The organism is Blastococcus sp. URHD0036 (assembly GCF_000701365.1).
Classification (GTDB): Bacteria; Actinomycetota; Actinomycetes; order Mycobacteriales; family Geodermatophilaceae; genus Trujillonella.
Genome location: NZ_JNIK01000011.1, coordinates 1 through 115,343, shown reverse-complemented (window position 1 = coordinate 115,343; position 115,343 = coordinate 1). Strand labels below are relative to the sequence as shown.

Annotated in this window: 103 protein-coding genes and 2 tRNA genes (1 of these 105 running past the window's edge); 55 read left to right on the top strand and 50 right to left on the bottom strand. The window is 73.7% G+C overall.

Features of this window, described 5'->3' with window-relative positions; genetic code table 11:
• Positions 1–1,368: the 3' end of a PQQ-dependent sugar dehydrogenase gene (locus N555_RS0107510; protein WP_029430878.1), read on the top strand. It extends 1,443 nt beyond the left edge of the window; the window shows 1,368 of its 2,811 coding nt (coding positions 1,444–2,811); its start codon lies off the left edge, out of view; it ends in the stop codon at positions 1,366–1,368.
• Between the two features lie 9 nt (positions 1,369–1,377).
• Here the strand turns inward: N555_RS0107510 and N555_RS0107505 are convergent, their stop codons facing one another.
• Complete coding sequence (locus tag N555_RS0107505) at positions 1,378–2,892, bottom strand: dolichyl-phosphate-mannose--protein mannosyltransferase (protein ID WP_029430877.1); 1,515 nt, start codon at positions 2,890–2,892, stop codon at positions 1,378–1,380.
• 44 nt (positions 2,893–2,936) lie between these two features.
• Here N555_RS0107505 and rsmI point away from each other — a divergent pair, with 44 nt between their 5' ends.
• Complete coding sequence (rsmI, locus tag N555_RS0107500) at positions 2,937–3,791, top strand: 16S rRNA (cytidine(1402)-2'-O)-methyltransferase (RefSeq protein WP_029430876.1); 855 nt, start codon at positions 2,937–2,939, stop codon at positions 3,789–3,791.
• Positions 3,792–3,851: 60 nt separating this feature from the next.
• Here the strand turns inward: rsmI and N555_RS0107495 are convergent, their stop codons facing one another.
• The gene (locus tag N555_RS0107495) at positions 3,852–4,775 is read right to left on the bottom strand and encodes a DUF559 domain-containing protein (protein ID WP_029430875.1); all 924 of its coding nucleotides are present in this window, start codon (positions 4,773–4,775) and stop codon (positions 3,852–3,854) included.
• Positions 4,776–4,972: 197 nt separating this feature from the next.
• Positions 4,973–6,106, bottom strand: coding sequence for a magnesium/cobalt transporter CorA (corA, locus tag N555_RS0107490; RefSeq protein WP_231502638.1), 1,134 nt, complete (start codon positions 6,104–6,106; stop codon positions 4,973–4,975).
• Positions 6,107–6,228: 122 nt separating this feature from the next.
• Between corA and N555_RS0107485 the strand changes: the two genes are divergently transcribed.
• The 8 genes from N555_RS0107485 to N555_RS0107445 all read left to right on the top strand — a co-directional run bounded on the left by N555_RS0107485 (position 6,229) and on the right by N555_RS0107445 (position 15,409).
• Positions 6,229–7,785 (top strand): amino acid permease, encoded by a 1,557-nt coding sequence (locus tag N555_RS0107485; protein ID WP_051683834.1) that lies wholly within the window; start codon positions 6,229–6,231, stop codon positions 7,783–7,785.
• A 96-nt stretch (positions 7,786–7,881) separates the two neighbouring features.
• On the top strand, positions 7,882–8,493 hold the full coding sequence (locus N555_RS0107480; RefSeq protein ID WP_156036244.1) for a hypothetical protein: 612 nt from the start codon (positions 7,882–7,884) through the stop codon (positions 8,491–8,493).
• 34 nt (positions 8,494–8,527) lie between these two features.
• Entirely contained in the window at positions 8,528–10,321 is a 1,794-nt protein-coding gene (gene metG / locus N555_RS0107475) for a methionine--tRNA ligase (protein ID WP_029430871.1), read from the top strand.
• Positions 10,318–11,202, top strand: a complete 885-nt coding sequence (locus N555_RS0107470; RefSeq protein WP_029430870.1) for a TatD family hydrolase — start codon at positions 10,318–10,320, stop codon at positions 11,200–11,202. Before metG ends, N555_RS0107470 begins: the two co-directional genes overlap by 4 nt.
• Positions 11,203–11,251: 49 nt before the next feature.
• On the top strand, positions 11,252–12,091 hold the full coding sequence (locus N555_RS0107465) for a hypothetical protein (RefSeq protein WP_029430869.1): 840 nt from the start codon (positions 11,252–11,254) through the stop codon (positions 12,089–12,091).
• Between the two features lie 361 nt (positions 12,092–12,452).
• Positions 12,453–13,553, top strand: a complete 1,101-nt coding sequence (locus N555_RS0107460; protein WP_029430868.1) for a resuscitation-promoting factor — start codon at positions 12,453–12,455, stop codon at positions 13,551–13,553.
• Positions 13,554–13,700: 147 nt separating this feature from the next.
• Positions 13,701–14,444: a 16S rRNA (adenine(1518)-N(6)/adenine(1519)-N(6))-dimethyltransferase RsmA gene (gene rsmA, locus N555_RS0107450; protein WP_231502637.1), complete on the top strand. Its 744-nt coding sequence runs from the start codon at positions 13,701–13,703 to the stop codon at positions 14,442–14,444.
• Positions 14,441–15,409: a 4-(cytidine 5'-diphospho)-2-C-methyl-D-erythritol kinase gene (locus tag N555_RS0107445; protein WP_051683833.1), complete on the top strand. Its 969-nt coding sequence runs from the start codon at positions 14,441–14,443 to the stop codon at positions 15,407–15,409. Before rsmA ends, N555_RS0107445 begins: the two co-directional genes overlap by 4 nt.
• A gap of 12 nt (positions 15,410–15,421) precedes the next feature.
• Here the strand turns inward: N555_RS0107445 and N555_RS0107440 are convergent, their stop codons facing one another.
• Both N555_RS0107440 and N555_RS0107435 read right to left on the bottom strand, forming a co-directional pair.
• On the bottom strand, positions 15,422–16,021 hold the full coding sequence (locus N555_RS0107440) for a TetR/AcrR family transcriptional regulator (RefSeq protein WP_034509316.1): 600 nt from the start codon (positions 16,019–16,021) through the stop codon (positions 15,422–15,424).
• 101 nt (positions 16,022–16,122) lie between these two features.
• Positions 16,123–17,073 carry an acyl-CoA desaturase gene (locus N555_RS0107435; RefSeq protein WP_029430864.1) on the bottom strand — a complete coding sequence of 317 codons (951 nt, stop codon included), beginning with the start codon at positions 17,071–17,073 and terminating at the stop codon, positions 16,123–16,125.
• 285 nt (positions 17,074–17,358) lie between these two features.
• Between N555_RS0107435 and N555_RS0107430 the strand changes: the two genes are divergently transcribed.
• The 16 genes from N555_RS0107430 (at position 17,359) to N555_RS0107355 (ending at position 41,710) form a co-directional block, all read left to right on the top strand.
• A tRNA-Gln gene (locus N555_RS0107430) sits at positions 17,359–17,431 on the top strand.
• 68 nt (positions 17,432–17,499) lie between these two features.
• Positions 17,500–19,044: a bifunctional UDP-N-acetylglucosamine diphosphorylase/glucosamine-1-phosphate N-acetyltransferase GlmU gene (glmU, locus tag N555_RS0107425; RefSeq protein ID WP_231502636.1), complete on the top strand. Its 1,545-nt coding sequence runs from the start codon at positions 17,500–17,502 to the stop codon at positions 19,042–19,044.
• A gap of 13 nt (positions 19,045–19,057) precedes the next feature.
• Positions 19,058–20,038 carry a ribose-phosphate diphosphokinase gene (locus N555_RS0107420; protein WP_029430862.1) on the top strand — a complete coding sequence of 327 codons (981 nt, stop codon included), beginning with the start codon at positions 19,058–19,060 and terminating at the stop codon, positions 20,036–20,038.
• A 209-nt stretch (positions 20,039–20,247) separates the two neighbouring features.
• Positions 20,248–20,949: a 50S ribosomal protein L25/general stress protein Ctc gene (locus N555_RS0107415; RefSeq protein ID WP_029430861.1), complete on the top strand. Its 702-nt coding sequence runs from the start codon at positions 20,248–20,250 to the stop codon at positions 20,947–20,949.
• Positions 20,950–21,020: 71 nt separating this feature from the next.
• Positions 21,021–21,617, top strand: coding sequence for an aminoacyl-tRNA hydrolase (gene pth, locus N555_RS0107410; RefSeq protein ID WP_029430860.1), 597 nt, complete (start codon positions 21,021–21,023; stop codon positions 21,615–21,617).
• Between the two features lie 341 nt (positions 21,618–21,958).
• Positions 21,959–23,317, top strand: a complete 1,359-nt coding sequence (locus N555_RS0107405) for a sugar transferase (RefSeq protein ID WP_029430859.1) — start codon at positions 21,959–21,961, stop codon at positions 23,315–23,317.
• A 132-nt stretch (positions 23,318–23,449) separates the two neighbouring features.
• On the top strand, positions 23,450–24,700 hold the full coding sequence (locus N555_RS0107400) for a DUF1972 domain-containing protein (RefSeq protein ID WP_081866101.1): 1,251 nt from the start codon (positions 23,450–23,452) through the stop codon (positions 24,698–24,700).
• A gap of 65 nt (positions 24,701–24,765) precedes the next feature.
• Positions 24,766–25,434: a hypothetical protein gene (locus tag N555_RS26710; RefSeq protein ID WP_156036242.1), complete on the top strand. Its 669-nt coding sequence runs from the start codon at positions 24,766–24,768 to the stop codon at positions 25,432–25,434.
• Positions 25,435–25,711: 277 nt separating this feature from the next.
• Positions 25,712–30,226 carry a PKD domain-containing protein gene (locus N555_RS0107390; RefSeq protein WP_231502635.1) on the top strand — a complete coding sequence of 1,505 codons (4,515 nt, stop codon included), beginning with the start codon at positions 25,712–25,714 and terminating at the stop codon, positions 30,224–30,226.
• A gap of 241 nt (positions 30,227–30,467) precedes the next feature.
• Positions 30,468–34,946 carry a PKD domain-containing protein gene (locus N555_RS0107385; protein ID WP_051683829.1) on the top strand — a complete coding sequence of 1,493 codons (4,479 nt, stop codon included), beginning with the start codon at positions 30,468–30,470 and terminating at the stop codon, positions 34,944–34,946.
• 334 nt (positions 34,947–35,280) lie between these two features.
• The gene (locus N555_RS0107380; protein ID WP_029430854.1) at positions 35,281–36,042 is read left to right on the top strand and encodes a CDP-alcohol phosphatidyltransferase family protein; all 762 of its coding nucleotides are present in this window, start codon (positions 35,281–35,283) and stop codon (positions 36,040–36,042) included.
• Complete coding sequence (locus tag N555_RS0107375; protein ID WP_029430853.1) at positions 36,039–37,253, top strand: glycosyltransferase family 4 protein; 1,215 nt, start codon at positions 36,039–36,041, stop codon at positions 37,251–37,253. The genes N555_RS0107380 and N555_RS0107375 overlap by 4 nt, the downstream gene beginning before the upstream one ends.
• Complete coding sequence (locus N555_RS25720; RefSeq protein ID WP_197028928.1) at positions 37,250–38,002, top strand: polysaccharide deacetylase family protein; 753 nt, start codon at positions 37,250–37,252, stop codon at positions 38,000–38,002. The genes N555_RS0107375 and N555_RS25720 overlap by 4 nt, the downstream gene beginning before the upstream one ends.
• Positions 38,003–38,004: 2 nt before the next feature.
• Positions 38,005–39,267 (top strand): hypothetical protein, encoded by a 1,263-nt coding sequence (locus N555_RS0107365; protein ID WP_029430851.1) that lies wholly within the window; start codon positions 38,005–38,007, stop codon positions 39,265–39,267.
• Positions 39,264–40,511, top strand: coding sequence for an O-antigen ligase family protein (locus tag N555_RS0107360; protein ID WP_081866055.1), 1,248 nt, complete (start codon positions 39,264–39,266; stop codon positions 40,509–40,511). Before N555_RS0107365 ends, N555_RS0107360 begins: the two co-directional genes overlap by 4 nt.
• A 650-nt stretch (positions 40,512–41,161) precedes the next feature.
• The gene (locus N555_RS0107355) at positions 41,162–41,710 is read left to right on the top strand and encodes a hypothetical protein (RefSeq protein WP_156036240.1); all 549 of its coding nucleotides are present in this window, start codon (positions 41,162–41,164) and stop codon (positions 41,708–41,710) included.
• A gap of 369 nt (positions 41,711–42,079) precedes the next feature.
• Here N555_RS0107355 and N555_RS27830 read toward each other — a convergent pair whose 3' ends face one another.
• Together N555_RS27830 and N555_RS26705 are read right to left on the bottom strand one after the other, a co-directional pair.
• Positions 42,080–42,364, bottom strand: coding sequence for a hypothetical protein (locus N555_RS27830; RefSeq protein ID WP_156036238.1), 285 nt, complete (start codon positions 42,362–42,364; stop codon positions 42,080–42,082).
• Positions 42,365–43,052: 688 nt separating this feature from the next.
• Positions 43,053–44,270 (bottom strand): YveK family protein, encoded by a 1,218-nt coding sequence (locus N555_RS26705; RefSeq protein WP_051683828.1) that lies wholly within the window; start codon positions 44,268–44,270, stop codon positions 43,053–43,055.
• A gap of 344 nt (positions 44,271–44,614) precedes the next feature.
• On the opposite strand from N555_RS26705, the gene N555_RS0107340 reads away from it, so the two are divergent.
• Positions 44,615–45,073, top strand: a complete 459-nt coding sequence (locus N555_RS0107340) for an FAD synthase family protein (protein WP_029430846.1) — start codon at positions 44,615–44,617, stop codon at positions 45,071–45,073.
• Between the two features lie 88 nt (positions 45,074–45,161).
• Here N555_RS0107340 and N555_RS0107335 read toward each other — a convergent pair whose 3' ends face one another.
• Entirely contained in the window at positions 45,162–46,604 is a 1,443-nt protein-coding gene (locus N555_RS0107335; RefSeq protein WP_197028927.1) for an MFS transporter, read from the bottom strand.
• Positions 46,605–46,685: 81 nt separating this feature from the next.
• On the opposite strand from N555_RS0107335, the gene N555_RS27825 reads away from it, so the two are divergent.
• From N555_RS27825 to N555_RS0107280, 11 genes are all read left to right on the top strand, one after another.
• Positions 46,686–47,360 carry a TetR/AcrR family transcriptional regulator gene (locus N555_RS27825; protein WP_029430844.1) on the top strand — a complete coding sequence of 225 codons (675 nt, stop codon included), beginning with the start codon at positions 46,686–46,688 and terminating at the stop codon, positions 47,358–47,360.
• 107 nt (positions 47,361–47,467) lie between these two features.
• Positions 47,468–51,007 carry a transcription-repair coupling factor gene (gene mfd / locus N555_RS0107325; protein WP_029430843.1) on the top strand — a complete coding sequence of 1,180 codons (3,540 nt, stop codon included), beginning with the start codon at positions 47,468–47,470 and terminating at the stop codon, positions 51,005–51,007.
• 90 nt (positions 51,008–51,097) lie between these two features.
• On the top strand, positions 51,098–52,147 hold the full coding sequence (locus N555_RS0107320) for a peptidyl-prolyl cis-trans isomerase (RefSeq protein ID WP_156036236.1): 1,050 nt from the start codon (positions 51,098–51,100) through the stop codon (positions 52,145–52,147).
• Between the two features lie 5 nt (positions 52,148–52,152).
• Positions 52,153–53,070: a nucleoside triphosphate pyrophosphohydrolase gene (locus N555_RS0107315; protein WP_029430841.1), complete on the top strand. Its 918-nt coding sequence runs from the start codon at positions 52,153–52,155 to the stop codon at positions 53,068–53,070.
• A 53-nt stretch (positions 53,071–53,123) separates the two neighbouring features.
• The gene (gene eno / locus N555_RS0107310) at positions 53,124–54,407 is read left to right on the top strand and encodes a phosphopyruvate hydratase (protein ID WP_029430840.1); all 1,284 of its coding nucleotides are present in this window, start codon (positions 53,124–53,126) and stop codon (positions 54,405–54,407) included.
• A 1-nt stretch (position 54,408) separates the two neighbouring features.
• Positions 54,409–54,978, top strand: coding sequence for a septum formation initiator family protein (locus tag N555_RS0107305; RefSeq protein ID WP_034509300.1), 570 nt, complete (start codon positions 54,409–54,411; stop codon positions 54,976–54,978).
• Positions 54,975–55,526, top strand: coding sequence for a DUF501 domain-containing protein (locus N555_RS0107300; protein ID WP_231502634.1), 552 nt, complete (start codon positions 54,975–54,977; stop codon positions 55,524–55,526). Before N555_RS0107305 ends, N555_RS0107300 begins: the two co-directional genes overlap by 4 nt.
• A complete protein-coding gene (locus tag N555_RS0107295) occupies positions 55,523–56,479 on the top strand; it encodes a Ppx/GppA phosphatase family protein (protein WP_029430837.1) in 957 nt (318 codons plus the stop codon). Before N555_RS0107300 ends, N555_RS0107295 begins: the two co-directional genes overlap by 4 nt.
• Positions 56,480–56,526: 47 nt before the next feature.
• Positions 56,527–57,294 carry a uracil-DNA glycosylase gene (locus N555_RS0107290; protein WP_029430836.1) on the top strand — a complete coding sequence of 256 codons (768 nt, stop codon included), beginning with the start codon at positions 56,527–56,529 and terminating at the stop codon, positions 57,292–57,294.
• Between the two features lie 13 nt (positions 57,295–57,307).
• Positions 57,308–57,381: transfer RNA gene (locus N555_RS0107285), tRNA-Leu, on the top strand.
• 112 nt (positions 57,382–57,493) lie between these two features.
• Positions 57,494–58,318, top strand: a complete 825-nt coding sequence (locus N555_RS0107280; RefSeq protein WP_231502633.1) for a Bax inhibitor-1/YccA family protein — start codon at positions 57,494–57,496, stop codon at positions 58,316–58,318.
• Between the two features lie 72 nt (positions 58,319–58,390).
• On the opposite strand, the gene N555_RS0107275 is transcribed toward N555_RS0107280, so the two are convergent.
• Together N555_RS0107275 and N555_RS0107270 are read right to left on the bottom strand one after the other, a co-directional pair.
• Positions 58,391–59,611: an acetyl-CoA C-acetyltransferase gene (locus tag N555_RS0107275; RefSeq protein ID WP_029430834.1), complete on the bottom strand. Its 1,221-nt coding sequence runs from the start codon at positions 59,609–59,611 to the stop codon at positions 58,391–58,393.
• 77 nt (positions 59,612–59,688) lie between these two features.
• Positions 59,689–60,702 (bottom strand): SGNH/GDSL hydrolase family protein, encoded by a 1,014-nt coding sequence (locus N555_RS0107270; protein ID WP_034509296.1) that lies wholly within the window; start codon positions 60,700–60,702, stop codon positions 59,689–59,691.
• A 68-nt stretch (positions 60,703–60,770) separates the two neighbouring features.
• On the opposite strand from N555_RS0107270, the gene N555_RS0107265 reads away from it, so the two are divergent.
• Positions 60,771–62,132 (top strand): DUF2252 domain-containing protein, encoded by a 1,362-nt coding sequence (locus N555_RS0107265; RefSeq protein ID WP_197028926.1) that lies wholly within the window; start codon positions 60,771–60,773, stop codon positions 62,130–62,132.
• Positions 62,133–62,144: 12 nt separating this feature from the next.
• On the opposite strand, the gene N555_RS0107260 is transcribed toward N555_RS0107265, so the two are convergent.
• Positions 62,145–64,130, bottom strand: a complete 1,986-nt coding sequence (locus N555_RS0107260; RefSeq protein WP_029430831.1) for a VWA domain-containing protein — start codon at positions 64,128–64,130, stop codon at positions 62,145–62,147.
• A 1-nt stretch (position 64,131) separates the two neighbouring features.
• Positions 64,132–65,598 carry a sigma 54-interacting transcriptional regulator gene (locus N555_RS0107255; RefSeq protein ID WP_231502632.1) on the bottom strand — a complete coding sequence of 489 codons (1,467 nt, stop codon included), beginning with the start codon at positions 65,596–65,598 and terminating at the stop codon, positions 64,132–64,134.
• A 29-nt stretch (positions 65,599–65,627) separates the two neighbouring features.
• Between N555_RS0107255 and ilvA the strand changes: the two genes are divergently transcribed.
• From ilvA to N555_RS0107235, 4 genes are all read left to right on the top strand, one after another.
• Entirely contained in the window at positions 65,628–66,848 is a 1,221-nt protein-coding gene (gene ilvA, locus N555_RS0107250) for a threonine ammonia-lyase (RefSeq protein ID WP_029430829.1), read from the top strand.
• A gap of 114 nt (positions 66,849–66,962) precedes the next feature.
• Positions 66,963–67,985: a daunorubicin resistance protein DrrA family ABC transporter ATP-binding protein gene (locus N555_RS0107245; protein ID WP_029430828.1), complete on the top strand. Its 1,023-nt coding sequence runs from the start codon at positions 66,963–66,965 to the stop codon at positions 67,983–67,985.
• Entirely contained in the window at positions 67,982–68,788 is an 807-nt protein-coding gene (locus tag N555_RS0107240) for an ABC transporter permease (protein WP_029430827.1), read from the top strand. The genes N555_RS0107245 and N555_RS0107240 overlap by 4 nt, the downstream gene beginning before the upstream one ends.
• A 21-nt stretch (positions 68,789–68,809) precedes the next feature.
• The gene (locus N555_RS0107235; RefSeq protein WP_029430826.1) at positions 68,810–70,858 is read left to right on the top strand and encodes a M3 family metallopeptidase; all 2,049 of its coding nucleotides are present in this window, start codon (positions 68,810–68,812) and stop codon (positions 70,856–70,858) included.
• A 203-nt stretch (positions 70,859–71,061) separates the two neighbouring features.
• Here the strand turns inward: N555_RS0107235 and N555_RS0107230 are convergent, their stop codons facing one another.
• Together N555_RS0107230 and greA are read right to left on the bottom strand one after the other, a co-directional pair.
• The gene (locus N555_RS0107230; RefSeq protein ID WP_029430825.1) at positions 71,062–71,382 is read right to left on the bottom strand and encodes an RNHCP domain-containing protein; all 321 of its coding nucleotides are present in this window, start codon (positions 71,380–71,382) and stop codon (positions 71,062–71,064) included.
• Positions 71,383–71,402: 20 nt separating this feature from the next.
• The gene (gene greA, locus N555_RS0107225; protein ID WP_029430824.1) at positions 71,403–71,903 is read right to left on the bottom strand and encodes a transcription elongation factor GreA; all 501 of its coding nucleotides are present in this window, start codon (positions 71,901–71,903) and stop codon (positions 71,403–71,405) included.
• A 206-nt stretch (positions 71,904–72,109) separates the two neighbouring features.
• Here greA and mca point away from each other — a divergent pair, with 206 nt between their 5' ends.
• Both mca and N555_RS0107215 read left to right on the top strand, forming a co-directional pair.
• Complete coding sequence (mca, locus tag N555_RS0107220) at positions 72,110–72,997, top strand: mycothiol conjugate amidase Mca (RefSeq protein WP_029430823.1); 888 nt, start codon at positions 72,110–72,112, stop codon at positions 72,995–72,997.
• Positions 72,994–73,311, top strand: a complete 318-nt coding sequence (locus N555_RS0107215) for a hypothetical protein (protein ID WP_029430822.1) — start codon at positions 72,994–72,996, stop codon at positions 73,309–73,311. Before mca ends, N555_RS0107215 begins: the two co-directional genes overlap by 4 nt.
• An 18-nt stretch (positions 73,312–73,329) precedes the next feature.
• On the opposite strand, the gene N555_RS0107210 is transcribed toward N555_RS0107215, so the two are convergent.
• The gene (locus N555_RS0107210; protein WP_051683827.1) at positions 73,330–73,920 is read right to left on the bottom strand and encodes an AMIN-like domain-containing (lipo)protein; all 591 of its coding nucleotides are present in this window, start codon (positions 73,918–73,920) and stop codon (positions 73,330–73,332) included.
• 437 nt (positions 73,921–74,357) lie between these two features.
• Between N555_RS0107210 and N555_RS0107205 the strand changes: the two genes are divergently transcribed.
• Genes N555_RS0107205 through N555_RS0107195 form a run of 3 tightly spaced genes read left to right on the top strand, consistent with a single transcriptional unit; the run spans position 74,358 to position 77,192 of the window.
• A complete protein-coding gene (locus tag N555_RS0107205) occupies positions 74,358–75,458 on the top strand; it encodes an ABC transporter substrate-binding protein (protein WP_029430820.1) in 1,101 nt (366 codons plus the stop codon).
• Between the two features lie 23 nt (positions 75,459–75,481).
• Positions 75,482–76,294 carry an ABC transporter ATP-binding protein gene (locus N555_RS0107200; RefSeq protein ID WP_029430819.1) on the top strand — a complete coding sequence of 271 codons (813 nt, stop codon included), beginning with the start codon at positions 75,482–75,484 and terminating at the stop codon, positions 76,292–76,294.
• A complete protein-coding gene (locus N555_RS0107195; RefSeq protein WP_029430818.1) occupies positions 76,284–77,192 on the top strand; it encodes an ABC transporter permease in 909 nt (302 codons plus the stop codon). Before N555_RS0107200 ends, N555_RS0107195 begins: the two co-directional genes overlap by 11 nt.
• Positions 77,193–77,238: 46 nt before the next feature.
• Here the strand turns inward: N555_RS0107195 and N555_RS0107190 are convergent, their stop codons facing one another.
• The 3 genes from N555_RS0107190 to N555_RS0107180 all read right to left on the bottom strand — a co-directional run bounded on the left by N555_RS0107190 (position 77,239) and on the right by N555_RS0107180 (position 79,882).
• On the bottom strand, positions 77,239–78,072 hold the full coding sequence (locus tag N555_RS0107190) for an ABC transporter permease (RefSeq protein WP_029430817.1): 834 nt from the start codon (positions 78,070–78,072) through the stop codon (positions 77,239–77,241).
• Positions 78,069–79,046, bottom strand: coding sequence for an ATP-binding cassette domain-containing protein (locus N555_RS0107185; protein ID WP_029430816.1), 978 nt, complete (start codon positions 79,044–79,046; stop codon positions 78,069–78,071). The genes N555_RS0107190 and N555_RS0107185 overlap by 4 nt, the downstream gene beginning before the upstream one ends.
• A gap of 149 nt (positions 79,047–79,195) precedes the next feature.
• Complete coding sequence (locus tag N555_RS0107180; protein ID WP_029430815.1) at positions 79,196–79,882, bottom strand: PadR family transcriptional regulator; 687 nt, start codon at positions 79,880–79,882, stop codon at positions 79,196–79,198.
• A gap of 148 nt (positions 79,883–80,030) precedes the next feature.
• Between N555_RS0107180 and N555_RS0107175 the strand changes: the two genes are divergently transcribed.
• From N555_RS0107175 to N555_RS0107165, 3 genes are read left to right on the top strand one after another with little or no spacing between them, the layout of a single operon-like run.
• Entirely contained in the window at positions 80,031–80,636 is a 606-nt protein-coding gene (locus N555_RS0107175) for a hypothetical protein (protein ID WP_029430814.1), read from the top strand.
• 14 nt (positions 80,637–80,650) lie between these two features.
• Positions 80,651–81,307, top strand: coding sequence for a maleylpyruvate isomerase N-terminal domain-containing protein (locus N555_RS0107170; protein WP_051683825.1), 657 nt, complete (start codon positions 80,651–80,653; stop codon positions 81,305–81,307).
• Between the two features lie 12 nt (positions 81,308–81,319).
• Positions 81,320–82,567 (top strand): geranylgeranyl reductase family protein, encoded by a 1,248-nt coding sequence (locus tag N555_RS0107165; RefSeq protein WP_029430812.1) that lies wholly within the window; start codon positions 81,320–81,322, stop codon positions 82,565–82,567.
• Here the strand turns inward: N555_RS0107165 and N555_RS0107160 are convergent.
• On the bottom strand, positions 82,560–83,375 hold the full coding sequence (locus tag N555_RS0107160; RefSeq protein WP_029430811.1) for a PAQR family membrane homeostasis protein TrhA: 816 nt from the start codon (positions 83,373–83,375) through the stop codon (positions 82,560–82,562). The genes N555_RS0107165 and N555_RS0107160 overlap by 8 nt on opposite strands.
• A gap of 137 nt (positions 83,376–83,512) precedes the next feature.
• On the opposite strand from N555_RS0107160, the gene N555_RS0107155 reads away from it, so the two are divergent.
• From N555_RS0107155 to N555_RS0107140, 4 genes are all read left to right on the top strand, one after another.
• Complete coding sequence (locus N555_RS0107155; protein WP_304412908.1) at positions 83,513–84,286, top strand: isoprenyl transferase; 774 nt, start codon at positions 83,513–83,515, stop codon at positions 84,284–84,286.
• 13 nt (positions 84,287–84,299) lie between these two features.
• Positions 84,300–85,517 (top strand): hypothetical protein, encoded by a 1,218-nt coding sequence (locus tag N555_RS0107150; protein WP_029430809.1) that lies wholly within the window; start codon positions 84,300–84,302, stop codon positions 85,515–85,517.
• An 8-nt stretch (positions 85,518–85,525) separates the two neighbouring features.
• Positions 85,526–85,795 (top strand): hypothetical protein, encoded by a 270-nt coding sequence (locus N555_RS25710; RefSeq protein WP_034509291.1) that lies wholly within the window; start codon positions 85,526–85,528, stop codon positions 85,793–85,795.
• 252 nt (positions 85,796–86,047) lie between these two features.
• Positions 86,048–87,346, top strand: coding sequence for a PhoH family protein (locus N555_RS0107140; RefSeq protein ID WP_029430808.1), 1,299 nt, complete (start codon positions 86,048–86,050; stop codon positions 87,344–87,346).
• Between the two features lie 91 nt (positions 87,347–87,437).
• Here the strand turns inward: N555_RS0107140 and N555_RS0107135 are convergent, their stop codons facing one another.
• The 31 genes from N555_RS0107135 to N555_RS0106985 form a co-directional block, all read right to left on the bottom strand.
• Positions 87,438–88,352, bottom strand: a complete 915-nt coding sequence (locus N555_RS0107135; RefSeq protein WP_051683824.1) for a hypothetical protein — start codon at positions 88,350–88,352, stop codon at positions 87,438–87,440.
• A 155-nt stretch (positions 88,353–88,507) separates the two neighbouring features.
• Positions 88,508–88,756: a hypothetical protein gene (locus tag N555_RS0107130; protein ID WP_029430806.1), complete on the bottom strand. Its 249-nt coding sequence runs from the start codon at positions 88,754–88,756 to the stop codon at positions 88,508–88,510.
• The gene (locus N555_RS26700) at positions 88,753–91,677 is read right to left on the bottom strand and encodes a coiled-coil domain-containing protein (protein WP_051683823.1); all 2,925 of its coding nucleotides are present in this window, start codon (positions 91,675–91,677) and stop codon (positions 88,753–88,755) included. Before N555_RS26700 ends, N555_RS0107130 begins: the two co-directional genes overlap by 4 nt.
• Positions 91,658–93,700 carry a flagellar biosynthesis protein FlhA gene (gene flhA / locus N555_RS0107120; RefSeq protein ID WP_029430804.1) on the bottom strand — a complete coding sequence of 681 codons (2,043 nt, stop codon included), beginning with the start codon at positions 93,698–93,700 and terminating at the stop codon, positions 91,658–91,660. Before flhA ends, N555_RS26700 begins: the two co-directional genes overlap by 20 nt.
• A 140-nt stretch (positions 93,701–93,840) precedes the next feature.
• Positions 93,841–94,989 carry an EscU/YscU/HrcU family type III secretion system export apparatus switch protein gene (locus N555_RS0107115; protein WP_029430803.1) on the bottom strand — a complete coding sequence of 383 codons (1,149 nt, stop codon included), beginning with the start codon at positions 94,987–94,989 and terminating at the stop codon, positions 93,841–93,843.
• 49 nt (positions 94,990–95,038) lie between these two features.
• Positions 95,039–95,803: a flagellar biosynthetic protein FliR gene (fliR, locus tag N555_RS0107110; protein WP_029430802.1), complete on the bottom strand. Its 765-nt coding sequence runs from the start codon at positions 95,801–95,803 to the stop codon at positions 95,039–95,041.
• A gap of 5 nt (positions 95,804–95,808) precedes the next feature.
• The gene (gene fliQ, locus N555_RS0107105; RefSeq protein ID WP_029430801.1) at positions 95,809–96,084 is read right to left on the bottom strand and encodes a flagellar biosynthesis protein FliQ; all 276 of its coding nucleotides are present in this window, start codon (positions 96,082–96,084) and stop codon (positions 95,809–95,811) included.
• Positions 96,081–96,923, bottom strand: a complete 843-nt coding sequence (gene fliP, locus N555_RS0107100) for a flagellar type III secretion system pore protein FliP (RefSeq protein WP_029430800.1) — start codon at positions 96,921–96,923, stop codon at positions 96,081–96,083. The genes fliQ and fliP overlap by 4 nt, the downstream gene beginning before the upstream one ends.
• Positions 96,923–97,333 carry a FliO/MopB family protein gene (locus N555_RS0107095; protein ID WP_231502674.1) on the bottom strand — a complete coding sequence of 137 codons (411 nt, stop codon included), beginning with the start codon at positions 97,331–97,333 and terminating at the stop codon, positions 96,923–96,925. Before N555_RS0107095 ends, fliP begins: the two co-directional genes overlap by 1 nt.
• A gap of 5 nt (positions 97,334–97,338) precedes the next feature.
• Positions 97,339–98,094: a flagellar motor switch protein FliN gene (gene fliN / locus N555_RS0107090; RefSeq protein WP_029430798.1), complete on the bottom strand. Its 756-nt coding sequence runs from the start codon at positions 98,092–98,094 to the stop codon at positions 97,339–97,341.
• Entirely contained in the window at positions 98,091–99,062 is a 972-nt protein-coding gene (locus N555_RS0107085; protein ID WP_029430797.1) for a flagellar motor switch protein FliM, read from the bottom strand. Before N555_RS0107085 ends, fliN begins: the two co-directional genes overlap by 4 nt.
• Positions 99,063–99,180: 118 nt before the next feature.
• The gene (gene fliL / locus N555_RS0107080) at positions 99,181–99,645 is read right to left on the bottom strand and encodes a flagellar basal body-associated FliL family protein (RefSeq protein ID WP_029430796.1); all 465 of its coding nucleotides are present in this window, start codon (positions 99,643–99,645) and stop codon (positions 99,181–99,183) included.
• Positions 99,642–100,565: a flagellar motor protein MotB gene (locus N555_RS0107075; RefSeq protein WP_034509287.1), complete on the bottom strand. Its 924-nt coding sequence runs from the start codon at positions 100,563–100,565 to the stop codon at positions 99,642–99,644. Before N555_RS0107075 ends, fliL begins: the two co-directional genes overlap by 4 nt.
• Complete coding sequence (locus tag N555_RS0107070) at positions 100,562–101,332, bottom strand: motility protein A (RefSeq protein WP_029430794.1); 771 nt, start codon at positions 101,330–101,332, stop codon at positions 100,562–100,564. Before N555_RS0107070 ends, N555_RS0107075 begins: the two co-directional genes overlap by 4 nt.
• 3 nt (positions 101,333–101,335) lie before the next feature.
• The gene (locus N555_RS0107065; RefSeq protein WP_029430793.1) at positions 101,336–101,617 is read right to left on the bottom strand and encodes a flagellar FlbD family protein; all 282 of its coding nucleotides are present in this window, start codon (positions 101,615–101,617) and stop codon (positions 101,336–101,338) included.
• A 188-nt stretch (positions 101,618–101,805) separates the two neighbouring features.
• Positions 101,806–103,041, bottom strand: coding sequence for a flagellar hook protein FlgE (locus tag N555_RS0107060; protein ID WP_029430792.1), 1,236 nt, complete (start codon positions 103,039–103,041; stop codon positions 101,806–101,808).
• Between the two features lie 48 nt (positions 103,042–103,089).
• On the bottom strand, positions 103,090–103,512 hold the full coding sequence (locus tag N555_RS0107055) for a flagellar hook assembly protein FlgD (protein WP_029430791.1): 423 nt from the start codon (positions 103,510–103,512) through the stop codon (positions 103,090–103,092).
• Positions 103,513–103,527: 15 nt separating this feature from the next.
• Positions 103,528–104,820: a flagellar hook-length control protein FliK gene (locus N555_RS0107050; RefSeq protein WP_029430790.1), complete on the bottom strand. Its 1,293-nt coding sequence runs from the start codon at positions 104,818–104,820 to the stop codon at positions 103,528–103,530.
• Positions 104,817–105,788: a lytic transglycosylase domain-containing protein gene (locus N555_RS0107045; RefSeq protein ID WP_029430789.1), complete on the bottom strand. Its 972-nt coding sequence runs from the start codon at positions 105,786–105,788 to the stop codon at positions 104,817–104,819. Before N555_RS0107045 ends, N555_RS0107050 begins: the two co-directional genes overlap by 4 nt.
• Positions 105,776–106,246 carry a flagellar export protein FliJ gene (locus N555_RS0107040; RefSeq protein WP_051683822.1) on the bottom strand — a complete coding sequence of 157 codons (471 nt, stop codon included), beginning with the start codon at positions 106,244–106,246 and terminating at the stop codon, positions 105,776–105,778. Before N555_RS0107040 ends, N555_RS0107045 begins: the two co-directional genes overlap by 13 nt.
• A 13-nt stretch (positions 106,247–106,259) precedes the next feature.
• On the bottom strand, positions 106,260–107,567 hold the full coding sequence (locus tag N555_RS0107035) for a FliI/YscN family ATPase (RefSeq protein WP_029430787.1): 1,308 nt from the start codon (positions 107,565–107,567) through the stop codon (positions 106,260–106,262).
• Positions 107,564–108,412 carry a FliH/SctL family protein gene (locus N555_RS0107030; RefSeq protein WP_081866051.1) on the bottom strand — a complete coding sequence of 283 codons (849 nt, stop codon included), beginning with the start codon at positions 108,410–108,412 and terminating at the stop codon, positions 107,564–107,566. Before N555_RS0107030 ends, N555_RS0107035 begins: the two co-directional genes overlap by 4 nt.
• Positions 108,396–109,475: a flagellar motor switch protein FliG gene (gene fliG, locus N555_RS0107025; protein WP_029430785.1), complete on the bottom strand. Its 1,080-nt coding sequence runs from the start codon at positions 109,473–109,475 to the stop codon at positions 108,396–108,398. The genes N555_RS0107030 and fliG overlap by 17 nt, the downstream gene beginning before the upstream one ends.
• A gap of 25 nt (positions 109,476–109,500) precedes the next feature.
• Complete coding sequence (gene fliF / locus N555_RS0107020; RefSeq protein ID WP_029430784.1) at positions 109,501–111,087, bottom strand: flagellar basal-body MS-ring/collar protein FliF; 1,587 nt, start codon at positions 111,085–111,087, stop codon at positions 109,501–109,503.
• A complete protein-coding gene (gene fliE / locus N555_RS0107015; protein ID WP_029430783.1) occupies positions 111,087–111,428 on the bottom strand; it encodes a flagellar hook-basal body complex protein FliE in 342 nt (113 codons plus the stop codon). The genes fliF and fliE overlap by 1 nt, the downstream gene beginning before the upstream one ends.
• A 2-nt stretch (positions 111,429–111,430) precedes the next feature.
• Positions 111,431–111,829, bottom strand: coding sequence for a flagellar basal body rod protein FlgC (gene flgC, locus N555_RS0107010; protein WP_029430782.1), 399 nt, complete (start codon positions 111,827–111,829; stop codon positions 111,431–111,433).
• Position 111,830: 1 nt separating this feature from the next.
• The gene (gene flgB, locus N555_RS0107005) at positions 111,831–112,160 is read right to left on the bottom strand and encodes a flagellar basal body rod protein FlgB (RefSeq protein WP_231502631.1); all 330 of its coding nucleotides are present in this window, start codon (positions 112,158–112,160) and stop codon (positions 111,831–111,833) included.
• A 440-nt stretch (positions 112,161–112,600) separates the two neighbouring features.
• The gene (locus tag N555_RS0107000; protein ID WP_034509284.1) at positions 112,601–112,948 is read right to left on the bottom strand and encodes a hypothetical protein; all 348 of its coding nucleotides are present in this window, start codon (positions 112,946–112,948) and stop codon (positions 112,601–112,603) included.
• Positions 112,945–113,331, bottom strand: a complete 387-nt coding sequence (gene fliS, locus N555_RS0106995; protein WP_029430779.1) for a flagellar export chaperone FliS — start codon at positions 113,329–113,331, stop codon at positions 112,945–112,947. The genes N555_RS0107000 and fliS overlap by 4 nt, the downstream gene beginning before the upstream one ends.
• A 61-nt stretch (positions 113,332–113,392) precedes the next feature.
• A complete protein-coding gene (fliD, locus tag N555_RS0106990; protein ID WP_081866050.1) occupies positions 113,393–114,808 on the bottom strand; it encodes a flagellar filament capping protein FliD in 1,416 nt (471 codons plus the stop codon).
• Between the two features lie 100 nt (positions 114,809–114,908).
• The coding region (locus N555_RS0106985; protein WP_255347343.1) for a flagellin at positions 114,909–115,343 on the bottom strand (435 nt) is incomplete at its 5' end.

The window sequence follows — 115,343 nt, the reverse complement described above, 5'->3', positions numbered from 1 at the left end:
GGGACCAGGGACCTGACGGTCGCGCCGGCGGCGGGCGCGCCGGACCTCGTGCTGACCGCACCGCCGCCGACGGCGACCTTCGGGGTCGGTGAGCCCGTCCGGGCGAGCGCCACCGCCACGGACTCGGCCGGGGCGCCGCTGCCGGTCACCTGGCGGGTCGTCCTGGTGCACTGCAGCGCCGACTACTGCCACGACCACCCGGGGGAGTCGTTCCCCGGTCCGACGTTCGACCGGCCGTTCGACGACCACGGCGACCAGACGCGCCTGACGATCATCGCGTCGGCCACGGATGCCGGCGGCGTCCGGACGGAGCGGAGCTTCGTCGCCCAGCCGCGGCTGCGGACGTTGACGCTCGCCGCGTCCACCCCGGCCGCCACCACGGTGAACGGCGTGGCGCAGTCCACCGTCCCGGTGACCGCCGGAGCCCGTGTCTCGATCTCGGCGCCCACGGTGGCCGCCGACGGCGTCGCCACCTTCGAGCGGTGGGACGACGGTGCGCCGCGGCAGCGCGACGTCGTGATGCCCGACGCCGACGTCGTGCTGACCTCCACCTACCTCACGCCCATCGACCGCCGGTACGACGGCGAGGCGGCGCTCCGGGCGCTGCTGGGGCCGGCGACCGGGGCCGAGGCCGGGGACGCCGCGGTCCGTTACCGCGTCCACGAGTCCGGGCGGCTCTACTGGTCGCCGGAAGCCGGGGTTCACGAGGTGCACGGCGCCATCCTGGGCACCTACCTCGGCGCGGGCGGTCACGTGGCCTTCGGGGAGCCGACGACGGACGAGACGACCACGCCGGACGGTCGCGGCCGGTACAACCACTTCCGGCTGCAGGGCGCGTCGGTCTACTGGACGCCGGAGACCGGCGCGCGAGCGGTCTACGGCGAGATCCGTCAGCTCTGGTCGGCCACCGGGTGGGAGCGGGGTCCGCACGGCTACCCCCGCAGCTCCGAGCAGGCCACCCCCAACGGCCGCGGGCGCTACAACGACTTCCAGAACGGCGGCATCTACTGGCGGCCGGGAGTGGGGCCGCGCAGCGTCCTCGGGGCCATCTACGCCGCCTGGGGAGCCATGGGCTGGGAGGGCAGCCGACTCGGCTTCCCGGTGACCGACGAGACGGCCACCCCGGACACGACCGGCCGGTACAGCCACTTCGAGGGGGGATCGATCTACTGGACGCCGCGGACCGGTGCCCATCCCGTCTACGGCGCGATCCTCGACCGCTGGCGTGGCCTGGGCTGGGAGCGGTCCTACCTCGGCTACCCGACCAGCGGCGAGTACGCGATCGGCACCGTCCGGCGGCAGGACTTCGAGCGCGGCTACGTCACCGCGGACCTGCGGACCGGCGCTGTCGTCGACCGGCGGTACTGACCCTCGCCCTCAGAACCAGGAGGGGAACCACATCCGGGCCAGCCACTCGGCGTGCGACAGCGGTTGCCCGGTGAGCACCGGGTAGAAGAAGACGAACGTCGCCGCGACGACCCCCACGTAGAGGCACACCGCCCCCAGCCCGATCTGCCGGCGGATCCGCGGCGCCTCCGGGGGGCCGATCACGTCCTGGAGTGCCAGGACGACGGCCAGCACGAAGAACGGCAGCACGGGGGCGGTGTAGAAGGCGAACATCGTCCGCTCGGGGTTGAGGAACCAGGTGCCCCAGCCGGCCGCCACCATGACCGCGACGAGGATCGCGGCCGGGTCCCGGCGCGCGACGATCCGCCAGCCCAGCCACAGCAGCGCCGGCGCGAAGGCGAACCACAGCGTCGGCGTCCCGACCATGAGGATGTAGCGGACCACCTGGTCGCCCGCGGAGTCGGTCAGCCCCTGCGGGTTCCACAGCAGGATCGGGCGGCCGTTCACCAGCCAGGTCCACGGCCCGGACTCCCACGGGTGCGGGGACGACAGCCCGTTGTGGAACTCCAGCCACTCCGCGTGCTGGTGCCACAGCGAACGCAGCGCGTCGGGGATCCAGGGCCAGGCGGTGTCCGGGTTCTGCTGGGCCCACGCCTTGCCCTGCGAGGTCTCGCCGAGGAACCAGCCGGTGAAGCTGGCGACGTAGGTCAGCACCGGGACGGCACCCAGCGCCCAGGCCGCCCCGGGCAGTCCGCGGCGCAGCGCGACCAGCGTGGGCCGGGGCACGCCCGCCCCCCGCCACGCGGCGCGGTCCCAGAACAGCGACAGGACGACGCCGGCGGCGAGGAAGTAGACCCCGCTCCACTTGACCGCGCAGGCGCAGCCGAAGAGGAAGCCCGCCGCGATCCGCCAGCCGCGGGGGCCGAGCCGGAACCCGGTGCGGGGCACCTCGCCGAGGGCGCGCACCCGCTGTCGGACGCGGTCGCGATCGACCACCAGGCAGGCCACCGCGGAGACCACGAAGACCTGCAGGAAGACATCGAGCAGGCCGATCCGGCTGAGGCTGAACGCGAAGCCGTCGAGGGACATCAGCAGCCCGGCGAGCAGGCCGAGGAGGGTCGAGCCGGTGAGCCGCCGGGTCAGGCGGACGAGGACGACGACGGCGATCGTGCCGGCCACCGCCGAGGGGAACCGCCAGCCGAAGGAGTCGTCGCCGAAGACCTTGATGCCCAGCGCGATGAGCCACTTGCCCAGCGGCGGGTGGACGATGAACGTGTAGCCGCGGTTGTACTCGTGGCCCCAGGTGAGCAGCTCCTGGGCCTCGGGCGGGTAGTAGGCCTCGTCGAAGAGCAGGTCGCGCGGATAGCTGATGTCCCAGAGCCGGCTGGCCAGCGTGACGACGCCCAGCACGGCGGTCAGCGCCCAGGCCAGCCGGTTGTCATCGGGCAGCGGCGGGGTCCGGTCGAGTCGACGTGCCGGCAGCCGCCGCCGGGGTGGCCGGACCGGTGGCTCCTGCTCCGCGCGTTCGGGAGCCAGCACCGCCATGGCCACAGGGTAGGTGGCGGGCCGGCCGTGACAGGCTCGACGCCGTGACGGGACGGCTGGTGCTCGGTGGGGCGCCTCTCGGGCAGCCCGGCGACGTCGGTCCGCGGCTGCGCGAGGCCATGGCGTCGGCCGACGTCCTCGCCGTCGAGGACACCCGGCGGCTGCACCGGCTGGCCGCCGACCTGGGCGTCACGTTCACCGGCCGCATCGTCACGTTCCACGAGTCGGTCGAGCTCTCCCGGCTGCCCGGGCTGCTGGAGGCGCTCTCCGGCGGCGCCACCGTGCTGCTGCTCACCGACGCCGGCATGCCGTCGGTCTCCGACCCCGGCTACACGCTGGTCCGCGCCGCGATCGAGGCCGGCATCCCGGTGACCTCGGTGCCCGGCCCGTCGGCGGTGACGACGGCGCTGGCGGTCAGCGGCCTGCCGGTCGACCGGTTCTGCTTCGAGGGCTTCCTCCCGCGCAAGGGCGGCGAGCGGCGGTCGCTGCTGGCCTCCCTCGCCGGGGAGCGGCGGACGATGGTGTTCTTCGAGTCCCCGCACCGGCTGGCCGACGCGCTCGCCGACGCGGCGGGGGCCTTCGGGGCCGGGCGCGAGGCCGCCGTCTGCCGGGAGCTGACCAAGACCTACGAGGAGATCCGGCGCGGTCCGCTGGCCGAGCTCGTGGAGTGGGCGGCCGAGGGGGTGCGCGGGGAGATCACCCTCGTCGTGGCCGGGGCGCCGGAGGTGGCGGTGGAGCTGAGCGCGGCCGAGCTCGCCGCCGAGGTGGCCGCGGAGGAGGCGGCGGGCGCCACCCGCAAGGACGCGATCCGCGCCGTCGTCGTCCGCACCGGTCTCCCGCGCCGCACGGTCTACGACGCCGTCGTCGCCGCGAAGGGCGGGTCGCCCGTCGAGGCATAGGAAGCAATCCCCACGTCCTGAGTCCGCAGACGTAGGGATTGCTTCCTATGCCCCAGGCGCTCAGCCGACGCGGAGCTGCGCGGCGCGCGTGGCGTAGACATCGAGTACCCGCCGGCGTACCAGGTCGGGGTCACGAAGCACGTCCGCGTAGGTGAATCGGAGAACGACCCAGCCGAGGGCGGCGAGCGCTGTGTCCCGCGCCAGGTCGCGGCGGCGGTCCTCGGGGGACGTGTGGTGCCTGGCGCCGTCCAACTCGACGACCAGCTTGACCTCCGGCCAGGTCCGGTCGAGGCGGACAGGCCCTTGAGGGAGGACGATCCGGTACTGCCCGACGCTCCGCGGGAGCGACCGGTGACGGAAGACGTTCAGAACGCCATGGGCCTCCAGCTCGCTCTGGCAGCCGTCCTCGACGAGGTCGATGGCCTGGGCAAGAGTTCGATGACCTCCGACGTTGGGTCGCTCCGCGAGTGCCTGCCGGACGTGTTCGGGGTTGACGAGGCCTCGACGAGCCGCGTCGAGGAGTAGAGGGCGGCGCTCGGCCGCGGGCAGCAGAGGCCACGCATCGACGAGGGTGCGGGGGAGGACGGTGATCGTCAGCCCTCTCCGCACGACGCACTGCGGTGCCTCGGGGTGGAAGCGAAGACGGCGATGGACGACGAGGTCCACGGAGCCTGCCCGTCGCACGGACTGGTCGACCGTCAGATGCAAGGGACGCCCGAGGGGCATCAAGCCCCACACCGCCAAAGCCGTCGTGTGGCTCAACGCCGCGACCGGTCCGGTGTGACGGAGGGCGGCACGGAGGAGGAGCTCGTCGGTCACGGGGGCACTCGCGAGGCGGTACACGTGTGGGAAGACCCGGACGACGGTTCGTCGACCGACGTAGCCGTCGAGGACGGTCTCCGGAACGCGTGCCAGGAGCTCACGTCGGGTTGCCAGCCCGCCCGTCTGTCTCAGGACCTCGTCGATGACCTCACGCCACTGCACCGGGGCAGCGTGTCGGGGACGGCACCTGTCCGAGGGGGTCGTCGTCGACCTGTGGAGAGCCGATCGGCGTGTGGATGGCTCGGAGTGGTCGAGGCATAGGAAGCAATCCGCCCGTTCGGGGGGCGGCGACGTGGGGAGAGCTTCCTATGCCTCGGGCGCAGGCGGGAGCTGCACAGCGGCGGGCCAAGCGGGTCGGACTAGAGCCAGCCGTTGCGCTTGAAGCCGCGGTGGAGCAGGGCGCAGGCCACGGCGATCACCAGCAGCACGAGCGGGTAGCCGTACCGCCAGTCCAGCTCGGGCATGAAGCGGAAGTTCATCCCGTAGATCCCGGCGATCGCGGTGGGGACGGCGATGATGCCCGCCCACGCCGAGATCTTGCGCATGTCCTCGTTGTCGGTCATCTGCGTCCGGGCCAGCGACGCCTGCAGGATCGACGAGAGCAGCTCGTCCAGGCCGCCGACCGCGTCGCGGACCCGGAGCGCGTGGTCCAGCACGTCGCGGAAGTAGGAGCGCATCGCCTCGGGGACGACGTCGATCTGCCGCTCCGACAGCTTCTGCAGCGGCACCTCGAGCGGCGCGACCGCCCGGCGCAGCGCCATGAGCTCCCGCTTCAGCTGGTACAGCCGGCCGATGTCGTCGGTGCGCTCGGGGCTGAACACCGAGGCCTCGAGCTCGTCGACGTCGTCCTGCACCGCCTCGGCCACCTCGACGAAGGTGTCCACGACGAGGTCGGCGACCGCGTAGAGCACGGCGGCGGGGCCCAGGCAGAGCAGGTCCGGCTGGTCCTCCAGCCGGTGGCGCAGATCGCTGAGGTCGCCGTGCCGGCCGTGCCGCACGGTGATCACGTAGTGGGCGCCGAGGAAGACCATGACCTCGCCGGTGTCGACGATGTCGCTGGTCGCCGTCAGCCGGTCGTGCTCCACGTAGGTCGCGGTCTTGAGCACCATGAACAGGTCGTCGTCGTAGTGCTCCAGCTTCGGCCGCTGGTGGGCGTAGACGGCGTCCTCCACGGCGAGCGGGTGCAGGCCGTAGCGCTCGGCGATCGAGGTCAGCTCGGCCTCGGTCGGCTCGTACAGCCCCAGCCAGACGAACCCGCCCTCGGCGACCGCGGTGGACAGCGCCTCGCCGTGCGGTACCGGTGGCTGCCGGCGGCCGTCGACGTAGACGGCGCAGTCGACGACGGCGTCCTGTCCGGGCGGCCGGCTCGTGGTCTTCTGCGGCGCGCCGGCCGGCCGCGGGCGGTTGCTCGGCAACCGCGGACGCTCCCGGGGACCGACGGCGGACGACGGCCCCTCGGGGGTCGCTTCGCGGGACGGGTCGGTCGCGGTCACGGCACGCCTCCACGCTCGCCGGTCAGGGATCGCCAGCGTAGGCATGCGGACCGCGGCAACCCGTGCCACGGTGACGGGCAGCGTTCCGGCGGGTCGTCGCCGGCCGTCGGGAGGGACGTCACGTGGCCGTCAACCAGACCGGCAAGGGCACGGCTCGCAGCAACACGGCGCGGGTGAAGTCCGTCGAGGACTCGATCCGCGACACGGAGGAACCCGAACACCGGCTGAAGAAGAACCTCTCGGCCCTGGACCTCACCGTCTTCGGCGTCGGGGTGATCATCGGCACCGGCATCTTCGTGCTGACCGGCGAGGTGGCGAAGACGACGGCGGGCCCGGCGGTGGCGATCTCGTTCGTCGTCGCCGGCGTCGTCTGCGCCCTCGCGGCGGTCTGCTACGCCGAGTTCGCCTCCACCGTGCCGGTCGCCGGGTCGGCCTACACGTTCAGCTACGCCACCCTCGGCGAGCTGCTGGCCTGGATCATCGGCTGGGACCTGGTCCTCGAGCTGGCGCTCGGTGCCGCCACGGTGTCGGTCGGGTGGTCGGGCTACCTGAACCAGCTGCTGGGCGACATGGGCATCCCGTTGTCGACGACGATCGCGGGGGAGGACGCGACGGTCAACATCCCGGCCATCGTCATCGCCCTGGTCATGACCGGCGTGCTGGTCCTGGGGATCAAGCTCTCCTCGGTCGTGACGAACGTGATCGTCGCGATCAAGGTCCTCATCGTCCTGTTCATCATCGTGCTCGGCGTCTTCTACGTCACCGCCGACAACTACACCCCGTTCGTCCCGCCGTCGGAGGCCACGCCGGAGGGCGAGGGCGGCTGGAAGCAGCCGCTCATCCAGCTGTTCGGGATCACCCAGGGCACCTTCGGCTGGGGCGGGGTCATCGCTGGGGCGTCGATCGTCTTCTTCGCGTTCATCGGCTTCGACATCGTCGCCACCGCTGCCGAGGAGACGAAGAACCCGAAGCGCGACCTGCCGCGCGGGATCATCGGCTCGCTGCTGGTCTGCACGCTGCTCTACGTCGCGGTGTCGCTGGTCGTCGTCGGCATGCAGCCCTACGACGAGCTGTCGGTGACCGCGCCCCTCGCCGACGCGTTCAGCAGCGTGGGCCTCTCGTGGGCATCGAGCCTGATCTCGGTCGGCGCGCTGGCCGGGCTGACGTCGGTGGTGATGATCCTGATGCTGGGCCAGTCCCGGGTGCTCTTCGCGATGAGCCGCGACCACCTGCTCCCGCCCGCGCTGGGCGCCGTCCACCCGCGGTACGGCACCCCGTACAAGATCACGATCATCACGGGCGTCGTCGTGGCCCTGCTGGCCGGGTTCCTGCCGATCAGCGCGCTGTCGGAGCTGGTGAACATCGGCACGCTGTTCGCCTTCGTGCTCGTCTCCATCGCCGTCGTCGTGCTGCGCCGCACCCGGCCGGACCTGCCGCGGGCGTTCCGCGTCCCGCTGGTGCCCTTCCTGCCGATCGTGTCGGTGCTCGCCTGCCTCTACCTGATGGCGAACCTGCCGGTGGAGACCTGGGTCCGGTTCCTCATCTGGATGGCGCTCGGGTTCGTCGTCTACTTCACGTACGGACGGCGGCACAGCCGGCTGGGCGGGGCCGAGGGGGAGGCGGCCGCCGAGCGCCTCACCGCCGATCGCGAGGCCCGCGGCCGGCCCAGCGGTGGCTGACCCCATGGGGTGAGACGCCGCCCGCCGCCGTACAGAGCGGCAGCGGAGGCGACGACCTGACCGGAGACCGACCGTCCCCGGCCAGGGAGCACCCCCGTGGCGAGCACCACCCCCCATGTCCGAGCCGACGCAGCCCGTGTGCTGCCGCCGGCCGCCGTGCTGGCCGCTGCCGGGATCTCGCTGCTCGACGCGGTGGCGGTCGTCGCCGCGGCCCTCACCGGCCTGGACGGGCTGTTCTCGTCGCCCGACCGGCCCTCCGGTGCCGTGGCCGCGCTGTGGCTGCTCGTGCTCGCCGGCTGGGCGGTGCTCGGCGCCGGCGGCGGCCTGCTGCTGGCCGACGGCTCCGGCTCGCGGCTGCTGACCCTCGTCGCCTGCGCCGAGGTGGCCGTCCTGGCCGTCGTCCTCGTGCTGGGCCTGGCCACGTCCGCCCTCGGCTCGGCGGCCGGCCTGCCGGTGCCCGCGCTCGCCCTGGCCGCGCTCGCGGTGCCGGTCGGCAAGCTGCTGCTGGCCACCGCGCCGTCGTCCACCGCCTGGTCGGACGCCGGCCCGCGCCCGCGCGCCCCGCGCCCCCAGCTCAGCGAGGACCAGCAGGCCGTGCGCGTCGCCACGCTGACCGTCATCGGCCTCGCGCTGCTCTCGGTGGTCCTGCTGAACCCGGTAGACGACGACGCCGGCACGCCGTCGCCGGTCTCCACCAGCCAGCACTGAGCGGTGCCGCCCGGCGGCTCACTACTCTCGTGCCGTGAGTGATCGTCACATCCTGACCGCCGTGGCCTGGCCCTACGCCAACGGCCCGCGGCACATCGGCCACGTCTCCGGCTTCGGCGTCCCCTCGGACGTCTTCAGCCGCTACCACCGGATGGTGGGGGACCGGGTGCTGATGGTCAGCGGAACCGACGAACACGGGACACCCATCACGGTCGCCGCCGACGCCGAGGGCGTCACGCCCCGGGAGATCGCCGACCGCAACAACCGCATCATCACCGGCGACCTGCAGTCGCTCGGGCTCAGCTACGACCTCTTCACGCGGACGACGACGGCAAACCACGCCGCGGTCAGCCAGGAGATCTTCCTGGGGCTGCTGAAGAACGGGTACGTCTTCCCGCAGACGACGCTGGGCGCGATCAGCCCCTCGACCGGCCGCACGCTGCCCGACCGCTACATCGAGGGCACCTGCCCCATCTGCGGCTACGACGGCGCCCGCGGCGACCAGTGCGACAACTGCGGCAACCAGCTCGACCCGACCGACCTCATCAACCCGGTGAGCAAGATCAACGGCGAGACGCCGAAGTTCGTCGAGAGCGAGCACTACTTCCTCGACCTGCCCGCGTTCACCCGGGCGCTGGGCGACTGGCTGGGCACCCGGAAGAACTGGCGCTCCAACGTCCTGAACTTCAGCGTGAACCTGCTGGAGGACCTCAAGCCGCGCAGCTACACCCGCGACATCGACTGGGGCGTGCCCGTTCCGCTCGACGGCTGGCGGGACCGGCCGGACAAGCGGATCTACGTGTGGTTCGACGCCGTCGTCGGCTACCTCTCGGCGTCCATCGAGTGGGCCCGCCGGTCCGGCGACCCCGAGGCCTGGCGCCAGTGGTGGCAGGCGCCGGACTCCGACGCCTACTACTTCATGGGCAAGGACAACATCGTCTTCCACTCCGAGATCTGGCCGGCCCAGCTGCTCGGCTACAACGGCGAGGGCGACAAGGGCGGCAGCCCCGGCTCGCTGGGCCGGCTCAACCTGCCGACGGAGGTCGTGTCGAGCGAGTTCCTGACGATGGAGGGCCGCAAGTTCTCCTCCTCCCGGAACGTCGTCATCTACGTGCGCGACTTCCTCGCCCGCTACGACGCCGACGCGCTGCGCTACTTCATCGCGGTCGCGGGGCCGGAGAACCAGGACACCGACTTCACCTGGGAGCAGTTCCGCCGCCGCAACAACGAGGAGCTCGTGGCCGGCTGGGGCAACCTCGTGAACCGCTCGGTGTCGATGGCGGCCAAGAACGTGGGCGCCGTGCCGACGCCCGGCGAGCTGACCGACGCCGACCGGGAGCTGCTGGCCACCACGTCGGGCGCGTTCGCCGGCGTGGGGGACCTGCTGTCGCGCAACCGGCAGAAGGCGGCGATCGGCGAGGCCATGCGGGTGGTCTCGGAGGCCAACAAGTACCTCTCCGACCAGGCGCCGTGGAAGCTCAAGGAGGACCCGGCCCGCCGGGACACGGTGCTGTACACCGCGCTCCAGGCGATCAGCGACTGCAACGCGCTGCTCACGCCGTTCCTGCCGCACTCGGCGCAGCAGATCCACGAGCTGCTCGGCGGCACCGGTGTCTGGTCGCCGGCGCCGCGGATCGACGAGGTCACCGACCTCGACGACGGCTCGCCCTACCCGGTCATCACCGGCGACTACGACAGCGCCCAGGCGGTGTGGGCCTCGCGGCCGCTGCAGCCCGGGCTGCCGCTGGCCGCGCCGACCCCGGTCTTCACCAAGCTCGACGAGTCGATCGTCGAGGAGGAGCTGGCCCGCCTGGAGGGCGGCGAGTGAGTCGGTCGTCGTCGTCCCGGGCCAACCGGCGCGGGGAACTGCCGCCGGACCCGGAGCCGCTCCCGGCGCCGGTCGTCGACAGCCACACCCACCTCGACATCGCCGTCGGCGGCTTCGATCGGGCGCCCGACGCCGCCGAGGTCGACGCGCAGGTGGCCGCGGCGGAGGCGGTCGGGGTGCCCCGGCTGGTGCAGGTCGGCGTCGACGTCCCCTCCTCCCGGTGGTCGGCGGAGCTCGCGGCCCGGCACCCGAACGTGCTGGCCGCCGTCGCCGTCCACCCGAACGAGGCCGGCGAGGGCGCCGCGGACGACGAGGCGCTCGCCGAGATCGACCGGCTGGCCGCGCTGCCGCGGGTGCGGGCGGTGGGGGAGACCGGGCTGGACCGCTTCCGCACCGGACCGGAGGGATGGGCCGCCCAGGAGGCGTCGTTCCGTGCCCACATCCGGATCGCCAAGGACCGGGGCAAGGCGCTGGTCGTCCACGACCGCGAGGCGCACGACGAGATCCTGCGGGTGCTCGACGACGAGGGGGCGCCGGAACGCACGGTGTTCCACTGCTTCTCCGGAGACGCCGCGTTCGCCCGAGCCTGCGTCGAGCGGGGCCACGTCCTGTCCTTCGCCGGCACGCTGACCTTCGCCAACGCGGCCTACCTGCGGGAGGCGGCGGCGCTGACCCCGCTGGACCAGCTGCTGGTCGAGACCGATGCCCCCTTCCTGACCCCCGTGCCGTACCGCGGCCGGCCCAACGCCTCCCGGCTGGTGCCGCACACCGTGCGGGTGCTGGCCGAGGTCACCGGCGTCGAGGTGGACCGGCTCTGCGCGGCACTCACCGCCACCGCCGAGCGCGTCTTCGGGACGTGGGAGGCGAACGCTCCGGAATAAGGGGACGGGGCCGTGGCCGTGGAGTCGTCCGGAGGACGACAATGGTCCCGTGGGTCGCCTCATCGCCGTCGTGCTGTTCATCGCCGTGCTGGTGCCAGGTGTCCTCCTCGCCCGGGCCTGGGCGCTGGCCGCCGGACGGCGGGCCGTCGCATCGGCCTCGGTCGACTTCGCCTCCCCGACCCCGGAGGCCCGCGACACGGTGCAGCGCCAGGCCACGCACGGCCGGCGCGTGCGCCGGATCGGGCTGCTGCTCGGCCTGGTCGCGGTGGCCGGCACCGTGGCCGTGTTCGCAGAGGCCTCGGTCTTCCTCTGGGCGCCGGCCGTGGCGCTCGGGCTGCTCCTGGGGGTCGTGCTGGCCGAGGCCACGCGCCCGCGCCCGCGCTGGCGGTCGAGCACCCCGGTGCGACGGCCCCGGCGGTCGGAGCAGATCTCCCTGTGGCTGCTGTGGACCATGCGGGTCGTCGTCGCCGCCGTGGTGCTGACCGCCGTCCTGATGTGGCGGAACGACGACCTGCCCGACCGCGTGACGTGGGTGGCGCTCGCGGTGCCGCTCGTGGCCTGGGCCCTGGCCGAGGTCGCGCTGCTGCGTGCCCTGGTCCGGCCGCTGCCGGCCGAGGGGGCCGACGTCCCGGTGGACGAGGCGCTGCGCACCTGGACGGCGCACCTGGTGACCGGGGCGACCAGCGTCCTCGCCCTGCTGCCCCTGGGGGCGCTCCTCCTGGTCGCCGGGGTGCGATTGGGTGACTCGACCAGCGAGGGCGTCGACCTGCGGCCGGTGGCGCTGGTCGCGGGCGGGTTCTCCGCCCTGGCCGCGGGCCTCGCCGTGGCCGCCTTCCTGATCACGTGGCTGCGGCCGGTGCAGCTCTCGGAGCGGGCGCTCGCCGGCTGAGGACCGGCGCAGGTACCCGCTGTGCCCGCGACCACCCGGTGACCTCCCTCACAGGGGTTCGTCGACGCTGAGTGGCGGTGTGCCCGGCGGGACCGGCCCGGCGCTCACGTTCTGTGTCGGCGCGCCTACATGTCGACGTGTCGGCACCCTGCTTCACTCCGTACGCACCGTTGCCACCTGTATCGCGCCCGTTATCGTGTCGTGACCAGCCGGGGTGGGGACCGCCCCTGGGCGGCGTCGCCCGGAGCCTTCACCGGCTCCGGGGGGAGCTGTCCGGGACGGAGCCGCCCGGCGGGCCGCCTGCCGGCGGCACGCCGGTGGGGCACCCCTCTGCCCGGTCCCGTGACCCCGTGGAAGTGTCGTGCCTCGAACCCTCAAGCTCTCCCTCTTCGCCCTGGTCCTCCTCGGACTCGTCGGTGGCGTCGTGGCGTTCTACGCCGCGCAGAAGACGCTGACGCTCACCGTCGACGGTCAGGTCCGAGAGGTGCAGACCTACGCCGGCACCGTCGGTGAGGTGCTCGAGGACGAGGGGCTGCAGCCGCGGTCGCACGACGTGGTCCTGCCCGATCCCGGCGCCTCGGTCTCCGACGGCGACACCGTCGTCCTGAACCGCGCGCGCCCGCTGCAGCTGACCGTGGACGGCCGGTCCAGCGAGGTCTACGTGACCGCGCTGTCGGTCGACGAGGCCCTCGAGCAGCTCGGCCTGCGCGCGGAGGGTCTGGTCGTCTCGGCCAGCCGCAGCGACCGTCTCCCGCTGGACGGCATGGTGCTGTCGATCTCCACCCCGAAGGACGTCACCCTCGTGGCCGACGGCCAGCAGCGCGTGGTGACCACGACGGCTCCGACCGTCGGCGACCTGCTCGCCGAGCAGGGCATCGTGCTGAGCCCGACCGACCGCACGAGCATGTACCCGACCCAGCCGCTGCTGTCCCGGATGCGCCTGCAGGTGTTCCGCGTGCAGGTCAGCGACGTCGTCGAGACCGTGGCCATCCCGCACCAGACCATCGAGACCCCGGACCCCGAGGCGTTCGAGGGCGACGACGAGGTCACCCAGGAGGGCGCCGACGGTCAGCAGTCGGTCACCTGGCGGGTCACCGTCGTCGACGGCGTGGAGACCGGCCGCGAGCAGGTCACCACCGCCGTGACCGCGGCCCCGGTCGACGAGCTCGTCACCGTCGGCACGAAGGCCCGCCCGGCCCCGGTCGCGGCGGCCCCCAGCACCGCCGACGGGCTGAACTGGGCGGCACTGGCCCGGTGCGAGTCCGGTGGCCGGCCCAACGCCGTCAGCGCGTCCGGCCGCTACCGGGGCCTCTACCAGTTCTCCACGGCCACCTGGGCGTCGGTGGGCGGCAGCGGTGACCCGGCCGCCGCCTCGCCCGAGGAGCAGACGATGCGCGCCCAGATGCTCTACGCCCGCTCTGGCGCCGGCCAGTGGGGTTGCGGGTCCCACCTCTACGACTGAGCCGACCCCCTGAGCACTCCTCCCGACTCGTCCGACGGGCTGCTGGGCCCGGCCGCCATCCGCGACCTCGCCCAGCAGCTCGACCTGCGCCCGACCAAGTCCCTCGGGCAGAACTTCCTGCACGACGCCAACACCATCCGGCGGATCGTGCGCACCGCGGAGCTGCGGCCCGACGACGTCGTCCTCGAGGTCGGCCCAGGCCTGGGATCGCTGACCCTGGGCCTGCTGCCCGCCGCCGCGGCGGTGACGGCCGTGGAGATCGACCCGCGGCTGGCCGAGCGCCTGCCGCGGACGGTCGCCGAGCGCACACCCGCGCTGGCCGGTCGGCTGACCGTCGTGACGGCCGACGCGCTGCGGCTGCGCGAGCTGCCCGGACCGCCTCCCACGGCGCTCGTGGCGAACCTGCCGTACAACGTGGCGGTGCCCGTCCTGCTGACCCTGCTCGAGCTCCTGCCGACGCTGCGGCGGGCGCTCATCCTCGTGCAGGCCGAGGTGGCCGAGCGGCTGGCCGCGCCTCCCGGGTCGGCCGCCTACGGCGTCCCCTCGGTCAAGGCCGCCTGGTACGGCGAGGTCCGCCGGGCCGGAGCGGTCGGACGCCGGGTGTTCTGGCCCGAGCCGAACGTGGACTCCGGGCTGGTGGCGCTGGACCGGCGTCCGCCGCCCCCGGGTGACCGCGCCGCCACGTTCGCCGTCGTCGACGCCGCCTTCGCCACCCGTCGCAAGGGGCTGCGGGCCGCGCTGGCGGGCTGGGCCGGCAGCCCGGCCGCCGCGGAAGCCCGGCTGCGGGCCGCCGGGATCGACCCCGCCACCCGCGGCGAGCGGCTCTCGGTCACCGACTTCGCGCGCCTGGCAGCCACCCCGGCCGAGCCGACCGGACCCGGACCGGCATGAGCCCGACCTCGCACGGCGGCCCCGGGCGGATCCGGGGCGACGGGGCGGTCGTGGCACGGGCACCGGCCAAGGTCAACGTGCACCTGGCCGTGGCCCCGCTGGGCCCCGACGGATACCACGAGCTGCGCACCGTCTTCCTGGCCGTCTCGCTGTTCGACACCGTCACGGTGCGCCCCGCCGGCGACCTGTCGATCGAGCTGACGGGGGAGTTCGCCGGTGGCCGGTCAGGGCCCGACCGGGTCCCCACCGACCGGCGCAACATCGTGTGGCGGGCCGCCGAGCTGCTGGCCGAGCACGCCGGGGTGCCGGCCCATGCCGCCGTCACCATCGACAAGTCCATCCCCGCCGCGGCCGGGCTGGCCGGCGGCAGTGCCGACGCCGCTGCCGCGCTGGTCGCGCTGGACACGCTGTGGGGCACCCACGCGACCCGCGGCGACCTCGCCGGGCTCGCGGCCCAGCTCGGCAGCGACGTGCCGTTCAGCCTGCTCGGCGGGGTGGCGCTCGGGTCGGGGCGGGGGGACCGGCTGAGCCCCGTGCTCGCCCGCCGGCCCTGGCACTGGGTGCTGGGCATCGCCGGTGCGGGGCTGTCCACCCCCGCGGTCTACGGCGAGCTCGACCGGCTGCGCGCCGCCGGGGACCTGCCCTCCGGGGAGGAGCTCGTGTCGCCCGACCCCGTCGTCGCCGCGCTGCGCAGCGGCCCGGCCGACGCGCTGGGCGCGGCGCTCTGGAACGACCTGCAGGACCCGGCGATCAGCTTGCGGCCGGACCTGCGCCGGGCGCTGGAGGAGGCGACCGCGGCCGGGGCCGTCGGCGCGCTGGTCAGCGGCTCGGGGCCCACCGTGGCCGCGCTCGCCGACGACGAGGCCGGCGCCGAGGCCCTCGCCGCGCAACTGGCCGCCACGGGGTCGTTCCGGACGGTGCGTGCCGTCCACGGCCCGGTGCACGGCGCGAGACTCGTCGGCTGAGCTCCGAGGGGCTCAGGCGTCGCCGGAGAGGCGCGGGTGGTCCTCCAGGTGGCCCATGCCGTTCCAGGCGAGGTTCACCAGGTGCGCGGCCACCTCGCGCTTGCCGCGGGACCGGTCCTCCAGCCACCAGGCGCCGACCATGGCGACCATCCCGACCAGCGCCTGGCTGTAGAGCCCCGCGGGCCGGGGGTCGTAGCCGTTCCGGGAGAACTGCGCGGCCAGCAGGTGCTCCACCTGGTGCGCGGCCTCGCCGAGCAGCGAGGAGTAGTGGCCCGCCGCGTCGCTGATCGGTGAGTCGCGGGAGAGGACGCGGAAGCCGTCGGTGTCCTCCTCGATGTAGTCCAGCAGGACGAGGGCGGCCCGCTCGAGCAGCTCCCGGGGGTGCCCGCCCGCCGTGAGCGCCTCGGCGAATCGGTCGAGCAGCCGGCGCATCTCCTGCTCGACGACGACGGCGTAGAGCCCCTCCTTGCCGCCGAAGTGGCCGTACACGACCGGTTTGCTCACCGACGCCAGCGCGGCGAGCTCCTCGATGGAGGTCGCCTCGTAGCCGCGCCGGCCGAACAGCTCCCGGCCGATGTCGATGAGCTGCTGCCGGCGCTGCGGGCCGGTCATCCGCACGCGCGGCCGCCCGGCCGGTCCGCTGTCGGGACGACGTCGGCCGGGCGCCCGCTGGGGAGCAGGCGGCCCGGACGGCGGGACGTTCCTGGCCGTGGTCAGCCGGCTGCCCGGACAGGCGTGTGGCGCTTGGCCGCCAGACGCACCGGGTCGGGCCACTTGACGCTGTGGGCCCAGCCCAGCTTCTCGAACACCCAGATGATCCGGGCGCTCATGTCGACCTGGCCGCGGAGCACGCCGTGCCGGGCGCTGGTCGGGTCGACGTGGTGCAGGTTGTGCCAGGACTCGCCACCGCTGAGGATCGCCAGCGGCCAGACGTTGGTCGCGCGGTCGCGGGAGGTGAAGGGCCGCGTGCCGATCACGTGGCAGATCGAGTTGACCGACCAGGTGACGTGGTGCAGCAGGAACGTCCGGACCAGACCGGCCCAGAAGAAGGCGGAGAGCGCGCCGGCCCAGGAGCCGGTCACCAGACCGCCGATCACGGCGGGCAGCGCCAGGCTGAGGAACGCCCAGACGACGAAGAGGCGGCTGACGACCTTCAGGCCCCTGTCCTTGAGCAGGTCGGGGGCGTAGCGCTCGGCGTTGGTCTGCCGGCGGTCGAACAGCCAGCCGAGGTGCGCGTGCCAGATCCCCTTCATGAGCGACCGGGTGTCCGTGCCGTAGCGCCACGGGGAGTGCGGGTCGCCCTCGCGGTCGGAGAACGCGTGGTGCCGGCGGTGGTCGGCGACCCACTGGACGACCGGGCCCTCGATGGCCATGCAGCCGATGATCGCCATCCCGTAGCGCAGCGGCTTGCCGGCCTTGAACGAGCCGTGGGTGAAGTACCGGTGGTAGCCGACGGTCACGCCGAGCAGCGGGATGAAGTAGAAGCCGACCAGGAGGCCGAGGTCCAGCCAGGAGATCCCCCAGCCCCACACCACCGGCACGATCGCGGCGACGGCCAGGAACGGGACGATCACGAACAGGTAGAGCGTGATCTGTTCGACCGCGCCCTTCTCCTTGCCGTAGGCGGTGGCCGGCAGGCCGGCGTCCGGGTCGGCCGGCCGCATCGGAGCCGTGGGCCGGGTGAGGGTGGGAGCGGACAGAACGTCCTCCAGGGAAGGGGGTGGGAAGGGGGTCGCTCGCCGCAGCGTCCACGACCGTGGTTACGGCTCCGTAACCTACGTGCATCCGGCGGCTGCCGCCGTTCGGGGGGAGGGCGTCGGCCAACCCCGCAGGTCAGCGCCCCGGGCCTCTCCGCACGCGCGCGGTCCCGCGATCGGAGCGGCTGCTGTCACTAGGCTGCACACGGCGCCCGCGGGGCGCTCCGCGGCGTGCGGCACCGTGCCCGCGGATGGGGGATGGGGTAATCGGCAGCCCGCCGGCCTTTGGAGCCGTGCAGTCTCGGTTCGAGTCCGAGTCCCCCAGCAGCCGTACCGGCAGACCGCCGCGACCGCAGCCCGGCGCGCACCGCCGCCCGTCGTCCGAGGAGATCCGTGAGCCAGCCCCCGTCGGGAAACCACCACCTCGAGCAGCAGGGCGCGGACGGCATCGCCGCCGTCGTCGTGCTCGCCGCCGGGCAGGGCACCCGCATGCGCTCGGCCACGCCCAAGGTGCTGCACCCCCTCGGCGGCCGCAGCATGCTCGGCCACGTGCTGGCCGCCGCGGAGCCGCTGGCCGCCGGCAGCACGCTCGTCGTCGTGGGTGCCGGTCGCGAGGCGGTCGTCGAGCACCTGTCCGCCGTCGCCCCCGGGGCGCTGCCGGTGGTGCAGGAGGAGCAGCGCGGTTCCGGCCACGCCGCTGCCCAGGCGCTGGCTGCCGTCCCGGACCTGCGGGGACCGGTGCTGATCGTGAACGGGGACGCGCCCCTGCTGCGCGCCGCGACGGTCGCGGGCCTCGTGGCCGACCACCGGGCGTCCGGCGCGGTGCTGACCGTCCTGACCGCGGCCGTCGACGACCCGACCGGCCTGGGCCGGATCGTGCGCGACGGCGAGGGGGCGGTCCGCGCCATCGTCGAGGAGAAGGACGCGACGCCCGACCAGCGGGCGATCCGCGAGGTCAACGCCGGCGTCTACATCGGGGACGCCGGCGCCCTGCGCCGCTCGCTGGCCCGCGTCGACTCCGGCAACGCCCAGGGCGAGGTCTACCTGACCGACGTGGTCGGCCTGCTCGTCGACGAGGGAGCCCTCGTCCAGGGCTCCCTCGCGGCCGACCCCGCCGACGTGCTCGGCTGCAACGACCGCCGCGAGCTGGCCGCCCGGCGCCGGGTGCTCAACGACCGCGTGCTGGACGAGCTGATGGTCGCCGGCGTCACCGTCGTCGACCCGGCGACGACGTGGGTGGACGTGACGGTGTCGGTCGGGGCCGACGCGGTGCTGCACCCGGGCACCCAGCTGCACGGGACGACGCGGGTGGCCGCCGGCGCGGTCGTCGGCCCGGACAGCACGCTGACCGACTGCGAGGTGGGGGAGGGGGCCTCCGTCGTCCGCTCGCACTGCGCCGGTGCGGTCATCGGCCCGGCGGCCACGGTGGGCCCGTTCAGCTACCTCCGGCCGGGCACGCGGCTCGCCCAGGGCTCGAAGGTCGGCGCGTTCGTCGAGACGAAGAACGTCGAGCTGGGCCCGGGCTCCAAGGTCCCGCACCTGTCCTACGTGGGCGACGCGACGATCGGGACGGGGTCGAACATCGGCGCAGCGACCGTGTTCGTGAACTACGACGGCGTGGCCAAGCACCACACGACCGTCGGCGACCACGTGCGCATCGGCTCGGACACGATGCTCGTCGCGCCGATCACCGTCGGGGACGGCGCCTACACCGCCGCGGGTTCGGTGATCACCGGTGACGTCCCCCCGGGGGCGATGGCCGTCGCGCGGGGTGTGCAGCGCAATGTGGCAGGCTGGGTGGGCCGCCGCCGTCCGGGCTCCGCAGCCGCGCAGGCCGCAGCAGCGGCCGGGGATGCAGGTGTCGCGCCGGCGGCAGACACTCGACCCGGGACCGCTGAGGGCCGGCCGCCGGCCTCCGGCACGAATCTCGACCAGTAGGGGCATCCAACCGATGAGCGTGATCCGGCAGGCGAACAGCAAGAGCCTCATGCTCTTCTCCGGGCGGGCGTACCCGGAACTCACCGACGAGATCGCCGGTCACCTCGGGGTCACCCCGACGCCGACCGCCTCGTACGAGTTCGCCAACGGAGAGCTCTTCGTGCGGTTCGAAGAGTCGGTGCGGGGCAGCGACGCCTTCGTCGTGCAGAGCCACACGGCGCCGCTGAACACCTGGCTCATGGAGCAGCTGATCATGGTCGACGCGCTCAAGCGCGCCTCGGCCAAGCGGATCACCGTCGTCGCGCCGTTCTTCCCCTACGCGCGCCAGGACAAGAAGCACCGCGGTCGGGAGCCCATCTCCGCCCGCCTGGTCGCCGACCTGTTCAAGACCGCGGGCGCCGACCGGCTGATGACCGTCGACCTGCACACCGCGCAGATCCAGGGCTTCTTCGACGGCCCGGTCGACCACCTCTTCGCGCTCGACCTGCTGGTCGACCACCTCAAGGAGCGGCTCGCGGGCAGCGAGATCACGGTCGTCTCGCCCGACTCCGGCCGGGTGCGCGTCTCCGAGCGCTGGAGCGACAAGCTCGGTGGCGTCCCGCTGGCCTTCATCCACAAGACCCGCGACCCGCTGAAGCCCAACGAGGTCGTCGCGAACCGCGTCGTGGGTGAGGTCGAGGGCCGGGTCTGCATCCTGGTCGACGACATGATCGACACCGGCGGCACGATCGTGAAGGCCGCCGAGACCCTCTTCGACTCGGGCGCGGCCGACGTGATCGTCGCCGCCACGCACGGCGTGCTGTCCGGCCCGGCCGTGGACCGGCTGAAGAACAGCCGGGTCAGCGAGGTCGTCATCACGAACACGCTGCCCGTCCCGGCCGACCGCCTGTTCGACAAGCTCACCGTCCTCTCGATCGCCCCGCTCCTGGCGCGCGCGATCAAGGAGGTCTTCGAGGACGGCAGCGTCACCAGCCTCTTCGACGGCGCCAGCTAGAGCTTCTGCGGTCTTCCTCGTGCTGTTGCGGCGCTGCAGCACCGCAAGGGCACGGGGAGAACCGCAAGACCGGGAGCTGGAGGCGCTGGGGTATCCTCGCTCCTGCCCGGCGAGGGAGACCCGTTCTCCGTGATCGACGTGCGTGTGCTCCGTGAGGTGTGCCGTGCGCGTGCGCCGGCCCCAGACCCGAGATCGAGGAGCACACCACCGTGGCTGACTACCGCCTCGTCGCCGAGGCCCGCACCGAGTTCGGCAAGGGCAGCGCCCGCCGTACCCGCCGTGCCGGCCGCATCCCCGCCGTCCTCTACGGGCACGGCCAGGACGTCGTCCACCTGTCCCTGCCGGCCCGCGAGTTCGCGGCCATCCTGCGCAACGGTGGCGGCAACGCCCTCATCAGGATCGACCTCGAGGGCACCGAGCACCTGGCCCTCACCAAGGCCGTGCAGCGCGACCCGCTGACCCGTCAGCACGAGCACGTCGACCTGCTGACCGTCCGCCGCGGCGAGAAGACCACGGTCGAGGTCCCGATCGTCATCGTGGGTGAGCCGGGCGTCGACGCCATCCCGAACCACCAGATGAACGCCGTCTCGATCGAGGCCGACGCCACGCGCCTGCCCGACTCCATCGAGGTCGACGTCACCGGTCGCACCGCCGGCCAGAACATCACCGCCGGCGACCTGGTGCTGCCGGCCGGCTCGACGCTGGTCAGCGACCCCGAGGCGCTGGTCATCGGCTTCCTGGGCGCCCCGACGGCCGAGGCCCTGGAGGCCGAGCTCGCCGAGGCCGAGGCCGAGGCCGGCATCGAGCGCGAGGAGTCCGACGAGGCCCAGGCCGCCGGCGAGGGCGACGTCGTCCCCGAGCCGCAGGACCAGGGCAGCGGCGAGTCGATGGACGCCACCGAGAACAGCTGAGGCATCCGCTGACCGAGAGCACGACCCGCAGGGGCGCCGGCACCGCCGGCGCCCCTGCGGCGTCCCCGGCGGTGTCGCCGCCGTCCGAGGGTCCCTTCCTCGTGGTCGGGCTCGGCAACCCCGGGCCGGCCTACGCGGGCAACCGGCACAACGTCGGCGCGATGGTGCTCGACGAGCTCGCCGCCCGCGCCGGCGTGAAGCTGTCGCCGGGCAAGGGCGCCCGGTCCCGGGCGCTCGTCGGCGAGGGCCGGCTGGCCGGGCGCCGCGTCGTCCTGGCCCGCCCCACCTGCTACATGAACGAGTCCGGCGGCCCCGTGCGCGGGCTGCTCGACTGGTCGAAGATCCCGGCCGACGACCTCGTCGTGGTCCACGACGAGCTCGACATCCCCTTCTCGGCCGTGCGGCTGAAGCGCGGCGGTGGCGAGGGCGGCCACAACGGACTGCGCTCCATCAGCCGGTCCGCCGGCACCAAGGACTACCTCCGCGTCCGCGTCGGCATCGGGCGTCCGCCCGGTCGGCAGGACCCGGCCGACTTCGTCCTCAAGGACTTCTCCGGCACCGAGCGCAAGGAGCTCGAACTGCTGATCGCCGAGGCGGCCGACGCCACGGAGGAGCTTCTCGGCAAGGGCCTCGAGGGCGCGCAGAACGTGGTCCACCCCAGGACCTGACGGCTCTCGTCACGCTCCGTGGTGAACGGGTGACCCCTTTCGCCCCTCGTCGGGGTGAACGTCACGGAGCGTGTTGACCCTCGGGTGACGGACTGTGATGGTCATCCGTGGCTCGACATCGTTCCACCGGTGAACCTGCACGTCAGGAACGCGGTGGGCGGTGACGGCGGCCACACACTGTCACATGGTGTCCGGGGGGAACCGTGCTACTCGACCGCGATCAGATCCGACTGGGAACCACGTCGCTGCAGGCGACTGCTCGCCCATCCGTCCCGTTCGCGCCCCGGGCCACGGTGCGCCGCGGCCCGTCGGCGTGGGCCCGCCGCTACACGCTGGCGCTGGTGGCGATCGAGTCACTGGCCGCCGCGGTCGCCGGAGGTGCCGTCCTGGTCGCCCACCGCGAGATGCTGTCGGCGCGGGAGCCGTTGCTGTGGGCCGCCATCTCCCTCGTCCTGGCCTGGCCGGCCCTGCTGGCCGCGACCGGCGCCTACTCGGAGCGGGTCTTCGGTACCGGCAGCGACGAGTACCGCCGGGCGGGCCGGGCCGGCCTCCTGCTGCTGTCGGCGCTCGGCCTGGCCTCCTACGCCGCCGCCCTGGACCTCTCCCGCGGCCTGGTCGTCGTCGCCGTCCCGGCGCTGACGCTGGCCTCCCTGATCGTCCGCTTCGGCGCCCGGTGCTGGCTGCGCCGGCTGCGCGCCCTCGGCTCGTGCACGAGCCGGGTCATCGTGGTCGGCCGCGGCGGGGCCGTGCTCGAGCTGGTCGAGCGGATCCGCAAGGAGCGCTTCGCCGGCATGGACGTCGTCGCCGCCTGCGTCACCCCGGAGAGCCGCGACCTCGTCGCCGCCTCCCTGGGTGTGCCCGTCGGGGGCCTGGACGACGTCGTCGCGATGGCCGGCCGCCACGGCGCGGAGACCATCGCCGTGACCTCGGCGAGCGAGACCGCCGCGCAGTACCTGCGTCAGCTGTCGTGGCAGCTCGAGGGCACCGGCATCGAGCTGCTCGTCGCCCCTGGCCTCATCGAGGTCGCCGGCCCCCGGCTGCACATCCGCCCCTTCGAGGGGCTGCCGCTGCTGGCGGTCGAGCAGCCCCGGTTCGAGGGCTGGCACCGCGTCGCCAAGGCCGCCCTCGACCGCACGGTCGCGGCCGTGGCGCTGATCTTCATGGCGCCGGTCCTGCTCGGCATCGCCCTCGCCGTGCGGCTGAACAGCCCCGGGCCGGTGCTGTACCGCCAGGAGCGGGTGGGCGTGAACGGTCAGACCTTCACGATGCTGAAGTTCCGCAGCATGGTCGTCGACGCCGACCGGCAGGTCGACGCCCTGAGTGCGGGCAACATCTCCGACGGTCTGCTGTTCAAGATGCGCGTCGACCCGCGGGTGACGCCGGTCGGCCGCTGGCTCCGCCGGCTCTCCCTGGACGAGCTGCCGCAGCTGCTCAACGTCCTGGGCGGCTCCATGTCGCTGGTCGGCCCTCGGCCGCCGCTGCCGGGTGAGGTCGCCCGGTACGACACCCAGGTCAGCCGACGGCTGCTGGTGAAGCCGGGTCTCACCGGCCTGTGGCAGATCTCCGGCCGCAGCGACCTCGCGTGGGAGGAGGCCGTGCGCCTCGACCTGCGCTACGTCGAGAACTGGTCGATGGCCATGGACCTGCTGATCCTCGTCAAGACGTTCCGCGCCGTCCTCAGCCGGTCTGGCGCCTACTGACCGTGACGGTCGCGGCGGTCATCCTCACCCTCCGGGGGGACGCCCGCCGCGACCTGCGTCTTCAGGATGGATGAGGTCCTGCCGATCAGGTGGGGACCGACCCGCGACGAACGGACTTCTCCGATGGACCGCATGAGCATCGCCATGGTGGGGACGCGCGGCGTCCCCGCGCGATACGGCGGGTTCGAGACCGCCGTCGAGGAGATCGGCCGGCGGCTCGCCGACGCCGGTCACCGCGTCGTCGTCTACTGCCGCACGGTCCCCGGATCGACGGAGCAGCCGCTCGCGGAGTTCCAGGGCATGGAGCTGGTGCACCTGCCGGCGGCGCGGAAGCGCTCGCTGGAGACGCTCAGCCACACCGCGCTGTCGGTCGCGCACCTGGTCACGCACCGGACGGACGCGGCCTTCGTGTTCAACTCCGCGAACTCGCCGCTGCTGCCGGTGCTCCGCGCCGCCCGCATCCCGGTCGCCACGCACGTGGACGGCCTGGAGTGGAAGCGCGCGAAGTGGGGCGGCGCCGGCCGGCGCTACTACCGCATGGCCGAGAGCCTGGCGGTGCGCTGGTCCGATGCGCTGATCGCCGACGCGCAGGGCATCGCCGACTACTACGAGGACGCCTTCGCCGCGCCGACCACGCTGCTGACCTACGGCGCCCCGATCATCCGGCCCGGACAGGACCGGCTGGCCGAGCTCGGGCTGGAGCCGGGCGGCTTCCACCTGGTCGTGGCCCGCTTCGAGCCGGAGAACCACGTCGACGTGATCGTGGACGGCTACACCCGCAGTGCGGCGGTCAAGCCGCTGGTCGTCGTCGGCTCGGCGCCCTACGCCGACGAGTACACCCAGCGGGTGCACGACCTGGCCGACGACCGGACCCGCTTCCTCGGCGGGGTCTGGGACCAGGAGCTGCTCGACCAGCTGTACGCGCACAGCGCGACGTACCTGCACGGCCACTCGGTGGGGGGCACCAACCCGTCGCTGCTGCGGGCGATCGGCGCGGGGGCGGCCGTCACCGCGTTCGACTGCTCCTTCAACCGTGAGGTCATCGCCGACGCCGGCCGCTTCTTCCGCACCCCGGAGGACGTCGCCCGTGAGGTCGAGGGCGTCGAGGCCGACCCCGTGAAGGCCGCCCGCGACGGTCGCCGCTCGCGGGAGCTGGCCCTGCGCTACGACTGGGACCACGTGGCCGCCGGCTACGAGGACCTCGCCCGGCGCCTGGCCACCCGCGACGTCCCGAAGCGCCGGCCCAGCGGGGCCCGTCGCGCCACCGACGCCGACCTGCCGTCGGTCGCGGTGGCCGCTGAGCCGCGGCCGGACAACGTGCTCCACCTGCCCAGGCCCACGCAGTCGCCGGCCTGGCACCACCTGCCGGCAGCGCAGCAGTGACCCGCGCCGGTCGCGGGACCGAGGCACACGAGGCGCCCCCGGAGGGGCGTCAGGGGGGAGACACCGTGGAGGTCCAGGAACGGCCGGCGCCGTCGAGGGAGGACGGCGGGGAGAGCCCGCTGCGCCGCCGTCGGGTGGTCGCCGCCGGGGGAGCCCTGCTCGTCGTCCTCGTCGCGCTGGTGTGGCTGCTGAGCACCCGGGGGGACGACGGGGGTGATGCGGCTGCGGCCTCGTCCACCGCCGCGCCCACCGCGGGTGCTCCCGACGTGACGATCGCGCCGCTGCCGCCGACTCCCACGCCCACCGGGCCGACCGAGGACGTCGACGAGCCGCCGGCGTCGCTGTCGGAGGTGTCGCTCGACGCCCCGGCCGCGGTCGGGAACGGCATCGTGGCGACCATCACGGCTATCGACGCCATCGACGGGACGGCCGTCGGTCCGGGCAACATCGCCGGGCCGGCGCTCCGGCTGACCGTGCGCATCGAGAACGGGACCTCGGAGCCCGTCTCGCTCGACGGCGTGGCGGTGAACCTGTACCGCGGGAGCGACCGGACGCCGGCCTCTCCGCTGGACGACCCGTCGCGGGTCCCGTTCACCGGCATGGTGGCCCCGGGCGAGAGCGGCGAGGGCGTCTACGTCTTCACCGTGCCGACCCAGGACCGCGACCTGATCACCGTCGAGGTCGGCTACCAGGCCGGCGCCCCGCTGCTGCTGTTCACCGGTCCGGTGGCCTGAGCCGCCGCACCACCCAGTTCCGCCCGACGACCCGTCCCCGCACCCGCGGGGGCGGGTCGTCGTGCGTCGTGGGGCCGGGACCGGCGCGCCTACCGGCCAGCGCGCGATCACTCGCAGTGACAGCGCCTCATCCCTTGTGGTGAGAAAGCGCAGGTCATCACCGGATCGTGTAGTCGCCCGGCCCTGTTCCCGCCGCGATCGTCACGCTTAGTATCCATCGACCGCCCCTTCGGGACGGTTGTGTATCGGTACTTGAGCGGGGGCTCGCATGGGGGACGTGAGGACAGGTGTGCGCAAGCGCGCCGTCGCGGCGATGGCGGCAGCGGCGGTCGCGGTAGGGAGTTGGGCCCTGGCCCTCCCGGGGACCGCGAGGGCCGACAGCGCCCCGACGCCGGTGACGGCGACCAACCCCACGACGGTGACGGCGGACGCACTGCCGACCGTGCAGATCAACGGTGTGGTGTGGTCGCAGGTCGTCGTCGGCGACACCGTGTACGTCGGCGGCTCGTTCACCCGCGCCCGTCCGGCCGGAGCGGCCGCCGGTACGAACGAGACCGTGCGCAACAACCTGCTGGCCTTCGACATCCGCACCGGCCAGCTGATCACCTCGTTCGCGCCGAACCTCAACGCCCAGGCGCGGGCCCTGGCGGCCTCTCCCGACGGCACCCGGCTGTACGTCGGCGGCGACTTCACGGTCGCCGACGGGCAGCCCCGCCAGCGGATCGCCGCCTACGACACCCGCACCGGTGCCCTGGTCGACGGCTTCAAGCCCAGCGTCAACGGTGAGGTCGCCGCGGTCGCCGCGACCAACACGACGGTGTACTTCGGTGGTGGCCTCAGTGCCGTCGGCGGCGTGAGCCGCACCCGGCTGGCCGCTGTCCGCGCGGCCGACGGTGGCCTGCTGCCCTGGGCGCCGGTCCCCGGTGCCGGGCCGACCAGTGGTAACCGGCTGCCCTTCTTCGACGCCGCCGGCAAGCCCATCCCCGGGACCCTCGACGCGGGGCGCAACAACCAGACCTCGATCGACGTCACGTCCCTCGTCGTGACCGGCGGTGGTGCGCAGGTCGTCGTCGGCGGGCGGTTCTACTCCATGAACGGTGCGCTGGCCACGGCCATCGCCGCCCTCGACCCGGTGAGCGCCGCAAACCGGCCCTTCGCGTTCAACCAGATCATCACCAACCAGGGCGTGAACTCCGCCGTCTGGAGCCTGTCGACCGACGGCACCACCGTCTACGGCACGGGCTACGACTACTACGGACCCGGCAACCTCGAGGGTTCCTTCGCCGTGACGGCGAACGGTGGCCAGGTCAAGATGATCGGCGACTGCCGGGGTGACACCTACAGCAGCTACGCGATGGGTGACGCCCTCTACCTGGCCTCGCACGCCCACCAGTGCATCAACATCGGTGGCTACCCCGAGCAGGACCCGCAGGTGTGGAAGTTTGCGACGGCGCTGAGCACGGCCGCCAACGGCCGGGTCGGCACCATCACGCAGGCCAACGCCAACTTCGCCGGGCAGCCGGCGCCGCAGCTGCTCAACTGGTTCCCGACCTTCACGCAGGGCAGCTTCACCGGCCAGTACCAGGCCGGCTGGAGCGTCACGGGCAACGGGCAGTACGTCGTCTACGGCGGCGAGTTCCCGCGGGTGAACGGTCAGGGGCAGCAGGGCCTCGTCCGCTTCGCCGTCCCCTCGATGGCACCGAACGCGATGGGCCCGTCGGTGACCCCGGGCGTCTCGGTCACCCCGACGTCCGGTGGTCTCCGCGTCGGCTGGCAGGGGAGCACCGACCAGGACAACCGGGTGCTCACCTACCGGGTCTTCCGTGACAACGGCGCCCAGCCGGTGGCGACGTTCACCCGGTCGTCGCTGTGGTGGCAGGTCGCGCCCGTCGCGTGGACCGACCGGACGGCGGCCGCCGGCTCGCACACCTACCGGGTCACCGTGAGCGATCCCTTCGGCAACGAGGTCGCGATCGGCACCGGCACGGGTACGTCGTCGGGTACGACGGCGACCCGGCCCTACGCCGCGGCCGTGCAGGCCGACGGCGCGACCGACCACTGGTCGCTGGGCGAGCGTTCCGGGACGACGAGCTCGGACCTGGACGGCGTCGACGACCTGGTCGGCAGCGGTGGCCTCGCCCGGGGCATCGCCGGTGCCCTCCGCGGTGACACCGACACCTCCACCTGGTTCGACGGGGTCGGTGGCTACTTCTCGACCCAGACCCCCCGCCAGGGCCTGCACACCTTCTCCGTCGAGGCGTGGTTCGAGACCCGCAGCACCGCCGGCGGGAAGATCCTCGGCTTCGGTGACCAGCGGACGGGGCTGAGCAACAACCACGACCGCCAGGTCTGGCTCGAGCCGTCGGGCAAGCTGCACTTCGCGGTGTTCCCCGGCTTCGGCGCCGAGCTCGTCACCCCGACCGCCCTGAACAACGGTCAGTGGCACCACGTGGTCGCCTCGGTGGGCGCGTCGGGCATGTCGCTGTACGTCGACGGGAAGCTCGTGGCCAGCCGGACCGACGTGATCATGGCGCAGTACATCACCGGCTACTGGCGCATCGGTGGCGACCGCACGTGGTCGGGGGCGCCGTACTTCAACGGCCTGATCGACGAGGTCGCCGTGTACCCGACGGTGCTCTCCGCCGACCAGGTGGCCCGTCACTACGCGGTGGGCACCACCGGGACGGGTGCGAACCTCGCCCCCGAGGCGTCGTTCACGTCGAGCGCCCAGGACCTGACCGCCTCCTTCGACGGCACCCTGTCCGTCGACCCCGACGGTGCGGCGATCGCCGGCTACCGCTGGGACTTCGGTGACGGCACCACCGGCACCGGCGTCACCGCCACGCACGCCTACGCCGCCGGTGGCACGTACACCGTCCGGCTGACCGTCACCGACGCGGCCGGCGCGACCGGTACCGCGCAGCGGCAGGTCATCGTCGCGGCGCCGCCGAACAAGGCCCCGACGGCCGCGTTCACGGCGACGGCGACGGACCTGTCGGTGGCGGTGGACGGGCGCGGCTCGTCCGACGCCGACGGCACCCTGGCCTCCTACCGCTGGACGTGGGGCGACGGCACGGCGGCCGGTACCGGCGCCACCGCCACGCACGCCTTCGCGGCGGCCGGCGTCTACCAGGTGACCCTCACGGTCACCGACGACGACGGCGCCACCGGTTCGGTGACCCGTGGGGTCGCCGTGGCCGCGGCGGGCGCCACCCCGCCGATCGTCACCGACGCCTTCGACCGGTCGACGACCGGCGGCCTGGGCACCGCCCCGCTGGGTGGTCTCTGGACGGCGTCCGTCGGCGCGGCCCGGCAGTCGGTCAGCGGGGGCGCCGCGGTGCTCACGCTGCCCTCGGCCGGCCTGGAGACCATCGCCCACCTCGGCGGGGTCAGCGTGACCAGCGCCGACGTCCGCACCGCGTTCACCCCGTCCTCCGTCCCGACCGGCAGCGGCACGTACGCCTACGTGACCGGCCGCCGGGTGGGCTCGGGCGAGGAGTACACGGTCCGCGTCCGGGTGGCTCCCGACGGGAGCGTCTACCTGGCGCTGTCCCGGGTGACCGGCGGCGTGGAGACCTTCCCCGGTGGGGAGGTGCTCGTGCCGGGCCTCACCTGGCGGTCGGGCACCACCCTGGCCACGCGGGTGCAGGTCGCGGGCACCGGCACCACGACCATCACCGCTTCGGTGTGGGTGGCCGGGCAGGCCGAGCCGGCGACGCCGCAGCTGTCGCGGACCGACACGACCGCGGCCCTGCAGAAGCCGGGCTCGGTCGGGATCGGTGCCTACCGGCCCGCCAACGCGACCGCGGCGACCTCGGTGGCGTTCGCCGACCTGGCCGTGACCGCGGTCGGGGCGACGCCGACCCCGCCGCCGGCGAACGTGGCACCGACCGCGGCCTTCACCGCTCAGGCCACCGGCCTGGCCGTGGCGGTCGACGGGCGGACCTCCGCCGACTCCGACGGCACGGTCGCCGGGTACTCCTGGAACTGGGGCGACGGCACCGCCGCCGGCTCGGGTGCGACCGCGTCGCACACCTACGCCACCGCCGGCTCGTACACCGTGACGCTCACGGTGACCGACGACGACGGCGCGACGGCGACGGCGACGCGCCCGGTCACGCTCACCGCACCCGGGGGCCCGGCCCAGCCGCTGGTGCTGGCCGCCGATGCCTTCGAGCGCGCGGTGACCGCAGGCCTCGGCAACGCCGACGTCGGTGGTGCGTGGACGGCGTCGGTCGGGGCCTCCCGCCTCTCGGTCGCCTCCGGCGGGGCGGTGCTGTCGCTGCCCACCGCGGGCAACGAGACCGGGGCCTACCTCGGCTCGGTGGCCGCGACCGCCGTCGACGTCCGCGCCGCGGTCAGCCTCTCCTCGGCGCCGACCGGCACCGGCACGTTCGTCGAGATCGGCGGCCGCCGGGTGGGTGCGGGCAACGAGTACACGGTGCGGATGCGGGTGGCGCCGGACGGCGGCGTGTTCCTCGCGCTGTCCCGGATCGTCGCCGGCACCGAGACCTTCCCGGGCGGGGAGACGCAGGTGGCGGGGCTGACCTGGACGCCGGGCTCGGTGCTCCAGGTGCGGGTCCGGGTGACCGGGACCGGCACGACCACGGTCACCGGGGCGGTCTGGGCGACCGGCGGCACCGAGCCGGTGACGCCGCAGCTGTCGCGCACCGACACGACCGCGGCGCTGCAGGCGCCCGGGACGGTCGGGATCGGCGCCTACCGGCCGGGCAGCGCCACCGCCGCGACGGCGGTGCGCTTCGACGACCTGCAGGTCACCGTCGCGCAGTGATCCCCGACGCCGGGCCGGCTCCCTCACGGGGGCCGGCCCGGCGCCGTTCCGCCCAGCCGAGAGCGAGTTCGCACTCACACTGTGTGAGCGACCTCATCACGACGAGGGAGGAAACCGCAGGTCGCCACCCATATGGGCGATCGGCAGGACCGTCACGCCGTGTCATCGTCACTGTCGGTACTCGACGACGGCATCCAGGGGGAAGCCGCCGGCCTCGGGTCCTGGCACACGGGGGAACCGCATGTCCACGTCTTCGACCGCGCCCTGGCGGGCGCCCATCCGCGGGGTCGCCGGAGGCCTGAGCCTCCTGCTCGCGGCCGGCAGCCTGGCGCTCCTCCCCGGCATCGCGCAGGCGGACTCCGCGCCGCTGACGCCGTCGGCGAGCACGCCGGTCACGGCCACCGCCGATGCGCTGCCCACCGTGCAGATCAACGGCGTGGCGTGGTCGCAGGTCGTGGTCGGCAACACCGTGTACGTCGGTGGCTCGTTCACCAGTGCGCGCCCCGCCGGTGCGGCGGCCGGTGTCAACGAGACGCCGCGGGCGAACCTCCTCGCCTACGACATCCGGACCGGCGAGCTGATCACCTCGTTCGCCCACGAGCTCAACGGCCAGGTCCTGGCCGTCGCGGCCTCGCCCGACGGCACCCGCCTCTACGCGGCCGGCGACTTCAACACCGTCGACGGGCAGACCCGCAAGCGCGTCGTCGCCTTCGACACCGCCACCGGCGCCGTGGTCGCGAACTTCGCCCCGGCCGTGCAGAGCCAGGTCGCCGCGCTCGCCGTCACGAACGACACCGTCTACATGGGCGGCAGCATCACCGCGGTCGGCAGCGTCAGCCGCAGCCGGCTCGCCGGGGTCAGCGCCGTCGACGGCAGCCTGCTGCCCTGGGCCCCGGTGCCCGGCGTCGGGTCCACCGCCGGCAACAGCAACGGTGCCAAGGGCACCAGCGACGCCGTCCTCGCGCTGACCGTCGCCTCCAACGGCCAGGTCATCGCCGGTGGGCGCTTCGACAGCATGAACGGCGTCAAGGCCACCGGTGTCGCGGCCCTCGACCCGGTCTCCGGCGAGAACAAGCCGTTCGCGATCAACCAGCGGCTGACCAACCAGGGCGTGAACTCCGCCGTCTACAGCCTCACCACCTACGGCGACATGGTCATCGGCACCGCCTACGACTTCTACGGCCCCGGCAACCTCGAGGGCTCGTTCGTGGTCAAGGCCGACGGCGGCTCGATCGTCGAGATCAACGACTGCCGCGGCGACTCGTACTCCAACTACGTGAGCGACGGCGTCGTCTACATCGCCAGCCACACCCACGACTGCAAGAACATCGGTGGCTTCCCCGAGCAGCCCGTCCGGGTGCACAAGTTCGGCACCGCGTACACGCTCGCGCCGCAGGGGACGGTCGGCTCCTCGACCATCACCAACGCCAACTTCCGCGGTCAGCCGGCCGGCGCGCTGCTGCCCTGGTTCCCGACCATGACGCCGGGCACCTTCACCGGCCAGGGCCAGGCCGGCTGGTCGGTCACCGGCAACGGCCAGTACATCGTCTACGGCGGTGAGTTCCCGCGCGTGAACGGCATCGGCCAGCAGGGCCTGGTGCGCTACGCGCTGCCGGGCACCGCGCCGAACAAGGTCGGCCCCGCGGCCGACGGCTTCACCGCCACCGCCACCTCGCCGGCCCCCGGCAAGGTCACCGTCTCCTGGACGGCGACGTCCGACCAGGACAACGCCAACCTCGTCTACCGCGTCCAGCGCGAGGGCCAGGCCCTCCCGGTCGCCGAGACCGTGCAGGCCTCGACCTGGTGGAACCGCCCGGCGATGTCCGCCGGCGACGCCGGGGTCAGCGGCAGCCTGCGCTACCGCGTCACCGCCACCGACCCGTTCGGCAACACGGTCGCGACCCCCTGGGTCGCCGTCGAGGTCGCCGCAGCTCCCACCCAGACCGTGTCCTACGCCGACAGCGTGCGCGCCGACGGTGCGTCGTCCTACTGGCGGCTCGGCGAGGCCTCCGGCACCGCGGCCGACGCCATCGGCACCCGGCCGATGACGGTCGGCGCCGGGGTCACCCGTGGGCAGGCCGGCGCCGTTCCCGGCGACACCGCCTACGCGTTCAACGGCAGCGCCACCGCCGCGCTGGCGACCGGCACCGCCACGGCGGCGCCGAACACCTTCACCCAGGAGGCGTGGTTCTCGACCACGTCCACCGCGGGCGGCCGGATCATGGGCTTCGCCAACAAGGCCACCGGCACCAGCGGCACCTACGACCGGCAGGTCTACCTCGGCACCAACGGCCGGATCAACTTCAGCGTCAAGGTGCCCGGCATCCTCGGCATCACCACGACCCGCACCGTCACCAGCACCGCCGCGGTGAACGACGGCAAGTGGCACCACGTCGCGGCGACGATGAGCCCCGCGGGCATCTCGCTGTACGTGGACGGCGTCCTGGTCGGCACGAACACCGCCGCCACCAGCGGGCAGTCCTACAACGGCTTCTTCCGTGTCGGCGCCGACAAGTCCATCTCCGGTGCCAGCACCTTCACCGGCTCGATCGACGAGGTCGCGCTGTACCCGACGGCCCTGTCGGCGCAGCAGATCGCCGCGCACGTCTCCACCGGCCCGGCGGCCAACATGTCGCCGACCGCGCGCCTCACCGCCACGCCCACCGGCCTGACCGCGGCGCTCGACGGCCGCGGCTCGGCCGACAGCGACGGCACCGTGGCCTCCTACGCCTGGGACTTCGGCGACGGCCAGCGGGGCACCGGCGCCACGGCGTCGCACACCTACGCCACCGCCGGCACCTACGTCGTCGCCCTCGCGGTGACCGACGACAAGGGCGCCACCACGACCGCGAAGACGCTGGTCACCGTGGCCCCGGCGCGGGTCAACCAGGCGCCGGTGGCGGCCTACACGGCCACCGGTCGTGACCTGGCCGTCGCCGTCGACGGCACCGCCAGCAACGACACCGACGGCACCGTCGCCGGCTACAGCTGGAACTGGGGCGACGGGTCGGCCAACGGCACCGGCAAGACCGCGGCGCACACCTACGCCGCGGCCGGCACCTACGCCGTCGCGCTGACCGTCACGGACAACGACGGCGCCACGCACACGACCTCGCAGCAGGTCACCGTGACCGCGCCGATCCCGACCGCGCCGATCGCGAAGGACACCTTCGGCCGCTCGGTCACCGGGGGCCTCGGCACCGCCGACGTCGGTGGGGCGTGGACCGTCACGGTCGGCGCCGCCCGCCAGTCGGTCACCGACGGGGTCGCCGAGCTCGCCCTGCCCGGCGCCGGCAACAACACCGGCTCCTACCTGGGCTCGGTCAGCACCACCAGTGCCGACCTGCGCAGCTCCTTCACCCTCACCGCGGCGCCGACCGGCACCAGCGGCACCTGGGTCTACCTGACCGGCCGCCGCACGGTGACCGGTGACGAGTACCGGGTGCGGGTGCGGGTCGCCACCGACGGCGCGGTGTACCTGGCCCTGTCGCGGGTCGTCGCGGGCGTCGAGTCCTTCCCCGGTGGCGAGGTCCTCGTGCCGGGTCTGACCTGGACGCCGGGCACCACGCTCGCCAGCCGGGTGCAGGTCTCGGGCACCGGGACGACCGCCATCACCGCGTCGGTGTGGGTGGCCGGCCAGGCCGAGCCCACCACCGCGCAGCTGTCGCGGACCGACACCACCGAGGCCCTCCAGGTCGCCGGCTCGGTCGGTCTGGCCGCCTACCGGCCCAGCAGCAACACCGTGGCCACGGCCGTCCGGATCAGCTCCTTCCGGGTCGGGCTGGTGGGCGCCGGTGCGCACACCAACCTGGCGCCGACCGCCGCGTTCACCGCGGACGCCGGCCAGCTGACGGTCGCCGTCGACGCCTCCGGCTCGGCGGACGCCGACGGCCGGGTCGCCCGGGCCGACTGGGCCTTCGGTGACGGGACCACCGGCACCGGCGTCACCGCGACGCACGACTACGCGGCGGCGGGCAGCTACACCGTCCGCCTGACGGTCACCGACGACGAGGGCGCCACGGCGACCACGACCCGGTCGATCACCGTCACCGCGCCGCCGGCCCCGCCGGTGGAGCTGCCGGCCGCGCCGGTCGCGACCGACACCTTCGACCGGTCGGTGACCGGTGGGCTGGGCACCGCCGACCTCGGTGGCGCCTGGACCTCGGTGGCCGGTCTCGTCCGGCAGTCGGTCGCCGGTGGCGCCGCCGTCCTGACGGTGGGCGCGGGCAACAACACCGGTGCCTACCTGGCCGGTGTCTCGGCCACCGACGTCGACGTCCGCACCACGGTGTCGCTGTCGGCGACGCCGACCGGTGGCTCCGGGGCGCTGGTCTACGTGACCGGCCGCCGGGTCGGCACCGACCAGTACCGCGGCCGGCTGCAGGTGCTGCCGACCGGTGCGGTCGGGGTGGCGCTGACCCGCGAGGTCGGCGGGGTCGAGACGGTGCTCGGGAACGTCACGGTGCCCGGCCTGACCTACACCGCGGGCATGCAGCTCGAGGTGCGGCTCCGGGTGACCGGCAGCGGGACCACCGGCCTGGAGCTCTCGGTCTGGCAGGCGGGCGCTCCGGCGCCGGCCACCCCGACCCTGGCCCGGACCGACGGCTCCGCGACGCTCCAGGCGCCCGGCACGATCGGGATCGCGGCCTACCTGTCGGGCAGCGCGACCGCTCCGGTCGACGTCCGGTTCGACGCGGTCACGGCCACCGTCGCCCGCTGATCCGCTGCAGTACCCCCGGTGCCGGGGCGGCCTCGTGCCGCCCCGGCACCGTGCTGTCCGGGGCCGGGACCCAGCGCGGTCGCGTGACGCTCGGTAGCCGCGGAGGTGGCGTCCCCCCCTCCCGGATGAGGGGGCGCCCGTCCGGGTGACCCGTGCGGGTGAGGGCATCCGGCAAGGCCTCCCCAGCCGCGCTGCGGGTGTCGATGCTGGTCAGAGCGACGGCCGGGCCCCTGCGTATCCGCAGGGTCCCGCCCCGTCCGATCGGACGGCCAGCAGTACGGGAGGCACCAGTGGACGGCACGCGGAACGCACCGGCACAGGTCGGGCAGGCGTCGTGACCACGGTCGCCGAGCGCCGTCCGGACACCCCCGCGCCACAGGGACTGCGCGACACGCTCTCGCGGCTGTCCGCCGCGCAGAAGGGCGCGGCCGGGGCGCCGCTGTACTCACGCTTCGTCAACCGGCCCCTGGGCCGGCTGTTCGCCGCGCTCGCCTTCTCCGCCGGCCTCACGCCCAACGCCGTGACCGCGCTCAGCGCCACGGCCACCGCCACCGGCGTCGCGCTGCTGGCCCTGGTCTCGCCGTCGGTGCCCATGGGCCTCGCCGTGGCCGCCTGCCTGGTGCTCGGCTACGGCCTGGACGCCGCGGACGGGCAGCTGGCCCGGCTGCGCGGCGGCGGCTCGCCGGCGGGGGAGTGGCTGGACCACATGGTCGACGCGGCCAAGGCCTCCAGCCTGCACCTCGCCGTCCTGATCGGCCTGTACCGCTTCACCGACCTCGACGCCGTCTGGCTGCTGGTGCCGCTGGGCTACTGCGTCGTCGACGCCGTCACCTACTTCGCGACCATGCTCAACGAGGCGCTGCGCGCCCAGCACGGGGCGCCCACCCGGGCCGCGCGCACCTCGCAGCCGGCCGGCATCGGCCGCTCGATCATGACGCTGCCGACCGACTACGGCCTGCTGGCCTGCACGTTCGTGCTGTTCGGCTGGACGTCGGTCTTCGTCCCCGTCTACACCGTCCTCTTCCTCGCGGCCGCCGGCTTCCTGCTCCTCGCCGCGGGCAAGTGGTTCCGCGAGATGGGACGGCTGCCCCGATGAGCCGCCCGCCGCTGCTGATCGTGCACCCCGGTTCGGAGCTCTACGGCGCCGACCGGATGCTGCTGGAGTCGGCCGTCGCGCTCTCCGGGAGCTGCCCGGTCACCGTCGCGCTGCCCGGCCCCGGTCCGCTGGTGGACGAGCTCGAGGCGCGCGGCATCCCGGTCGAGATCTGCCCGATGCCGGTGCTGCGCAACTCCGCGCTGCGCCCCCGCGGAGCCCTGCGGCTGCTCGCCGACGGCCTCCGCGGCCTTGTCCCCGCCTGGCGCCTGCTGCGCCGGCACCCCGGAGGGGTCTACGTCAGCACGCTGACCCTGCCGTCGTGGCCGCTGCTGGCCCGGCTGGCCCGCCGCCGGTCGATCTGCCACGTGCACGAGGCCGAGCAGTCCGCGCCGCGCCTGCTCCGGCGCGGCATGGCGCTGTGCCCCGCGCTGTCCGGCCGGGTCGTGGCCAACAGCCGGTTCACGCTCGACGTGCTCACCGACGTGGCGCCGCGGCTGCGCCGTCGCGCCACCGTGGTGCACAACGCCGTGCGCGGCCCGGCCGAGGTCGTCGCGGCCCGCCCCCGCCTGGACGGCCCGGTGCGCCTGCTGTTCGTCGGCCGGCTGAACCCCCGCAAGGGCCCGCAGGTCGCGGTCGCCGCGCTGCGCGAGCTGCACGACCGCGGCGTCGACGCCCAGCTCACCGTGGTCGGCGACGTCTTCACCGGCTACGAGTGGTTCGCCGAGGAGCTGCGGGCCGCCGTGGCCGACGCCGGCCTCGGCGACCGCGTGGAGTTCCTCGGCTTCTCCGCCGACGTCTGGCCGCACGTGGCCGGCGCCGACGTCGTCCTGGTCCCCGCGATCGGCGACGAGTCGTTCGGCAACACCGCCGTCGAGGCCGTCCTCGCCGCCCGCCCGCTGGTGGTGAGCGACCACAGCGGCCTGCGCGAGGCCGCGGCCGGGTACTCCGCCGTCTCCGCCGTCCCCGCGGGCGACCCCGTCGCCGTGGCCGACGCCGTGGCGCGGATGGTCACCGACTGGCCCCGCACCTGCACCGCCGCCCTCGCCGACGCCGCCGTCGCGCGCCGCCGCTCGTCGCCCGAGCGGTACGCCGCCGAACTCGTCGCCGCCGTCCTCGGCACCCCGCCCGCCGTGGTCCCGGTGCCGCGCGGGCTGCCCGTCGTCGCGGAGTCGTCGCCGGCGCCCGTCGCCGGCTCCGGAGCCGCGGCGTGACCGCCGGCGCGGACCGGCTGTCCGCTCCCGCCGTGCTGATGTACCACTCGATCAGCGCCTCGACCGAGCCCGATCCGCACCGCATCCGGGTGCACCCCGACCGGCTGGACCGGCACCTGCGGCTGCTCCGCCGGTTCGGCCTGCGCGGCGTCTCGCAGACCGAGCTGCTGCGGGCCGTCGACCGTGGGGAGTCCGCGGGTCTGGTCGGCCTCACCTTCGACGACGGCTACGCCGACTTCCTGAGCACCGCCGTCCCCGTGCTGGCGCGGCACGGCATGACCGCCACGGTGTACGTCGTGGCCGGGCACATGGGGGCCACCAACTCCTGGGACACCGGCCCGCAGTTCCCGATCATGACCGCCGACCAGGTGCGCGCCGCGGCGGCCGCGGGCCACGAGGTGGGCAGCCACACGACCAGCCACGCCCGCCTCGCCGGCGCCGATCCGGCCACCGTGGCCGCCGAGGTGACCGACAGCCGTCGCGTGCTCGAGGACGTGCTGCAGGCCGAGGTCCCGGGCTTCTGCTACCCCTACGGCGCCTACGACGCCGCGGCCGCCGAGGCCGTCCGCGCCGCCGGCTACGACAACGCCTGCGTGACCGGCGACTACGAGCCGGGGGACCGGTTCACCCTGCCGCGCTGCTACATCAGCCCGCGGGACGGGCGCGCCGTCCTCCTCGCCCGGCTGGCCCGGCACGCCCTGCGCGTCCGCCGTCCGCTGCCGGCGACCGCCCCCGCCGGGGCGGCCTGACGGTGCTCGCGACCCTCTCCGCCCTGCTCCGCAGGCGCGCCACCGCAGCCGTGCTCGGCCAGGCCACGATGGCGCTGGCCGGGCTGGTGCTGCAGGTCGCCGCCGCGCGGCTGCTCGGTGCGGGCGGGCTGGCCGTCTTCTCGCTCGTCTACGGCGCGCTCGTGCTGGTCACCGCCGTGTGCAGCGGGATGGTCGGCGACTCGCTCACCGTCCTGGACCGCCACGACCGCGGGGTCCGCGCCGGCCTGCACGTCTGGACGGCGCTGGTCTCCGCGGCCGCGGGCCTGGCCGGGGCCCTCGCCGCGCTGGTCACCGACGTCGTTCCCGTCTGGGCGGGGCTGCTGCTGGCCCCGGCCTGTGCCGCCTTCGTCGTCGAGGACACCCTGCGCCGGCTGCTCATGGCCACCGGCCGGTACGCAGCCCTCCCGGCCGTGGACGCCACCAGCCTCATCGGCGCGCTGGCGGCGCTCGCGCTGTGCGCCCTGGCCGGTCCGGTCACCCTCGGCTCCTTCGTCGTCGCGCTGCTGGCCGGGCAGGTGGCCGCCGCGGTCGTCGCGTGGGCGCTGCTGCCCGCCGGCGAGCGCCCGTCCGGCCCCTGGCGCCGGCCCGCCCTGCGCGCCGTCGCCGACTTCGGTGTGTGGCGCGCCGCCGCGCAGACCATCCGGCCCGGATCGCTGACCCTGCTGCGGCTGCTCGTCGTCGCGGCGGTCGGCGCGGCCGCCTACGGCCCGGTCGAGGCCGCCCGCGTCTACACCGCTCCCATGCTGACCCTGGTCGCCGGCATCGGGTCCTTCCTGCTGCCGCACTTCGTCACGCTGCGCGCCCGGCCGGTCGCCGACAGCCTGCGGGTCGCCGACCGCGCCGCGCTCGGGCTGGTCGGCGGCATCGCGACGATCGGCGCCGGAGGCCTGGTCCTGCTGCCGGTGCTCGGTCCGGCGCTCACCGGTGGCGACTACGACGTGCCGGTCGTGGGCGTGGTCGGCTGGACGCTCTACGCCGTCGCCGGCGCGACGCTCCTGCCCTACGCCTCGCTGGCCTCCGTCCACGGCCGGCAGCGCCGCGTCCTGGCGTTGCGGCTGCTCGAGGCCGGCTCGCTGGCCGCCGTGGCCGCGCTGGTGCTCCTCGCGCCCGGCCAGGCGGAGTGGTCGCCGGTGGCGCTCGCCCTCGGTCCGGTGCTCGCCGCCGTCGCCGTCCGCCAGTCCGTCGTCCTGCGCCTGACCGATCCGGCCCTGCGCGAGCCGATCCGGCAGGCGGTGCCGGCGTGAGCGCCGCCCGCCGCTCGGAGCGGATCCCGGTCCGGCTCCTCGTGTGCATGCTCCTGCTCGTGCTCACCACGGTGGGCTGGCGGCGCGGCACCTACTTCGAGGGTTCCCTGGACCCGGTCGTCGCGGCGAAGGGCGCGCTGAGCCTGGTCGCCCTGGTGGTGGCGTACGCGGGCACCCGCCGTCGGGACCTGCGGGTGGGCACCGGGACGTTGTGGGTGCTGGGCGCGCTGCTCACCGCGTCGGTGCTCGGCGCCCTGACCGACGGGCGACTGGTCGCGGGCGGGGTCGTCGCCGTCCGCGTGACGATCCTGGCTCTCACGGTCGTCCTGCTGCTGCGCTGCTACACCGCGCTGGAGTTCTTCGCCGCGCTGGCGCGGGCCTGTGCCGTGATCGGCGGTGTGGCGGCGGTCACCGGCCTGTCGACGCTGTCCAGCGGCCGGCTCGCCGGCGGTTTCCCGGAGGTCGACCCGAACACGCTCGCTCTGCTCTCCTGCCTGGTCGTGCTGTACGCCGGGTGGCGGATCACGATGGGGACGGCGGGCGCCGGCGCCGCCGCGGTCATCGTGGTGGCCCTCGGCGTCGTCTGGTTCACCGGCTCTCGCACCGCGCTGCTCATGCTGGTCCCCGCGCTGCTGATCATGGCGCTGCACATGCGCCGCGCCCGGGTCGGGCTGGTGGTCGGCGCGCTCCTGACCGGGGCCGCCGCGACCGTCGCCGTCTTCGGCACCGACGCGCTCGGGAGCTTCCTCGAGCGCGACGGCGAGGGCACGAGCACGGTGCAGTCCCGCTTCATCGCCTGGGACGCCGCGACCACGTGGGCCGACGACCGGTGGCAGCTCGCCTTCGGCGGGGGCCTGTCGGTCAAGATCATCCCGGTCAAGGGGCAGTACTGGACCGAGCAGCCGCTGGACAGCAGCTGGGTCTCCGTCCTCGTCCAGATCGGCCTCGTCGGCTGCCTCGTGGCCGGGCTGTGGGCGCTGTGGGCTCTCCGCGGGGCCTTCCAGGCGCCGCGCGCCCACCGGGCCCTGTTCCTCGGGCTGCTGGTGTTCGTCCTCGGGCGCAGCGTGCTGGAGAGCGGGCTGTTCGACGCGACGCCGGAGTTCCTCGCGTTCCTGGCCGTCTCGCTGCTGGTCGAGGGCGGCTCCCGTCGCCGTCTCACGGACGAACTGTCGGACGACGACGTTTCCGGCGGAGCTCCGGAGCGGCCGCGTGTCCTCGCGCCGTCGTCCTCAGTCGCCGGCTGAGGCGCGACGGTCACTACATCCATCCGGAAACGGGTGCAACATGGCTTGGGGCCGGCTCGTCGACGCGGTTCAGCATGCCGTCGAGCATGCGAGGTAGCGACATCTCGGCTGTGTGACGCAGGGACGCCGGTTCGAATCCCTCAGCGCTGAGTCGCCCTCAGGCCGCCCTCACGGTGCGCCGGCAGGTGTCCCAGAGCGGCCCACTAAGGAACGGTCGGCTGGCGCCTTCTTTGCCATGGCGGGGTCTGCGTCGCCGACTTGGAAGTCAAGTGCCACTGCCCTCGGCACGAGGGGCAGAGGTAGGCGCCTCTCGGCGCCTTCCGATCCCGTTCCCTACAACGCTCCTGTATCGCCTCGAGTGCCCGCACGGCAGCAGCTCGGGACGGATAGCACTTCTTGACGCAACCCGACATCGCGATGCATCTCTCGATGCAGGGGGCTCGGCCGGCTCACATCCGGCCCGACCCCGCGGCGCCGCGCCTGACAGCGGGCGGCCATGTCACTCCAAACGGAGCGCTTGGGGTTGAGAATAGCGATCGAGCCTCCGGCGCCCTGAGCGGCCCACTTAGGGCGACTTCGACCAGTAACCGCCCCAGACGACTGGCACGTCGAACGTAGGCTCGGCAATCCGCGTGCTCGGGAGGTGCAGCTTGGCGACCCTGACGGACCTGTTGTGGCCGACGTACGAGGTCGTTGCCGACGTGGCCCCTCGCCCCTGGAATGAGCTCGGAGGCGAGTTTCTCGAGGGGCACGAGCTTCTCGATGTTCGACTCGACCCTGGTCGCTCCACCGTCGGTGCCATGATCATCGATGGTCCGGACCTTCGTGTGGTCGTCGCGCGCCGTGTACGGGCGGTGAGCTGGGAGCTGGGCACGCATGACCTTCCCAGGCTCGGAGATCGGTTCGCTCGTGAAGTGGGAATCTCGGCATTGTCGACGACACCCGACGGGCTTCTACGTTGGGGACTGCGCGTCGAGCGGGGCAGCGATCTGATCGTTACGGCTTCCGAGTTCGCGTGTTATCAGGTCCACGTCGACGGCCTTCCGGACGCACCCCCGGACTACACCGAACTTGACGACGCAGCCATCTATCTCCAACGACCCGATTGGACTTCGCCCTTTCGGCTTCTCAGTTGGGCGCGTCGAACGGCCGATTTGGAAAGTCCCTCAGGTCGCCTTCCGGGCGTCGACGGCACGTAGCCCTGAGCGGCCCACTTAGGGACACCGGCGAACCTCTCAGGGCAGCCTCCGCTGCGTGGTCCCCGGTTGATCCACCGAGCGCCCGCGATCTTGTCGCTCTCGGGCCAAACGCTGAGCCTCAGACGTCGCGGTCCACGCGATGACGACCTCCTCAATGTCAGGCGCCGGCCCCTCGTCGTGAGTGACCTCAAGGTCGTACTGGACGAGGTAGTCGCCATGAGGACAGACCCCTCTACCGATATTGGGGAGTCGGGATGCTCCTCGGCGAGGATGGCCATCAGCTCACGAACCAGCATGTGGCGAGCTTTGCAGTACAGAGGGGACCTGCGTCATCAAGCCGTCCGCGCGCTCTGAGCGGCCCACTTGGGGTCACTCGCTAGTGACCGCAGCTTGCGCTTCCTGACGCTTCTTCAAGCGAGAAGCATCGACCGCCAGGACGGTCACGGCGCAGAGCCGTACCACAAGCCATAGCGCGAGGCCCCACAGTGGGGACCGCTTACGCAACACAACCGTGGGCAGAACTGCACCTGCGGAGGGCAGCCAGACTGCGCCGGAGAAGAGAAGCCGGGTGATCAAGCGGTCGTAACGCTCGTACCAGCTCTCGTGATCGGGGTCCGCACTGGTCGTGCCTTCCGCGATGAGCTGGCGCAGCATGGCCCCCGAGTAGGCGCGGCCCGCCAGGAACCAGAGCAGACTCCCCAGGGCCGCCCCTGTTTGGATTCCCCGCCGTCCACCCACGAATCGGACCAGCGGCACGGCGAGCTCTACGGGAGACGACCCTGCGAGCAGAACCAATCCCAGAAGTCCCTGGCCGAACCAGACGCGCTGATCCGGGGTGAGGTCTCCAAACAACTTTTCAATTGCGACAACAGGGTCCGACGGGATTGCCGTCTCACTTCGCCGTCTAACCACCGGAAACTCCCGCCTCGGAATGACCGCCCAGGCCCTCATGTTCCATGCTGGTCGAAGCCTCCGAGCCCCGCGCTGTCGCGGCTACCCTCGCCGGGCCCGGTGGGGTGTCCCATAGGCCGCCCTTAGGGACAGCTGGGCGCATGCGATAGGACTGCCCCGGCGCGTGCGGAGCGCGATGCCGACGCGGGTGCTGCTTCCCGTGGAGAGATCCGCCCTCCCCAGGCGACCCACCGACGGGGTCCCGACAGAGGCGCCGGCGGACCGTGGCGCGCCTCGCTCTCTCGATCCAGCCCACGGTGATCGCCGGGCCAACCCGGAGGGAGTCGTCTAACTCCCCGAGCCGCGGAACGGCTCGATCAACACGCGGAACGACGACGGGCCAGCCGGGACGTGTGTCCCGACCGGCCCGTTGCCGTCGTCGTTCTGTGGATCAGCCGCGGTCGGCTCCGTTCAGGACGGGCCGCTTGCCGGCCGCCGCGGCCGGCCCCGGCGTCCGCCGCGCGGGAGGGGCGGGAGGCTGCGAGCCTCGGGGCGCGTCGTCCGTACCGCGCTGGCGGTCCCGCCCGCGCGGGACGAGGGCGACGGCGAGCGGGGTGACGCCGGCCGACGCGAGGACGGTGCGCATCTCGCTGAGTTCCTGCTCGTCGACCCGGCCGTTGGCCACGACCAGCACGACGCCGTCGTAGCGCTCGGCCACGTCCTTCCACACGCGCAGCGGTGACAGCGGGTCGACGACGTCCAGGCGGACCCGAGCGCCGTCGTCCCCGGCTGTGCCGGGACGCGCCTCGGGCCCGGCGACGGTCGCGTCCACGCCGCGGCTGTGGAGCACGGCGGTGACCTGCTCGGCGAAGGCGCGCGTGGCGCGCTCCTCCGACGGGGAGGGCGAGAGGACGACGACGCGCACCGGCCGCTCCTCGGCGCGGAGCTCGAGCCGCCGGGCCAGCGTGCTGGCCGCCTGGCCGGTCAGGGCACTGCGCCGCGCGCGGCCGGAGGGCTGTACGAGGAACTCGGTGTCGCCGGGCTCCTCGCCCCAGGCGCGGCGGACGTCGTCCCCGGTGTGCAGCGTGGTGTCCATCCGGCTGCGCACCACCGCGCCGGCCAGGCCGAGGAACAGCCCGGCGATGACGCCGAGCGCAAGCACGTAGAGCAGGACGGGCGACGACGGCGACGTGGGAGCCACGGCGGGGTCGGCGACCGTGAGGTGCACCGGCTCGTCACCGGAGGACGGCGTCTCCAGGGTCTCGACGACGTCGGCGAAGTGGTCGGAGACGGCGTTGGCGATCGCGGCCGCCTCGACCGGGTCGGTTCCGCTGACGGTGACGTGCAGCTGCGTGGTGTCCGCCGGGTTGGTCGCGCTCACGCGGGTGCGGAGCTCGGCCAGCGACACGTCGAGGTCGAGCTCGTCCATGACCGGGGCCAGCACGGCCTCGCTCGTCACGATCTCCGGGTAGCTCTTCACGCGCTGCTGCACGAACGAGGCGCTGTTGGGGATCGACGGGGACACCGACACGAAGACGGTGGAGCTCGCCTCGTAGGTCTTCGGGGTCACCGCGAAGACCAGCAACCCGGCCAGCGCGCCGACCAGCGTCGCGCCCACCCAGATGGCCCAGTGCCGTCGCAGTGCGGCGAGGTAGTCCCTCAGTTCCATGCCGTCAACTCCCTGCCCGCGCACCTGCAGCGGGCGTCGACGGCCGGAAGGCCGGCCGACGCCCGTCCGGTGTGTCCCCAGTCGGAGCGCCGACGGTAACCCGCAGGTGAGGGCCCTGACCCCGTCCGACGGGTCGGCCTCACCCCTCGGAGGGGCCTGCCCGCAAGGGCGCCTCTCCGAACGGGTGAAGATGCCTGAAGAGATCACCGCGAGTGACGGGATTCGGTTAGTTTTCCGAGGTCATCGCACATCGAGCGCCATGAGTGTCGCTCCTCGATGACTCAGTGTGATCAGGCGTCGGCCCCGACTGGGGGCCGGGCGCCACGGGAGGATCGGGGGATCCCATGACGGTCATCGGCTATGCGCCTGGTGCCTACGACTTGTTCCACATCGGGCACCTGAACATCCTCAGGCACGCCGCGGACAACTGCGACCACCTGATCGCCGGCGTCGTCTCCGACGAGATGCTGCTGCAGACCAAGGGCCGCCTGCCGATGATCCCGCTCGCCGAGCGCCTGGAGATCGTCCGGTCGCTGCGCTTCGTGGACGACGTCCACGCCGAGGTCGTGCCGGACAAGATCGACACGTGGCGGCAGGTCCGCTTCGACGTCATCTTCAAGGGCGACGACTGGCGGGGGACGCCCAAGGGCGAGCGGCTGGAGCGGGACTTCGCCGCCGTGGGCGTCGAGGTGCGCTACTTCCCGTACACGATGCACACCTCGAGCACGGCTCTGCGCCGGGCCCTCGCCGCCATGGAGACCTCGGTCCCCGCGCCGCGGGCCGCTCACGCTCTCAGCTCCTGAGCCTCGGCGGACGCCGCCGCGCGCCCGCTGCCGACCGCCGGACCGGCGGAGGGCAGCGGGCGCACGGGCACGTCCGCCCGTCGGTCGGTCAGCCCGCCGGCACCGGGACCGGGGCCGCCGGGACGAGCAGTTCGTCGTCGGCCGCCGCGGGGGTGGCGGTGCGCAGCGCGAGGTAGGCGGCCAGCCCGCCGAGGGCGACCAGCGTGGCCGCACCGAGCAGCCCGAATCGGTAGCCGTCGAGGAAGGCGTCCACCGGTGCCGACCCGCCACGCAGGGACGCCGACTGGCGGCCGGTCAGTACCGCGCCGATGACGGTGATGCCGAGCAGTCCGGCCACCTCGCGGGAGGCGTTGAACAGGCCCGAGGCGATGCCCGCCTGCGAGGTCGGCATGACGGCGAGCACGGTCGCGGTCAGGGGGGTCACCAGGCCGCCGCCGATGCCGATGAGCACGAAGCTCGGCATCAGCTGCCAGTAGCCGGTGTCGGCCCCGAGCAGGCTCACCGACGCGATGCCCGCGGCCATCAGCACCATGGCGCCGCCCACCAGCCGCGCCGCGCCGACCGCCCGGGCGACCTGCTCGGAGACGACCGCGCCGGCCACCATGCACAGGGCCATGGGCAGGAAGGCCAGCCCGGCCTCGGTGGGGGAGAACCCGAGCACGTCCTGCAGGTACAGCGACGTGAAGAAGTAGATGCCGAACAGGCCGAAGGCCCACAGCATCATCGCGGCCAGACCGCCGGAGAAGGCGCGCTCGCGGAAGAGCGCGACGTCCACCATCGGTGCTGCGGACCGGCGCTCGGCCAGCAGGAACAGTGCACCGGCCACCGCGGCGAGCGCGAAGCCGCCGAGCACCGGGGACGACGTCCAACCGCGCTCGCCGCCCTCGATCAACGACCAGGTCAGACCGGTCAGCGCGGACGACGAGAGGACCAGGCCGGGGACGTCCAGGGGACGGCGGACCTCCTCGCGGGACTCGCGGATCGCCCAGGCGCCGAGGGCGAGGGTGGCCAGGCCGACCGGGACGTTGATGGTGAAGATCCAGCCCCACGACGCGTGCTGGGCCAGCAGGCCACCCAGCAGCGGACCGACGGCGAGGGCGAGCGCCCCGACGCCGGCCCACAGACCGACGGCCTGCGCGCGCTCGCGCGGGTCGCGGAAGGCATCGCTGATGATCGCCAGCGTCGTCGGCGTGACAAGAGCGGCTCCGAGGCCCTGGACGGCGCGGGCGGAGACGAGCACCTCGACCGACCCGGCGAGGCCCGCGACCAGCGAGGCGCCGACGAACACCCCGAGTCCGACCAGGAAGAGCCGGCGCCGGCCGAACGCGTCGGCCAGCCGGCCGCCGGCCAGCAGGAGCGCGGCGAAGACCAGCACGTAGCTGCTGACCACCCACTCGAGGCCGGACGTGGTCAGGCCGAGGTCGCGCTGGATGGCCGGCATCGCGACGTTGACGATGTTGTTGTCGAGGTAGGTCATGAAGGTCGCCAGGGACACGGCGAGCAGTGCCCAGGGGCGGCGGGTGGGGGTCACGGGAGGTCTCCTCTGCGCTGTACATGTACACCGTACGTGTACGTCGTACAGCCGACACCATACGGTGTACAGTTGTCAACCGTGACGGAGACGAAGGCAGCTGCCCGCACCTCGCTGACCCGTGAGCGGGTGGTGGACAAGGCGCTGGCCGTCGCCGACGCCGAGGGCATCGACGCGGTGACCATCCGCCGCCTGGCGACCGAACTCGGCGTCACGCCGATGGCGCTCTACTGGCACTTCAAGACCAAAGACGACCTGCTCGCCGGCGCGGCCGACCGGGTCCTCGACGACGTGGTCGTCCCGCCGCCGGGCGAGCTCTGGGCCGAGGACCTGCGCGCGGTGCTCACCACGCTGGTCGCCGCGATGCGCCCGCACCCGCAGGTGGCGCCGCTGGTGGCCACGCGGATGATGGCGCACCCCCTGGGGCTGGACCTGACCGAGCGGGCGCTGTCCCGGCTGGCCGCCGCCGGCTTCACCCCCGAGGCGGCCAGCGCGCTGGCCATGCAGGCGCTGCGCTCGGCGATCGCCATGGTCACCGGTGACCAGGTGGACGCCAGCGGTGTGGACGCCGAGACCCGCGCCGAGCACCTGCGGCACAAGCAGGCGCTGATCGCCTCGCTCTCCCCGGAGAAGTACCCGGCCCTGGTGTCACACGCCGTGGCGATGACCTACTGCGACGACGAGGAGTACTTCGGCCTCGGCATCGACCTGTTCGTCGCCGGCGTCCGCGGGCTGGCCCCGACCCCCGCGAGCTGATCCGGCCGACGGCAGTTGTCGGCAGCCGCGACTAACCTCGGGGACCGGCCCCTGCCGCACTGGGCGGCACCGTCGTGGGGCCGGCGATCCTCTGGGAGTTCGATCTCGTGTCCCTGCGCGGCGTGCTCGACGTCGTCCTCACCGACCCCGGGATGGCCCGTGTGGTGGCCGCGGCCGGATCGGCCGGGATGGCGGTCACCGCCCCGCCACCGGTGCAGCCGCTGGTCGCTGCGGCCCTGGCCGCGCCGGCACCGGGCGCGGGCGTGCCGGTCCTCGTCGTCACCGCGGGGGAGCGGGACGCCGACGCGACCGCCGACCTGCTGCGCTGCTTCCTCCCCGACCGCCGGGTCGAGGTCTTCCCCGCCTGGGAGACGCTGCCGCACGAGCGGCTCTCGCCGCGCGCGGACACCGTCGGCCGCCGCCTCGCCGTCCTCCGCGACCTGACCCACCCCGGCGACCGCCCGCCGGTCGACGTCATCGTCGCGCCGGTGCGCAGCGTGCTGCAGCCGATGGCGCCGGGGCTCGGCGACCTGACCCCGGTGGAGCTGCGCCCCGGCCAGGAGGCCGACCTCGACGACGTCGCCCGTGCGCTGGTCGACGCCGCCTACACCCGCGTCGAGCTGGTCGAGAAGCGCGGCGAGTTCGCCGTCCGCGGTGGTCTGCTCGACGTCTTCCCCCCGACCGAGCCGCACCCGGTGCGGGTGGAGTTCTGGGGCGACGAGGTCGACGAGCTGCGTTACTTCTCCGCCGCCGACCAGCGCTCGCTCGACGACCGACCCGAGCGCCTGTGGGCGCCGCCGTGCCGCGAGCTGCTGCTGACCGAGGAGGTCCGCGCCCGCGCCGCGCAGCTGGCCACCGAGCACCCCGCGCTGGCCGACGTCCTGGGCCGGATCGCCGAGGGCATCGCGGTCGAGGGCATGGAGTCGCTGACCCCGGCGCTGCTGGGGGACCGGTCGATGGAGCTGCTGACCGACCTGGTGTCGCGCGGCACGCACGTCCTGGTCTGCGACCCCGAGCGGGTCCGCAGCCGCGCCGCGGACCTCGTCCGCACCGCCGAGGAGTTCCTGGCGGCCAGCTGGACGACCGCCGCGGAGGCCGGCGAGGCCCCGCTGGACCTGGGCGCCTCGATCTTCCGCGACCTCGTCGACGTCGAGGCCGCCGCGCTCGCCCGTGGCCTGCCGTGGTGGACGACCGGGTCGTTCACGATCCAGGCCGAGGACGACGACACGCAGATCACCCTCGACGCCACGACCGTCGACCGGTTCGCCGGCGACGTGCCGAAGGCGATCGAGACGATCCGCGACTGGCACCGCGAGGGCTGGCGGGTGGTCGTCACCTTCGCCGGCCCTGGTCCTGCCCAGCGCGCCGCCGACCAGCTGGCCGAGGCCGAGCTGGGTGCCGCGCTGGTGCCCGGCATCGAGGCCGCGCCCGAGCCGCGGCTGACCACGGTCACCCAGGGCAACCTGGAGTCCGGCTTCGCCTTCCCGGGCGTCGGCCTGGCGCTGCTCACCGAGCACGACCTCACCGGGTCCCGTGGCACCACGATGCGCGACGCGGTGAAGATGCCGGCCCGGCGCCGCAACGCCGTCGACCTGGTGCAGCTGCAGCCCGGCGACCTCGTCGTCCACGAGCACCACGGCATCGGCCGGTACGTCGAGATGATCAGCCGCACCGTCAACGGCGGGCAGCGCGACTACCTGATCGTCGAGTACGCGCCGGGCAAGCGGAACCAGCCGCCGGACCGGCTGTTCGTGCCCACCGACTCCCTGGACCAGCTGACCCGCTACGTCGGTGGCGAGGCCCCGGCGCTGTCCAAGCTCGGCGGCGCCGACTGGCAGAAGACCAAGGGCCAGGCGCGCAAGGCGGTCAAGCAGATCGCCGCCGAGCTCATCCGGCTGTACTCCGCCCGGATGGCCACGAAGGGGCACGCGTTCGGCCCGGACACCGTGTGGCAGCGCGAGCTGGAGGACGCCTTCCCCTTCCAGGAGACGCCCGACCAGCTCGCCGCGATCGACGAGGTCAAGGGCGACATGCAGAACCCGGTCCCGATGGACCGGATCATCTGCGGCGACGTCGGCTACGGGAAGACCGAGATCGCGGTGCGGGCGGCGTTCAAGGCGGTGCAGGACGGCAAGCAGGTCGCCGTCCTGGTGCCGACGACGCTGTTGGCCAACCAGCACTTCAAGACCTTCTCCGAGCGGTTCGCCCAGTTCCCGGTGACGGTGAAGGTGCTGTCGCGGTTCCAGTCCGACGCCGAGAGCACCGAGATCCTGCGCGCGCTGGCCGCCGGCGAGGTCGACGTCCTGGTCGGCACCCACCGGCTGCTGCAGCCGACCACCCGGTTCAAGGACCTCGGGCTGGTGATCGTCGACGAGGAGCAGCGGTTCGGCGTCGAGCACAAGGAGTACCTGAAGACGATGCGGACGGCGGTGGACGTCCTCTCGATGTCGGCCACCCCGATCCCGCGCACGCTCGAGATGTCGCTGACCGGCATCCGGGAGATGTCGACGATCCTCACCCCGCCCGAGGAGCGGCACCCGGTGCTGACCTACGTCGGCGCGTGGGAGGACAAGCAGATGGCCGCGGCGATCCGCCGCGAGCTGCTGCGCGACGGCCAGGTCTTCGTGATCCACAACCGGGTGCAGTCGATCGACAAGGCCGCGGCCAAGATCCGCCACCTGGTGCCGGAGGCCCGCGTCGCCGTCGGCCACGGCCAGATGAAGGAGCACGAGCTCGAGCGGATCATGGTCGGCTTCTGGGAGAAGGAGTACGACGTCCTGGTCTCGACGACGATCGTCGAGTCGGGGCTGGACATCCCGAACGCCAACACGCTGATCGTCGACCGGGCCGACACCTTCGGCCTGTCGCAGCTGCACCAGATCCGCGGCCGGGTCGGCCGTGGGCGGGAGCGGGCCTACGCCTACTTCACCTACGACCCGACGCGGACGCTCACCGAGACCTCGGTCGACCGGCTGACCACGATCGCCAACAACACCGACCTCGGCGCCGGCATGGCGGTGGCGATGAAGGACCTGGAGATCCGCGGCTCGGGCAACCTGCTCGGCGGCGAGCAGTCCGGGCACATCGCCGGGGTCGGCTTCGACCTCTACGTCCGGCTGGTGGGGGAGGCGGTCGCGGACTACCGCGCCCAGGTCACCGGGGAGTCCCCGCCGGTCGAGCCCGCCGAGGTCCGGGTCGACCTGCCGGTCGACGCGCACCTGCCGCACGACTACGTCCCCGGCGAGCGGCTGCGGATGGAGGCCTACCGCAAGGTCGCCTCCGTGCAGGACGACGACCAGGCTCAGGCCGTGCTCGACGAGCTGACCGACCGCTACGGCGCCCCGCCGGCCCCGGTGCTCAACCTGCTGGCGGTCGCCCGGTTCCGGGTGGCGATGCGGGCCATGGGCATCACCGAGGTGTCGCTCACCGGGCGCGTCATCCGGATCGGCCCCGTGGACCTGCCCGAGTCCAAGCAGATGCGGCTGGCCCGGCTCGCGGAGGGCGCGACCTACAAGGCCGCGGCGTCGACGATCTCGCTCAAGGTCCCGGTCGGTCCCGACCGCCGGACCCCGCTGCGCGACGTCGCCCTGCTGGAGAACCTGCACGCGACGCTGCGCGCGGTGCTGGACCAGCCCGTCGCCGCCTGAGGTGGAGGAGATCCGTCGGCGTCACGCCGACGGATGTCCTCCACCTGCGAGGCGGGTCACACCGCGTGTGGGAGTCTCGCCGTCGTGCGCATGCGTCGACCCACCGCCGTCCTCGCCCTGGGCCTGATCGCCGGGGTCGCCCTCACCGGCTGCCGGACGTCACCCAACGTGGCCGCCTACGTCGGGGACGACACGGTGACCGTCGACGAGCTGGACGAGGCGGTCGCCGCCCACCTGGCCGACCCCGACATCACCCCCGGCGAGGGCGCGGACTACACGCGGACGATCCTCACCGAGCTGGTCCGCGCGGAGGTCTTCGCCTCCGCTGCCGAGCACTTCGGCATCGACCCGGACCCCGGTGGCGTGGAGGACCTGCTCGTCCAGCTGCTGGGCGGCTCGGACCCCGAGGAGTACTTCGCCCAGGCCGCGGCGCAGGGCTACACCCGGGACGACGCCCTCGCGCGGGTCCGGCAGGTCGCGCTGCTGCAGCAGATCGCCGTCGCCGGTGGGCAGGCCGAGGAGCCCACCGAGGCGTCGCTGCGCGCCTCCTACGAGCAGCAGCTGGCCCAGCAGCCGGCGCAGATCGACCTCGGGTACGTCAACGTCCCGGACCAGGCGGCGGCCGACGCGGCGGTGGCCGCCCTGCAGGCCGACCCGGGGAGCTACGCCGCCGTGGCCGGCCAGTACCCGGGTCAGGCGACGCTCCCGGCACCGCAGACCGCCGCCGTCGACGACCTGGCCGGCCAGCTGCCGGCCGACCTGGCCGCCCAGGTGGCCGCCGCGCCGGTGGGCAGCGTGTTCTCCACCGCCGTCCCGGAGCTGACCGGGGTCCTCGTCGTCGTGGTGTCGCCGCCCACCGTGCCGACCTTCGAGCAGGTCCGCCCGCAGCTGGAGGCCGCGGCCACGAACGACGCCGCGACGGCCGGCGCCGCGATCCTCTCCGACTACGAGGCCGAGCTCGACGTCGACGTGAACCCCCGCTACGGCTCGTTCGACGACGGCAGCGTCGTCCCGGCCGACGGCAGTGCGGTCGAGCTGCTCGGCGTGGCTCCCGACGGGAACTCCGCCGCCCCCGACTCCGGTGATCCCGAGTCCCGCGAACCCGGCTCCGTCGACCCGGCCACCGGTTCCGGGAACTGACGCCTGTGCCGGTCGCGCTCGTCGTCACCACCAGCCCCCGCCTGCCCGGCCTCCTCGGGCCCGCCGGGTGGCGGGCGATCTCCGGCGACCGCCCGCTGGCCGCCCTGCCCGGGGCCGCCGCCACCGCGGCGGCGCTGCGGGCCGAGGGCCTCGACGTGACCGACGTCGCGGACCTCGCCGCCGCGGCCGTCCTGCCCGGCGACGTGGTCTGCCTGGTCCCCGCGGGGGAGCCGGTCGGCGACCTCCCGGTCGTCGCGGGCGCCCCGGAACCGGCCGGCGCGCGGCTGCTCGACGTCGTCACGGTCATGGACCGGCTGCGCTCGCCGGGTGGCTGCCCGTGGGACGCCGAGCAGACCCACGCCTCCCTCCGCGGCTACCTGCTGGAGGAGGCGCACGAGGCCTACGACGCGATCGTCGACGACGACGCCGCGGCCATGCGCGAGGAGCTCGGCGACGTGCTGCTGCAGGTGGTCTTCCACGCCCGGGTGGCCGCCGAGGCCGGGCCGGAACGCCGGTTCGACGTCGACGACGTGGCCGGCGACCTGGTCGACAAGCTGGTCCGCCGGCACCCGCACGTGTTCGGCGACGCCGGGCCGCGCGATGTCGAGCAGGTCGAGGCGGGCTGGGACGAGATCAAGAAGGCGGAGAAGCAGCGCCGCTCGCCGACCGAGGGCGTCTCCCGCTCCCAGCCGGCCGCGTCCTGGGGGGCCGCACTCGTCCGCCGGGCCGGACGCGCGGGGCTGTCGACGCCCGCGCCCGCGGAGCTGACGACGACGAGCCCCGAGGAGCTGGGGGAGCGGCTGCTGGCCGTCGTCGCTGCCGCGACCGCCCGGGGCTGGGACGTGGAGGACGCGCTGCGCGAGGCGGTCCGCCGCTACGCCGGCGAGCTCGACGCCGAGGCCGACGCCCGCGCCCCGGACTGAGCTCCCGGCGAGGGGGGCGACCGGCGCTCGGACGGCTCGTTACGCTGCCCCCCGTGGCCAGCATCGACGCAGTAGGCGCGCGCGAGATCCTCGACTCCCGCGGAAACCCGACGGTGGAGGTCGAGGTCGCCCTCGACGACGGGACCATCGCCCGCGCGGCGGTGCCCAGCGGCGCCTCCACGGGCGCCTTCGAGGCGGTGGAGCTGCGCGACGGCGGCGAGCGCTACGGCGGCAAGGGCGTCACCCAGGCCGTCGACGGCGTCCTCGACGTCATCGGCCCGGAGCTCGTCGGCTTCGAGGCCAGCGAGCAGCGGCTGGTCGACCAGCGGCTGATCGACCTCGACGGCACGCCGGACAAGTCCCGCCTGGGCGCGAACGCGATCCTCGGCGTCAGCCTGGCCGTGGCGCGCGCGGCGGCGGACTCGGCGAGCCTGCCGCTGTTCCGCTACGTCGGCGGCCCCTCGGCGCACCTGCTCCCGGTGCCGATGATGAACATCCTCAACGGTGGCGCCCACGCCGACAGCAACGTCGACGTGCAGGAGTTCATGATCGCCCCGATCGGCGCCGCGACCTTCGCCGAGGCGCTGGCCGTGGGCACCGAGACCTACCACGCGCTCAAGGCCGTGCTGAAGGGCCGCGGACTCTCGACCGGTCTCGGTGACGAGGGCGGCTTCGCCCCGGACCTGCCCAGCAACCGCGACGCGCTCGACCTGATCGCCGAGGCGGTGGAGAAGGCCGGCTACACGGTCGGCACCGACATCGCCTTCGCGCTCGACGTCGCCGCCACCGAGTTCCACAGCGGCGACGGGTACGCGTTCGAGGGCAAGACCCTCACCGCCGGCGACCTCACCGACTACTACGCCGACCTCGTGGCGAACTACCCGATCGTCTCGATCGAGGACCCGCTCTCCGAGGAGGACTGGGACGGCTGGGTCGCGCTCACCGCCGCCCTGGGCAACCGGGTGCAGATCGTGGGCGACGACCTGTTCGTCACCAACCCCACCCGGCTCCAGGACGGCATCGACCGCGGCGCCGCCAACGCCCTGCTGGTCAAGGTCAACCAGATCGGCACGCTCACCGAGACGCTGGACGCGGTGAACCTGGCGCACCGCAACGGCTACCGCTGCATGATGAGCCACCGCTCCGGCGAGACCGAGGACACCACGATCGCCGACCTCGCCGTCGCCACCGACTGCGGGCAGATCAAGACCGGCGCCCCGGCCCGCAGCGAGCGCGTGGCCAAGTACAACCAGCTGCTGCGCATCGAGGAGGAGCTCGACGACGCGGCCCGCTACGCCGGCGCGGCGGCCTTCCCGCGGCTGGCCGCGCGCGGCTGACGTGGCCGGTCTCGGGGACCGGCGCGGGCCCCGGCGGGGCCCCCGGCGGGCGAGTACCGGGCGGCCGCTGGCGCACGCCGCCTCCCGCCCGCTGCCCACCGGGCGGGTTCCCGGTGCCGGCAGCCGGCCCGAGGCGCGCCGTACCGGCCGCCGGATCCGGACGGCGTCGGCGCCGGTCCGGCCGCGCCACCAGCTGTTCACCGGCCGCGGGGTCCTCCTCGTCGGGCTGGTGCTGCTGCTGGCGCTGACGCTGGCCGGACCCGTCCAGCAGTACCTGGCCGGCCGCGCGGACATCGCCCGCCTCGCCGCCGAGGGCGCCGAGCTGGACCAGCGCATCGCCGAGCAGGAGGCCCGCCTCGCCGAGCTGCGCGACCCCGCGGTGCTCGCCCGGGAGGCCAGGGAGCGGTTCTTCTACGTGGCCGAGGGCGACCGGCTCATCCGGGTCGTCGACGGGGCCGAGGCCGACGGAGACGCCGGCACCGTCCCCGAGGCGGCCGCCCCGCGCCCGCAGACCTGGTACGACGCCCTGATGGGCTCGCTCGGCACCGCCGACGACCTGGGGCAGCCGTGACGGACCTCGTCCCCGCCGGCGGCCCCGTGCGGGAGCCGGTCACCGAGGAGGACCGGGACGTCGTCGCCCGGCAGCTCGGCCGCCCCCCGCGTGCCCTGGCCGCGGTCGCGCACCGGTGCCCGTGCGGCCAGCCCGACGTCGTCGAGACCGCGCCTCGGCTGGAGGACGGCACGCCGTTCCCGACGCTCTACTACCTGACCTGCCCCCGGGCGTCGGCCGCCGCGAGCCGGCTGGAGTCGGCCGGCCGGATGCGGGAGTGGCAGGACGAGCTGGCCTCGGACCCGGAGCTCGCCGCCGGCTACCGCGCCGCCCACGAGGCCTACCTGGCGACCCGTGACGCCGCCGCCCGCCCCGGTGAGGCGGTGCTGGAGACCCGCACCACCGCCGGCGGGATGCCCGACCGGGTCAAGTGCCTGCACGCGCTGGCCGGGCACAGCCTGGCCGCGGGACCGGGGGTCAACCCGATCGGCGACCGCGCCGTGGCCGAGATGGGGGAGTGGTGGGCGAAGGGGCCCTGCGCACGCACGGATCGCGAGGACGACGCATGACCCGGGTGGCGGCGATCGACTGCGGCACCAACTCGATCCGCCTGCTCGTCGCGGACGTGCCCGACCAGGGCGCGCACACCGATCTGCTGCGGCGGATGGAGGTGGTCCGCCTCGGGGAGGGCGTCGACGCCACCGGCCGGCTGTCGGAGGCCGCCATCGAGCGCACCCGCCGCGTGCTGGCCGAGTACGCCGCGCAGGCCCGCGAGCTCGGCGCGACCGCGGTGCGGATGGTGGCCACCAGCGCCAGCCGGGACGCGGCGAACCGCGCCGACTTCGAGCAGATGGTCCTGACGACGCTGGGCCGGCTGCCCGACGTCGTCCCCGGCTCCGAGGAGGCCGAGCTGTCGTTCCTCGGCGCGACCGCCTCGCTGGACGCCGCGGTCGCCGCGCACGGCGGGACGGCCCCCGAGGTGCCCTACCTGGTGGTCGATATCGGCGGCGGGTCCACCGAGTTCGTGCTGGGCGACGGCACGGGCGTGCGGGCGGCCCGATCGGTCGACATCGGGTGCGTCCGGCTCACCGAGCGGCACCTGCACGGCGACCCGCCGGACTCCGACGAGATCCAGCGGACCGAGGCCGACGTCCGTGCCGCACTCACCGAGGTGCTGGCTGCCGTACCGGTCGGCGAAGCGGCGACGCTCGTGGGCCTGGCGGGGTCGGTGACCACGGTGGCCGCGCTCGCGCTGGGTCTGCCCGAGTACGACGACACCGCCATCCACGGCTCGCGGATCCCGGTCGCCGCCGTCCGGTCGGTCACCGCCGGGCTGCTCACCGCCACCCGGGCGCGGCGGGCGGCGATGCCGGTCATGCACCCCGGGCGGGTCGACGTCATCGGCGGCGGCTCGCTGATCCTGCGGGTGATCATGGACGCGTTCGCGCTGGACTCCGTCGTCGTCAGCGAGCACGACATCCTCGACGGCATCGCCCTCCGGCTCGCCCGGGGTCAGGCATAGGAAGCAATACGCACGTCCTCGGGCCGGGGACGTGGGGAAAGGATCCAATGCCTCGAGATGTCGGCGCCGGCGGGTTCCCGGTGACCCGCACCCCGGCCGGCGTGGCCCGCTCGGCCGGGGCGACGCGCGACGTCGCCGTCCTCGATGCGCGGATCTCCGGCTGCTATGCCTGCCCGCGGCTGGTCGCCTGGCGGGAGGAGGTGGCCCGCGTCAAGCGGGCCTCCTTCCGCGAGGAGGACTACTGGGGCCGCCCGGTGCCCGGCCTGGGCCCGGACGACGCCCGGATCGCCGTGGTGGGCCTGGCCCCCGCGGCGCACGGCGGCAACCGCACCGGCCGGGTGTTCACCGGCGACCGCAGCGGCGACTGGATCTTCGCGGCACTCTGGCGGGCCGGCCTGGCCAACCAGCCGAACTCCACCCACATCGGGGACGGCCTGGAGCTGACCGACGTCCGGGTCGCCGCCGCCGTCCGCTGCGCGCCCCCGGCCAACGCCCCCACCCCCGAGGAGCGCGACACCTGCTCGCCGTGGCTGGCCCGCGAGCTGGCGCTGCTGCCACGGCTGCGGGTGGTCGTCGTGCTCGGCGGCTTCGGCTGGACGGCGTTGTGGCCGGTGCTCGCCGGCGCCGGGTACGCGCTGCCCCGCCCGCGGCCGGCCTTCGGGCACGGCGTGGAGGTGACCCTCGACGGACCGCGCGGCCCGCTGACCCTGCTGGGCAGTTACCACGTCAGCCAGCAGAACACCTTCACCGGCCGGCTCACCGAGCCGATGCTCGATGCGGTGCTGACCCGGGCCACGGAGCTCGCCGGCCGCTAGCGTTACGTCTTCGGCCCCCGTAGCCCAACCGGCAGAGGCAGGCCCCTTAAAAGGGTCAGAGTGTGGGTTCGAATCCCACCGGGGGCACCCGCGCGAGGGACCCCCGCTGACTCAGGAACGCGGCGGGCACCTGCGGCGTTGGACAGACCGAGTGGGGTGCAGGACCGTCGACCCCACGACCGCCAGTCACCTCGAGGAGATGACGATGCAGAGCCACAACCCCGCCTTCGGTCGGGGCTTCGCCAACGCCACCAACGGCGCGGCCGGCCAGCAGTACGGCCAGTGGGGAGCACCCCAGCCGTACGGTGCGCCGACGCAGGACCCGTACGCCGCCCCGTCGCCGTACGCGCGCACCACCACCCGCTACATGACGATGGACGACGTCGTCCAGAAGACGGGTCTGTCCTTCCTCGTCACCGTCGTCTCGGCCGGCCTCACCTGGGCGCTCCTGCCGCAGGACCTCGCCCTCGGGCTGGCCCTGCCGTCGGTGCTCGTCGCCTTCGTGCTGGGCCTGGTGATCGCCTTCAAGCAGATCGCCAACCCGGTCGCGACGCTGGCCTACGGCGCGCTCTACGGCGTCGCCCTCGGCGCGATCAGCGAGGTCTTCAACGAGCGCTGGCCCGGCATCGTCGGGCAGGCGCTGATCGGCACGTTCGGTGTGTTCGCCGGCATGCTCGTGGTCTACAAGACCGGCGCGATCCGGGTCACCCCCAAGCTGACCCGCTGGATCGTCGGCGCGATGTTCGGGGTCCTGGCCCTGATCCTGGTCAACCTCGTCGCCAGCCTGTTCGTCGGCGGCGACGCCCTCGGCCTGCGTGACGGTGGGCCGGTCGCGATCCTGTTCAGCCTCGTCGTCATCGGCGTCGCGGCGTTCTCGCTGCTGCTGGACTTCGACATGGCCGACGAGGCCATCCGTCGTGGCGCGCCCGCGAAGTTCGCCTGGTACATCGCCTTCGGCCTGCTGGTCACGGTCATCTGGCTGTACCTGGAGATCCTGCGTCTGCTGTCGTACTTCCAGGAGTGACGCACCCCGCCTGAACATGACAGTGGCCCGGCCCCCTCGCGGGGACCGGGCCACTGTCATGTCACGGCTTCGTCAGGAGAGGCGCTCCAGGATCATCGCCATGCCCATGCCGCCACCGACGCACATGGTCTCCAGGCCGAAGGTCTTGTCCTTGGTCTGCAGGCCGTTGATCAGCGTGCCGGTGATGCGCGCGCCGGTCATGCCGAACGGGTGGCCGACGGCGATGGCGCCGCCGTGCACGTTCAGCCGGTCGATGTCGATGCCCAGGTCCCGGTAGCTCGGGATGACCTGCGCGGCGAACGCCTCGTTGATCTCGACGAGGTCGATGTCGCCGATGCTCATCCCGGCCCGCTGCAGGGCGAGCTCGGAGGCCGCGACCGGGCCGTAGCCCATGATCTCCGGCGAGAGGCCGGTGACCGCGGTCGAGACCACGCGGGCCAGCGGGGTGAGCCCCAGCTCGCGGGCCTTGGTGTCGCTCATGACCACCACGGCGGCGGCGCCGTCGTTGAGCGGGCAGGAGTTGCCGGCGGTGGCCCGGCCGTCGGGGCGGAACACCGGCTTGAGGCCCTGCAGGCCCTCCAGCGTGGTGCCGGCGCGCGGGCTGTCGTCGGTGCTGACGACGGTGCCGTCGGGCGTGGTGACCGGGGTGATCTCCCGCTCCCAGAAGCCGTCGGCCGCGGCCTGCGCGTAGAGGGTCTGGCTGCGCAGCGCGAACTCGTCCATGTCCTCGCGGGAGACGTCCTTGTACAGGGCGAGGTTCTCCGCGGTCTGCCCCATGGCGATGTAGACCTCGGGGAGCTCGCCGTTCTGCCGCGGGTCGGTCCAGGAGTCCGCGCCGCTCTCGGCCACCTTGGCCACGCGGCCCTTGGCGGTGTCGAACAGCGGGTTCTCGGTGTCGGGCAGCGAGTCGCTGTTGCCCTTCACGAAGCGCGACACGGTCTCCACGCCGGCGGAGATGAAGACGTCGCCCTCGCCGGCCTTGATGGCGTGCATGGCCATGCGGGTGGTCTGCAGCGACGAGGAGCAGTAGCGGGTGATCGTCGTCCCGGGCAGGTGGTCCATGCCGAGCAGGACGCTGACGACGCGGCCCATGTTGTGGCCCTGCTCGCCGCCGGGCAGCCCGCAGCCGAGGATCAGGTCGTCGATGTCGGTGGGGTCGAGCGCCGGGACCTTGTCCAGCGCGGCGCGCACGATCGTCGCGGTGAGGTCGTCGGGCCGCAGGTCCTTGAGCGAGCCCTTGAACGCCCGTCCGATGGGCGAGCGCGCGGTGGCGACGATGACGGCTTCGGGCATGGGTCCTCCACGGCGAGGGGGCGGTGCGGTCACCGCGAAACTACCCCCGGGTAGGCCGCCGGGCCGACGCGGTCCCGCTACGCCGTGGGGACCTGCTCCGCGCGCTCGGCCTGGTCGGCCGTGGGCAGCTCGGGCGGACGGCGCCGGCGCAGCAGCGCCCACGGGCCGCGCGGGCCGGTGTCGGAGCCGCGGACCTCGGTGCCCTGCACCTCGGTGCCCGGCCGGTCGGCCGCCCGGGCCGCGGCCCGCTCGATCGGCCGCACCGTGGCCCGGCGCAAGCGCCGCCCCCGGTCGGCGGCGGCCGGCCACACCCCGAGGGCGTCGGCCAGCGAGGGCAGGATGACCGCCGCCGCGGCCGCGTACCCGGCGGCGCTGGGGTGGAACTCGTCGTCGCCGAACATCGACCGGTCTCGGGCGAACGTCGGGCCGAGGATCGATCCCAGGGAGACCGTGCGCCCGCCGGCCTCGACGACGGCGACGGTCTGCGCCGCGGCCATCTGCCGGCTCCAGTGCCGGGTGAACTGCCGCAGCGGCTGCGCGATCGGGCGGATGGTGCCCAGGTCGGGGCAGGTCGCCACGACCACCTCGGCGCCGATCGCCCGGAACTGCCGCACGGCATCGGCCTGGAACGCCACCGAGACCGACGGCCGGGTGCGGCTGGTGACGTCGTTCGCGCCGATCATGATGAGGACGGCGTCCGGCTTCTCCGCGAGCGCCTGCTCCACCTGCTCGGGCAGCTCGCGCGACTCCGCACCCGACACCGCGACGTTGACCAGCCGGACCGGTCGCTCGGCGAGCTCGGCCAGGCCGGCGGCCAGGAGCACCCCCGGGGTCTCGGCGGCGCGGTGCACCCCGAGCCCGACGCCGGTGGAGTCCCCGAGGACGGCGAACACGAGCGGCTTGCCGCGGCCGCGCCCGTAGACGCCGTTGGCCGAGGGCGGCAGCTGCTTGGTGGTCCGGGCGCCGATCGCCCGCCGGGCCAGCCGGGCCTCTCCGCGCAGCAACAGGAACAGCCCGCCCAGCGTCGCCCCGAGCCCGCCGCCCAGGCCGGCGGCAGCGGTCAGCCGACGCGTCGTGCCTGCTCCGCTCACCGCCGCCCCCCATCGCTCTCGCCGTGCAACGACTGTCCCGCAGGTTAACCGGCGCCTACGGTTCCCCCGTGCCACATTCCCCCTTCGGGGTCACCCCCGGCGGAACGTCCGATGAACGCTCGCAGCTGATCGTCGACACGCTGGTCGAGGCGTTCGCCGACCTCATGCGGGCCGACGCCGACGCCTTCCGCACCAAGTTCCGCAAGATGGCCGCCGACCCGTTCGCGTTCTACCGCGGCAGCGCCTGCCTCTTCTACGCGGACATGGCACAGCTGGACGACCCGTGGAGCGACGAGCGGACCAGCCGGGTGTGGATCCAGGGCGACCTGCACGCGGAGAACTTCGGCACCTACATGGACGCCCAGGGCCGGATCGTGTTCGACGTCAACGACTTCGACGAGGCCTACCTCGGGCACGTGAGCTGGGACCTCCGCCGGTTCGCGGCGAGCTTCGCGCTGCTGGCGTGGAGCAAGGCGCTGGGCGACGAGGTCATCGCGGATCTGCTGCGTACCTACCTGACCGCCTATCTCGACCAGGTGGAGGCCTTCACCCGCTCCGACGACGACCGGTCCTTCGCCCTGACGCGGGAGAACACCGAGGGCGCGGTCCGCGACACGATCCTCGCGACGACCGGCCGCAGCCGCCTCGAGCTGCTGGACCGCATGACCGTCGTGGAGGACTTCGAGCGGCGGTTCGCCGACAACCGGCGCAACCGCCGGCTCGACGACGACGAACGGGAGCGGGTGCTGGCGGCCCTGGAGCACTACCGGTCCACGCTGGTGCCGCCCCGCCGCCGGCGCGACGTCACCTTCGACGTGAAGGACGTGGTCGGCACCGGTGGGTTCGGCATCGGCAGCGCGGGGCTGCCCGCCTACAACGTGCTGCTGGAGGGCTACGACCAGGCGCTGGAGAACGACGTCGTCCTCTCCCTGAAGCAGGGCAACGTCGCCGCGCCGAGCCGGGTGGTCCGCGACGCCGAGGTGCGCGAGGCCTTCGAGCACGAGGGCCACCGGACCGCGGTGAGCCGCCGGGCGCTGCAGGCCAACGCCTCGCAGTTCCTCGGCTGGACCGAGGTCGACGGCGTCGGCTTCGTCGTCGCCGAGCTGTCGCCGTACGAGGTCGACCTGGAGTGGGACGACCTCACCGAGCCCGAGGAGATGGCCCCGGTGCTGGTCCAGCTCGGGCGGGCGACGGCGAAGATGCACTGCGTGGGCGACGCCGACAGCGACCACACGCTGGTGCCCTTCCAGACCGAGGAGGCGATCACGGCTCTCGTCGGGGACCGGCGGGAGGAGTTCGTGGCCGACCTCGTCGACTTCGCGCACGGCTACGCGCGCCAGACCCAGACCGACCACCGGCTGTTCGTCGACGCCTTCCGCGCCGGCGCCATCCCCGGGATCAGCTCGTCGGGCTCCCACCTGGAGAGCTGACCCCGGGGTCGGTCACCGGGCGCGGCGTCCCTTGCGAGTCCGCAGGTAGTCGGCGACGACGTACTCGCCCAGCCGGTCGCCGTCCGGGGTGAACACCCGGCCGCCGGCGCGGGCGGTGATGTCGTGCACGAAGTGCACCAGTGCCGGCTCCGGGTCGAGCGCGAAGACGTTCATCGTCGCCCCGGACCGGGCCACCTTCTCCACCTCGGCGACCGTGCGGGCGATGGTCTCCGGCATCGGCGGCCAGCAGAAGAACGGCGTCCCGTCCGGCTCCAGGTGCGCCGTCGGCTCGCCGTCGGTGACCACCAGGACCACCGGCTCGGCATCGGGGTGCCGGGCGAGGAACCGCCGGGCCAGCATCAGCCCGTGCTGCAGGTTCGTGCCCTGCAGGGTGTCCACGCTCAGCTCGGCGAGCGTCTCCGGCCGGAGCACCTGGGCCACCGACGAGAAGCCGATGATCTGGATCGCGTCCTGCGGGAACTTCGTCGTCACCAGGGAGTGCAGCGCCATCGCCGTCGACTTGGCCGCGCCCCACGTGCCGCGCAGCGCCATCGAGTAGGAGAGGTCGACGAGCAGGGCCACCGCGGCACCGCTGCGCCGCTCGGTCTCCACCACCTCGAAGTCCTCGACGGCGATCCTGACCCGGCGCCGGCCCTCCTCGCGCGGCTCGCCGGCGTTGCGCAGGACGGCGTTGCGGACCGTCCGGACGACGTCCAGCGGCTGCTCGTCGCCGAACTGCCACTCCCGGGAGCTGCCGGTCAGTTCCCCGGCCGACCCGGCGTCGGCGACGTCGTGCTCGCCCCGGCCGGTGGAGTCCAGCTGCGCGAAGACCCGCTTCAGCGCGGTCGCACCCAGCCGGCGGACCGCCTTGGGCGAGAGTTCGAGCTTGCCGTCGGAGCGGTTCAGGTAGCCCTGCCGCTCCAGCTCGCGCTCCATCTGGCGCAGGGCCGCCAGGTCGTCGACGGCCTCCCGCCCCAGCGCCTGCTGCAGCAGCTCCTCGTCGACGTCGGCCAGCGAGGCGCCGGCGTAGCCCTGGGAGAGCTGGTTGGACAGCGCCTCGAGGTCGGCGAGCTCGGCCACGGCGCTGGTGGCGTCGCCGAGCCCGAGGGACTGCTCGCCGTCGGGCACCTGCCCGCGCTGGCCCCACGGCAGGTCCGGCCGGGCCTGGCGCAGCGCGTCCTGCAGGTGGGCCATCTCGCTGGCCAGGCCCATGTCCTGCATCGTCTGCTGCATCAGGTCCGACAGCTCGGCCCGCTGCTCGGGGGAGAGCCCGGCCATCATCCGTTCCTGGGCGGCGGCCCGGCGGGCGAGGGAGTCGATCAGCTCCTGCACCGACTGGGGGTCGTCGGGGAAGAACTGGCCGTGCTTCTCCATGAACTGCTGGAACTGCTCGTCGGTGTCCTCACCGCGGTTGTGCGCGTCGACCAGCCGGGAGAGGTCGGCGACCATGTCGCGGACCGCCTCCATGTCCTGCTCGGTGGCGTTCTCCAGCGCCTGCTTCATCGAGGCGAACGAGCTGTCGAGCACCTCGCGGCGCAGGGTGTCCTGGATCTGCTGGTAGGCCTGCCGGGCCTCCTCGCTGCGCCACTGGTAGTCCTTGAGCTCCCGCACGGCACCGGCGGTGTCCTGCGGCAGCGCGTCGAGCTCGGCTTCGGCGAGTCGCGCCGAGTCGTCCGGATCGGGGAACAGCTCCCGGCGCTCGGCCTCCAGCGCCTTCTCCAGCAGCTCGCGGACCTCCTCCAGGGTGCCGTCGAGCCGGCCGGCCTGGCGGGCCTGCCGCAGCCGGTCGCGCACCGAGCGGCGGAGCTCGTCGAGCCCGCGGCGGCCGTTCATGCCGCGGCGCAGCAGCTCCCGCATGGCCTCCTTGACGCCGCTGCCGGCGAGCACGGAGTCACCAATCTCGTCGACGGCGTCGCCCAGGTCGTACGGCGGGGCGAGCGGGTCCGGGCCGCCCCGCCAGCGGCCGTACCGGTAGCCCTTGCCGGGCCGGCGGGTCATCTCATGCCCCGTACACGGTGCGGGTGCCGTCGGTGTCCTTGGCCAGCCGCCGGGTCAGATACAGACCCTCGAGCGCGAACTCGACGGCGGCGGCGGCCTGCTCGGCGGACTGCTCGCCCTCCGGCACCCCGAGCCGGCCCAGCAGCTCGGCGAGCTTCGGGATCGTGCCCAGCTGGCCCAGCAGCGCCGCGGCCGGCACCAGCTCGCCGGACTCGACGGTCTCCCCGCCGGTGAAGTGCTCCTGGATGCCGGTCAGGTCCAGCCCGGCGCAGCGGGCGCGGAACGTCTGCGCGGTCGCCTGGCGGAGCAGGTGCTCGAGCACCTCCAGCTCCCGGTCGTCGTCCGGGTCGCTGCCCGAGTCGGCGAACTCGACCTTGCCGCGACTGGCCGGGACGACGGCCGGCAGGTCCACCACCCGCGCGACCGGACGGGTCTCGCCGGCGACGGCGGCCCGGCGGACGGCAGAGCCGGCGAGGGTCTCCAACGCCGCGATGGCAAAGCGGGCGCTGACGCCGGAGCGCTGGTCGACCGAGCCCGACTCGCGGACCAGCCGGGTGAACCGGGCGATGATCTCCACCAGGTGTTCGGGGACCACGGGGGAGTCGAGGGTGGGCATGTCGTCGGGTGCGCCCAGGCCGCTGGTGTGCGCCTCCTGGTGCAGCAGCCGGATCTCGTCGGCCAACTCGATCGGGTAGTGGGTGCGCACCTCGGTGCCGAACCGGTCCTTCAGCGGGGTGATGATCCGCCCGCGGTTGGTGTAGTCCTCGGGGTTGGCGCTGGCCACCAGCAGCAGGTCCAGCGGGAGCCGCACCCGGTAGCCACGGATCTGGATGTCGCGCTCCTCCAGAACGTTGAGCAGCGCGACCTGGATGCGCTCGGCGAGGTCGGGCAGCTCGTTGACGCTGAAGATGCCGCGGTTGGTGCGCGGCACGAGGCCGTAGTGGACGGTCTCGGGGTCGCCGAGGGTGCGGCCCTCGGCCACCTTGATCGGGTCGACGTCGCCGATCAGGTCGCCGACGCTGGTGTCCGGGGTGGCGAGCTTCTCGCCGAAGCGCTCGCTGCGGTGCTGCCAGCCCACGGGCGTGGAGTCGCCGTGCTCGGCGATCTGCCGGTGCGCCCACACCGAGATGGGGTGCAGCGGGTGCTCGTTGAGCTCGCTGCCGGCCAGCACCGGCGTCCACTCGTCGAGCAGGCCGACGAGGGTGCGGATCAGCCGGGTCTTGCCCTGGCCGCGCTCGCCCAGCAGCACCAGGTCGTGCCCGGCGATGAGGGCGCGCTCGACCTCGGGGACGACCGTGTCCTCGAACCCGACGATGCCGGGCAGGGAGGGCTCGCCGGCGGCCAGCCGGGCGAGGAGGTTGGCGCGGATCTCGGCCTTGACGGGCCGGAAGGACGCGCCGCCGGCGCGGAGGGCGCCGAGGGTCGTCGGGGCGGGGGGAGCGGGTGCCGTGGAGGCGGGGTCCGTCACCTCGCCAAACATACGACGAGGATGTGCGCATGTCTCCGTCGTCCGCACTCGTCTCGGGCGCCGACGTCGAAGCGGCCGCCGTGCTGCTCGCCGACGTCGTCCGCCGCACGCCGCTGGAGCACTCCCGCGCGCTGGCCGAGCGGGTCGGTGGGCCGGTGTGGCTCAAGAGCGAGAACCTGCAGCGGACCGGCTCGTTCAAGATCCGCGGCGCCTACACGCGGCTCGCGCGGCTGACCGCCGCCGAGCGGGCGGGCGGCGTGGTCGCGGCCAGCGCGGGGAACCACGCCCAGGGAGTGGCACTGGCCGCCCGGCTGCTGGGCATCCGCGCCCGCGTGTTCATGCCGGTGTCCGCCCCGCTGCCGAAGGTGTCGGCCACTCGCGGCTACGGCGCCGAGGTCGAGCTGGTCGGCGCGAACCTCACCGAGGCGCTGACTGCCGCTGCCGCGCACGCCGAGGCGACCGGGGCGGTGTTCATCCACCCGTTCGACCACCCCGACGTCGTCGCCGGGCAGGGCACGGTCGGCCTCGAGCTGTTGGAGCAGTGCCCGGACGTGGCCACGGTCGTCGTGCCGGCCGGCGGCGGGGGACTGGTGGCCGGGGTGGCCGCCGCCGTCAAGGCGTCGCGGCCGGACGTGCGGCTCGTCGCGGTCCAGGCCGAGGGCGCCGCGGCGCTGCCCGGCTCGCTGGCCGCCGGCCGGCCGGTCCCGATCGCGACGACCGCGACCATGGCCGACGGCATCGCGGTGGGCGCGCCGGCCGAGCTGACCCTCGCCCACGTGCGCGAGCAGGTGGACGACGTGGTGACCGTCTCGGAGGAGGACCTCTCGCGGGCGCTGCTGTTCTGCCTGGAGCGCGCGAAGCTCGTCGTCGAACCGGCGGGGGTCGCCGCCGTGGCCGCCGTCCTCGCCGACCCGGGCGCCTTCCGGCCGCCGGTCGTGGCCGTCGTCTCCGGCGGGAACGTCGACCCCGTGCTGCTGATGAAGATCGTCCAGCACGGCATGTCCGCCGCGGGGCGCTATCTCTCGCTGCGGCTGCGCGTGCCCGACCGGCCCGGGTCCCTGGTGGCCGCCCTCGGCGCGCTGGCCGCCGGCGGCGCCAACGTGCTGGAGGTGGAGCACGCCCGGACCTCGCCGCAGCTGCACGTCGGCGAGGTCGAGATCGCCGTCGTCGTGGAGACCCGGGGCCCCGACCACGCCGACCAGCTGATCGCCGCGTTGCGCGCCGTGGGGTACGCCGTCGAGGTGGGCTGACGCGCGGCACCGATGAGTCCGGCGCCCCGGCGAGGTCGTCCCCGGCATGGAACTCGTGCACCCGTCGCGCAATCGACTCGGGAACTGTCGGTCCCTCGCCCTAGCGTGCCGCTCATGACCTCCGGCAGCACCCCCGCCATCGTGGTCGAGGGGCTCGTCAAGCGCTTCGGCGACACCACCGCTCTCGCGGGGGTCGACCTCGTCGTCCCCGAGGGCAGCGTCCTGGGTCTGCTCGGCCCCAACGGGGCCGGCAAGACGACGGTGGTGCGCGTCCTCGCCACGCTGCTGCAACCCGACGGGGGCCGCGCCGAGGTGGTCGGGCTCGACGTGGTCCGCGAGGCCGCGCAGGTGCGCGCGGCCATCGGGCTCACCGGCCAGTACGCCGCGGTCGACGAGTACCTCACGGGGTACGAGAACCTCGAGATGGTCGGCCGGCTCTACCGGCTCGGCAAGCGCGAGTCGCGGTCGCGTGCCGCGGAGCTGCTGGAACGCTTCGACCTCGCCGACGCGGCGTCCCGGCCGGCGAAGACCTACTCCGGCGGCATGCGCCGCCGCCTCGACATCGCCGCCTCCCTCATCGCCCGGCCTCGGGTGCTGTTCCTCGACGAGCCGACCACCGGCCTCGACCCGCGCAGCCGGCTCGGCATGTGGGAGTTCATCGCCGACCTCGCCGACGGCGGGACGACGATCCTGCTCACCACGCAGTACCTCGAGGAGGCCGACCGGCTGGCCGACTCCATGGTCGTCATCGACCGCGGCCGGGTCATCGCCCGCGGCACCGGTGACGAGCTGAAGGCTCAGGTCGGCGGGCAACGGCTGGAGCTGACGGTCGGGCGTGAGCCGGACGTGATGGTCGTCCTCGACCGGTTGCGGCCGCTCGCGGCGGGCGAGGCGCAGGTCGACGACCAGACCCGGCGGGTCAGCATCCCGGTCAGCGGCGGCACCGACGCGCTCGCCGAGGCGCTGCGGCGGCTGGAGGGCAGCGGCGTCGAGGTCCTCGACGTCGGGCTGCGCCGCCCCGACCTCGACGACGTGTTCCTCACCCTGACCGGCCGGGGCACCGACGAGGCCGGCGAACCCGGCGCCGAGCACGCGGCCGGCCGGGAGCCCGCCACGACGTCCGGAGGTGCCCGATGAGCGCCCTGTCCGCGGTCGTCGCCGACAGCGCGACCATCACCCGCCGCAACCTGATCAAGGTCAAGCGGGTCCCCGACCTGATCGTGTTCGCGACCCTGTCGCCGATCATGTTCGTGCTGCTGTTCCGCTACGTCTTCGGCGGCGCCATCGAGGTGCCGGGGGACGTGAGCTACGCGGAGTTCCTGCTGCCCGGGATCTTCGCCCAGACCATCGTGCTCGGGAGCACGACCACGGGGGCGAGCCTGGCGGAGGACCTGCAGAAGGGGCTCATCGACCGGTTCCGGTCCCTGCCGATGTCGCGGTCGGCGGTGCTGATCGGGCGCACGGTCGCCGACCTCGGGCTGAACGCGATCTCGATCTTCGTCATGGCGTTGACCGGGCTGGCCGTCGGCTGGCGGATCAACAGCTCGGTGCCGGAGGCGATCGGCGGCTTCCTCGTGCTCCTGGTCTTCGCCTATGCGATCAGCTGGCTGATGGCGGTGGTGGGCCTGCTCGTCCGCACCCCGGAGGTCGTCAACAACGCCAGCTTCATCGTCATCTTCCCGCTGACCTTCGTCGCCAACACCTTCGTGCCGCTGGAGAGCTTCCCGCCGGTGCTGCAGACCTTCGCCGAGTGGAACCCCGTGTCGGCCGTCGTCCAGGCCGCCCGGGATCTCTTCGGCAACACGGTGGCCGGGGCGCCGCCGCCCGACGCGTGGTCGCTGCAGAACCCGGTGGCGTACACGCTGTTGTGGACCGTCGGCTTCCTCGCGGTGTTCGTGCCGCTGGCCGTGCGCCTGTACAGCCGGACGTCCACCCGCTGATGTCGTAGCAGGATGGCGTCGATGAGCCTCACCGATGCCACTCCTGCCAACCCGCTGCTCTCCCCGTCGCCGCTGCCGTTCGAGCTGCCGCCGTTCGCCGACATCACGCTCGAGCACTGCCGGGACGCCGTGCTCGCCGGCATGGCGGAGCAGCGGACCGAGGTCGCGGCGATCACGGGGTCGGCGGAGCCCCCGACGTTCGAGAACACGGTGGTCGCCCTGGAGCGGTCCGGCCGGCTGCTGCGCCGCGCCAACGCCGTCCTGGGCAACCTCTCCTCGTCGGTGTCGACGCCGCGGCTGCGGGAGATCGAGCGCGAGCTGGCCCCGGTGCAGTCGGCCCACGCCGACGCCGTCCGGCTGGACCCGGTGCTGTTCGCCCGGATCGACGCCGTGCACGAGGCGCGCGAGACGGCGGGGCTCGATCCGGAGTCGCTGCGGCTGGTCGAGCGCTACCACCTGGACTTCGTGCTGTCCGGGGCCCGGCTCGACGAGGCCGGCCGCGCCCGGCTGACCGAGCTCAACTCCCGGCTGTCGGAGCTGTCGACGACGTTCGCGCAGAACCTGCAGGCGGCCACCGAGGCCGCCGCCGTCCAGGTGGACGACGTCGCCGCGCTCGACGGCCTGGGCGAGGAGGAGATCGCGGCCGCGGCGCGGGCCGCCGCCGACCGCGGGGTCGAGGGGCACCTGCTCACCCTGGTCCTCCCGACCGGTCAGCCGGTGCTCGCCAAGCTGCGGAACCGGGAGCTGCGGCGACGGGTGTTCGAGGCCTCGGTCGGCCGGGCGTCGTCCGGGGAGCACGACAACGGGCCGGTCGCCGTCAGCATCGCCCGGCTGCGCGCCGAGCGGGCCCGGCTGCTCGGGTTCACGACGCACGCCGACCTCGTGCTGGCCGACCAGACCGCCGGTACCGCGGAGGCGGTCGACGCGATGCTCGCCACGATGGTCGGTCCGTCGGTGGCGAACGCGCAGGCCGAGGCGGCCGTCCTCGCCGAGGTCGCGGCCGCCGACGGCGTGGAGCTCGCCGCCTGGGACTGGGCGTTCTACAGCGAGCGGGTGCGGGCGGAGCGATACGCCGTCGACACCGCGGCACTGCGCCCGTTCTTCGAGCTGGACCGGGTGCTGGTCGACGGTGTCTTCCACGCCGCCGAGCGCCTCTACGGATTCCGGTTCACGCCGCGGGCCGACCTGGCCGGCTACCACCCCGACGTCCGGGTCTGGGAGGTCACCGACGCCACCGGTGCCGCGGTCGGCCTGTACCTCGGCGACTTCTTCGCGCGGGAGGGCAAGCGCGGCGGGGCGTGGATGAGCAGCTTCGTGTCGCAGTCGGGGTTGCTGGGGACCCGCCCCGTCGTCGTCAACAACCTCAACGTCAACCGCGCCGCGCCCGGGCAGCCGACCCTGCTCACCCTGACCGAGGTCGACACGCTGTTCCACGAGTTCGGCCACACGCTGCACGCGCTGAGCTCCGCGGTCACCTACCCGCGGTTCGCCGGGACGGCGGTGCCCCGGGACTTCGTCGAGTTCCCCAGCCAGGTCAACGAGATGTGGGCGATGTGGCCCGAGGTCCGCGACCACTACGCCCGGCACGTCGGGACCGGCGAGCCGCTGGCGGCCGAGGTCGTGACGGCACTGGAGGCGGCGGCCCTGTGGGGCGAGGGCTTCGGCACGCTGGAGTACCTGGCGGCGACGCTGCTCGACCAGGCCTGGCACCGGATCACGCCGGAGACCGAGATCGGCGACCCGGCCGAGTTCGAGGCGCGCGCCCTCGCCGCCGCCGGGGTGGCGTCGGACCTGGTGCCGCCGCGGTACCGGACGACGTACTTCCAGCACGTCTTCGCCGGTGGCTACTCGGCCGGCTACTACTCCTACATCTGGTCCGAGGTCCTCGACGCCGACATGGTCGACTGGTTCGAGGAGAACGGGGGGCTGCGCCGGGAGAACGGCGACGTCTTCCGTGAGCGACTGCTCGCCGTCGGCGGCTCGGTCGACCCGCTGGAGGCGTTCCGTGCCGTCCGCGGCCGCGACGCCGACCCCGGACCGTTGCTCCGCCGCCGCGGCCTCGCCGCCTGAGCCCTCGGCCGGGCTCTTGCGGTGTTCCTCGCGCTCCTGCGGCGCTGCAGCACCGCAGGAGCACGGGCAACACCGCAACAGGCCGCCGCCCGGCCACCGAGAGCTGCATTGCGGGTGTTCCTCGCCCTCTGCTGGTCCTGCAGCACCCGTGACGCGCGAGGAACACCCGCAACGGGTCGCCGCCGACGGGCGAGAGCCGCGGGTCAGAGCCAGGGCAGCTCGAGCACCAGGTCCAGGTCGTCGGGGGCCTCGCCCTCGCGGACGAGCCGGTTGGGCTGGTGGTGGCCGCACCGCGTGCAGCGGTGGACCACCTGCCAGCCCTTGCCCGACTTCTCCACCAGCCCGATCGGCTCCATGAGCGACCGGCACTCGCTCGCCCGGTCGCCGGGCAGGTCGTCGACGTGCAGCGACCAGAGGCAGTACGGGCAGTGGTTGCGGTAGTGCCCGTCGCTGTTCGCCGGGACGGCGAGGTGGCAGTGGCCGCACTCGAAGCCGGTGTTCTCGGCGCGGCGGGAGCGCGCCATGCGCGGGAGATCCGCCCCGGTCAGGGGACGAACGGCTCGATCGCGACGACGTCCACGGTGATGTCCCGGCCGTTGGGCGCCTGGTAGGTCACGGTCGCGCCGGGCTTCGCGCCCATGATCGCCGCACCGAGCGCGGACTCCGGCGAGTAGACGGTCAGGTCCGTGGTGCCGGCGATCTCGCGGGAGCCGAGCAGGAACTTCTCGGTCTCGTCGTCGCCGGTGAAGCGGATGGTGATCACGGTGCCGGTCGCCGCGTGCGACGCCTCGGTGGGGGCGTCGCCGACGGTGGCCTTGCGCAGGATGTCCTCGAGCTGCCGGATGCGGCCCTCCTGCTTGCCCTGCTCGTCCTTGGCCGCGTGGTAGCCGCCGTTCTCCTTGAGGTCGCCCTCCTCGCGGCGGGCGTTGATCTCGGCGGCCATGGCGGGGCGGTTGGCCACCAGCTGGTCGAGCTCGGCCTTCAGCCGGTCGTGGGCCTCCTGGGTCAGCCAGATGCCCTGCTCGTGCTCAGTGGGGGTGGTCACGCCGGGGTACTCCTGCAGCTCGGGGGTCACCGTCCGGTCAGACGGCGCTCACGGTGATCCGCCAAGCTAACACCGGGCTCGGAGCCGGTGCACACGTCGACGGGAGTTGCGGAACCTACCCCGTCCCGGAGTGACCCGTGGCACACCACACCCGTCCGGGTGCCCGCCCGCCGCACCCTGTCCCCGGCACGGGGGATGATGGCCCGGTGACCGACGCAGACCAGCTCCGGCTGCTCGCCGTGCACGCCCATCCCGACGACGAGTCGAGCAAGGGCGCCGCGACGATGGCCAAGTACGTCGCCGAGGGCGCCCGCGTCATGGTGGCCACGTGCACCGGCGGCGAGCGCGGATCGGTGCTCAACCCGGCCCTCGACAAGCCCGAGGTGTGGGAGCGGCTCCCGGAGATCCGCACCGAGGAGATGGCCCGTGCGCGGGAGATCCTCGGCGTCGAGCAGGAGTTCCTCGGCTTCGTGGACTCCGGGCTGCCCGAGGGCGACCCGCTGCCGCCGCTGCCCGAGGGGTGCTTCGCCCTGCTGCCGCTGGAGGAGGCCGCCGCGCCGCTGGTGGCGCTGATCCGCCGGTTCCGCCCGCAGGTGATCACGACCTACGACGAGCGGGGCGGCTACCCGCACCCCGACCACATCAAGACGCACGAGATCTCGATGTACGCGTTCGAGGCCGCGGGTGACCCGGACCGCTATCCGGAGCTCGGGGAGCCCTGGCAGCCGAGCAAGCTCTACTACCACATGACGTTCACGCTGCCCCGGATCCGGGCGCTGCACGAGGCCATCGTCGCGTCCGGCCAGGAGTCGGCGTACGCCGAGTGGCTCGAGAACTGGGACCCGGAGCACGACATCTCCCACCGGGTCACCACGAGCGTCGCGTGCGCCGAGTACTTCCCGCTGCGCGACGCCGCCCTCATCGCCCACGCGACCCAGATCGACCCCACGGGCCGGTGGTTCGCCGTCCCGATGGAGCTGCAGCAGCAGGTCTGGCCGACCGAGGACTACGAGCTGGCCCGCTCGCTGGTCGACGTCGCGACGCCCGAGGACGACCTCTTCGCCGGCATCCGCTCCGAGGTGACGGTCCGATGACGATCGTGTGGGCGGCCAGCGACCAGCTCCCCGAGGACGTCGGCAAGTCCGGGCCGTTCGGTCTGCTCCTGCTCGTGCTCGGCCTCATCGCCGTCGGTTTCCTGGTGCGGTCGATGACCCGCCACCTCAAGCGGGTGCCGGTGAGCTTCGACCCGGTCGAGGAGGAGCCCGGCGTCGACGTCCCCGACACCCCGGAGGAGCTGCTGCAGGAGCGCCGGGAGCCGGGTGCGGACGTCCTCGACACGCTGAGACGGGCGCCGAGGGCGATCGAGCCCCCGCGCGAGGACGGGCGCGGCTCCGGCTCTGCCGGCTGACCGCGCCCGCACTCCCGCTCACCAGGTGTGGGCGACGTCGATCACCACGCGCGCGTCGTTCCCGGGCCCGTCGAGGACCGTGACACGGAAGGGCAGCCGCGCCCGGACGCCGAGCCCGATCGTGCTGTAGCCCTCGAACGAGCCGCCCCACGCCACCTGCCGGAAGGTGCTGTAGCCGGACACGTCCACCGCCTCCGTGCGTGGGGCCGGGTCGTAGGTCGAGTGGCCGGCGTGGTCGTAGGCCGGGCTGCGCACGACGACCTGCAGGTCCGCGGCCCCGCGCAGCGGCACGGCGTCGCCCCTCCCGTCCTCGGTGAAGACCGACACGTAGCGGACGTCGTAGCCGACGTCCCTGCCGCCGGCGCCGTCGACGTCGACCACCAGGCGGTCGAAGCAGTCGTGCCGGCCCGCGCGGATGTCGTCGACCCGGCCGGTGCCCAGCGGGCCGGCCGCCTCGGGCAGCGAGCCCCAGGCCGTCGCGCAGCCGGCCGCGGGCGCGGCCGACGCAGGTGCGGCGAGGGCGGTGGCGCCGAGGACGGCGCCGCCGGCGAGGGCGGTGACGAGGCGGCGCGTGCAGCGGGTCCGGCGGGGCGTCGGCTGGATGGACATGATGGCCTCCGAGGGGAGTGGAGCTGATGTCCGGCAGAGTCCGCCGACGCGCCGATTAGCAGCAACGGGCTGAGATGTCCAGAACCGACGAAGCTCCGGCGTGTTGCTTGGCAAGGTGCCGCATCGGTCACCGCTCGATCACCGAACGGCTGGGCGTCATCTGACAGGCGACGGACGGCCTGGCGATCCGCGGCCCGGGAAGACGTGTGATACCCCACTGACATGGTGCGGAAGATGTGGGTTATCTTTCCGCCATGCCTCCGCTGCCCGTCCTCGTGGCCTGCCGCCACGTCGACAACGGCCGGCTGAGCAGCACTCTCTGTCCGTCGACCTAGAGCCGACGCGTCCGATCCCATTCCCGGCGCGCGGTCCGTCGACGTGCGCCCCCTGGCCCCAGGCTCCGTCGTCGCCGTGCGCCTCCGCCCAGACGAGGACCCATGACCACCCATCGCACCACCCGCCGCCGCGCCCTCGCCCTCATGGCGCTGGTACCGCTCGCCGCCGCACTGGCCGCCTGCGGCGACGACTCCGACTCCAGCAGCTCCGGGGGCTCCGACAGCTCCGGCGGTTCGGGCGTCGCCGACGAGCTCCGTCTCGGCTACTTCGCCAACGTGACGCACGCGGCCGCCCTCATCGGCGTCGACCAGGGCCTGTTCGCCGACGAGCTGGGCGACACGAAGCTGTCGACCCAGGTCTTCAACGCCGGCCCCGACGTCGTCGAGGCAGTCTTCGGTGGCGCGCTGGACATCGCCTACATCGGCCCCAGCCCCGCGATCAACGCCTACGGCCAGAGCGACGGCGACGCTGTCCGGATCATCTCCGGGGCCGCCTCGGGCGGTGCCCAGCTCGTCGTCCGGGACGGCATCGACTCCCCGGAGGACCTGCAGGGCACGACGCTGGCCACGCCGCAGCTGGGCAACACCCAGGACGTCGCACTGCGCACCTGGCTGACCGACGAGGGCCTCGAGAACAGCATCGAGGGCGGCGGCGACGTGACGATCGCGCCGACGGCGAACGCCGACACGCTGGGACTGTTCCAGTCCGGCGATCTCGACGGCGCCTGGCTGCCCGAGCCGTGGGCCTCCCGCCTGGTGCTCGAGGCCGGTGCCCACGTGCTGGTCGACGAGCGCGACCTGTGGGACGACGGCCAGTTCGTCACCACGAACATCATCGTGCGCACCGAGTTCCTGGAGCAGTACCCGGACACGGTCGCCGCCTTCCTGCGCGGACACGTCGCCGCCGTCCAGCTCGCCGAGAGCGACCCCGACGCCGCCAAGGCCGCGGTGAACGCCGGGCTGGAGGACGCCGGCAGCTCGGCGCTGGACGCCGAGGTCCTCGACCGCGCCTGGAGCAACCTCTCCGTCACGTGGGACCCGCTGGCCTCGACGCTGGAGGAGTCCGCACAGCACAGCTTCGACGCCGGGACGACGCCGGAGCTCGTGGACATCGAGGGCATCTACGACCTGCGCCCGCTGAACGCCGTCCTCTCCGACCTCGACCAGGAGCCGGTGTCCGCCGGCGGCCTGGGCGAGGACTGACCGAACCGCCAGGAAGGCACGTCATGGCCACGGAACAGCTGACCGTCCGCGAACCGCGGGTCCGCCCCGCAGCCCGTCCGTCGGCGGACGACGGGCGCGCGGCCGCCGTGCGGGTGAGCGGGGTGTCCCAGGTCTTCGAGCGCGGCCGCCCGCCGGTGCTCGACGGGGTGGACCTCACCGTGGCGCCGGGGGAGTTCGTCTGCCTGGTGGGTGCGTCGGGTTGCGGCAAGTCGACGCTGCTCAACCTGGTCGCCGGGCTGGTGCAGCCGACGGCCGGCACGGTCGAGGTGAGCGCGGCCCGTCCGGCGCTGATGTTCCAGGAGCCGGCGCTGCTGCCGTGGCTGACCGCCAGCGGGAACGTCGAGCTGGCGCTCAAGGCGCGCGGCGTCAAGCGCGCCGAGCGGCGCACCGAGGCCGCCCGGCTGCTCTCCCTGGTCAACCTGGCCGACGCCGGGCCCAAGCGGGTGCACGAGCTGTCCGGCGGCATGCGCCAGCGCGTGGCGCTCGCCCGCGCCCTGGCACAGGACAGCAAGGTGTTGCTGATGGACGAGCCGTTCGCGGCGCTGGACGCCATCACCCGCGACGTCCTGCACGTCGAGCTGGCCCGGATCTGGGCCGAACAGCAGCTGTCGGTCGTGTTCGTGACTCACAACGTCCGTGAGGCCGTCCGGCTGGGCACGCGCGTCGTCCTGATGGGGTCGCGGCCGGGCCGCATCGTGCGGGAGTGGGACGTCGAGCTGACCCAGCCCCGCACGATCGAGGCGCCGGGCGTCAGCGCGCTGGCCACGGAGATCACCAGCGAGCTGCACCGGGAGATCAGCCGCCATGCCGCCTAGCCAGACGACGAGCAGCAACCGCACGTCGGACGAGCCGGAGGTCGGGACCCGGGCGATCGAGGCGGGGCTCGACGCCCTCGACAGCACCGCGACGCTGCCGCCGGGCCCGAGCCTGGGCAAGCGGTTCGTGCGGACCGTGCTCCCGCCGATCGTCTTCCTCGCCGCGCTCGTCGGCGTGTGGCAGCTGGCCTACGACGCCGAGATCAAGCCGTCCTACGCGCTTCCCTCGCCCGGCGACGTCGCCGAGGTGTTCTGGGAGCGGGTCACCGACGGCAGCGCGTTCGAGGCGATCTGGACCAGCCTGAGCCGCGGCGCCGTCGGCTTCGCCCTCTCGCTGGTCATCGGCACCGCGCTCGGCCTGGCCATGTGGTGGAGTCGGTGGCTGCGGGCGGCCATCGGCCCGATCGTGAGCGGTCTGCAGAGCCTGCCCTCGGTCGCGTGGGTCCCGGCCGCCATCATCTGGTTCCAGCTGACCGACGCCGCGATCTACACCGTGGTGCTGCTGGGCGCGGCGCCGTCGATCGCGAACGGCCTGCTCAGCGGCATGAAGCAGGTCCCGCCGCTGTTCGACCGCGTCGGGCGGGTGCTCGGGCTGTCGACGCTCGGGCGCACCCGCTACGTGCTCCTGCCGGCCGCGCTGCCGGGCTACCTCGGTGGTCTGCGCCAGGGATGGGCGTTCGCCTGGCGCTCGCTCATGGCCGCCGAGCTGATCACCTACTCGCCGCAGCTCGGGCAGGGGCTGGGCCAGCTGCTCAACGTCGGCCGCGAGCTCTCCCAGATGTCGCTGGTCATCACCTCGATCGCGCTGATCCTCGCCGTCGGCATCGCCATCGAGCTGCTGGTCTTCGCCCCGCTGGAGCGCCGCGTCCTGCTCCGTCGCGGGCTGACCACCACCTGACCGCGCCCGCGCCGGCCCGCACCTGCCGGCCGGCGCGGGACACGGCTCAGAGCGACCGCTGGTAGGTGCCGAAGGCGCGCGTCGCCAGCCAGGCCATCCCGGCGGCCAGTGCGGTCAGCAGGCCGATCCGCTCCCCGACGACCGCCCAGTCCGGCGTCGCCGACAGCGCCTCGCGGGCGGCGACCACCGCCCAGTCCACCGGGTTGTACCGGGCGATCGTGGCCACCCAGTCCGGGGAGAGCCGGGTGTCCATCACCGCCGAGGACAGGAACTGCAGCGGCAGCACGATGAACTGGCTGATCCCGATGAGCGCCTCCTGCTGGCGCAGCAGCAGGGCCAGGGCGTTGGACAGCGAGGCGACGACCACCGAGATCAGCCCGGCGGCCAGCAACGTGACGCCGGCGCCGGCGAGGCCCCCGGGGAACCGCGCCCCGGCCAGCAGGGCGATGCCGAGCACGATGAGCGTCTGCACCGCCGTCGTCAGCGCCTGGTAGGCCAGCGTCCCGATCATCATCGCGCCGCGGCGGACCGGTGAGGCCAGCAGCCGGTCCATGACGCCGCGCTCCATGTCCTCGATGTAGACGGTGCCGGCCCAGCCGCTGGAGAACAGCGCCGTCATGACGACGATGCCGGGGGTGATGAACTCCAGGTAGGACACCCCCGGCTCGGCGAAGCCGGGGATCTCCACCACCGGCCGGAACAGCGAGCCGAAGAGCAGCAGCCAGATGATCGGCTGCACCAGCGTCATCACCGCGAACGCCGGCTGGCGGATGAGCGAGCGGGTGGACCGGGCGGTGAGCGCGGCCGAGTGTCGCAGCAGCTCCCCGCGCGGTGCCGGCGGGAGGGGTGGAGCGGCCGCGAGGACCGCCGTCCCGGTCACGCGGCACCGGCCAGGCTGCGGCCGACGGCGCTCAGGTAGACGTCGTCCAGCGACGGCCGGGACACCGTGACGGCGTCGGCGTGCACGCCGGCGTCCTCCAGGGCGCCGAGCACGGCCGGCACCGCGGCGGCGCCCCCCTCGGTCCGCGCGCGGACGGTGCGCCCGGCGGACGCGGCGGCGGAGAGGCCGCGCAGACCCCGGAGCACCGTCAGCGCGGCGGGCACGTCGTGCTCGGCCACGTCGACCTGGACGGCGTCACCGCGCAGCTCGCGCTTGAGGCCGTCCGGCGTCCCCTCGACCACCACCCGTCCGGCGTCCACGATCGCCAGTCGCGCGGCCATCCGGTCGGCCTCGTCGAGGTAGTGCGTGGTGAGCAGCACCGTGACGCCCTCCTCGACGGTCAGCCGGCCGATCTCGGCCCAGAGCTGCCCCCGGGCCTCGGGGTCCAGGCCGGTGGTGGGCTCGTCGAGGAACAGCACGCGGGGGGCATGCGTGATGCCGAGGGCGACGTCGAGCTTGCGGGCCATCCCGCCGGACCAAGTGCGGACCGGCCGGTCGGCGGCGTCGGAGAGGTCGAAGCGGTCCAGCAGTTCCTGGGCGCGGGCACGGGCGGCGGTCGTGCCCATCCCGTGGATGCGCGCGGCCAGCACGAGGTTCTCCCGTCCGGTGGCGATCGGGTCTCCGGACGGCTTCTGGCCCACCAGCCCGATGCTCCGGCGGACGGCGTCGGGTTCGCGCAGGACGTCGAGGCCGGCCACGAGTGCCGTGCCCGAGTCGGGCCGGGTCAGCGTGGTGAGCACGCGGACGGCGGTGGACTTGCCGGCGCCGTTGCGGCCCAGCAGGGCGAAGACGGTCCCCGGCTCGACCTCGACGGAGAGGCCGTCGAGGGCCTGCACGGGCGGAGCGCCGCGGGTGGAGCGGTAGGTCTTGACGAGGTCCGTGGCGACGAGCGCCGCGGGGGGTGGGCAGGGCATGGCTGTACTCCTCCGGGGGTGGGGGAGCGGGAGCCGTGGCGCCTATCGTGGAGTCGCGCCTCGGACGGGCCACGGTCCGCTCGGGTGTACGGCCCCTGTCCGGTGTTGCCGCACCGGGCAGGGGTTCCCGCCTCGTCGGCGGGGGTCGCTCAGTCGGTCTGGGGGGTCACCAGGACGCGGCCCTCCTCTCCCAGGTGACGCACGGGGTCGGCCATGACCTCGTCCCACGACATGCCGCCGTCGCGCAGCTCGTGCAGCCGGCGCCAGGCCGTCGTCCCGGTGAACGTGCCGGCTCCGATGTCGCGGACGAGCAGGGTCACGAAGTCCAGTTCCGCGCTCAGCAGGCACCGGCGGTAGCGGCTCTCCACCAGGAAGAGCTCGGGCAGGCCGCGCTCCTCGGAGACGGAGAACATCGCGTCGAGGGAGCGCAGGTCGGTGCGCAGCCGCTCGGCCCGCTCGCCCAGCAGGCGGACGACCTCGCCCGGCGGCAGGCCCGGCATCAGCGACAGCGCCGACTCCAGCGACGTCGGGTCGTGCTGCGGGGTGGAGAGGAGTTCGGCCAGCCAGTCCTCGAACTCGTCCTGCCCGGCCGGGGTGATCTCGTAGACGGTCCGCTCGGGACGGCGGCCCTCGCGGACGACCTCCCGGACGGCGACGAGGCCGTGCTTCTGCAGTGACTCGACGACGGAGTACAGGGAGCCGTAGTTCAGCTTGATGCTGGCCTCCTTGCCCCGGGTGCGCAGGGTCGTGGAGATCTCGTAGGGGTGCATCGGCCGTTCCGTCAGGCAGCTCAGCACCGCGAGCGCCAGGGGGTTGTTCACACGCCGTCGGGTCACGGGACCTCCTCGTCGGGAGCGAGTATCCGACTCCGAGTATCAGGGGTCAAGCACTCCTGTTCGCCGTCGGCGCAGCGCTGCGGTCGCCGTCAGCGGGTCGCCGGTCTTACCGTGTAATCACGTAATCAGCACGCTTGAGGAGGCAGTCATGCACGGAGGACGTTTCGCCGATGCCGCATTCGGTCCGGGCCGGGGACCGTGGGCCCGGGGCCGCGCGGCCGGTCGTGGCCGCGGACAGGAGGGCCCGCCGCCGGTCGAGCGCGCCGAGGTCGCCGGCTGGTTCGCCGGCCGGCTGCCCGACGGCTGGTTCACCGGCCCGGCCGAGCTGACCGTCGACCGCGACGAGATCACCGTCGTCGGCCCGCTGGCCGAGCCGGAGGCGGGAGAGGGCGATCCCGCTGCCGCGCGGGCCGGCCGGATCGCGCGGTTCCGCGAGGACACCCGCGAGCAGCGGATGGCGATCGCCGACGCCGCGCAGGAGCGCTACGGCCGGTCGGTGGCGTGGGGCGCCTCCTGCGGCGACGCGCGGGAGCTGTTCACCACGCTGTCGGTCCCGGTGATGACGCGGCTGCGCCAGCCGGAGCGGCTGGTGCTCGACACCCTGGTCGACGCCGGGGTCGCGCGGTCGCGGTCGGAGGCCCTGGCCTGGGCGGTCCGGCTCGTCGGGCGCAACGCCGACACCTGGCTCGCCGAGCTGCGCCAGGCGATGACCACGGTGGAGGAGGTCCGCGCGCGCGGACCCCAGGCCGACTGAGGCACGCTGGCGGGGTGGTCCTCCCGCTGCTGCGCACCGTCTACGGCGACCTCTCGCGGCTGCTCGGCCGGCTGGCGCCGGCCGAGCAGTGGTGCCCGACCGGCTGCGCGGGCTGGACGCCGGTCGACCTCGGGTGGCACATGCTGGCCGACGCCCGGCGGGGGCTGGTGGCACTCGCCACCCCCGCCGACGGGCCGCCGACGACCGACGCGGTCGGCTACTGGCGCTCCTGGCAGCCCAGCGCGGAGGACGACGACCGCGACCTCTGGGCCACCCGCGTCTCGGCCAGCGTGACGGGGGGTCTGGCCGCGATCCGGGAGCCGTACGCCGAGACCGTGGCCGCGGTCCTGGTGTCGGCCACGCGGGTGGACGACGAGGACCTGGTCGCCACGCAGGGGCACGTCCTGACCGTCGCCGACCTGGTCTCCACGCTCGCCGTCGAGGCCGCCGTCCACCACCTCGACCTGGTGGCCCACCTGGACCGGCCCGGACCGGCCGCGGAGGCGCTGGCCGAGGTGCGCCGGGTGCTGGAGGCACTGCTCGGGCAGCCGCTCCCCGCGGCGTGGGACGACGCCACCGCGGCCCGCCGCGGCACCGGCCGGGAACCGCTGTCCGAGGGCGACCGCGCGGCCCTGGGCGAGGCGGCCGACCGGCTCCCGCTGTTCGGGTAGGACACTGGGCCGGTGACCAGCGCCGTCGTCCCGCACACGACCGACGTGCTCGTCGTCGGCGCCGGACCGGCCGGCTCGGCGGCGGCCGCGTGGTCGGCGCGGGCCGGCCGCGACGTCGTCCTCGCCGACGCCGCCGTCTTCCCGCGCGACAAGGCCTGCGGCGACGGGCTGACCCCGCGGGCGATCGCGGAACTGGACCGGCTGGGGCTGGGGGACTGGGCGCGGTCCCGCGCCCGCAACCGCGGGCTGCGCGCGGCCGGGTTCGGCCAGGAGTGGGAGCTGCCCTGGCCCGGCGGCGAGTTCCCCGACCACGGCAGCGCGGTGCCGCGCACCGAGCTCGACGCCCGGATCCGCGAGTGCGCGCTCGAGGCGGGGGCGGCTCCGCTGGAGGGCGCCCGGGCGGTCGACGTCGAGCGGGACGGCGACCGGGTCACCGGCGTCGTGTTCGAGGTCGGCGGCGAGCGGGTCACCGTCGGCTGCGCGCGGCTGGTCGTCGCCGACGGCGTGCGCTCGCCGCTGGGCCGGCTGCTCGGCCGGGAGTGGCACCGCGACACCGCGTACGGCGTCGCGGCCCGGGGCTACCTGCCCTCCGGCCGGGCGGACGACGAGTGGATCTCCTCGCACCTGGAACTGCGCGGCGTCGAGGGCGAGCTGCTGTCGGGCTACGGGTGGGTGTTCCCGCTCGGTTCCGCCGCGGGCGAGGTCAACATCGGCGTGGGGACCCTCGCGACGGCGAAGCGGCCGGCCGGGATCCAGCTCCGGCCGCTGATGGACGCCTACGCCGCCGCCCGCCGGGAGGACTGGCAGCTCGAGGGTCCGGTGCGGGCCCCCGCCTCGGCGCTGCTGCCCATGGGCGGTGCGGTCTCCGGCGTGGCCGGGCCGAACTGGGCGCTGATCGGCGACGCCGCCGGCTGCGTCAACCCGCTCAACGGCGAGGGCATCGACTACGGACTCGAGACCGGCCGCACCGTCGTCGACCTGTTCGACGAGCCGGACTGGACGCGCGCCTGGCCGGCCACGCTGCGGGAGCACTACGGCGAGGCGTTCTCCATCGCCCGCCGGCTCGCCGGGCTGCTCACCGTGCCGCGGTTCCTCCCCGCGGCCGGCCCGGTCGGCATGCGGTCGCGGTCGCTCATGACGGTTGCGCTGCGGGTGATGGGCAACCTGGTCACCGAGGCCGACCGCGACGTCGTCGCCCGGCTGTGGCGTGCCGCCGGGAAGGGCTCGACGCGGCTGGACGACCGCGCGCCGTTCAGCTGAACGGGCTGTTGTACACCGCGAAGTAGACGGCGATGTAGTGGCAGATCGCCGCCACGATCGTCATCGCGTGGAACACCTCGTGGTAGCCGAAGACCCCGGGCCACGGGTTCGGCTTCTTGATCCCGTAGGCGACACCGCCGAGCGTGTACAGGATGCCGCCGGTGGCCAGGAGCACCAGTGACGCGACGCCGGCGATGTGCAGGATGTCGGTGAGGATGAAGACGGCGACCCAGCCCAGCCCGATGTAGAGCGGCACCCCCAGCCAGCGCGGCGCGGTGGGCCAGCTCAGCTTCAGCGAGACGCCGGCGATGGCGCCGGCCCACACGATGACCAGGACCCAGTAGCCGGTCGGCTGGTCGACGGCGAGCAGGGCGAACGGCGTGTAGGTGCCCGCGATGAACAGGAAGATCATCGAGTGGTCGAGCCGCTTCATGATCTTCCAGCCGCGCGGTGACCAGCGGCGCCGGTGGTACAGGGCGCTGATCCCGAACAGCCCGCAGATGGTGAGGCAGTAGACGGCGACGGAGAACCCGGCGCGGGCGCCCTGGACGGCGGCCAGCGGGATGAGGACGGCGCCGGCGACGATGGCGCCGAAGAAGGCGAACAGGTGCAGCCAGCCGCGCATCCGGGGACGGGTGTCGGGGTGGTCCCAGTCCGCGTCGTCGCCGAAGTCGGCCGCGGTCCAGGTGTGCTCGACCCGCTCGCCCTCCTCGTGGACGGCCGTGAGCGCCTGCCCCCGCGGCGCCTGGATCTCCGCCCCGTCGGCCTCGACCAGGATCTCGTCCCGTTGCTCGGGCACACCGCTCATGCTCCGAGGTTACGGAGCCGTAGGTGCCGCTGCACCAGATCGCGGCTGTGAGCTGCCTGTCAACCGGCTGGGCGTCCGACGGCCTCTCCGGGGGTGCGACGGCGGTCGCGCCGGGGCCTAGGGTGACCGGCGTGGGGGTGCGCCAGTTCGTTCGCGATGCCCTCACCCAGCTCTACGAACGCCGCCTGGCGCGGGGGCTGGTCGGCGCCGACACCCCGCGGCACGTGGGCGTGATCGTCGACGGGAACCGCCGGTGGGCGCGGTCGATCGGGCTCGAGGACCCCAACGCCGGGCACCGCCGGGGCGCCGACCGGATCGCCTCGATGCTCGCCTGGTGCGACGAGGCCGGCGTCGAGGTCGTCACCCTCTTCCTGCTCTCCACCGACAACCTCACCCGGCCCGAGCCCGAGCTGCTCCCGCTGTTGCGGATCATCGAGGGCGTCGCCGAGGACCTGTCGGCGCCCGGCCGGCGGTGGCAGCTGCACCCGGTCGGCGCCCTGGAGCTGCTGCCGGCGGAGACCGTGGCCGTGCTCAAGCAGACCGAGGAGGCCACCCGCGACCGGCCCGGGGCGACGGTGAACCTCGCCGTCGGCTACGGCGGACGGCGGGAGATCGCCGACGCCGTCCGCTCCCTGCTGGCCGAGCACGCCACCCGGGGCACGTCCCTGGAGGAGCTGGTCGAGTCCCTCGACGTCGACCACATCGCCGAGCACCTCTACACCCGCGGCCAGCCCGATCCGGACCTGGTGATCCGGACCAGCGGCGAGCAGCGGCTCTCCGGGTTCCTGCTCTGGCAGACCGCGCACTCGGAGTTCTACTTCACCGACGTCTACTGGCCGGAGTTCCGCCGGGTCGACTTCCTGCGCGCCCTGCGGGCCTACTCGGCGCGGCACCGCCGCTTCGGTGGTTGAGAGACTTCCGGTCATGAGTGCTGCGCAGGCCGACCTCGCCCTCGAGTACGTCCGGCTGGGGCTGCGGTTCGACCGGTTGGAGAGCGGGTTCGTCGACGCCTACACCGGGGACCCGCGGGTGCGGGCCGCGGTCGAGGACGAGCCGGCACCGACTCCCCGGGGCCTGCGCGACCAGGCGCGGGTGCTGCTCGGTGAGCTCGACGCCGCCGGTCTCCCGGCCGACCGGACGGAGTTCCTCCGCGGCCAGCTGACCGCGCTGGAGTGCAGCGCGCGGAAGATGAGCGGCGAGCCGGTGGCGTTCCGCGACGAGGTCCGCAGCTACTTCCAGGTGGACGTCGTCCTCGGCGACCCGGCCGAGTACGCGGCCGCGCACGCCGCGCTGGAGGAGCTGCTGCCCGGCGACGGCACCCTCGCCGAGCGCTACGCCCGCCACCGCCGCCGCGAGGAGTGCCCGCCGCAGCGGCTGGAGGTCGCCGTCCAGGCGCTGTCCAGCGCGCTGCGCGACCGGGTGCGCACCGGGTACGGGCTGCCGGAGGCCGAGACGGTGCGGTACGAGGTCGTCACCGACAAGCCGTGGTCGGGCTTCAACTACTACGAGGGCGCCTACCGCTCGCGGGTCGCCATCAACGCCGACCTGCCGCACCGGCTCAGCCAGCTGCCGCACCTCGTCGCGCACGAGTCCTACCCGGGCCACCACACCGAGCACTGCCGCAAGGAGCAGGGCCTCGTCGAGCGCGCCGGGCGGGTCGAGCACACGGTGTTCCTCGTCAACACCCCCGAGTGCCTGATGGCCGAGGGACTGGCCGACCTGGGGGTGCAGGCCTCGATCGGTGACGGGTGGGGCGCGTGGGCCGCCGACGTGCTCGGCGACCTCGGCCTGCGGTTCGACGGCGACCTGGCCGAGCGGGTGTCGGCGGCGGCCGCGCCGCTCAACCGCGTGCGTCAGGACGCCGCGCTGATGCTGCACGACCGCGGCGCCGACCCCGACGACGTCGTCGCCCACCTGCAGCGCTGGTCGCTGGTCAGCGACGAGCGGGCCCGCCAGCAGCTGCGCTTCCTCACCCACCCGCTGTGGCGTGCCTACATCACCACCTACGTCGAGGGGTACGAGCTGCTCTCCCGCTGGCTGGACGCCCGCCCCGCGGAGCAGTCCGGGTCCGACCGCTTCCTGCGCCTGCTGGACGAGCCGCTAACCCCGGCCGTCGTGTCCGGCGAGCTGCAGGCCGCCTGAGGCGCGCGGTGCGGCGGGACCCCCGCGAGGCCCGGCTGCTCGGGCTCTGGACGGCGGGCTGCCTCGCCGTCCTGCTGCTGGCCGGCATCCTGGCGTTCGGCGACCTGTCGCTGCAGTGGCCGGTGTTCGTCGTGCCGCTGGTCTGGGCGCTGGTGGCCGCACGGCCGCGCCGCGGGACCGGCCGCGACGCGCTCCCGGAGGCCGAGCCCTTCCCGGCCACCCGGGAGGCGCCGACCCTGCCGCGGGTGCCCCCGGAGCGGTTGCCCCGGGACTGGTGATCCCCTCCGGGACCGGCCGGACGGGTGGTGCGGCTGGTGCTCCGTTCGAGGGACACGTGGCCCGCCCGACATGTTCCTGTCACTTCCCGGGCCTAGCGTCCGGGATGGACGACGGGGATCCCTCCGGCGTCCACGGGAGGCCCGGTTGGTGCTGACGAGTTCGTCGACCAGGAGGGCCGGTACCCGGCTCTCCAGCCGGGGCCCGGCCGCCTTCGAGCCGGGGTGCGCTGTGCACCCCACGGGAGTCGATCCGTGACCACTCGCCGCCGCACGTTCGTCCTCGACACCTCCGTCCTGCTCTCCGACCCGGGCGCGATGCGCCGCTTCGGGGACTCCGACGTGGTCCTCCCGCTGGTCGTCATCGGTGAGCTCGAGGACAAGCGGCACCACCCCGAGCTCGGGTGGTTCGCCCGCCAGGCCCTGGGGATCCTCGACGATCTGCGCGTCTCCCACGGGCGGCTCGACGCCCCGGTCCCGATCGGTGACGACGGCGGCACGCTGCACGTCGAGCTGAACCACAGCGACCCGTCGGTGCTCCCGGCCGGCTTCCGCAACGACAGCAACGACAGCCGGATCATGGTGGTGGCGCTGAACCTGCGCGCCGAGGGCCGGGACGTCTGCCTCATCACCAAGGACGTGCCGCTGCGGGTCAAGGCCGCCGCCGTGGGCCTGGACACCGACGAGTACCGGGTGATGGAGGCCGTCGACGCCGGGTGGACCGGGATGGCCGAGCTCTCTCTGGAGGACGCCGAGCTCGACAGCCTCTACGACTCCGGCGAGGCCTTCGTGCCGGCCGCCGCGGAGATGCCGGCGCACACCGGGCTGGTGCTGCTCTCCTCCCGCGGGTCGGCGCTGGGCCGGGTCACGCCCGACAAGCAGGTGCGGCTGGTGCGCGGCGACCGGGAGGCGTTCGGCCTGCACGGGCGGTCCGCCGAGCAGCGGGTGGCGCTGGACCTGCTGCTGGACCCGGAGATCGGCATCGTGTCGCTCGGCGGCCGCGCCGGCACCGGCAAGTCGGCGCTGGCCCTGTGTGCCGGGCTGGAGTCGGTGATGGAGCGTCGGGCGCACAAGAAGGTCGTGATCTTCCGGCCCCTCTACGCCGTCGGCGGCCAGGAGCTCGGGTACCTGCCGGGCAGCGAGGGCGACAAGATGTCGCCGTGGGCGCAGGCGGTCTACGACACGCTCGGCGCGCTGGTCTCCCCGGCGGTGACCGACGAGATCGCCTCCCGCGGCCTGATCGAGGTGCTGCCGCTGACCCACATCCGCGGCCGCTCGCTGCACGACTCCTTCGTGATCGTCGACGAGGCGCAGTCCCTGGAGCGCGGCGTCCTGCTGACGGTGCTGTCGCGGCTGGGCTCCGGCTCGCGGGTGGTGCTCACCCACGACGTCGCGCAGCGGGACAACCTGCGGGTCGGCCGGCACGACGGCATCGCGGCGGTCATCGAGGCGCTGAAGGGCCACCCCCTGTTCGCGCACGTGACGCTGACCCGCTCGGAGCGCTCGCCGATCGCCGCGCTGGTCACCGAGATGCTGGAGGACCTCCCCCTCTGACCCGCCCGCCGGGCGGCGTTTGCGGTTGTCCTCGCGCTCTTGCGGTGTTGCACCGCCGCAAGCGCGCGAGGAACACCGCAGAGGCGCCCGGTCAGGGGCGCCGACGGCCACGCGCGAAGGCCCGCCGCAGCCGGTCGCCGACAGCTCGCGGCGCACCGAGGTCGGACCAGATCCACCGCGCGACCTCCCGCCCGGCGTCGCGGATGGCGTCCTCGCGCTGCTTCTCGTCGAAGACGGCGTCCCCGGGGTCCTGTCCCGGCCGGAGCAGCCGCCCGTACTTGACCCGCCCGTCGAACTCGGCGACGGTCCGCTCCTCCTCCCAGCTGAAGTCGCACCGCCCGAGGAACTCGCCACGTGCGCCGTACACCGGCGTCTGCAGGTCGGGCGCAGGGAGGCCGAGCCGGTGGATGAGCACCCGGCTGCGGCTCTCTCCGACGCTCTCGCTGCGTCCGTCCGCGAAGCTCACCACACGCGCGGCCCGCCGTGCTCGGTGCACCGGACCCATCTCCGCGAGGGCGCGTTGCAGCAGCTCGCTGGTCGTCTGCTTCCGGGACAGGGCGGCGTCGGCGACGACGACGGCGGACTCGAACGGCGTCGTCCGCGCGAGGTCGAGCACGGTGCGGGTGACGTCGGTGACCGGGACGTCGTCGACCTGCGCCACGGACTCGTCCGGCAACCGGGCGACGTGCAGGTGGACGCGCGCGCTCCCGCTGCCCGCGGCCGGCGGACGGCGCGTCACGTGCACCCGGGCGGCGGGGATACGCCAGAGCGGCAGGTCGTGGAGCAGTGCCGCCGAGGCGTGGCTGACCACTCCCGGTACCCGCAGTCCGGCGACGGTCGCCAGCAGGCGGAGTCGCTCGTCGGGGGCGACGTCCGGACCGAGGTAGGCGCCCCGCTGGAGCCGGACGAGTTCTCGTCGCCGCACCAGGCGGGCGAGTTCGTCGTCGGAGAGTCCTCGGGCGAGGGCGATGGGACGCAGCAGCAGCGGGTGGTCGTCGGGAGTCACCCGGCGAGCGTCGTGAGCGATCCGGCCGATCGGGCGCCCGGGAGCGGATCTGTGGACAGCGCCCGGATACGTCTGCGGTGTTCCTCGCGCCTTTCCGGCACTGCAACGCCGCAGAGGCACGAGGAACACCGCAGAAGCGCGGGAGGGGGGCGGTGTCAGGGGGCCGGCGTGGACTCCGGCTCGGGCTCCGTCGCCGGCTGGGCGTGCCGCGACGGCTTCTCCGCGGGGGTCCGCGGACGGGCGACGGCGGAGAGCAGCGCGACCACTGCCCAGGCCGCGACCAGGCACCAGGGGAGCCGGGTCACCATGTCGTCGAGCGTCAGGTCTCCCCGGTACCCCATGGCGAGCACCGGCAGGGCCAGCACCAACGCGAGCCCGAGGACCTCCCAGCGCAGCGGGTTCATGCCTCGACGGCCTCCAGCCGCTCACAGAGGAGAGAGGCCCAGCGGTGGGCGGTGGCCCGGGCGCCGTCCAGCAGCGCCACCGGGACGGCGGCGCGGGACAGCACGGCGGCGGGATCGGCGGTGAGGTCGGTGTCCTGGACCATGAGGGCGTCCACCCGCGGGAGGGCCTCCAGCCACGGACCGACGTCCTCGGCCTTGCGGGTGGCCTCGACGACCGCCCAGACCGCGGACGGCGCCCAGATGGCCAGCATCTGCTCGAGCCAGGTGCGCCCGCCGGACCGCAGCGGCGCGTCGACGGCGACGACGGTCAGGCCGCCGGCGTGCGCGGTGTCCTGCTTGCGCTCCATGGCCATGTCGACCGAGGAGATCCGGCTGGCCTGGGGGACCAGGCCGGCCAGGTCGCCGCGGCTGGCCCACTGCAGCCGGTCCGGGTCCAGCCGCAGGGAGGCGGCGAGGGAGCGGGCGGCCGCGAGGGTCTCGGCGCCCGGACCCACCACGAGGAGGACCTCGCCCGGGCCGTTGGGGACCGGCGGCGCCGCCGGCAGCATCGCCAGGACGCGGGTGAGCGCGGCGTAGGTGCCGTTCGCCGCGATGTCGGCCGCGAAGCCGCCGCCGAGCAGCGCCTCGGGCAGGCCGAGCGCGCGCAGCCGGGTGACGACCCCCACCGCCTCGATCATCCGCGGGTCGACCATCGCGCCGGTCGGCACGAGGGCACCGGAGCGCTCGCGGATCGAGGAGACGACGACGGCGCCGCCACCGCCCTGCACGGCGCCGACGCGGGACGTCGGCAGCGAGGTGACCGTGGCCAGGCCCTGCGGAGCGCGGGCAGAGGCGACGCGGGCCACGGCCTGCCCGGGCACGGGGGGACGACGGCGTGCCGGCGGCACCGGCGGGCGGCCACCCAGCAGCGGCGGGATCGCCAGCTGCGCGCCCGGGGTCCGCGGCGGCAGCAGCGAGAGCGGCGGCAGGATCGCCGTGGCGTCCAGGGCCAGGGGAGCCGGGTCGCTCGCCGTCGGGGCGAGGACGTCGGCCACGACCTCCCACTCGTCGGACTCCGCGGCACCCTCGACCCAGCCCTGGCGCTGCGCGGGAGCGGCCACCGGACGCTGGGAGGCGTTGGCGAGCACGCCCCGCAGGATGTCGGTGAGGACGTCGTCGGAGGTGTCGTGCGCCAGGGCGGCGCGCAGGACCTCGGCCATCGCCTCCTCGCGGACGGTGGCCGGACCGGCGGCGAGCTCGGGCTCCGACAGCCACTCCGGCACGACCGGGGACTCCGTCGCGCTGGCGAACTCGGTGGTCACCGGCTCGACCCGGCCGGCCTCGCGCTCGGCGGCGATCTCCGCGGCTGCCACCGCGGCGGCCTGCTCGGCGCGCAGCCGGGCGGCTCCGCGCTCGGCGGCCAGGAGCGCCGTCCGCCGCTCGGCGACGAGACGGCCGGCCTCCTCCTCCGCGGCGATGCGGGCGGCCTCGGCGGCCGCGGCCTGCTCGGCGGCGAGACGGGCGGCCTCGGCCGCGGCGGCCTGCTCCGCGGCGAGACGGGCGGCCTCCTGCTCGGCGGCCAGACGCGCGGCCTCCCGCTCGGCGAGGACGCGGGCGGCCTCGGCGGCCGCGGCCTGTTCGGCGGCGATGCGGGCGGCCTCCTGCTCGGCGGCGATGCGGGCGGCCTCCTGCTCGGCGGCGATGCGGGCGGCCTCCTGCTCGGCGGCCAGGCGAACGGCCTCCTGCTCCGCCGCGATCCGGGCGGCCTCCTGCTCGGCGGCCAGGCGAACCGCCTCCTGCTCCGCGGCGACGCGGGCGGCCTCCTGCTCGGCCGCCAGGCGGGCGGCCTCCTCCTCGGCAGCGATGCGGGCGGCCTCCTGCTCGGCGGCGACGCGCGCCTCCTCCGCCTGCTCGGCGGCGAGACGGGCGGCCTCCTGCTCGGCGGCGATGCGGGCGGCCTCGGCCGCCGCGGCCTTCTCGGCCTCTGCCCGCTGCTTGGCCAGGCGGGCGGCCTCGCGCTGGGCGGTGATCCGTGCGGCCTCCTGCTCGGTGGCGAGACGGGCGGCCTCGGCGCGCTGGGCGGCGGCCTGCTCGGCGGCGGCCCGGTCGGCCGCAGCCTGCTGCACGGCGGCCAGCGCGGCGGCCAGCCCGGCGCCGGCGGCGGGCGCGGCGGAGGCGGAGGTGCGACGGCCGGGGCGAGCCGAGCCGGCCGGGGTGCCGGCGGCAGGCGACGTGGCGCGGGTCTGCGGTGCCGCGGTGGCCACCGCCTCCTCGACGGCGGCGCGCACCTCGGAGTCGTCGCTCACGACCTGGGCCAGGGCCGAGGTGAACAGCGACGGAGCGGCGGGCTCGTCGAGGTCCAGCGGCGGGGTGGCCGGCGGACGGGCGGCGGCACCGGTCCGGGCGCGCTGCGGTGCTGCAGCGCGGGCGGCGGGCGCGGCGGCGGCAGTGCGGGCGGCCGGCGCCGAGGCAGCGGGAGCCGTGGACCGCGAGGCGGCGGGACGGCTCGCGGCCGCGGCCCGGGTGAAGCTGCTGCGCGAGTACACGTCCAGCTCCGGCGCGTCGCCGCCCCCGTGGCCGAGGAGGCCGGCGAGCTCGTCGACCGGGTCGGGCCGGGACGCGCGTGCTCCATCTCGGCCCGCCCGACCCCGTGCCGGCTCGGAGCGCGGCGGGGTGTAGCCGTCGTCGTCCCAGTCGTCGACGAACCGGTCGTCCCGGCTCAGCGCGGCCTCGATCCGGCGGCGGGAGTCCGACAGCGGCGCGGGACGGCGGGCCGGCACCTCCTCGACCTCGGCGATGTAGCGCTCGCTGGCGAAGAAGCCCATGACCCCGCCACTGCGGGTCTTGCGGACGGCGACGACCTTGGCGGTCGAGCCGTACTTCTCCCGCGCGGCGGCGATGGCGCCCTCACGCGTGGTTGCCTCAACGGATGGCAACGGCACCGTTCACCACTCCCAGTGACTCGATCGTGGCCGTCCGGGAGACCTCCGAGTAGGAGATCACCGGCAGCCGGGGCAGGACCTGGCGCATCAGGCGGGACAGAGCCGCCCTGACCTGGGGGGAGCACACGAGCACCGGGGCGAAGCCGTGGCGTTCGGCCTCCTCCAGGTGTCCGGAGCACCCGGTGACGAGCGCGTCGACGTTGCCGGCGTCCAGCGCCAGCACCTGACCGGCGTCGCTCTGGCGGACCGACTCGAGCAGGCGCTGCTCGAAGCCCGGGTCCAGCGTGAGGACGTGCAGTCGCTCGTCGGGGGTGACGTAGGGGTGGCTGATCGCGGCGCCGAGCGAGCCGCGGACGGCCTCGACCAGCCCGTCGAGGTCGCTGGAGGTCTTCGCCCGCACCGACAGCGCCTCGAAGATGCGCACCAGGTCGCGGATGGAGACGTTCTCCGCGAGCAGGGCGTGCAGCACCCGCTGGACCTCGCCCAGGGTGAGCAGCGCGGGGGTGAGCTCGTCGACGACGATCGGGTGGGTCCGCTTGACCATCTCCACCAGCAGCTTGACGTCCTCGCGGCCGAGCAGCTCGGAGGCGTTCTGCCGGACGACCTCGGCCAGGTGCGTCGTGATGACCGAGGAGCGGTCGACCACCGTGGCGCCGGCCATCTCGGCCTGCCGCTGCAGCTCCGCGGGCACCCACTTGGCCGCCAACCCGAACACCGGCTCGCGGGTGGCCCGGCCGGGCAGCCCCTCCAGGCCGTCGCCGATGGCCAGGACCATGCCGGCGGGGGAGGAGCCCTTCGCGGCCGGGACGCCGTTGAGCCAGATGACGTACTGGGAGGCCGGCAGGTCCAGGTTGTCGCGGGTGCGCACCAGGGGGATGACCAGGCCGGTGTCCATGGCGACCTTGCGGCGCAGCGCCTTCACGCGGTCGAGCAGGTCACCGCCGCGGGCGGCGTCGACGAGGTCGACCAGGTCGAAGGCGACCTCGAGCTCCAGCGGGTCGACCCGCATCTTCTCGGCGATGGCCTCGGGGGAGTCGGGGCGCGGCTCGTCGTCGCCGGCGGTCGCGGTCTCGGCCTCGTCGTCCTCGGGCACCTCGTCGGTCATCCGGGAGGCCATGAAGAGGAAGAGGCCACCGATGATCAGGAACGGGAGCTTGGGCAGGCCGGGGATCAGGCAGAGCGCGATCGCCGCGCCACCCGCGATCCGCACCGGTTGCTTGAAGCGGCCGAGCTGGGCGATCAGGTCGCTGCCCATGTCGCCCTCGGTGGCCGAGCGGGTGACGATGATGCCGGTCGCGGTGGAGAGCAGCAGGGCCGGGATCTGGGAGACCAGGCCGTCGCCGACGGTCAGCAGCGAGTAGGTGCTGACCGCCTCGGCGGGCGCGAGGCCCTTCTGCATGATGCCGATGGCGAAGCCACCGATGAGGTTGATCAGGATGACGATGATGCCGGCGATGGCGTCGCCCTTGACGAACTTCGAGGCACCGTCCATCGACCCGTAGAAGTCGGCCTCGGCGGTGACCTCGCTGCGGCGCTTGCGCGCCTGCTCCTCGTTGATCAGGCCGGCGTTGAGGTCGGCGTCGATCGCCATCTGCTTGCCGGGCATGGCGTCGAGGGTGAATCGGGCGCCGACCTCGGCCACGCGCCCGGCACCGTTCGTGATGACGACGAACTGGATGATCGTCAGGATCACGAAGATCACCAGGCCGACGATCAGCGAGCCGCCGATCACGAAGTGCCCGAAGGCCTCGATGACCTTCCCGGCGAACCCGTCGCTGAGCACGAGCCGGGTGGACGAGACGTTCAGCGCCAGCCGGAACAGCGTCGCGATGAGGATCAGCGAGGGGAAGACGGCGAAGTCGAGCGGCTTCTTGATCTGCATCGAGACCAGCAGGATCAGCAGCGAGCAGGTGATGTTGAAGCCGAGGAGCACGTCCAGGAAGGCCGCGGGGAGCGGCACCACCAGCATCAGGACGATGGCCACGACGCCGATGGGGACGGCGGCCTTGCTGATGCCCTTCACGGCAGAGACATCGGCAGTTCCAGTCGAGCGGGCACCCGATCCGGACCCACCCGTCCCAGCCGCCCCCCTGTCCCCGGGCATGCGTCGTCGGCACAGCCGTCACGGGTGCGGGACGGCTGCGCGGGGTCGCGCGGACGGGGTCAGGACGCCGCGGGCAGCCTCCTGCGACCGGCCTTCGGGAGGTCCTCGACGTCGGGGGCCTGGAAGCCGGGGGCGTGCATCCCGCCGCGGATGCCCCGGGCACCGAGCTGCATGACGAACGCCAGCACGCGGGCCACCGCGGTGAACAGCTGCGGCGGCACCTCCTGGCCGACCTCGCACGAGGCGTGCAGCGCCCGCGCCAGCGGGATGTCCTGGACCATCGGCACGCGCGCCTCGGCGGCCTTCTCGCGCAGCTTGGCCGCGATGAGGTCGGCACCCTTGGCCACCACCCGGGGGGCGCCCTTCGCCGCGTCGTACTTCAGGGCGACGGCGACGTGGGTCGGGTTGACCAGCAGGACGTCGGCGTCGGCGACGTCGGCCATCATGCGGTTGCGCGACATCGCGAGGGCCGTGGCCCGGCGCTGACCCTTGACGTGCGGGTCACCCTCGGAGGACTTGTGCTCCTGCTCGATCTCGTAGCGGCTCATCTTGAGCTGCTTCATCATCTTCACGCGGACGATCACGTAGTCGGCGATCGCGATCACGAGGCCGGTGACGGCGACGACCCGCAGCATCTGCACGGCCGAGTCGGCGAACGTCGAGACGATGGCGGAGATCGGCAGGGCGCCGGCGGAGGAGACCAGCGCCTGCGCCCGTGTGCTGGTGATGATCACGACCACGCCGAGCGCGGCCGTCTTGATGACCGCCTTCGCCGCCTCCCAGATGCCCTGGGTGCCGAACATCCGCTTGATCCCGGGGAAGGGGTTGAGCTTCTTCAGCGTCGGCTTGATGCCCTTCGCCGAGACGGTGACGCCGCCCTGGGCGGCCGAGGCCACGAGGCCCACGACCATCAGTCCCACCGCGGTCGGCATGAGCGTGGTCAGGAACGCCGTCAGCGCCTGGCCGAGCATCGCCGTGACCCGCTCGGGCACCGGGTCGTCGGCCACCGCGCCGACCTGGACGAACAGCTCGCCGACCGCCTCGTAGGCGTTTCCGGCGAGCATCGGCATGAGCACGCTCGCGGCCGCGATCCCCGCCCACGTCCCCAGTTCCTGGGTCCGTGGGATCTGCCCGTCCTTGCGGGCGTCCTTGAGTTTCTTGGGTGTCGGCTTCTCGGTCTTCTCCCCACCGGGACCGTCCTTGGCCACTAGCTCACCCCCTCACACCGGGAGGTGCGGCCCCACGTGCGCGCGTCCATCAGCCGCTCTTCATGGAGACGATGGCGCGGGTGGCCTGCTCGACGAGCGCGTCGAGGGCCGGGGGCAGCAGCGGGAAGGTCAACCCCAGCAGGGCGAGGGTGAGCATGATCTTCACCGGGAAGCCGATCGCGAAGATGTTCAGCGCGGGTGCCGCGCGGGAGAGCAGCGCGAGGGCGACGTCGGCCAGCAGCAGGACGGCGACCATGGGGCCGGCGATCTGCAGGGCGGCCAGGAACATCATCGAGAAGGCGGTGATCAGCACCTCCCCGAGGTGGTCGGTGGGCACACCACCGCCGACCGGCATCCCCTCGTAGGAGGTCGCGAAGCCGCGGACGATCATCAGGTGCCCGCCGCTGGTGAACAGCAACGTCGTCGCCAGCAGGTAGTGCAGCCGGCCGATCGCGCCGCTGGTGTTCTGCGACAGCGGGTCGTACGCCGGCTGCAGGGAGAAGCCGCCGGTGACGTCGATGAGGTCGCCGGCCATCTGCACGGCGGCGAAGAACACCTGGACGACGAAGCCGAGGCCCGCGCCGATGACCACCTCGGTGACGGCGGCGACGATGACGAAGCCGGCGGTCGGCTCGGGGAGGTCCGGGGCGATCCGGGTGAACAGCGCGACCGACAGGGCCAGCGCCAGCGCTCCCTTGACCGGGGCGGGGATGCTCCGGGTGTTGAACGGCGGGGCGAGCAGGACGAAGCCCGTCGCCCGCGCCGTGGCCAGCAGCAGCGCCACGAGGGTGACTGCCGGGACCTCGAGGTCCATGCCGGTCAGGTCCGCCCGAGCAACCGCGGGAGCGTGTCGAACAGGCTCTGCGTGAAGCTGACCAGTTCCGACAGCACCCAGTTGCCCGTGATCAGCAGGGCGATCGCGACGGCGATCATCTTCGGGACGAAGGAGAGCGTCGCCTCCTGGATCTGCGTGGCCGCCTGGAACAGCGAGATCAGGAAGCCGACCAGCAGCGCGGTCAGCAGGATCGGGGCGGCCACCTTCGCGGCCACCATCATCGTGCGGATGGCGATCTCGGTGACGTCGGCGTCGCTCACGTGTAACTCCCCACGAGGGATGTCGTGATCAACGCCCAGCCGTCGACGATCACGAAGAGCAGCAGCTTGAAGGGCAGCGACACGATCGACGGCGGCACCATCATCATGCCCATCGCCATGAGCGCGGAGCTGACCAGCATGTCCAGCACCAGGAACGGGATGAAGATGACCAGCCCGATGATGAAGGCGCTCTTCAGCTCGGAGAGCACGAACGCCGGGATGAGCGTCGTCATGCTGACGTCCTCGCGGGCCTCGGGCTTCTCCTCGCCGGAGAGCCCGACCATGAGCTCGAGCTCGTCGTCGCGGGTGTTGTGGAGCAGGAACTCCTTGAGCGGGACGACGCCGGTGTCGTAGGCCTGGGAGATCGACATCTCGCCGTCCAGGTAGGGCTGCACGGCGATCTCGTTGATGTTGGAGAACACCGGGCCCATCACGAAGAGCGTGAGGAACAGCGCGATGCCGGTGAGCACCGAGTTCGGCGGCGAGGACTGCAGACCCAGCGCGTTGCGGGTCAGCGACAGCACCACGGCGATCTTGGTGAACGAGGTGCACAGCAGCAGGACCGACGGCGCCACCGAGAGCACGGTGATCGCGAGGATCAGCGTCACCGAGCTGCTCGGGCTGCCGCCGCCCACGGAGATGTCCACCCCACCGTCGACGACGGGGGCGACCGGCGCGGTCGGCGCCGCCGGCGCGGTGGGCGTGGTCGGCGCCGCGGAAGCCGGACCGGCCAGGAGGACGGCCACCACCGCGCAGGCGAGCAGCACCAGGAGCAGGACGGCGGTCCGGCGCAGCGCCGGCGAGGTCGTCCGTGCCGGCGCGCAGGTGGCGGTGGTCATCAGCGTCGGACCGTCCGCTCGCGCATCTGCTGCACGATCCCGCCCCAGCTGCCGCGGTCGAGGACCGAGCCGGCCAGCAGCCCGGTGCCCCGCGCTGCCACGACCCGGCGCGGGCCGGCATCGGCCTCGCTGCCGGTCACGGCGGCCAGCTCACGGTCGGCCAGGGTGGCCTCGACCATCTCGGCGTCCATCTCCGCGAGGAGGGTGACGGTCTGCTCGGTGGCCCCCACGACCAGGACGCGGTCGGCGATGCGGATGACGTTGACCGTGCTCGCCCGGCTGACCCGCTGCGAGGAGACGATCTCGACCAGTCCGTTGGACTGGCCCAGGCCCTTCTTCTTGGCCAGGCGGGCGGCGAACCACAGGATCCCGCCGACGAAGGCCAGCGACAGGACGAGGCGGATCAGCATCCACGTCACGAGTGCATGCCCCCCAGCTCGGCTGCGTCGCTGACGATCTCGCTGATCCGCAGACCGAAGTCCTCGTCCACGACGACGACCTCGCCGCGAGCGATGAGGGTGCCGTTGACCAGCAGGTCGGCCGGCGCGCTCGCGGCGCGGTCCAGCTCGACGACCTCGCCCGGGTGCAGCGAGAGCAGCTCCCCGACGGTCATGCGGGTCCGGCCGATCTCGACGGTGACCTCCATGGCCACGTGCCGCAGGAGCTCCAGGCTGCCGCGCTGCGTGCGCTGCGGCTGGGGGAGCGTGACCTGCAGCGCCAGGGTGGCGGTGTGCTCGGTGCCCTCGTCGGTGGTGCCGTAGAGGGGGACCGCGACGAACATGCCCTTGTCGCGCAGCCCGTCCAGCGCGGTGACCGGGTCCTCGGTGCGCTCGGAGTCCACGCGCACCCGGCCCAGCGCCGAGGCGGCGGCCTCGAGGGCCGGCCGGAGCGCGGTCGGGACGTCCATCGGGCCGACCGGGGAGTTGTCCAGCGCCTCCACGATCTCCGCCGAGAGCACCAGGACGACGTCGCCGGTGACCTCGCCGGAGAGCCGGGCGCTGACCGCCGCGGCCGCCGTCGGGGGCAGCGCGACCAGGTCGGGGTCGGTGACCGCCTCGCCGGGCACCAGGTCCACGGGGGAGGGGACGAGCGAGGCGGCGGCGTGCGCGGCGGCGACGACGACGGCGGAGATCGTCTCGGATGCCTGGACGGTGTCGAGCGAGGCGGTCATGCGGTGTCCTTTGTGGTGTCCCGGGCGGCGTACGGGGTGGGCACGATGGAGGCGGCGAGCCGGCGCCGGTGGTTGCTGGCGATGGCGTAGGCGAACGTGACGTCGTTCGTGGTGACCTCGAGCGGGCTGTCGCGCGGGTGGCGCAGCAGCAGCACGTCACCGATGGCCAGCGAGAGCAGGTCGCTGGAGGAGACCTCGAGCGGGCTGAACCGGATGCTCACGTCGACCGGGACCATCTCCAGCCGGACCGACAGGAGCTCCGCGGCGCGCTGCCGCTTGCGCTGCGCGGCCTCGGACAGGTGCGGCGAGGTGGCGTTGTTCAGCGCGGTGGCGAACGAGGAGAACGGCAGGACGAGGGTCGCCTGTCCGTCGCGGTCGCCGACGGCGAGCTCGAAGTTGGCGACCATCACGGTGTCCGAGCCCGCGGCGGCCTGCGCGAGGGCGGGGTTGTACTCGAGCCCGTCGCGGACCGGCTGGATCTCGGTGATGTGCGCGAAGGCCGCGGCGAACTCCTCGAGCAGCCGGGTCAGCAGCTGGCCGGTGATGGTGGTCTCCATCGCCGTCATCGGCCGGTCCGGCTGGTCGGCCGCCCCGGACCCGCCGAGCATGTGGTCGACGGTGGCCATCGCCATGTCCAGCGGATAGGCCAGCAGCCCCTTGCCGGCCAGCGGCTCCAGGGTGAACGTCGTCAGGAAGTAGGGGTTGGGCAGCGTCGCGACGTAGTCGTCGTAAGACTGCTGCTCGATGCCGAGCAGCTCCATCCGGGCGCCGGTGCGCAGCAGCGTCGTCAGGACCGTCGTGGCCTGGCGGGCGAACGCCTCCTGGGCGATCTGCAGCACGCGGACGTGCTCGCGGGAGAGCTTGGTGGGGCGTCGGAAGTCGTAGGTGCGGGGAGCGCCGCGCCGGCGGCCACCCGCGGACGACGTCCCGGCGCCCCCGGGGACGGGTCCGTTCTCGGGGCGGGTCACCCCTCCCTCATCGGCGGGCCCCGGTCCGGAACTGACCGGCGGCGCGGGACGCCGCCGGTCAGCCGGGGAGGACGTGACGGACGGGAGCCGTGGTGTCCGTGGTGCGGTGCCGGGGGAGCTACTGGGTCACGTACTCCGTGAAGTAGATGTCCATGACCATCTCGGTCCCCGCCTCGTGGTCGGCGTAGGCCTCGACGATCTGATGGCGCAGCGACTCCTTGAGGGCGTCGCGGGCGCCGGTCACGTCGGCCGGCTGGGCCTGCGAGAACGTGGAGATGACCAGGTCGAGGGCCTTGGACCCGTCGACCGCGGCACCGCCGTGGCCACCGCTGGCGGCGTCCTCGGTCAGCTGGAGGGCGATGCCCACCTTGAGGTAGCCGCCGCCGGCCAGGTTCACCGCGATGGACTCCAGCGGGAGCACCTCGCCGGCGACCGGCTCGTGCTCGCCGCCGCCGGCGAAGAACATGAAGTAGGCGCCGGCGCCCAGGCCGACGAGGGCCACCAGCGCGATGATGAGCAGCTTCTTCTTGCCGCCCTTCGCCTCCTCGGGCGCCTCGGCGTCGTCGGTCTTCGTCTTGCTCACGGGTGGCCCCCTTCGGTGGCGGTGGTCGGTGCTGGGGTGGTGGGGCTCGCTGCGGTTCCGGCCTCGAGGCCGGGCAGCAGTTCGTTGGCCTCGGCGGAGGCGGTGGAGAGGACGACGATGTCGACCCGGCGGTTGAGCGTGATCGCGCCGGGGTCGGTCTGCGGCACCATCGGCCGGGTGGAGGAGTAGCCGGTGGCGGCCATGCGGACCTCCGGGACGCCGTCACCGGCGAGGTAGCGGACGACGGTCGAGGCGCGGCTGGCCGACAGCTCCCAGTTGGACGGCCACGGACCGCCGGGGGTCACCGGGAGGTGGTTGGCGTGCCCCTCGACGTCGAGCTGGTTGGGCAGTGCGGCCAGGGCCGGGGCGACCGCGTCGAGGATGGCCCGGCCCTGGGTGAGCAGGGTGGCGCTCTCGGCGTCGAACAGCACCGGGTCGGACACGATGTGCACCACGAGGCCGCGCTCGTCGATCTCGTAGCGGGCCGCGCCGGCGTAGCCGGCGGCGGTCAGCGCCGTGTCGATCTGCTCGCGGACCCCGTCGAGCGCGTCGTACTGGGCCTGGGCCTCGGCGGCCACCGCGGTCGCCTCGGCGGCGGCCGCGGTGTCCACGGAGTCCTCCGCGGACGGGGCCGGGGGGATCTGCACGTCGACCGCGGCGTCGAGGGCAGGGAGGATCGAGGCGTCCTCGCTGGTGCCGGGACCGGTGATGGCCTGGACCGGCGCACCGAAGGCCTCGGCCATGCCCCTGGCCAGGGCGGCGAACTTCTCCTCGTCGACCTTGCTCATCGCGAAGAGGACCACGAACAGCACGAACAGCAGCGTCATCATGTCGAAGGCCGAGACGAGCCACCGTTCGTGGTTCTCGTGCTCCTCGTGTTCGGGGTGCTTCTTGCGACGCCCCCCGTGGCTGCCGCTCACGCGGCTTCCTTGGCGGCCTCACTGGGCGGGATGAGCGAGGTGAGCTTGAGCCGGACGGCGCGCGGGCTCGTCCCGGCCTGGATCTCGGCGATGCCCTCGACCAGCATCTCCATCTGCGCGGCCTCCAGCTCGCTGACCCGGATGATCTTGGCGCCCATCGGCAGGAACCAGAAGTTGGCGGCCATGACGCCCCACAGCGTGGCGATGAACGCCGCGGACACCATCGGGCCCAGCGTCTCCGGGTTGTTCAGGTTCCCCATGACGTTCATCAGGCCGACGATGCAGCCCAGGATGCCGATGGTCGGCGCGTAGCCGCCCATGGCGTTCATGAACTTGGCCGCGACCTTGTCCTCGGCCTTCTTGGCCGCGATCTCGGCCTCCAGGACGTCGCGCAGCTGCTCGGGGTCGGTGCCGTCGATGCCCATCTGGAGGCCGCGCTTGAGGAAGGGGTTCTCGATCTGCTTGACCTGGGCCTCGAGCGCGAGCAGGCCCTCCTTGCGGGCCTTCTCGGCGAGGCTGACCAGGGTCTGGATCTGGTCGGTGGCCGGCGGCACCTTCGCCGGCATGACGGCCATCTTGAACCAGGTGGGCAGCTTCTTCAGGTCGTCCATCGTCTGGCTGGCCGCCGCCGCTCCGAAGGTCGCGACGATGACCAGGACGATCGCCGGGAGGAACATCAGTGCCGACGGCGAGACGCCCTCCATCGTCATGAAGACGAACAGGGCGACGACGGAGACACCGAACCCGATCAGGGTGGCGGGATCCACGGGTCAGCGCTCCTCTCGGATCGGGAAGGGCACCACGGACGAGTCGGTGGACTCCTGCTCGGCGAGGACCGAGCGGTAGGTGCCCCGGTCCATCTCGTAGGCGGTGGCGAGGATGCTCGCCCGGTACTCCCGGATCTCGGTGAGCACCTGGTCGACGTCCTCGCGGACGATGTACCGGGTGCCGTCGACCAGGAACACGACGGTGTCGGGGTGGCCCTCGACCCGCTCGATCAGGTCGGGGTTGAGGGCGAACTGCTCCCCGTTCAGGCGCGTCACTCGGATCACGGGTCTGACCTCTTGCTCGATCGAAGGGGAAGCAGCCGGTACGGCGCGTCCGCGCGGCTGTAGGAGATATCGGCCCTGGCCAGGAGGCTCTTGAGCCGAACACCGGTCGGCCGCCTCACCCCTGCGGGGGAGTGGCGGCCCGCGCGCCGCCCGGCCCACCGTCGGGTGGGCGGGCGGCGCGCGGGAACTCAGCGCTTGAGGTTGACGAGGTCCTGCAGGACCTCGTCGGAGCTGGTGATCACGCGGCTGTTGGCCTGGAACCCACGCTGGGCGACGATCAGCCCGGTGAACTCCTCGGCGAGGTCGACGTTGGACATCTCCAGCGCGCCGGCCACGAGCGAACCGCGACCGCCGGCGTTGGCCTCGCCGATGGCGGGCTGGCCGGAGTTGTCGCCCACGCGGTAGGACGTGTTGCCGGCCTTGGCCAGGCCGGAGGGGTTGGCGAACGAGGCCATGGCGAGCTTGCCGATCGGCTCGCGCAGGTTGTTGGAGTAGACGCCCATGATCGTGCCGTCGCCGCTGAGGGCGATGGACTGGAGCGTGCCCATGGCGTTGCCGTCGATGTCCAGCGGCGCCAGCGCGGACTTGCCGCCGTACTCGGTCATGCCGCTGAGGTCGAGGGCGATGGTGCCGGGCCAGTTGTCCCCCGACACGCCGATCTCGAAGTCGGCGCCGCTGTCGGGCAGGCCGGTCGACGGGTCGAAGGTGAGGTCGGCGGCCGAACCGATGTCGGTCCCGTTCTCGCTCGCCTGCACCTCCCACGTGTTCACGTCCGTCTTGGTGAACTTCAGCGTGATCTGGTGGGCGGTGCCGAGCGAGTCGTAGGAGGTGACCTGCGTCTGCAGCTGCGTGGCGGGCACGGCGGGGGGGCCGGTGACCGCGACGACGGCCGAGGTCGACAGGTTGCCCACGATCGCGCCCTTCGTCGTCGCCGTGGGCGGCATGTTCTGCCCGAACGGCACCTTGAGGTCGCCGATCGCGCCGTTGGTGTCGACCCCGTCGGGACCGGCCATCCAGCCCTGCAGCACCGCGCCGTCGGGCGTGACGATCTTGCCGGAGGCGTCGTAGTCGAAGGACCCGGCGCGGGTGTACAGCTGCTCGTTGCCGGTCTTGGTCACGAAGAAGCCGTCACCGCTGATCATGAAGTCGGTGGCGCGGCCGGTGGTCTGCTGGGTGCCCTGCGCGAAGTTGGTCGTGATCCCGGCGACCTTGACGCCGAGACCGACCTGGGCGGGGTTCGTACCGCCGGCGGTGTCGGTCGGTGCCGACCCGTTGCGCATGACCTGCGAGAGCGTGTCCTCGAACGTGGCCTGGCTGCTCTTGAAGCCGACCGTGTTCACGTTCGCGATGTTGTTGCCGGTGACGTCGAGCTTGACCTGGTGGGCCTTGAGGCCGGCGATGGCCGAGTACATGGAGCGCAGCACGAGAGGGGTCCCTTCGGTGGCGGGTGGGGAGAGAGGTGGTGGCCTGGCTCAGTCGTTCGGGACGGAGATGGCGGAGAGGCGCCCGAAGGGCACGTCCTTGCCGCCGACGACGGCGGTCGGCTCGTCGTCCCCGAAGCGGACCGAGCTGACGGTGCCGGTCTGCGTGGCGCCGTTCTCGTCGGTCCAGCTGACGGTGTGGCCGACCAGCGCACCGGCCGACAGCGACTTCTGCAGCGTCACGAGCGACGCGTTCTGGGTCGCCAGCTCCTCGAGCTTCTCCACCTGGGTGAACGTCGCGGTCTGCGACATGAACTCGGTGGTGCTCGCCGGGTTGCTGGGGTCCTGGTAGCGCATCTGGGCGACGAGCAGCTTGAGGAACATGTCCTTGCTGTTCTGGTCGGTGCGGTCCACCGTGCTCGAGGCGCCGGACGTGGCGTAGGTGGCGCCCACGCCGCTGATCGGATCGGTCATCGGGGGTCTCCTCTCTCAGACCCGGACGTCGAGTCCGGACGACGGGGTGTGGGCGACGGGTGCCGGGCGGCCGCCGTCGGGGTCGGCGCCGCGCAGCCACGGGCGGCCGCGACCTTCTCCGGCCTCCCGGGCGGCCCGCTGCTGCTCGGCCTGCTGCTGCTGGGACGACGTCCAGCCGGTGCCGCTGTCCCGGCTGACGTCGAGCTTCGAGCAGGTCAGCCCCGAGGCCTCCAGGTCGCGGCGGAGGTCGGGCAGCGCGTCGAGGAGCGCGGCGCGGCCGGCCTCGGAGGCGTGCCGGAGCGTGAGGTCCACGCTGCCGTGCGACACCGTCACGCGGACCTCGACGCTGCCGAGGGTCTCGGGACGCAGCACCAGGGTCATCGTGTGGGTGCCGTCCGCGCCGCTGGCGAGCTGCGCCACCACCGGGGCGACCTGGGTGGCGACCGGGGCCGGTGGCGGTGCCGGGGCAGCGGGAGCGGTCGGGGCCGCGACGGTGCCGGCCGGCGCGGGCGCCGGCGGAGCGGCGAGCGGGCCGAGGGTGCCGGCGGGGCGCTCGCCGCCCTGGGCGTCGGCACCCGGCTGCTCCTGGCCGGGAGCGGCGGGAGCGGTCACCGGCAGGTCGGTCGGGCCGGCGACCGCCGGCGCGGAGGACCCGCCGGCGGCCGGCGTCGCGGTCGCGGGCTCCTCGGCGGTCGGTGCGGCGACGACCACGACCCCCGGCGGGAGCACCGCGGCCTGCACGATCTGCACGGCGGGTGTGGCCGCGGTCGTCGCGGGGACGGTCGGCGCGGGGGCTGCTGCGGGGGTGGGCAGCGCTGCGGCGGGAGGAGCCGCCGGCGCCTCGCCCGCTCGGGGGGTGACGGCGGAGACGGGTGCCGGGAGGGCCTCCGGGGCGGCGCCGGCCGCCGGCGCCACCGCGGTGAGGTCGACGGCGGGGACGGCACCCGGCACGGCGCCGGTCACGGCGGTCCCACCGTCGGCCGGCGTGGCGGAGGCGCCTGCCTGGGCGGCCGGAGCCGACGCCCCGGCGGCCATCGCGAGGGCGAAGGCCCAGGCGGCCGCGTCGAGGACCGGTGCGGTGTCCGGCGTCTCGTCGGTGGGGGCCGGCTCCTCCTCGACGGTCGCCACGGGGGTGGCGGGGGGATCGTCGTCCGCCACGGTGGCCGGCTTCTCGTCCGGGGTGCCGGGGTCGCCGGAGAGGGCGTCGTCGAGCGACTTCGCGAACCCGGGCGACGGGCGGGCCGCCGATGCCGGCGGGGTCGCCGCCGGCGCGATCGGCAGCAGCGGGGTGAGGGTGGGAGCTGTCATGAGTACGCCTCCGCGGCGCTGAGGACCTTGGACACGTACGACTGGGTCTCCGGGTACGGCGGGATGCCCCCGGAGCGCGAGACCGCGCCCGGCCCGGCGTTGTAGGCGGCCACCGCGAGGCTGGTCGAGCCGAACTGGTCGGTGAGCTGGCGTAGGTAGCGGGCCGCTCCGTCGATGGCCGACGCCGGGTCGGCCGGGTTCACGCCGAGGCCGCGCGCGGTGGCCGGCATGAACTGCATGAGCCCGGTGGCGCCGGCCGCGGAGACGGCCGCGGAGTTGAACCCGGACTCGACCTTCGCCACCCCGGCGAGCAGCGACGGGTCGATGCCGTGCTTCGCGCCGGCCGAGACGAACAGGTCGGAGTAGGGGACCCCGGCGAGACCGGCGCCGGAGGAGACCGCGGCGGTCGGCGCCGCGGCGGGGGAGTCGGGCAGCACGCGCCGGATCAGCGTGGGGTTCCCGACGGACTGCACCTTGACGACGTCGCCCTCCTGCGGCGCGGCGATCATCTTGCCGTCGCCGATGTAGATGCCGACGTGGTCGATGCCGGCCCGCGCGGAGGAGTTGTCGAAGAAGACGAGGTCCCCGGGGCGGGCCTCGGCCATGCTCGCGACCGGACGGCCGGAGGTGGCCTGCTGGGAGGAGGTCCGCGGCAGGTCGATGCCCAGGTCCTTGTAGACCCGCTGGACGAGACCGGAGCAGTCCAGGCCCGACGCGGGGTCGGTGCCGCCCCAGGCGTACGGCACGCCCAGGTACTTGCTGGCGGCCGCGACGACCTGCGCGCCGGCGGAACCGTCGCCGGCGCCGGGCGAGGTGCTCGTCCCGGTGCCCGACGTGCCACCGAGTCCCGCGGCCGCGGCCGCGCTCGACCACGCGGCGGAGGTCGACGGGGCGCGGGTGGCCGACATCATCAGGATCCGGTTCTGGATCTCTGCGACGCGTCCCTGGACGGCGGTCAGTCCCTCCACGTCTCCTCCTCTCCGTGTGCGGTCGGTCCGGTGTCGCGGGCGGAGTACCGGCCGGTCACCAGGTCGTCGACGGCCCGGGTCTCGGCGGCGTCCTCGGCGTGCCGCAGGGCCAGCTCGTGCCGGTCGCGCAGCTTCTCCAGCGCCTTGGTCTCCTGCGCGGCGGCTGTCCACCGCGTGCGCAGGAGCTCCGCGTGCTCGGCCGAGGCCTGGGCCGTGGACCGTGCAGCAGAGACATCGGCAGCCGCGGCCTGCGATGCGACCATCGCGGCGAGGAAGGTCTGCGGGGAGTGCGATCCGGTCACCGCCCAGGTGTGCAGTTCCCCGGCCAGCTGGTCGGCGCGGCGGACCGCGTCGCCGGCCGCCGTCTCCGCGTCGGCGTAGGCGCGGGAGGCGGCCTGCTCCGCCGCCTCCCGCACGCGCAGCACCGGCGCCAGCCGGAAGGCCTGCCGCTTGCCCATCAGACCCGGCCCATCAGGCGCTGGTCACGATCCCGTGCAGCCGGTCCCACGCCTCGGCGGTGCTGGTGGTGTCGTCCATCGACTGGCGCAGGAAGGCGTCCAGCGCGGGGGACAGCGCCCGGGCGCGGTCGACCAGCGGGTCGCTGCCGGCCTGGTAGGCGCCGATCTCGATGAGCTCCTTGACGTCGCGGAGCGAGCCGAGCAGCCGGCGGGCCTCCCGCGCGTCGGCCATCTGCGCCGCCGGCACGACGGCGCCGGCGACACGGGAGATCGACTCCAGCACGTCGATGGCGGGGAAGTGGCCGATGGTGGCCAGCTTCCGGGTCAGGACGACGTGCCCGTCGAGGATGGACCGGGCGGTGTCGGCGATCGGCTCGTTGTGGTCGTCGCCCTCCACCAGCACCGTGTAGAGCCCGGTGATGGACCCGACGGCGCCGGGCCCGGCCTTCTCCAGCAGCTTCGGCATCATCGCGAAGACGCTCGGCGGGTAGCCGCGGGTCGCGGGCGGCTCCCCGGCGGAGAGCCCGACCTCGCGCTGGGCCATGGCGGTACGGGTGATCGAGTCCATGAGCAGCAGGACGTCGCGGCCCTGGTCGCGGAAGCCCTCGGCGATCCGGGTCGCGACGAACGCGGCCTTGAGGCGGACCAGCGGCGGCTCGTCGGAGGTGGCGACGACGACGACGGTGCGGGCCAGGCCCTCCTCGCCGAGGTTCTCCTCGAGGAACTCCTTCACCTCGCGGCCACGCTCGCCGATCAGGGCGATCACCCGGACGTCGGCCTGGGTGCCGCGGGTGATCTGCGCCAGCAGCGTCGACTTGCCCACCCCGGAGCCGGCGAAGATGCCCAGGCGCTGGCCCTTGCCGACCGGGACGAGGGTGTCCAGTGCGCGGACGCCGACGGGCAGCGCCTCGTCGACCCGGCGCCGCGACAGCGCGTGCGGGGTCTCGCTGGCGAGGTCCACCCAGTGCACGCCGGCGCCGAGGGAGGGGCCACCGTCGATCGGGCGGCCCAGTCCGTCGAGCACCCGGCCCAGCAGCGCCGGCCCGACCGGGACCTGCAGCGGCATGCCGGTGGTGCGCACCGGGGCGCCGGACTGCACGCCCCCCAGCTCGCCCAGCGGCATGCAGGTCAGCCGGTCGCGGCCGACGGCGACCACCTCGGCGAGCAGCCCCTTGGCGCCGGGGTTGACCTCGACGAGGTCGCCGACGGCGGCTCCGACGCCCTCGACGCTCAGGGTCAGGCCCATCGCGCCGACGACCGACCCGGTCAGCAGGGGACGCGCGGCCACGCGGGCGCGGTCCAGCACGGTGGCGATGGTCATGCGCGCAGCGCCTCCCGGACGCGGGCGAGGGCGGTGCTCAGCCGGGCGTCGACCCGCCGGACGCCGCTCTCGGCGACCGCGCCGGCCCGCTCGACGGAGAGGTCGCCGACGACGGTGACCGAGGGCGGCAGGGCGGCCAGCGCCTCGGCGGGCACCTCCGCCAGGTCGTCGGGGTGCAGCCGCACGACGCTGGGGGCGTCGGTGGGCAGCAGGGTCATGGTCCGGCGCAGCGCGTCGACCCCGGCGGTGTCCACCGAGGCCAGCTCGCGGCCGAGCAGGTCCTCCACCAGCACCAGGACCGACTGCAGGATCTCCTCGCGGAGCACCTCGGCGGCCGGCACGGCGCTCGCCTCCAGCTGGGTCACGGCGGCGCCGAGCGCGGCGGTCGCCGACACCAGCCGGCGCTCCCAGCGGTTCTGCGCGTCGGCCATCCGCTGCTGCGCCTCGCGCTCGGCCTGCGCCAGAGCGCTGGCCGAGGCGGCGACGCCCTCCGCGTGACCGGCGGCGAACCCCTCCTGCTGCGCGCGGTCGCGCAGCCGGGCGAGCTCCTCGGCGTAGACGTCGCCCAGCCGGAGCACGCCCCGGCCGTTGGGCACCGGGACGTCGGCCGCGCGGCGGACGGTGGTGCGCCGCTCGATGACCTCCGGCTCCGGCCGCGCCTCCGGCACGGGGGGCCGGAGGCCGACCGGCGGGGCCAGCAGGACGCCGTCGGCCTGCCGGTAGGGCGTGGCGGCCTGCGCCGACGCACCCCTCAGCAGCACCGAGGTACCCGTGCCGCCGCCGTCCAGCCCCCCACCGCGGGCGTGCTGCGGGTGGGTCGGGCGTGCCTCAGGCGACGAACTCATCGTCCCCGCCGCGGTTGATCGTCAGGGTGCCCTGCTCCTCGAGCGTGCGGATGATGCCGACGACCTTGGCCTGGGCCTCCTCGACCGTCCGGGCGCGGACCGGGCCGAGCAGCTCGATCTCCTCGGCCAGGTTCTCGGCGGCCCGCTCGGAGAGGTTCCGGACGACCTTGTCGCGCACGTCGGGCCGGACGCCCTTGAGCGCGGTGGCCAGGTCGTTGGCCTCGACCTCGCGCAGCACCAGCTGCAGGGAGCGGTCGTCGATCGTGACGATGTCCTCGAAGACGAACATCTGCGCGCGGACCTGCTCGGCGAGCTCGGGGTCGGTCGCGTCGAGCCACTCGAGGATCGAGCGCTCGGTCGGCCGCGGCGAGCGGTTGATGATCTCGACGAGGGTCTCGACGCCACCCACGGTCGACATGTCCTGGTGGGCGAGCAGCGAGCCCATCCGCCGGCCCAGCTCCTCCTCGACGAGCCGCACCATCTCGGGGGTGGTGCGGTCCATCGTGGCGATCCGGTGGGCGACCGCGGCCTGCTGCTCGGGCGCGAAGCCCGACAGCACCTCGGCGGACTGGGCCGGCGTCATGTGCGCCAGCACCAGCGCGATGACCTGCGGGTGCTCGTCCTTGAGGAAGGTGACCAGCTGGCGGACGTCGACGTTGCGCAGCGAGGCGAACGGCACCTCGGTGTAGACGACGTTCAGCCGGGCGAGGATGCCCTCGGCCTTGTCCTCGCCCAGGCCCGCGGCGAGGATCTCGCGGGCGAAGTCGACGCCACCGCGGCCGACGAACCGCTGCGCGGCCATCATCTGGTGGAACTCGGTGAGGACGCCGTCGACGTCCTCGGGCGCGACCGTGTTGAGCTTCATCAGCTCGCGGGTGATCGCCTCGACCTCGCGCGGCCGCAGCTTGCCGAGCAGGACGCCGGCCTCGTCCTTGGTCATCTGGGCCAGGAAGACGGCGGCCTTGCGCAGCCCCGGCATGTCCGGGGGCCTCGGCGCGGGGGGCAGGGCGGGCAGGTTGTCCGGGGCGGCCCCGACCAGCTGCTCGACGCTCGCGATGCTCACGGCAGGGTCTCCTCGGTACGGGTGCTCATCGGGTCGGGACCTCGCTCAGCCAGCCGCGCAGCATCGCCGCGACCTCGTCGGGGCGCTCGCTGACCATCGTGGAGATCTCGCCGCGGACCCGGGCCCGCTCGGCGGCCTCCAGCTCCAGGGCGCGGTTGTCGATGACGACGGTCTCCTCGCGGGTGCTGGCCACGCGCAGGCGCTCCAGCTCCGCCATCACCTCGTCGTCGAGCTCGAACGGCTCGTCGTCCTCGTCGTCGTCCCGGCGGCGGCTGCGCAGCCAGACGATCAGGACGAGCAGGGCGATGCCCAGGCCGATGGCGCCGTTCTTGACCAGCGACCACATCTGCGCGTTCTTCTCGTCCTCGCGCGCCTGGGCCATCTCCGCGGCCGCCTGCTCGGCGGCCGAGGTGTCGAAGGGCATGGCCGCGACGGAGATGTCGTCACCCCGGGCCGGGTCCAGGCCGACCGCGTTGCCGATCAGCTCCTGCACCTGGGCCTGGTTCAGGGTGCCGGCGCGGGTGCCGTCCAGGACCACCGCCACCGTCAGCCGGTTGATCGCCCCGGGGGTGATCTCGGTGTTGGTCACGGTGGTGTTCACGGAGTTGTTCGCCGTGTTGGAGTCGGTCTGGTACGTCGAGTCGCCGCCACCGGTACCGGCGTCCGCCGTGTTCTCCGGTCCCAGCACGCCACCGACCGCGGCACCGCTGCCGGTGTAGCTCTCGCTGGTGTTCTGCTCGGAGACCGGGGGAGCGCCGCTGTCGCCGTAGGTGGTGGAGTTCTCCTGGGTCTGGTTCATGTCGACGTCGGCGCGCACCGACACCTGGGCGTGCCCGGGTCCGAGCACGCGGTCCAGGATGCTCTGGGCGTTGGCGGCCAGCCGGTTCTCGTAGTCGGTCTCGACCTGCGACCGGGCGTCGCCGGCGGCGGCGGTCACGCCCTGGCCCGCGGCCGACAGCAGCTGTCCGCTGGTGTCGGAGACGGTGACCTGCTCGGGGGACATCCCCTCGATGCTGGAGGAGACCAGGTTGGTCACCGACTGGATCTGCTCGCCGGACAGCTGCGTGCCGGGAGACAGGTCGAGCATGACCGAGGCGGTGGGGTCGCTCTCGTCGGTGGCGAAGACCTCGTCCTCGGGCAGGGCCACGTGCACGATGGCCTGCTGGACGCCGTCCAGGGACTCGAGCGTGTTGGCCAGCTCGCCCTCGATCGCCCGCTGGTAGGTCTTCTGCTGCTGGAACTCGCTGGTGGTGATGCCCTGCTCGTCCAGCAGCGCGTACCCGGTGTCGTTGCCGGCCGGGAGGCCCTTGCCGCTCATGGCCAGGCGCAGGTCGTACACCTGGTCCTGGGCCACGAGGATCGTCTGCCCGCCGTCGGCCAGCTCGTAGGAGGTGCCCTCGGCGTTGAGCTCCTCGACGATCGCCGAGGCGTCGGAGGAGGCCAGGTTGCTGAACAGCGGCGCCATGGTCGGCGTCGTGATCCAGTTGTAGAAGAAGAACCCGCCGAGCCCCAGCGCGGCGACGAGCAGGCCGATGACGACCTTCTGCCCGAGACTGATCGTCTCCAGGGCGGAGCGCAGCCGCCCCAACGGGCCGGCGAGGACGGCGGGCATCAGACAGGCATCCGCATGATCTCAGTGAAGGCCTCGACGGCCTTGTTCTTGATCGTCACGAACATCTCGGTGGTGAGCGACGCCTCCTGGGCGGCGATCATGTAGTCGTGCACGTCCTTGAGGTCGCCGGTGGCGGCCTGGACGGCGAGGCCGTCGGCCTTCGACTGCGCGCCCTGCACGTTGTCGATGGCGCCGGTCAGGATGTCGGCGAAGCCGTTGTCGCCGGTGGAGACCGGCGGCGCACCGGTCGCGGCGGAGGTGCCGCCGATACCGCCGATGCCGCTCATGTCGGGGGCGGTGGGGAACGAGGGGATCGAGATCCCGCCGATGGGGAGCGTCATGGTCAGCCCTTACCGAGGTTGAGTGCGGCCTTGTAGGCGTCCGTCGCGCGCTCCACCGAGGCGAGGTTCGCCTGGTAGCCGCGCTGCGCGATGATCAACTGGGTCATCTGCTCGCCGAGGTCGATGTCCGGGTACCGGACGTAGCCGTCCTCGTCGGCGAGCGGGTGGGTCGGCTCGTAGACCAGCCGGCCCTCGCCGGTGCCGAACTGGGCGCCGGCGACGCGGACGCCGCCCTCGCCGCTGCCGTAGTCGACGGCCTGCGCGACGACGAAGCGCTCCTTGAAGGCGTCGCCGTCAGTCGAGCTGACGGTGTTGATGTTCGCGATGTTGTCGGAGACGGCGTCCAGCCACTTGCGGTGCGCGTAGAGACCCGTGCCGGAGATGTTGAGGGCGTCGAACACGTCACTGCGTCCTGAGGGCCGAGCGCAGCAGGCCGTACTTGCCGTCGAGGGCGTTGAGCGCCAGCTGGTAGCGCAGCCCCGTCTCGGTGGCCGTGACCGTCTCGGCGTCGAGGTTCACGTTGTTGCCGTTGGTGTTCGTCGGCTCCAGCGAGCGCGCGATCGAGCCACCGCCGACGCGCGGCGACTTCCCGTGCGCCAGCTCGCTCTTCAGCGTCGACTCGAAGTCGGTGCGCCCGGCCAGGTAGCCCGGCGTGTTGATGTTCGCGATGTTGTCGTTGGTGACGCGCTGCCGCTGCGCGAGCCCGGAGAGGGCCGCGTGCAGCGTCGTCATGGTGACGTCGCCGATCATCGGGCAGCGCGCAGACGCTCGGTGCACTCGCCGGCACAGCGCAGGCGGGCAGGACGGCAGGACACGACGGGCCTCCGGGTACGCAGAAGACACTCGCGAGCGAGTGGGGGGCCGCCGATCCGTGGCGAGAGTGGTGCTGTCCGTGCAAGGAGGACATCGGCAGTCCGGCCTGCGCGGATGACCTCGCGTCCGCCACTCGGGTGACGTGCGGGGCGCCCGGTCCGCACGGGCCGCGCGAGTGTGCCGGTGCTGCTGTGACGTGCGTGCCTCGGAGCACTTCGCGCGCGAAGTCCTCCTCCTCGGCGACCCTCGCGCGCGAGTGGCCCGGAACGCCGACGACCGGGCCCGCCTGGTGGCGGACCCGGTCGTGGGGGAGTGCGGAGGAGATCTGTGGGCGTGACGCCCGCGGATCTTCTCCGGTGCTAGAGGGCGCGGTCGACGAATGCGGCGACGGGGCGCGTGCGGGCGTAGGACATCCGCGCGGCGAGGTCGCGCTGCTGGCGGGACTGCAGGATCCGCTCGGCGAGCTCCTCGGCGACGGCCAGCTGGTGCTGCAGCAGTCGTGCGGCCCGCTCGCGCAGGTCCATGGGCAGCGGCCCGATCGCGGTCGGGGGCTCCCAGTCGCCGGTGCGCCGGCCCCAGGCGGCGATCTCCTCCGCCCGCCCGCCGCTGAGCGACTGCTGGGCCGCGAGGACCTCGCCCTCCATCTCCTCGAGGACCGTCGCCCAGTCTCCGGACGACGCCTCGGGGGCGGGGCGGTCGGCGGTCATGCCGAGGCCGCGGCCAGGGTCGTGGCCGCCTGTCGCCAGGCGTCCCGGAGCGGCTCGACCACCTGGAGACATGAGGCCACGCGGTTGCGGTCGCACTTGACGTTGGCCTGGACCAGCTCGGTCATCAGCCAGCTGTACAGGGAGGCCAGGCGGGGGCCGCCCTCCCAGGCCTCGACGACCAGGCTGCTGCGCAGTTCGAGCACGATGTCCTGCGCGTGCGTGAGCTGCTCGCTCGCCGTCTCGCGGTCACCGGCCTCGAGCGCCGTTCCGGCGCGGGCGAGGTCGAGGGCCAACCGGTCGTAGAGCATGACCAGCAGCTGCTGCGGCGAGGCGGTGGTGACGGCGTCACCGAGGTAGCGCGCGCGGAGGGAGGCGGTGCTCATCGGGAGGTACTCCAGGGAGTCAGCGTGACGGGGAGGTCAGACCCTGAGGTCGGGACGATGGTCAGGACTTGGCCGACTGGGACCAGGAGGGCAGGCCGGCGATCTGCGAGCTCAACCAGGAGGCCTGGTTCTGCATCGTGCCCAGCGCCTTCTCCATGGCGGTGAACTGCGCCGTGACCGTTGCGCGGCGGAGCTCCAGCCGGATGTCCCAGTTGGCGATGCGGTCCGTCAGGTCCCTCGCCAGCGTGTCCTGGCTGGTGGCGAGCAGGACCAGTGAGCCGGTCGTGGTGTCCGACGCCGACTTGGCCAGCGCCTCGAGCTGCGCGGCGATGCCCACCGGAGCCGTGACGTCGTCCGCGTTCCCGGCGACGCCGTCGATGCCCGTGGAGACCAGGTTCGTCTTGCTGAACAGATCGCGGACGACCGCAGGGTCGCTGGCCAGCTTCGCGGTGAACTTCGCCTTGTCGAAGGTGAACTTGCCGTCGCGGGTCAGCTGCAGGCCGGCCACCGAGGCTGAGGTCCCCCCGACCGCGTTGGACACGATGTCCAGGATCCGTCCGGCGAGGTCGCGCAGCGTGCTGTCGCCCTTGAGCAGGGCCGTCTCGCTCTTCGTGTCGGTGTACGACGTCACCGAGTCGAGCAGGCCGTTCGCCGTGTCGACCAGCGCCTGCACCTTGCCGGCGACCGCGTCGGGGTCCCGCGCGACGGTGACGGTGGCGGTCTCGCCCGCCTTGCTGACCGTGATCGAGCTGTCGGGGAGCAGCCCCGCGAAGGTGTTGGTGGTGGAGACCACGGAGAAGGACCCGGGCCCGGATCCGATCACGAGCTCGGCGTCGGCGGCCTCGGTCAGGGTGGTGAAGCCGGCGCCGCCGCCGAGCTCGAACTTGCCGGCCGCGCCGGAGGTCTTGGTGGCGACCTGGAGCCGGTAGGTGTTCGGGGCGACCTGGACCAGGTTGGCCGTGAGACCGAGGTCGGTGCGGGCGTTGATCGCCGCGGCAGCCTCGGTGAGGTCTGTGGTCCCGCTGCCGTCGGTGTCCAGGTCGATCGCCGGCATCGCCGCGCCGTTCACCGAGACCGTGAGGCTGGTGGCGCCGAAGTCGACGTCCTTCGCGGTCTGCCCGGCGGGCACGGTGAACGTGGCGTTGCTGCGCTGGGAGTGCGCGGCGGCGAGCGTGTCGACCGTGAAGGTGACCGACCCGGCGGCGGCACCGGCACCGGCCGAGGCGGCGACGGTGCTCGAGGACGACGTCGCCTTGGCCGCGTTCCAGGTGGCGTCGTTGCCCAGGGCCGCGGCGGCGGTGCGCAGGGCCTCGAAGCGGGTGTTGACCGCCCGATACGCGGCGGCGTCGGCCTTGGTGGCCGACAGCTGCTTGTTCAGCAGCGTCTGCGGGTTGGCCTCGACCTGCATCAGCTGGTCGATCATCGTCGCGTAGTCGATGCCCGAGATGAGGCCCGTGTTCACGCTCATGCCTGCCATGCGGGTTCCTCCGTCTCGGGGGGCAGTGCCGTCGGGACCAGCGAGGGGGGAGGCGGTGTGCCTCCCCCCTCACCGGGTGGTGCCGAGGTGGTGCGGTGGATCAGCCCAGCAGCTTCAGGATGCCCTGCGGGGCCTGGTTGGCCTGGGCCAGCATCGCGGTGCCGGCCTGGCTCAGGATCTGCGTGCGGGTGAAGTTGGTCATCTCCTGGGCCATGTCGGTGTCGCGGATGCGCGACTCCGACGCGGACAGGTTCTCCACCGACACGTTGAGGTTGTTGATGGTGTGCTCGAACCGGTTCTGCAGCGCACCCAGGTTGGCCCGGGTGGTGGAGACGGTGCTGATGGCGGAGTCGATGGCGCTGATGGCCGCGCTCGCGCCGGAGGCAGCCGCGGCGTTGAACGTCGCGGTGCCGGTCACGCCGGCACCGGCGATGACCAGGTCGGTGGTGATGGACCCGGTCGGGCCGTTGGACTTGATGGCACCGAACTGGTCGACCTTGACGGTGAAGCCGGAGCCGTTGAGCTCCTTGTCGAA

What these genes read in the sequence shown, in the direction of transcription:
- N555_RS0107320 (WP_156036236.1), top strand. Translation starts at nt 51,098, where the DNA reads ATGCGTCGACCCACCGCCGTCCTCGCCCTGGGCCTGATCGCCGGGGTC.
- ilvA (WP_029430829.1), top strand. Translation starts at nt 65,628, where the DNA reads ATGTCTCCGTCGTCCGCACTCGTCTCGGGCGCCGACGTCGAAGCGGCC.
- N555_RS0107040 (WP_051683822.1), bottom strand. Translation starts at nt 106,246, where the DNA reads ATGGGCAAGCGGCAGGCCTTCCGGCTGGCGCCGGTGCTGCGCGTGCGG.
- N555_RS0107035 (WP_029430787.1), bottom strand. Translation starts at nt 107,567, where the DNA reads ATGACCATCGCCACCGTGCTGGACCGCGCCCGCGTGGCCGCGCGTCCC.
- N555_RS0107175 (WP_029430814.1), top strand. Translation starts at nt 80,031, where the DNA reads ATGCACGGAGGACGTTTCGCCGATGCCGCATTCGGTCCGGGCCGGGGA.
- N555_RS0107055 (WP_029430791.1), bottom strand. Translation starts at nt 103,512, where the DNA reads ATGACCGATCCGATCAGCGGCGTGGGCGCCACCTACGCCACGTCCGGC.
- N555_RS0107435 (WP_029430864.1), bottom strand. Translation starts at nt 17,073, where the DNA reads ATGCGGCCGGCCGACCCGGACGCCGGCCTGCCGGCCACCGCCTACGGC.
- N555_RS0107130 (WP_029430806.1), bottom strand. Translation starts at nt 88,756, where the DNA reads ATGAACCCGCTGCGCTGGGAGGTCCTCGGGCTCGCGTTGGTGCTGGCC.
- N555_RS0107505 (WP_029430877.1), bottom strand. Translation starts at nt 2,892, where the DNA reads ATGGCGGTGCTGGCTCCCGAACGCGCGGAGCAGGAGCCACCGGTCCGG.
- N555_RS0107235 (WP_029430826.1), top strand. Translation starts at nt 68,810, where the DNA reads ATGAGCCTCACCGATGCCACTCCTGCCAACCCGCTGCTCTCCCCGTCG.
- N555_RS0107205 (WP_029430820.1), top strand. Translation starts at nt 74,358, where the DNA reads ATGACCACCCATCGCACCACCCGCCGCCGCGCCCTCGCCCTCATGGCG.
- N555_RS0107200 (WP_029430819.1), top strand. Translation starts at nt 75,482, where the DNA reads ATGGCCACGGAACAGCTGACCGTCCGCGAACCGCGGGTCCGCCCCGCA.
- fliS (WP_029430779.1), bottom strand. Translation starts at nt 113,331, where the DNA reads ATGAGCACCGCCTCCCTCCGCGCGCGCTACCTCGGTGACGCCGTCACC.
- N555_RS0107210 (WP_051683827.1), bottom strand. Translation starts at nt 73,920, where the DNA reads ATGTCCATCCAGCCGACGCCCCGCCGGACCCGCTGCACGCGCCGCCTC.
- N555_RS0107185 (WP_029430816.1), bottom strand. Translation starts at nt 79,046, where the DNA reads ATGCCCTGCCCACCCCCCGCGGCGCTCGTCGCCACGGACCTCGTCAAG.
- N555_RS0107245 (WP_029430828.1), top strand. Translation starts at nt 66,963, where the DNA reads ATGACCTCCGGCAGCACCCCCGCCATCGTGGTCGAGGGGCTCGTCAAG.
- N555_RS0107240 (WP_029430827.1), top strand. Translation starts at nt 67,982, where the DNA reads ATGAGCGCCCTGTCCGCGGTCGTCGCCGACAGCGCGACCATCACCCGC.
- N555_RS27830 (WP_156036238.1), bottom strand. Translation starts at nt 42,364, where the DNA reads ATGCTGCGCCAGCTCATCGCGGAAGGCACGACCAGTGCGGACCCCGAT.
- N555_RS0107160 (WP_029430811.1), bottom strand. Translation starts at nt 83,375, where the DNA reads ATGAGCGGTGTGCCCGAGCAACGGGACGAGATCCTGGTCGAGGCCGAC.
- N555_RS0107290 (WP_029430836.1), top strand. Translation starts at nt 56,527, where the DNA reads ATGCCTCGAGATGTCGGCGCCGGCGGGTTCCCGGTGACCCGCACCCCG.
- N555_RS26705 (WP_051683828.1), bottom strand. Translation starts at nt 44,270, where the DNA reads ATGGAACTGAGGGACTACCTCGCCGCACTGCGACGGCACTGGGCCATC.
- N555_RS0107400 (WP_081866101.1), top strand. Translation starts at nt 23,450, where the DNA reads ATGAGCATCGCCATGGTGGGGACGCGCGGCGTCCCCGCGCGATACGGC.
- N555_RS0107295 (WP_029430837.1), top strand. Translation starts at nt 55,523, where the DNA reads ATGACCCGGGTGGCGGCGATCGACTGCGGCACCAACTCGATCCGCCTG.
- fliF (WP_029430784.1), bottom strand. Translation starts at nt 111,087, where the DNA reads ATGCCCGCCGTCCTCGCCGGCCCGTTGGGGCGGCTGCGCTCCGCCCTG.
- N555_RS0107050 (WP_029430790.1), bottom strand. Translation starts at nt 104,820, where the DNA reads ATGACAGCTCCCACCCTCACCCCGCTGCTGCCGATCGCGCCGGCGGCG.
- N555_RS0107420 (WP_029430862.1), top strand. Translation starts at nt 19,058, where the DNA reads ATGAGCGTGATCCGGCAGGCGAACAGCAAGAGCCTCATGCTCTTCTCC.
- fliN (WP_029430798.1), bottom strand. Translation starts at nt 98,094, where the DNA reads ATGACCGCCTCGCTCGACACCGTCCAGGCATCCGAGACGATCTCCGCC.
- N555_RS0107275 (WP_029430834.1), bottom strand. Translation starts at nt 59,611, where the DNA reads ATGCCCGAAGCCGTCATCGTCGCCACCGCGCGCTCGCCCATCGGACGG.
- N555_RS0107095 (WP_231502674.1), bottom strand. Translation starts at nt 97,333, where the DNA reads ATGCTGATCCGCCTCGTCCTGTCGCTGGCCTTCGTCGGCGGGATCCTG.
- N555_RS0107000 (WP_034509284.1), bottom strand. Translation starts at nt 112,948, where the DNA reads ATGACCGCCGACCGCCCCGCCCCCGAGGCGTCGTCCGGAGACTGGGCG.
- fliR (WP_029430802.1), bottom strand. Translation starts at nt 95,803, where the DNA reads ATGGACCTCGAGGTCCCGGCAGTCACCCTCGTGGCGCTGCTGCTGGCC.
- N555_RS0107150 (WP_029430809.1), top strand. Translation starts at nt 84,300, where the DNA reads ATGAGTGCTGCGCAGGCCGACCTCGCCCTCGAGTACGTCCGGCTGGGG.
- N555_RS0107375 (WP_029430853.1), top strand. Translation starts at nt 36,039, where the DNA reads ATGAGCCGCCCGCCGCTGCTGATCGTGCACCCCGGTTCGGAGCTCTAC.
- N555_RS0107385 (WP_051683829.1), top strand. Translation starts at nt 30,468, where the DNA reads ATGTCCACGTCTTCGACCGCGCCCTGGCGGGCGCCCATCCGCGGGGTC.
- N555_RS0107280 (WP_231502633.1), top strand. Translation starts at nt 57,494, where the DNA reads ATGACGATGCAGAGCCACAACCCCGCCTTCGGTCGGGGCTTCGCCAAC.
- N555_RS0107445 (WP_051683833.1), top strand. Translation starts at nt 14,441, where the DNA reads ATGAGCCCGACCTCGCACGGCGGCCCCGGGCGGATCCGGGGCGACGGG.
- N555_RS0107195 (WP_029430818.1), top strand. Translation starts at nt 76,284, where the DNA reads ATGCCGCCTAGCCAGACGACGAGCAGCAACCGCACGTCGGACGAGCCG.
- N555_RS0107440 (WP_034509316.1), bottom strand. Translation starts at nt 16,021, where the DNA reads ATGACCGGCCCGCAGCGCCGGCAGCAGCTCATCGACATCGGCCGGGAG.
- N555_RS0107030 (WP_081866051.1), bottom strand. Translation starts at nt 108,412, where the DNA reads ATGAGTTCGTCGCCTGAGGCACGCCCGACCCACCCGCAGCACGCCCGC.
- fliP (WP_029430800.1), bottom strand. Translation starts at nt 96,923, where the DNA reads ATGACCACCGCCACCTGCGCGCCGGCACGGACGACCTCGCCGGCGCTG.
- fliD (WP_081866050.1), bottom strand. Translation starts at nt 114,808, where the DNA reads ATGGCAGGCATGAGCGTGAACACGGGCCTCATCTCGGGCATCGACTAC.
- N555_RS0107260 (WP_029430831.1), bottom strand. Translation starts at nt 64,130, where the DNA reads ATGACCCGCCGGCCCGGCAAGGGCTACCGGTACGGCCGCTGGCGGGGC.
- N555_RS0107230 (WP_029430825.1), bottom strand. Translation starts at nt 71,382, where the DNA reads ATGGCGCGCTCCCGCCGCGCCGAGAACACCGGCTTCGAGTGCGGCCAC.
- N555_RS0107340 (WP_029430846.1), top strand. Translation starts at nt 44,615, where the DNA reads ATGACGGTCATCGGCTATGCGCCTGGTGCCTACGACTTGTTCCACATC.
- fliE (WP_029430783.1), bottom strand. Translation starts at nt 111,428, where the DNA reads ATGACGCTCCCCATCGGCGGGATCTCGATCCCCTCGTTCCCCACCGCC.
- flgB (WP_231502631.1), bottom strand. Translation starts at nt 112,160, where the DNA reads ATGACGACGCTGCACGCGGCCCTCTCCGGGCTCGCGCAGCGGCAGCGC.
- N555_RS0107215 (WP_029430822.1), top strand. Translation starts at nt 72,994, where the DNA reads ATGACGATCGTGTGGGCGGCCAGCGACCAGCTCCCCGAGGACGTCGGC.